At 58.9% G+C, this 112,741-nt stretch carries 104 protein-coding genes and 1 other RNA gene (2 of these 105 only partly in view); 62 read left to right on the plus strand and 43 right to left on the minus strand.

Features of this window, described 5'->3' with window-relative positions; translation table 11 throughout:
- The 8 genes from rodA to ACVWSC_RS03475 form a co-directional block, all read left to right on the plus strand.
- On the plus strand, window positions 1-242 hold the final stretch of the coding sequence (gene rodA / locus ACVWSC_RS03440) for a rod shape-determining protein RodA (protein WP_442114250.1). Its footprint begins 862 nt before the window's first position; only the last 242 of its 1,104 coding nucleotides appear in the window; the start codon falls outside the window, past its left edge; it ends in the stop codon at window positions 240-242.
- 17 nt (window positions 243-259) lie between these two features.
- Complete coding sequence (mltB, locus tag ACVWSC_RS03445) at window positions 260-1,270, plus strand: lytic murein transglycosylase B (RefSeq protein ID WP_442112052.1); 1,011 nt, start codon at window positions 260-262, stop codon at window positions 1,268-1,270.
- Window positions 1,270-2,265: a septal ring lytic transglycosylase RlpA family protein gene (locus ACVWSC_RS03450; RefSeq protein WP_442112053.1), complete on the plus strand. Its 996-nt coding sequence runs from the start codon at window positions 1,270-1,272 to the stop codon at window positions 2,263-2,265. The genes mltB and ACVWSC_RS03450 overlap by 1 nt, the downstream gene beginning before the upstream one ends.
- A gap of 134 nt (window positions 2,266-2,399) precedes the next feature.
- Window positions 2,400-3,560 carry a D-alanyl-D-alanine carboxypeptidase family protein gene (locus ACVWSC_RS03455; RefSeq protein WP_442112054.1) on the plus strand — a complete coding sequence of 387 codons (1,161 nt, stop codon included), beginning with the start codon at window positions 2,400-2,402 and terminating at the stop codon, window positions 3,558-3,560.
- A gap of 76 nt (window positions 3,561-3,636) precedes the next feature.
- Complete coding sequence (locus ACVWSC_RS03460) at window positions 3,637-3,909, plus strand: DUF493 domain-containing protein (protein WP_128323087.1); 273 nt, start codon at window positions 3,637-3,639, stop codon at window positions 3,907-3,909.
- Entirely contained in the window at window positions 3,909-4,556 is a 648-nt protein-coding gene (lipB, locus tag ACVWSC_RS03465) for a lipoyl(octanoyl) transferase LipB (protein ID WP_442112055.1), read from the plus strand. The genes ACVWSC_RS03460 and lipB overlap by 1 nt, the downstream gene beginning before the upstream one ends.
- Window positions 4,557-4,558: 2 nt before the next feature.
- Window positions 4,559-5,557: a lipoyl synthase gene (gene lipA / locus ACVWSC_RS03470; RefSeq protein WP_010222903.1), complete on the plus strand. Its 999-nt coding sequence runs from the start codon at window positions 4,559-4,561 to the stop codon at window positions 5,555-5,557.
- A 134-nt stretch (window positions 5,558-5,691) separates the two neighbouring features.
- Complete coding sequence (locus tag ACVWSC_RS03475; protein WP_442112056.1) at window positions 5,692-6,648, plus strand: S66 peptidase family protein; 957 nt, start codon at window positions 5,692-5,694, stop codon at window positions 6,646-6,648.
- A 64-nt stretch (window positions 6,649-6,712) separates the two neighbouring features.
- Here ACVWSC_RS03475 and ACVWSC_RS03480 read toward each other — a convergent pair whose 3' ends face one another.
- The 5 genes from ACVWSC_RS03480 to leuS form a co-directional block, all read right to left on the minus strand.
- Window positions 6,713-8,029, minus strand: coding sequence for a lytic murein transglycosylase (locus tag ACVWSC_RS03480; protein WP_442112057.1), 1,317 nt, complete (start codon window positions 8,027-8,029; stop codon window positions 6,713-6,715).
- A gap of 61 nt (window positions 8,030-8,090) precedes the next feature.
- The gene (arfA, locus tag ACVWSC_RS03485) at window positions 8,091-8,246 is read right to left on the minus strand and encodes an alternative ribosome rescue factor ArfA (protein WP_442112058.1); all 156 of its coding nucleotides are present in this window, start codon (window positions 8,244-8,246) and stop codon (window positions 8,091-8,093) included.
- Window positions 8,247-8,364: 118 nt separating this feature from the next.
- Window positions 8,365-9,402, minus strand: a complete 1,038-nt coding sequence (holA, locus tag ACVWSC_RS03490; RefSeq protein ID WP_442112059.1) for a DNA polymerase III subunit delta — start codon at window positions 9,400-9,402, stop codon at window positions 8,365-8,367.
- Window positions 9,403-9,438: 36 nt separating this feature from the next.
- The gene (locus tag ACVWSC_RS03495) at window positions 9,439-10,044 is read right to left on the minus strand and encodes an LPS-assembly lipoprotein LptE (RefSeq protein ID WP_442112060.1); all 606 of its coding nucleotides are present in this window, start codon (window positions 10,042-10,044) and stop codon (window positions 9,439-9,441) included.
- A gap of 65 nt (window positions 10,045-10,109) precedes the next feature.
- Complete coding sequence (leuS, locus tag ACVWSC_RS03500) at window positions 10,110-12,716, minus strand: leucine--tRNA ligase (RefSeq protein ID WP_442112061.1); 2,607 nt, start codon at window positions 12,714-12,716, stop codon at window positions 10,110-10,112.
- 237 nt (window positions 12,717-12,953) lie between these two features.
- Between leuS and ACVWSC_RS03505 the strand changes: the two genes are divergently transcribed.
- Together ACVWSC_RS03505 and ACVWSC_RS03510 are read left to right on the plus strand one after the other, a co-directional pair.
- The gene (locus ACVWSC_RS03505) at window positions 12,954-13,271 is read left to right on the plus strand and encodes a hypothetical protein (protein ID WP_442112062.1); all 318 of its coding nucleotides are present in this window, start codon (window positions 12,954-12,956) and stop codon (window positions 13,269-13,271) included.
- A gap of 131 nt (window positions 13,272-13,402) precedes the next feature.
- Window positions 13,403-14,164, plus strand: a complete 762-nt coding sequence (locus ACVWSC_RS03510; protein ID WP_442112063.1) for a YdcF family protein — start codon at window positions 13,403-13,405, stop codon at window positions 14,162-14,164.
- Here ACVWSC_RS03510 and lnt read toward each other — a convergent pair.
- From lnt to miaB, 5 genes are all read right to left on the minus strand, one after another.
- On the minus strand, window positions 14,161-15,678 hold the full coding sequence (lnt, locus tag ACVWSC_RS03515; RefSeq protein ID WP_442112064.1) for an apolipoprotein N-acyltransferase: 1,518 nt from the start codon (window positions 15,676-15,678) through the stop codon (window positions 14,161-14,163). The genes ACVWSC_RS03510 and lnt overlap by 4 nt on opposite strands.
- A gap of 8 nt (window positions 15,679-15,686) precedes the next feature.
- On the minus strand, window positions 15,687-16,526 hold the full coding sequence (locus ACVWSC_RS03520) for an HlyC/CorC family transporter (RefSeq protein WP_442112065.1): 840 nt from the start codon (window positions 16,524-16,526) through the stop codon (window positions 15,687-15,689).
- Between the two features lie 5 nt (window positions 16,527-16,531).
- Window positions 16,532-17,026 carry an rRNA maturation RNase YbeY gene (ybeY, locus tag ACVWSC_RS03525; protein WP_442112066.1) on the minus strand — a complete coding sequence of 165 codons (495 nt, stop codon included), beginning with the start codon at window positions 17,024-17,026 and terminating at the stop codon, window positions 16,532-16,534.
- Entirely contained in the window at window positions 17,019-18,020 is a 1,002-nt protein-coding gene (locus ACVWSC_RS03530; protein ID WP_442112067.1) for a PhoH family protein, read from the minus strand. Before ACVWSC_RS03530 ends, ybeY begins: the two co-directional genes overlap by 8 nt.
- 123 nt (window positions 18,021-18,143) lie before the next feature.
- A complete protein-coding gene (gene miaB, locus ACVWSC_RS03535; RefSeq protein WP_442112068.1) occupies window positions 18,144-19,472 on the minus strand; it encodes a tRNA (N6-isopentenyl adenosine(37)-C2)-methylthiotransferase MiaB in 1,329 nt (442 codons plus the stop codon).
- Window positions 19,473-19,601: 129 nt separating this feature from the next.
- On the opposite strand from miaB, the gene ACVWSC_RS03540 reads away from it, so the two are divergent.
- Complete coding sequence (locus tag ACVWSC_RS03540; RefSeq protein ID WP_133210402.1) at window positions 19,602-19,928, plus strand: DUF1820 family protein; 327 nt, start codon at window positions 19,602-19,604, stop codon at window positions 19,926-19,928.
- A gap of 9 nt (window positions 19,929-19,937) precedes the next feature.
- On the opposite strand, the gene ACVWSC_RS03545 is transcribed toward ACVWSC_RS03540, so the two are convergent.
- The 4 genes from ACVWSC_RS03545 to ACVWSC_RS03560 form a co-directional block, all read right to left on the minus strand.
- Window positions 19,938-20,486: a tetratricopeptide repeat protein gene (locus ACVWSC_RS03545; RefSeq protein WP_442112069.1), complete on the minus strand. Its 549-nt coding sequence runs from the start codon at window positions 20,484-20,486 to the stop codon at window positions 19,938-19,940.
- A gap of 170 nt (window positions 20,487-20,656) precedes the next feature.
- On the minus strand, window positions 20,657-21,937 hold the full coding sequence (hemL, locus tag ACVWSC_RS03550) for a glutamate-1-semialdehyde 2,1-aminomutase (protein ID WP_442112070.1): 1,281 nt from the start codon (window positions 21,935-21,937) through the stop codon (window positions 20,657-20,659).
- A 15-nt stretch (window positions 21,938-21,952) separates the two neighbouring features.
- Window positions 21,953-22,579 (minus strand): thiamine phosphate synthase, encoded by a 627-nt coding sequence (gene thiE / locus ACVWSC_RS03555; RefSeq protein WP_442112071.1) that lies wholly within the window; start codon window positions 22,577-22,579, stop codon window positions 21,953-21,955.
- A gap of 14 nt (window positions 22,580-22,593) precedes the next feature.
- A complete protein-coding gene (locus ACVWSC_RS03560) occupies window positions 22,594-23,391 on the minus strand; it encodes a hydroxymethylpyrimidine/phosphomethylpyrimidine kinase (protein ID WP_442112072.1) in 798 nt (265 codons plus the stop codon).
- A 264-nt stretch (window positions 23,392-23,655) separates the two neighbouring features.
- Here ACVWSC_RS03560 and ACVWSC_RS03565 point away from each other — a divergent pair, with 264 nt between their 5' ends.
- The 4 genes from ACVWSC_RS03565 to ACVWSC_RS03580 all read left to right on the plus strand — a co-directional run bounded on the left by ACVWSC_RS03565 (window position 23,656) and on the right by ACVWSC_RS03580 (window position 29,549).
- Entirely contained in the window at window positions 23,656-25,638 is a 1,983-nt protein-coding gene (locus ACVWSC_RS03565) for a sensor histidine kinase (protein WP_442112073.1), read from the plus strand.
- A gap of 84 nt (window positions 25,639-25,722) precedes the next feature.
- The gene (locus tag ACVWSC_RS03570; RefSeq protein ID WP_442112074.1) at window positions 25,723-27,375 is read left to right on the plus strand and encodes an acyl-CoA dehydrogenase family protein; all 1,653 of its coding nucleotides are present in this window, start codon (window positions 25,723-25,725) and stop codon (window positions 27,373-27,375) included.
- A gap of 32 nt (window positions 27,376-27,407) precedes the next feature.
- On the plus strand, window positions 27,408-28,913 hold the full coding sequence (gene amn, locus ACVWSC_RS03575) for an AMP nucleosidase (protein WP_442112075.1): 1,506 nt from the start codon (window positions 27,408-27,410) through the stop codon (window positions 28,911-28,913).
- Window positions 28,914-28,919: 6 nt separating this feature from the next.
- Window positions 28,920-29,549, plus strand: a complete 630-nt coding sequence (locus ACVWSC_RS03580; protein WP_442112076.1) for a pseudouridine synthase — start codon at window positions 28,920-28,922, stop codon at window positions 29,547-29,549.
- Here ACVWSC_RS03580 and ACVWSC_RS03585 read toward each other — a convergent pair.
- Together ACVWSC_RS03585 and ACVWSC_RS03590 are read right to left on the minus strand one after the other, a co-directional pair.
- Window positions 29,546-29,749, minus strand: coding sequence for a DUF2788 domain-containing protein (locus tag ACVWSC_RS03585; protein ID WP_403048742.1), 204 nt, complete (start codon window positions 29,747-29,749; stop codon window positions 29,546-29,548). The genes ACVWSC_RS03580 and ACVWSC_RS03585 overlap by 4 nt on opposite strands.
- 55 nt (window positions 29,750-29,804) lie before the next feature.
- Entirely contained in the window at window positions 29,805-30,281 is a 477-nt protein-coding gene (locus ACVWSC_RS03590; RefSeq protein WP_045182667.1) for an Lrp/AsnC family transcriptional regulator, read from the minus strand.
- A gap of 379 nt (window positions 30,282-30,660) precedes the next feature.
- On the opposite strand from ACVWSC_RS03590, the gene ACVWSC_RS03595 reads away from it, so the two are divergent.
- The gene (locus ACVWSC_RS03595; protein ID WP_442112077.1) at window positions 30,661-31,272 is read left to right on the plus strand and encodes a DUF6515 family protein; all 612 of its coding nucleotides are present in this window, start codon (window positions 30,661-30,663) and stop codon (window positions 31,270-31,272) included.
- A gap of 84 nt (window positions 31,273-31,356) precedes the next feature.
- On the opposite strand, the gene ACVWSC_RS03600 is transcribed toward ACVWSC_RS03595, so the two are convergent.
- From ACVWSC_RS03600 to ACVWSC_RS03610, 3 genes are all read right to left on the minus strand, one after another.
- Window positions 31,357-31,659, minus strand: a complete 303-nt coding sequence (locus tag ACVWSC_RS03600) for a DUF6124 family protein (protein ID WP_442112078.1) — start codon at window positions 31,657-31,659, stop codon at window positions 31,357-31,359.
- Window positions 31,660-32,065: 406 nt separating this feature from the next.
- Window positions 32,066-32,938: a cation diffusion facilitator family transporter gene (locus ACVWSC_RS03605; RefSeq protein ID WP_442112079.1), complete on the minus strand. Its 873-nt coding sequence runs from the start codon at window positions 32,936-32,938 to the stop codon at window positions 32,066-32,068.
- A 25-nt stretch (window positions 32,939-32,963) separates the two neighbouring features.
- Complete coding sequence (locus ACVWSC_RS03610) at window positions 32,964-33,383, minus strand: polyribonucleotide nucleotidyltransferase (RefSeq protein WP_442112080.1); 420 nt, start codon at window positions 33,381-33,383, stop codon at window positions 32,964-32,966.
- Window positions 33,384-33,501: 118 nt separating this feature from the next.
- Between ACVWSC_RS03610 and hrpB the strand changes: the two genes are divergently transcribed.
- Window positions 33,502-36,036, plus strand: coding sequence for an ATP-dependent helicase HrpB (gene hrpB / locus ACVWSC_RS03615; protein WP_442112081.1), 2,535 nt, complete (start codon window positions 33,502-33,504; stop codon window positions 36,034-36,036).
- Between the two features lie 67 nt (window positions 36,037-36,103).
- On the opposite strand, the gene ACVWSC_RS03620 is transcribed toward hrpB, so the two are convergent.
- Together ACVWSC_RS03620 and ACVWSC_RS03625 are read right to left on the minus strand one after the other, a co-directional pair.
- Complete coding sequence (locus tag ACVWSC_RS03620) at window positions 36,104-36,607, minus strand: hypothetical protein (RefSeq protein ID WP_442112082.1); 504 nt, start codon at window positions 36,605-36,607, stop codon at window positions 36,104-36,106.
- A gap of 116 nt (window positions 36,608-36,723) precedes the next feature.
- The gene (locus tag ACVWSC_RS03625; protein ID WP_442112083.1) at window positions 36,724-37,392 is read right to left on the minus strand and encodes a YciC family protein; all 669 of its coding nucleotides are present in this window, start codon (window positions 37,390-37,392) and stop codon (window positions 36,724-36,726) included.
- A gap of 154 nt (window positions 37,393-37,546) precedes the next feature.
- On the opposite strand from ACVWSC_RS03625, the gene ACVWSC_RS03630 reads away from it, so the two are divergent.
- From ACVWSC_RS03630 to ACVWSC_RS03640, 3 genes are all read left to right on the plus strand, one after another.
- The gene (locus ACVWSC_RS03630; RefSeq protein WP_442112084.1) at window positions 37,547-38,290 is read left to right on the plus strand and encodes a DUF2076 domain-containing protein; all 744 of its coding nucleotides are present in this window, start codon (window positions 37,547-37,549) and stop codon (window positions 38,288-38,290) included.
- Window positions 38,291-38,391: 101 nt separating this feature from the next.
- The gene (locus tag ACVWSC_RS03635; protein WP_442112085.1) at window positions 38,392-38,871 is read left to right on the plus strand and encodes a LabA-like NYN domain-containing protein; all 480 of its coding nucleotides are present in this window, start codon (window positions 38,392-38,394) and stop codon (window positions 38,869-38,871) included.
- Window positions 38,872-38,890: 19 nt separating this feature from the next.
- Complete coding sequence (locus ACVWSC_RS03640) at window positions 38,891-39,493, plus strand: 3'-5' exonuclease (protein WP_442112086.1); 603 nt, start codon at window positions 38,891-38,893, stop codon at window positions 39,491-39,493.
- Here the strand turns inward: ACVWSC_RS03640 and ACVWSC_RS03645 are convergent.
- The gene (locus ACVWSC_RS03645; protein WP_442112087.1) at window positions 39,490-39,948 is read right to left on the minus strand and encodes an Lrp/AsnC family transcriptional regulator; all 459 of its coding nucleotides are present in this window, start codon (window positions 39,946-39,948) and stop codon (window positions 39,490-39,492) included. The two genes, ACVWSC_RS03640 and ACVWSC_RS03645, sit on opposite strands and share 4 nt — an antisense overlap.
- A gap of 152 nt (window positions 39,949-40,100) precedes the next feature.
- On the opposite strand from ACVWSC_RS03645, the gene yedA reads away from it, so the two are divergent.
- Window positions 40,101-41,033 carry a drug/metabolite exporter YedA gene (yedA, locus tag ACVWSC_RS03650; protein WP_442112088.1) on the plus strand — a complete coding sequence of 311 codons (933 nt, stop codon included), beginning with the start codon at window positions 40,101-40,103 and terminating at the stop codon, window positions 41,031-41,033.
- Window positions 41,034-41,108: 75 nt separating this feature from the next.
- Entirely contained in the window at window positions 41,109-42,437 is a 1,329-nt protein-coding gene (locus ACVWSC_RS03655; RefSeq protein ID WP_442112089.1) for an RNA helicase RhlE1, read from the plus strand.
- Window positions 42,438-42,511: 74 nt separating this feature from the next.
- Here the strand turns inward: ACVWSC_RS03655 and ACVWSC_RS03660 are convergent, their stop codons facing one another.
- Both ACVWSC_RS03660 and ACVWSC_RS03665 read right to left on the minus strand, forming a co-directional pair.
- Window positions 42,512-43,750 (minus strand): TIGR03862 family flavoprotein, encoded by a 1,239-nt coding sequence (locus ACVWSC_RS03660; protein ID WP_442112090.1) that lies wholly within the window; start codon window positions 43,748-43,750, stop codon window positions 42,512-42,514.
- A gap of 148 nt (window positions 43,751-43,898) precedes the next feature.
- Complete coding sequence (locus ACVWSC_RS03665; RefSeq protein ID WP_442114251.1) at window positions 43,899-44,813, minus strand: histone deacetylase family protein; 915 nt, start codon at window positions 44,811-44,813, stop codon at window positions 43,899-43,901.
- 97 nt (window positions 44,814-44,910) lie between these two features.
- Between ACVWSC_RS03665 and ACVWSC_RS03670 the strand changes: the two genes are divergently transcribed.
- A complete protein-coding gene (locus ACVWSC_RS03670) occupies window positions 44,911-45,336 on the plus strand; it encodes an EamA family transporter (protein ID WP_442112091.1) in 426 nt (141 codons plus the stop codon).
- On the opposite strand, the gene ACVWSC_RS03675 is transcribed toward ACVWSC_RS03670, so the two are convergent.
- A complete protein-coding gene (locus tag ACVWSC_RS03675) occupies window positions 45,302-46,150 on the minus strand; it encodes a phosphatase PAP2 family protein (protein WP_442112092.1) in 849 nt (282 codons plus the stop codon). The genes ACVWSC_RS03670 and ACVWSC_RS03675 overlap by 35 nt on opposite strands.
- Before the next feature lie 2 nt (window positions 46,151-46,152).
- On the minus strand, window positions 46,153-46,839 hold the full coding sequence (gene pmrG, locus ACVWSC_RS03680; protein WP_442112093.1) for a lipopolysaccharide core heptose(II)-phosphate phosphatase PmrG: 687 nt from the start codon (window positions 46,837-46,839) through the stop codon (window positions 46,153-46,155).
- 386 nt (window positions 46,840-47,225) lie between these two features.
- On the opposite strand from pmrG, the gene ACVWSC_RS03685 reads away from it, so the two are divergent.
- From ACVWSC_RS03685 to ACVWSC_RS03700, 4 genes are all read left to right on the plus strand, one after another.
- Entirely contained in the window at window positions 47,226-49,409 is a 2,184-nt protein-coding gene (locus ACVWSC_RS03685) for a TonB-dependent receptor (protein ID WP_442112094.1), read from the plus strand.
- A 129-nt stretch (window positions 49,410-49,538) separates the two neighbouring features.
- Window positions 49,539-50,108 (plus strand): GNAT family N-acetyltransferase, encoded by a 570-nt coding sequence (locus ACVWSC_RS03690; protein ID WP_442112095.1) that lies wholly within the window; start codon window positions 49,539-49,541, stop codon window positions 50,106-50,108.
- 77 nt (window positions 50,109-50,185) lie between these two features.
- Entirely contained in the window at window positions 50,186-51,055 is an 870-nt protein-coding gene (tesB, locus tag ACVWSC_RS03695; protein ID WP_442112096.1) for an acyl-CoA thioesterase II, read from the plus strand.
- The gene (locus tag ACVWSC_RS03700; protein WP_442112097.1) at window positions 51,052-51,645 is read left to right on the plus strand and encodes an HAD family hydrolase; all 594 of its coding nucleotides are present in this window, start codon (window positions 51,052-51,054) and stop codon (window positions 51,643-51,645) included. Before tesB ends, ACVWSC_RS03700 begins: the two co-directional genes overlap by 4 nt.
- 94 nt (window positions 51,646-51,739) lie before the next feature.
- Here ACVWSC_RS03700 and ACVWSC_RS03705 read toward each other — a convergent pair whose 3' ends face one another.
- The 3 genes from ACVWSC_RS03705 to ACVWSC_RS03715 form a co-directional block, all read right to left on the minus strand.
- Window positions 51,740-54,202 carry a TonB-dependent siderophore receptor gene (locus ACVWSC_RS03705; protein WP_442112098.1) on the minus strand — a complete coding sequence of 821 codons (2,463 nt, stop codon included), beginning with the start codon at window positions 54,200-54,202 and terminating at the stop codon, window positions 51,740-51,742.
- A gap of 104 nt (window positions 54,203-54,306) precedes the next feature.
- Window positions 54,307-55,251, minus strand: a complete 945-nt coding sequence (locus ACVWSC_RS03710) for a FecR domain-containing protein (RefSeq protein ID WP_442112099.1) — start codon at window positions 55,249-55,251, stop codon at window positions 54,307-54,309.
- Window positions 55,252-55,752: a sigma-70 family RNA polymerase sigma factor gene (locus tag ACVWSC_RS03715; RefSeq protein ID WP_442112100.1), complete on the minus strand. Its 501-nt coding sequence runs from the start codon at window positions 55,750-55,752 to the stop codon at window positions 55,252-55,254.
- 141 nt (window positions 55,753-55,893) lie between these two features.
- Here ACVWSC_RS03715 and ACVWSC_RS03720 point away from each other — a divergent pair, with 141 nt between their 5' ends.
- Together ACVWSC_RS03720 and ACVWSC_RS03725 are read left to right on the plus strand one after the other, a co-directional pair.
- Window positions 55,894-56,904, plus strand: coding sequence for a zinc-dependent alcohol dehydrogenase family protein (locus ACVWSC_RS03720; protein WP_442112101.1), 1,011 nt, complete (start codon window positions 55,894-55,896; stop codon window positions 56,902-56,904).
- A 271-nt stretch (window positions 56,905-57,175) separates the two neighbouring features.
- The gene (locus tag ACVWSC_RS03725; protein ID WP_442112102.1) at window positions 57,176-58,429 is read left to right on the plus strand and encodes an aromatic amino acid transport family protein; all 1,254 of its coding nucleotides are present in this window, start codon (window positions 57,176-57,178) and stop codon (window positions 58,427-58,429) included.
- 31 nt (window positions 58,430-58,460) lie between these two features.
- Here the strand turns inward: ACVWSC_RS03725 and ACVWSC_RS03730 are convergent, their stop codons facing one another.
- Entirely contained in the window at window positions 58,461-58,976 is a 516-nt protein-coding gene (locus ACVWSC_RS03730; protein ID WP_442112103.1) for an RNA polymerase factor sigma-70, read from the minus strand.
- 126 nt (window positions 58,977-59,102) lie between these two features.
- Here ACVWSC_RS03730 and ACVWSC_RS03735 point away from each other — a divergent pair, with 126 nt between their 5' ends.
- From ACVWSC_RS03735 to ACVWSC_RS03810, 16 genes are all read left to right on the plus strand, one after another.
- Complete coding sequence (locus tag ACVWSC_RS03735; protein WP_442112104.1) at window positions 59,103-60,083, plus strand: FecR family protein; 981 nt, start codon at window positions 59,103-59,105, stop codon at window positions 60,081-60,083.
- A 176-nt stretch (window positions 60,084-60,259) separates the two neighbouring features.
- Window positions 60,260-62,638, plus strand: a complete 2,379-nt coding sequence (locus ACVWSC_RS03740) for a TonB-dependent siderophore receptor (RefSeq protein ID WP_442112105.1) — start codon at window positions 60,260-60,262, stop codon at window positions 62,636-62,638.
- Window positions 62,639-62,965: 327 nt separating this feature from the next.
- Complete coding sequence (locus tag ACVWSC_RS03745) at window positions 62,966-64,402, plus strand: APC family permease (protein WP_442112106.1); 1,437 nt, start codon at window positions 62,966-62,968, stop codon at window positions 64,400-64,402.
- Between the two features lie 18 nt (window positions 64,403-64,420).
- Window positions 64,421-65,008, plus strand: a complete 588-nt coding sequence (locus ACVWSC_RS03750) for a DUF3156 family protein (RefSeq protein WP_442112107.1) — start codon at window positions 64,421-64,423, stop codon at window positions 65,006-65,008.
- A gap of 93 nt (window positions 65,009-65,101) precedes the next feature.
- Window positions 65,102-66,145: a zinc-dependent alcohol dehydrogenase gene (locus ACVWSC_RS03755; RefSeq protein WP_442112108.1), complete on the plus strand. Its 1,044-nt coding sequence runs from the start codon at window positions 65,102-65,104 to the stop codon at window positions 66,143-66,145.
- 55 nt (window positions 66,146-66,200) lie between these two features.
- The gene (locus tag ACVWSC_RS03760) at window positions 66,201-67,682 is read left to right on the plus strand and encodes an aldehyde dehydrogenase family protein (RefSeq protein WP_442112109.1); all 1,482 of its coding nucleotides are present in this window, start codon (window positions 66,201-66,203) and stop codon (window positions 67,680-67,682) included.
- Between the two features lie 163 nt (window positions 67,683-67,845).
- The gene (locus ACVWSC_RS03765) at window positions 67,846-68,592 is read left to right on the plus strand and encodes a helix-turn-helix transcriptional regulator (RefSeq protein ID WP_442112110.1); all 747 of its coding nucleotides are present in this window, start codon (window positions 67,846-67,848) and stop codon (window positions 68,590-68,592) included.
- A gap of 234 nt (window positions 68,593-68,826) precedes the next feature.
- Window positions 68,827-69,603, plus strand: coding sequence for an ABC transporter ATP-binding protein (locus ACVWSC_RS03770; RefSeq protein WP_442112111.1), 777 nt, complete (start codon window positions 68,827-68,829; stop codon window positions 69,601-69,603).
- Window positions 69,600-70,322: an ABC transporter ATP-binding protein gene (locus ACVWSC_RS03775; RefSeq protein ID WP_442112112.1), complete on the plus strand. Its 723-nt coding sequence runs from the start codon at window positions 69,600-69,602 to the stop codon at window positions 70,320-70,322. The genes ACVWSC_RS03770 and ACVWSC_RS03775 overlap by 4 nt, the downstream gene beginning before the upstream one ends.
- Window positions 70,323-70,432: 110 nt before the next feature.
- Complete coding sequence (locus ACVWSC_RS03780; protein ID WP_442112113.1) at window positions 70,433-71,647, plus strand: ABC transporter substrate-binding protein; 1,215 nt, start codon at window positions 70,433-70,435, stop codon at window positions 71,645-71,647.
- 73 nt (window positions 71,648-71,720) lie between these two features.
- The gene (locus ACVWSC_RS03785; RefSeq protein ID WP_442112114.1) at window positions 71,721-72,608 is read left to right on the plus strand and encodes a branched-chain amino acid ABC transporter permease; all 888 of its coding nucleotides are present in this window, start codon (window positions 71,721-71,723) and stop codon (window positions 72,606-72,608) included.
- A gap of 3 nt (window positions 72,609-72,611) precedes the next feature.
- Window positions 72,612-73,616: a branched-chain amino acid ABC transporter permease gene (locus tag ACVWSC_RS03790; protein ID WP_442112115.1), complete on the plus strand. Its 1,005-nt coding sequence runs from the start codon at window positions 72,612-72,614 to the stop codon at window positions 73,614-73,616.
- An 81-nt stretch (window positions 73,617-73,697) separates the two neighbouring features.
- Window positions 73,698-74,966 carry an OprD family porin gene (locus ACVWSC_RS03795; RefSeq protein WP_442112116.1) on the plus strand — a complete coding sequence of 423 codons (1,269 nt, stop codon included), beginning with the start codon at window positions 73,698-73,700 and terminating at the stop codon, window positions 74,964-74,966.
- A 121-nt stretch (window positions 74,967-75,087) separates the two neighbouring features.
- Window positions 75,088-75,603, plus strand: coding sequence for a sigma-70 family RNA polymerase sigma factor (locus tag ACVWSC_RS03800; RefSeq protein WP_442112117.1), 516 nt, complete (start codon window positions 75,088-75,090; stop codon window positions 75,601-75,603).
- Window positions 75,590-76,579: a FecR domain-containing protein gene (locus tag ACVWSC_RS03805; RefSeq protein WP_442112118.1), complete on the plus strand. Its 990-nt coding sequence runs from the start codon at window positions 75,590-75,592 to the stop codon at window positions 76,577-76,579. Before ACVWSC_RS03800 ends, ACVWSC_RS03805 begins: the two co-directional genes overlap by 14 nt.
- 122 nt (window positions 76,580-76,701) lie before the next feature.
- Window positions 76,702-79,107 (plus strand): TonB-dependent siderophore receptor, encoded by a 2,406-nt coding sequence (locus ACVWSC_RS03810; protein ID WP_442112119.1) that lies wholly within the window; start codon window positions 76,702-76,704, stop codon window positions 79,105-79,107.
- Window positions 79,108-79,456: 349 nt separating this feature from the next.
- On the opposite strand, the gene ACVWSC_RS03815 is transcribed toward ACVWSC_RS03810, so the two are convergent.
- Window positions 79,457-81,325 (minus strand): DNA/RNA helicase domain-containing protein, encoded by a 1,869-nt coding sequence (locus tag ACVWSC_RS03815; RefSeq protein WP_442112120.1) that lies wholly within the window; start codon window positions 81,323-81,325, stop codon window positions 79,457-79,459.
- Between the two features lie 24 nt (window positions 81,326-81,349).
- Window positions 81,350-81,733 carry a nucleotide pyrophosphohydrolase gene (locus ACVWSC_RS03820; RefSeq protein WP_442112121.1) on the minus strand — a complete coding sequence of 128 codons (384 nt, stop codon included), beginning with the start codon at window positions 81,731-81,733 and terminating at the stop codon, window positions 81,350-81,352.
- A 665-nt stretch (window positions 81,734-82,398) separates the two neighbouring features.
- Between ACVWSC_RS03820 and ACVWSC_RS03825 the strand changes: the two genes are divergently transcribed.
- The 5 genes from ACVWSC_RS03825 (at window position 82,399) to ACVWSC_RS03845 (ending at window position 89,059) form a co-directional block, all read left to right on the plus strand.
- Window positions 82,399-82,677, plus strand: coding sequence for a type II toxin-antitoxin system HigB family toxin (locus ACVWSC_RS03825; protein WP_027915442.1), 279 nt, complete (start codon window positions 82,399-82,401; stop codon window positions 82,675-82,677).
- The gene (locus ACVWSC_RS03830) at window positions 82,667-83,881 is read left to right on the plus strand and encodes an ImmA/IrrE family metallo-endopeptidase (protein ID WP_176683250.1); all 1,215 of its coding nucleotides are present in this window, start codon (window positions 82,667-82,669) and stop codon (window positions 83,879-83,881) included. Before ACVWSC_RS03825 ends, ACVWSC_RS03830 begins: the two co-directional genes overlap by 11 nt.
- Complete coding sequence (locus tag ACVWSC_RS03835; protein WP_442112122.1) at window positions 83,878-85,020, plus strand: beta family protein; 1,143 nt, start codon at window positions 83,878-83,880, stop codon at window positions 85,018-85,020. Before ACVWSC_RS03830 ends, ACVWSC_RS03835 begins: the two co-directional genes overlap by 4 nt.
- Window positions 85,021-85,247: 227 nt before the next feature.
- A complete protein-coding gene (locus ACVWSC_RS03840; protein WP_442112123.1) occupies window positions 85,248-85,757 on the plus strand; it encodes a hypothetical protein in 510 nt (169 codons plus the stop codon).
- The gene (locus ACVWSC_RS03845) at window positions 85,757-89,059 is read left to right on the plus strand and encodes an RNA-directed DNA polymerase (RefSeq protein WP_442112124.1); all 3,303 of its coding nucleotides are present in this window, start codon (window positions 85,757-85,759) and stop codon (window positions 89,057-89,059) included. Before ACVWSC_RS03840 ends, ACVWSC_RS03845 begins: the two co-directional genes overlap by 1 nt.
- Window positions 89,060-89,068: 9 nt before the next feature.
- Here ACVWSC_RS03845 and ACVWSC_RS03850 read toward each other — a convergent pair whose 3' ends face one another.
- From ACVWSC_RS03850 to ACVWSC_RS03860, 3 genes are all read right to left on the minus strand, one after another.
- Window positions 89,069-89,350 (minus strand): hypothetical protein, encoded by a 282-nt coding sequence (locus ACVWSC_RS03850; protein WP_442112125.1) that lies wholly within the window; start codon window positions 89,348-89,350, stop codon window positions 89,069-89,071.
- A complete protein-coding gene (locus tag ACVWSC_RS03855; RefSeq protein ID WP_317659929.1) occupies window positions 89,347-90,327 on the minus strand; it encodes an integrase domain-containing protein in 981 nt (326 codons plus the stop codon). The genes ACVWSC_RS03850 and ACVWSC_RS03855 overlap by 4 nt, the downstream gene beginning before the upstream one ends.
- A gap of 942 nt (window positions 90,328-91,269) precedes the next feature.
- Entirely contained in the window at window positions 91,270-92,526 is a 1,257-nt protein-coding gene (locus tag ACVWSC_RS03860) for an integrase domain-containing protein (protein WP_442112126.1), read from the minus strand.
- Window positions 92,527-92,880: 354 nt separating this feature from the next.
- Here ACVWSC_RS03860 and ACVWSC_RS03865 point away from each other — a divergent pair, with 354 nt between their 5' ends.
- From ACVWSC_RS03865 to ACVWSC_RS03875, 3 genes are all read left to right on the plus strand, one after another.
- Window positions 92,881-93,432 (plus strand): hypothetical protein, encoded by a 552-nt coding sequence (locus ACVWSC_RS03865; protein WP_442112127.1) that lies wholly within the window; start codon window positions 92,881-92,883, stop codon window positions 93,430-93,432.
- 375 nt (window positions 93,433-93,807) lie between these two features.
- Complete coding sequence (locus ACVWSC_RS03870; protein WP_442112128.1) at window positions 93,808-94,035, plus strand: hypothetical protein; 228 nt, start codon at window positions 93,808-93,810, stop codon at window positions 94,033-94,035.
- A 183-nt stretch (window positions 94,036-94,218) separates the two neighbouring features.
- Entirely contained in the window at window positions 94,219-94,512 is a 294-nt protein-coding gene (locus ACVWSC_RS03875; RefSeq protein WP_442112129.1) for a DUF3077 domain-containing protein, read from the plus strand.
- A gap of 45 nt (window positions 94,513-94,557) precedes the next feature.
- Here ACVWSC_RS03875 and ssrA read toward each other — a convergent pair.
- From ssrA to ACVWSC_RS03900, 5 genes are all read right to left on the minus strand, one after another.
- Window positions 94,558-94,949, minus strand: a transfer-messenger RNA (tmRNA) gene (gene ssrA / locus ACVWSC_RS03880).
- A gap of 101 nt (window positions 94,950-95,050) precedes the next feature.
- Window positions 95,051-95,323, minus strand: a complete 273-nt coding sequence (locus ACVWSC_RS03885) for a hypothetical protein (RefSeq protein WP_442112130.1) — start codon at window positions 95,321-95,323, stop codon at window positions 95,051-95,053.
- 151 nt (window positions 95,324-95,474) lie between these two features.
- A complete protein-coding gene (locus ACVWSC_RS03890; RefSeq protein WP_442112131.1) occupies window positions 95,475-98,285 on the minus strand; it encodes an FAD-binding and (Fe-S)-binding domain-containing protein in 2,811 nt (936 codons plus the stop codon).
- Window positions 98,286-98,365: 80 nt separating this feature from the next.
- Window positions 98,366-99,511, minus strand: a complete 1,146-nt coding sequence (lldD, locus tag ACVWSC_RS03895) for an FMN-dependent L-lactate dehydrogenase LldD (RefSeq protein ID WP_442112132.1) — start codon at window positions 99,509-99,511, stop codon at window positions 98,366-98,368.
- A gap of 68 nt (window positions 99,512-99,579) precedes the next feature.
- Window positions 99,580-101,247, minus strand: coding sequence for a lactate permease LctP family transporter (locus ACVWSC_RS03900; RefSeq protein WP_442112133.1), 1,668 nt, complete (start codon window positions 101,245-101,247; stop codon window positions 99,580-99,582).
- A gap of 253 nt (window positions 101,248-101,500) precedes the next feature.
- On the opposite strand from ACVWSC_RS03900, the gene ACVWSC_RS03905 reads away from it, so the two are divergent.
- Window positions 101,501-102,268 carry a GntR family transcriptional regulator gene (locus tag ACVWSC_RS03905; RefSeq protein ID WP_442112134.1) on the plus strand — a complete coding sequence of 256 codons (768 nt, stop codon included), beginning with the start codon at window positions 101,501-101,503 and terminating at the stop codon, window positions 102,266-102,268.
- Between the two features lie 71 nt (window positions 102,269-102,339).
- Here ACVWSC_RS03905 and smpB read toward each other — a convergent pair whose 3' ends face one another.
- Window positions 102,340-102,822, minus strand: coding sequence for an SsrA-binding protein SmpB (gene smpB, locus ACVWSC_RS03910; RefSeq protein WP_028944546.1), 483 nt, complete (start codon window positions 102,820-102,822; stop codon window positions 102,340-102,342).
- Between the two features lie 117 nt (window positions 102,823-102,939).
- Here smpB and ACVWSC_RS03915 point away from each other — a divergent pair, with 117 nt between their 5' ends.
- From ACVWSC_RS03915 to ACVWSC_RS03925, 3 genes are read left to right on the plus strand one after another with little or no spacing between them, the layout of a single operon-like run.
- Window positions 102,940-104,343: a sodium-dependent transporter gene (locus ACVWSC_RS03915; protein WP_442112135.1), complete on the plus strand. Its 1,404-nt coding sequence runs from the start codon at window positions 102,940-102,942 to the stop codon at window positions 104,341-104,343.
- A gap of 7 nt (window positions 104,344-104,350) precedes the next feature.
- Window positions 104,351-104,785: a type II toxin-antitoxin system RatA family toxin gene (locus ACVWSC_RS03920; RefSeq protein WP_442112136.1), complete on the plus strand. Its 435-nt coding sequence runs from the start codon at window positions 104,351-104,353 to the stop codon at window positions 104,783-104,785.
- Window positions 104,778-105,095: an RnfH family protein gene (locus ACVWSC_RS03925; RefSeq protein WP_442112137.1), complete on the plus strand. Its 318-nt coding sequence runs from the start codon at window positions 104,778-104,780 to the stop codon at window positions 105,093-105,095. Before ACVWSC_RS03920 ends, ACVWSC_RS03925 begins: the two co-directional genes overlap by 8 nt.
- Window positions 105,096-105,236: 141 nt before the next feature.
- Here ACVWSC_RS03925 and ACVWSC_RS03930 read toward each other — a convergent pair whose 3' ends face one another.
- Window positions 105,237-105,773: an outer membrane protein assembly factor BamE gene (locus ACVWSC_RS03930; RefSeq protein ID WP_442112138.1), complete on the minus strand. Its 537-nt coding sequence runs from the start codon at window positions 105,771-105,773 to the stop codon at window positions 105,237-105,239.
- A 97-nt stretch (window positions 105,774-105,870) separates the two neighbouring features.
- On the opposite strand from ACVWSC_RS03930, the gene fur reads away from it, so the two are divergent.
- Window positions 105,871-106,275 carry a ferric iron uptake transcriptional regulator gene (fur, locus tag ACVWSC_RS03935; RefSeq protein WP_110701757.1) on the plus strand — a complete coding sequence of 135 codons (405 nt, stop codon included), beginning with the start codon at window positions 105,871-105,873 and terminating at the stop codon, window positions 106,273-106,275.
- A gap of 66 nt (window positions 106,276-106,341) precedes the next feature.
- Here fur and recN read toward each other — a convergent pair whose 3' ends face one another.
- Window positions 106,342-108,015: a DNA repair protein RecN gene (recN, locus tag ACVWSC_RS03940; protein ID WP_442112139.1), complete on the minus strand. Its 1,674-nt coding sequence runs from the start codon at window positions 108,013-108,015 to the stop codon at window positions 106,342-106,344.
- Window positions 108,016-108,246: 231 nt separating this feature from the next.
- On the opposite strand from recN, the gene grpE reads away from it, so the two are divergent.
- The 4 genes from grpE to dapB all read left to right on the plus strand — a co-directional run.
- Window positions 108,247-108,801 carry a nucleotide exchange factor GrpE gene (grpE, locus tag ACVWSC_RS03945; RefSeq protein WP_442112140.1) on the plus strand — a complete coding sequence of 185 codons (555 nt, stop codon included), beginning with the start codon at window positions 108,247-108,249 and terminating at the stop codon, window positions 108,799-108,801.
- 101 nt (window positions 108,802-108,902) lie between these two features.
- Complete coding sequence (gene dnaK / locus ACVWSC_RS03950) at window positions 108,903-110,819, plus strand: molecular chaperone DnaK (RefSeq protein ID WP_442112141.1); 1,917 nt, start codon at window positions 108,903-108,905, stop codon at window positions 110,817-110,819.
- Window positions 110,820-111,022: 203 nt separating this feature from the next.
- Window positions 111,023-112,147: a molecular chaperone DnaJ gene (gene dnaJ, locus ACVWSC_RS03955; RefSeq protein ID WP_442112142.1), complete on the plus strand. Its 1,125-nt coding sequence runs from the start codon at window positions 111,023-111,025 to the stop codon at window positions 112,145-112,147.
- 13 nt (window positions 112,148-112,160) lie between these two features.
- On the plus strand, window positions 112,161-112,741 hold the 5' portion of the coding sequence (gene dapB / locus ACVWSC_RS03960) for a 4-hydroxy-tetrahydrodipicolinate reductase (RefSeq protein ID WP_442112143.1). The gene runs 223 nt beyond the window's last position; 581 of the gene's 804 nt are visible here — the first part of the coding sequence; its start codon is at window positions 112,161-112,163; the stop codon falls past the right edge of the window.

Genomic DNA, 112,741 nt, shown 5'->3' on the forward strand with positions numbered 1-112,741 from the left:
GCGGCCTGGTGATTACCGCCCAGGCGCAGACGCTCTACGGCAAGCTGCTGGCGGGTAGCTTGACCATGACCTTCTTTGTGTATGTGTTCGTCAACATCGGTATGGTCAGCGGCTTGCTGCCCGTTGTGGGTGTGCCGCTGCCCTTCATTAGTTATGGCGGAACTTCGTTGGTGACGCTGCTGTCAGCGTTTGGAGTTTTAATGTCGATCCATACGCATCGCAAATGGATTGCGCAGGTTTGAATAAGGTGAAGAATTACATGCAAGCAATGCGTGGCTGGGCTGCTCGTTGTGCGCCTTGGGTTGGCCTGTTGGGCCTGCTCGGTGGCAGCCAGCAAGCAACGGCCGGGGATTACGACGGCTCGCCTCAGGTGGCCGAATTCGTTGGCGAAATGAGCCGTGACTACGGCTTTGCCGACGAACAATTGATCGAAGTGTTTCGCGACGTACAGCGCAAGCAGTCCATTCTCGACGCGATTTCGCGTCCGGCGGAGCGGGTCAAACCCTGGAAAGATTACCGCCCGATGTTCCTGACTGACGCCCGGGTTGCCCGTGGCGTGGACTTTTGGCGCCAGCACGAGGCGGTGCTGGCCCGTGCTGAGCAGGAATACGGCGTTCCGGCCCAAGTGATCGTCTCGATCATCGGCGTGGAAACCTTTTTCGGCCGCAATACCGGTAACTACCGGGTGATCGATGCGCTGTCCACGCTGGGCTTCGACTATCCGCCGCGCGCCGAATTCTTCCGCAAGGAATTGCGTGAGTACCTGCTGCTGGCCCGTGAAGAGCAGGTCGACCCGCTGACCCTCAAAGGCTCGTACGCCGGTGCCATGGGCTTGCCGCAGTTCATGCCGAGCAGCTTTCGTGCGTACGCTGTGGACTTTGACGGCGACGGCCACATCAATATCTGGAACAACCCCGACGATGCGATCGGCAGTGTTGCCAGCTACTTCAAACGCCACGGCTGGGTCGGCGGCGAGCCTGTGGTCAGCCGCGCCACGGTCAGCGGTACGCGTGTCGATGAAGGCATCAGCCCGGGGATCGAGGCCGTCAAGACGGTCGCAGAGTTGCGGGCACTGGGCTGGTCAAGTCATGATGCGTTGCGCGATGATCTGCCGGTCACCGCTTTCCGGCTTGAAGGCGACAACGGCCCCGAATACTGGCTGGGCCTGAAAAACTTCTACGCGATCACTCGCTACAACCGCAGCGTGATGTACGCGATGGCGGTACATCAGCTATCGGACCTGCTGGTTCAAGCACGGGGCGCCAAGTAATGCGCGTATTGTTTTCTGATACATCTCTGAAGCTGATCGGTTGCGCGGCCCTGGGCCTGATGCTGGCCAGTTGCTCGTCGAGCAAGCCCGCGCAGCAAAGCACCAACGTGGTGCGGGCCAAGCCGGGCCTGGACATCAACCGCGCGCACAAAGACGGCGCGCCGTGGTGGGACGTGGATGTCTCGAAGATCCCGGACGCCACGCCAACGGTGCATACCGGCAACTACAAGGCCAACCCTTACACCGTACTGGGCAAAACCTACTTCCCGATCCAGGAGTCGCGCAATTACCGCGCCGAAGGTACGGCATCGTGGTACGGCACCAAGTTTCACGGCCAGAACACTGCCAACGGCGAGGTTTATGACCTGTACGGCATGAGTGCCGCGCACAAGACCCTGCCGCTGCCGGCCTACGTCAAGGTCACCAACCTCGACAACCAGCGCAGCGTCATCTTGCGGGTCAACGACCGCGGGCCGTTCTATTCGGACCGCATCATCGACTTGTCCTACGCCGCCGCGAAAAAGCTCGGTTACGCCGAAACCGGCACCGCGCGCGTGCGCGTCGAGGGCATCGACCCGCAACAGTGGTGGGCCCAGCGTGGCCAACCGGCGCCGATGATGCTGAACCAGCCGCAGGTCGCCCAGACCCAGGCATTTACGCCTAGCACCGGCGCGGTCGAGCAATGGACGCCTCCGGCGCAACAGCATGCAGCCGCCGTTGTGCCAGTGCAGGTCGCCAGCAACCGTGCCCAGGCCGCCAATGGTCTTTACTTGCAGGTCGGCGCTTTTGCCAACCCGGACGCCGCCGAGTTGTTGCGCTCCAAGCTCAGCGGTATGGTCAGTGCGCCGGTCTTCATCAGTTCGGTGGTACGCAACCAGCAGACTCTGCACCGGGTGCGCATGGGGCCGATCAACAGCCAGGGCGAAGCCCAGCAGATGCAGGACAGTGTGCGGCTGGCCAATCTTGGCCAGCCGAAAGTCGTCACGGCAGACTGATCGGGGGGACTGGTCGGTTTGTCATGCAAGCGGGCAGAACAGCCATGTACAATGGCGGTTTTGCTCGCAAGGCCCAGTGCCTGAATACGTTTTGCCCATAAGGGCATGAGCCCATTAGCCATTTCGAGAGACGGATGAACATCACCACCTTTGCCAAACGCCTTTGCCTGCTTGTTCCGCTGATGATCACCCCTGCCGCTTTCGCGGCAGAGCAGATGATGCCGTCGCCGCCACAACTGGCAGCCAAGTCCTACGTGCTCATGGAAGCCTCCAGCGGTAATGTCCTGGTCGAGAACAATGGTGACGAGCGTTTGCCGCCGGCCAGCCTGACCAAGCTGATGACCGCCTATATTGCGACCCTGGATATCCGTCGCGGGCAGATCGGCGAGAACGACCCTGTCACCGTCAGCGAAAACGCCTGGCGCACCGGTGGTTCGCGGATGTTCATCAAGGTCGGCACCCAGGTCAGCGTCAGCGACCTGCTGCACGGCATCATCATTCAGTCGGGTAACGACGCCAGTGTCGCCCTGGCCGAGCACATTGCCGGCAGCGAAGACGCGTTCGCCGACATGATGAACAAGACTGCTACCGATCTGGGCATGACCAACAGTCACTTCATGAACCCGACTGGCTTGCCGCACCCGGAGCATTACTCGTCGGCTCACGACATGGCCGTGCTGGCCCGTGCGATCATCCACGAAGACCCGGCTCACTATGCGATCTACTCGCAGAAAGAGTTCTTCTGGAACAACATCAAGCAGCCTAACCGCAACCTGCTGCTGTGGCGCGACAAGACCGTCGACGGTCTGAAAACCGGCCACACCGACGAAGCCGGCTACTGCATGGTGTCTTCGGCTGTCCGTGATGGCATGCGTCTGATTGCCGTGGTCTTCGGCACCAACAGCGAGCAGGCCCGTGCCGCCGAAACCCAGAAGCTGCTGACCTACGGTTTCCGTTTCTTCGAAACCCAGACCTTCTACCAGAAGGGCACCGAGCTGGCTCAGGCGCAAGTCTGGAAAGGCGCATCCAATCAGGTCAAGGCCGGTCTGGCTCAAGACCTGACCATGACTTTGCCTAAAGGCCAATTGAAGAAACTGGCTGCAAGCATGACCATGAACCCACAACTGACCGCGCCAATCGCCAAAGGTGACGTGATCGGTAAAGTGGAAGTCAAACTGGATGACAACGTTGTTCACAGCGCTGATCTGATCGCGCTGGACGCTGTTGAGGAAGCTGGTTTCTTCGGCCGGGTGTGGGATAGCATTCGTCTATTCTTCTACGGGCTGTTCAACTGATATCGTGACCTGCCACGCCCCCGCTAACGCATGCGGGGGCGTTGTTGTTGCCACGGCTTACGAGGCCGTTACTGCCATGACCGAAGCTGACAAATCGCACAAAATCGAATTCCCCTGCGCTGACTACCCGATCAAGGTAATCGGTGACACCGTGGTCAATTTCAAAGACACGGTGATCGAGATCCTCAAGAAATACGCTGAAGTCGATCTCAAGACCCTGGCCGAGCGCCAGAGCAAGGAAGGCAAGTACACCACCGTACAACTGCACATCGTCGCTACCGGCGAAGAGCAACTGCACAACATCAACAGCGCCCTGCGTGCTACCGGCATCGTGAAAATGGTGCTGTGATGTCCGCAAGCCTCGGCTTTCGCGATCTGGGATTATTGCCTTACGAGCCGGTGCTCCAGGCCATGCAGCGGTTTACCGACCAGCGTGGCCCTGAAACCGGTGACGAAGTCTGGCTGGTGGAGCACCCGGCGGTGTTCACCCAGGGCCAGGCGGGCAAGGCCGAGCACCTGCTGGTGCCCGGTGATATTCCGGTGGTGCAGACCGACCGGGGCGGCCAGGTGACCTATCACGGGCCTGGCCAGTTGGTGGCTTATTTGTTGTTGGATGTTCGCCGCCTCGGCTTTGGCGTGCGTGATCTGGTTTCCCGGATCGAACGCTGCCTGATCGAGTTGCTGGCCAGTTACAACGTTGAGGCGTCGGCCAAGCCCGACGCTCCGGGCGTTTATGTCGATGGGGCGAAGATCGCCTCCCTCGGCCTGCGGATTCGCAATGGCTGTTCTTTCCATGGCCTTGCCTTGAACGTGGACATGGACCTTGCGCCATTCCGCCGGATTAACCCCTGCGGGTATGCGGGGCTGGCCATGACCCAGCTGCGCGACCAGGCAGGCTCGATCGAACTCTCTGAGGTAAGGGCAAGGCTGCGCGGGCAGCTGGTCAAGCACCTCGACTATGCTGAGCAGACGACCCTTACGGGCGGAATATTCTGAATATGACTACTGTTGTGCAAGAACCAGTGCAAAGTGTGACACCGGCGCCGCGGCCCAAGGTCGAGGCGGGTGTCAAACTGCGTGGCGCGGAAAAAGTCGCGCGTATCCCGGTAAAGATCATCCCTACCGACGAGCTGCCGAAGAAACCTGACTGGATTCGCGTGCGTATCCCGGTTTCGCCGGAAGTCGACCGTATCAAGCAACTGCTGCGCAAACACAAGCTGCACAGCGTGTGCGAAGAGGCTTCTTGCCCGAACCTGGGTGAGTGCTTCTCCGGCGGTACTGCTACCTTCATGATCATGGGTGACATCTGCACCCGTCGTTGCCCGTTCTGCGACGTTGGTCACGGCCGTCCGAAGCCTCTGGATGTCGACGAGCCGAAGAACCTGGCGGTGGCCATTGCCGACCTGCGCCTGAAGTACGTGGTGATCACCTCGGTAGACCGTGATGACCTGCGCGACGGCGGTGCCCAGCACTTTGCCGACTGCATCCGTGAAATCCGCGCGCTGTCGCCGGGTGTCCAGCTGGAAACCCTGGTACCTGACTACCGTGGCCGTATGGACGTTGCCCTGGCGATTACCGCCGAGACGCCGCCAGACGTGTTCAACCACAACTTGGAAACCGTGCCACGCCTGTACAAAGCGGCGCGTCCGGGTTCCGACTACCAGTGGTCGCTGACCCTGCTGCAGAAGTTCAAGGAACTGGTGCCGCACGTACCGACCAAGTCCGGTTTGATGCTGGGCCTGGGCGAAACCGACGAAGAAGTCATCGAAGTGATGCACCGCATGCGCGAGCACAATATCGACATGCTGACGCTGGGCCAGTACCTGCAGCCATCGCGCAGCCACTTGCCAGTACAGCGCTTCGTGCACCCGGACACCTTTGCCTGGTTCGCCGAAGAAGGCTACAAGATGGGCTTCAAGAACGTCGCCTCCGGCCCGCTGGTACGTTCCTCGTACCATGCCGACCAACAGGCGCACGAGGCCAAGATCAAGCTCTGATCCCGGCTGTTATCAATGCCGATGCCTGCTTGCCAGCAGCATCGGCATTTTTGTTTCCGGCATTTTTTCCGCACGCAATTTGAGCGTCAGCAGCGCTATGTTTGATGCTCAAGTCCGAACAAGGAGCTGTCTGGATGAATCTTCCTATCGATCATCGGCCTGAGCTGCACTCAGGTTGTTCGATGTTGCCAAAAGCGCTGTCCGCCACGGGGCGTATCGCCATCATCGCACCGGCTGGCCCGGCCCAGCTCGATACGCTCAAGGCGATCGAGTGGTTTGAGGCGCGTGGGTATCAATGCCGGATCTACCCGGGGGTGACCGAGGCGCAAGGCTATCTGGCCGGGAGCGATGAGCATCGTCTGGCTGACTTGCATGCAGCGTTCGCTGCAACCGACGTTGATGCGATCATTTGCCTGCGTGGTGGCTACGGCAGCATGCGCCTGCTTGAGGGCCTGGACTTCGAGCTGTTGCGCAATAACCCAAAGCCGCTGGTCGGCTACAGCGACATCACCGCGTTGCACGGCGCCATTGCCCGGCATGCCGGCTTCGTGACCTTCCATGGTGCGATGCTCAAGTCCGAACTGCTGGCAAATAAACAGGCACCGACCCTTTCGTCACTGTTCGACCTGCTTCACGGGCGTTTAAGGTGTGGTGATGTAATAGAGCACCCACAGGCCTACCCATTGAGCACAATCGTCTCTGGCGCGGCCTCAGGGCGTTTGTTGGGCGGGAATCTGGCCATGCTGTGCGCAACCTTGAGCACGCCGGCCGAACTGCATTGCGAGGATGGCATCCTGTTTTTCGAGGATGTGAACGAGCCGCTGTACCGCATCGACCGCTTGCTGACTCAACTGCGCCTGGCTGGCAAGTTCGAGGGGTTGCGTGGGGTGTTGGTGGGCGATGTCGCCGGGCTTACGCTGGAAGGGCTGACGCCGCTGCTGCGGGAAACGTTCGAGCCGCTGCAGATTCCGGTGCTGGCGGGTTGGCGCAGCGGTCATTGCGATCCCACCATTACCTTGCCGTTGGGGGCTCAGGTGCAGCTGGATGCTGATCGCAAGAGTTTGCGCCTGGGGCAGGATTTGTTTGTTTGAACATCATCGCGGGGCAAGCCCGCTCCCACCGGTTGTGTGGGAGCGGGCTTGCCCCGCGAAGGGCTCAACGCTGACGCAGACTCTCCAGCAGCTTATGGGTCGGATAGCCATCGGCTGGCCAGCCCAGTGACTGCTGCGCGTTGCGAATCGCTTTGCGGGTGTTGGCGCCGATAATGCCGTCGGCGGCACCGGCGTCGAAGTTCCTGGCGCTGAGCAGCGTTTGCAACTCCACGCGCTCGCTGCGGCTCAGCGGCAGGTCGTCTTTCGGCCAACTACCGGCGATGTAACCCGAACCCGAGAAGCGCTCGCTGAGCAGGCCTACCGCCATCGCATAGGACGACGAGTTGTTGTACTTGAGAATGGCACGGAAGTTATCCAGCACCAGGAATGCAGGCCCGCGGTAGCCCGCCGGTAGCAACAGGGCAGCGGACAATTGCTCACTGCCCGCAGGCAGGCGCACCCCAGCTGGCAGTTTCAGGCCCAGCTGCATCCACTCGGACACGGTTTTGCGTTGGCTGCCATCGGCCAGCCAGTAATCGAAGCCCGGTGCCAGTTGCACTTCAAAGCCCCAAGGTTCACCACGCTTCCAGCCGGAGCTTTGCAGGTAGTGGGCGGTGGACGCCAGGGCATCGGCAGAACTGTTCCAGATGTCGCGACGTCCGTCACCATCGAAGTCCACCGCGTGGGTGTTGTAGGTGGTGGGGATGAACTGGGTCTGGCCCATGGCTCCGGCCCAGGAACCTTTCATGGCGTCGGGCTGGATGTCGCCGTTTTGCAGGATCTGCAGGGCTGCGATCAGTTGCGCCTGGGCGAACGCCGGGCGCCGGCCTTCGTAGGCGAGGGTGGCCAGGGAACGGATCACCGACTTGCTGCCCTGAAACTGGCCGAAGTTGCTTTCCATGCCCCAGACCGAAACCAGGACATCGCGGTCAACGCCATAACGTTGTTCGATCTGGCTCAACAGGGCTGCGTGTTTTTCCAGCAGCGCTTTACCGTTGCGCACGCGTACTGGCGACAGGGCACCGTCAAGGTACTCCCAGACCGGACGGGTGAATTCCGGCTGGCTACGGTCGGCTTTGATCACGTCCATGTCGGGCGTGACGCCGAGGAATGCGCGGTCAAAGGTGCCGGCATTGATGCCCGCTTGCAGGGCTTGCTGACGGAAGCCCGCTTGCCACTGGGCAAAAGTTTGTAACGGTTGAATTTCAGTGCTGGTGTCGACAGCCGGGTTTGGCACGGTCACAACCGGAGCTGGCTGGGCAGGGGCCAGCGGCAGCGCATCGGCGGCAGTGGGTTTTTCCGCGCAGGCGACAAGCAGGATGAGGCTGGAGGCAGCAATCAGCTGGCGAGGTTGCCAGCGATGGGAAAGACAAAAGGGCATGCACAGGTCCAGGTATTACAGGTCAGGTGCCGACCATACCATGCCTGTCGATTTCTTGCTTTTATGCGATCAAAAAGTAAAAAGCCTCCCAATCTCTCGATTGGAAGGCTTCGCGGCGGTAGCTGCCTTTGCCTTTGCCGGCGCGTTCCTGGCGGCTGCGGAACATGGGCTGGGCGACGATGGATTTGGCCTTGTTGGGCCGGGACTTTTTGCTCATGGCAGGGGCTCCTTTGGTGGCGTTGGGCGCAATATAGGGGCGAAGAGTTCGCGGGGCAAGCCCGCTCCCACAGAGATTGGTCAACACCTGTGGGAGCGGGCTTGCCCCGCGATTGATATCACTCTGCCGGCAATGGCAACCGCTGCCCGGCCATCAACAGCGACAAGCGCGCCAGGCTGGTCCAGGGTGAGCCCTGTGCCTGGCCTTTGATCTGCGCGTCAATGCGTTGCGCATCTTGCAGCAGTTGGCTCCAGCGCTGCGCCGACAGGCGTTGCAGGGCCTTGCTCATCAGCGGTTTGCGTTTGTCCCAGACCGGTGGCCTGGCTTGGCTGAAGGCCTTGTCCAGCGGTACACCCTGGCTGAATTGCTGGGCCAGGCCCGCCAGTACCCGCAACTCACGGGCCAGGGCCCAGAGAATCACCGGTGGCTCGACCCCTTCGCCGCGCAGGCCTTCAAGCATGCGCAGGGCGTGAGCGGCTTCGCCGTTGAGGATGGCATCGACCAGGCCGAACACATCGAAGCGTGCACTGTCGGCAACCGCCGCTTGCACGGTTTCGACCGTGATTTGATTGCCTTCGGCCAGCAGCTTGAGCTTTTCGATTTCCTGCGCCGCAGCCAGCAGGTTGCCTTCAACCCGTGCCGCGATCAGGTCGACGGCGTCGCGTTGGGCAGACAGCCCGGCCTGGGTCAGGCGCTGATTGATCCACTGTGGCAGTTGCTGGGCATCGACGGGCCAGATCTGTATGAACTGGACCTGTTGCCCTTCGACCAGGGCTTTGCCCCACTTGGTTTTCTGCGCACTGCCGTCGAGTTTGGGCAAGCTGATCAGCAGCAAGGTGTCTTCAGCAGGGCGTGAGCAGTACTCGATCAGCGCAGCAGCGCCTTTGTCTCCCGGTTTGCCGGACGGCAGGCGCAGTTCCAGCAGGCGCCGCTGGGCGAACAACGAAAGGCTGGCGCCGGCCTGGAGCAGGGTGCCCCAGTCGAAGTTGGCATCGGCACTGAACACCTGGCGCTCGTCAAAGCCTTGCTGGCGTGCGGCGGCACGTACCGCGTCGGCGGCTTCCTGACAGAGCAGTGGGTCGTCGCCACTGATCACGTAGACCGGCGCCAGGCTACCTTGCAGGTGCTTGTTAAGTTGGGCGGGGGCGAGTTTCATGATCGCAGGCGGGGCACCGAAGTGCCCCGTTCAGGCTCAGTTGATCGGCAGTTGCAGCGGCGACTGCTGAGGTGTTTCGTCTTGAGCGCGGCGGGCCGCTTCCACGGCTTCGGCTTCAGCCTTGGCGCGTGCGTCGGCTTCCACTTGCAACTGGTCGAGCTGGCTTGGGGTCAGCAGTTGCAGGCGTACCATCATGCTCTGCACCAGGTCGCGGCGCATTTCTTCGCGGGTTTGTGCCGCGTCCTGGTCGCCACCGGTGATGTTGTTGCCGTCGTACACATAGACCTTGCGCACTTCAAGCTTGTCGTTGAGCAGGTTGGTGTTGTTCAGGCCGTTGATGCTGTAGCTCAGTACGGTAGTCAGCTCATACTCGGCAGTGCTGCCGGAGCCGGAGTAGGTGGCTGCGCGCTGGGACTCGGCTTCGTTGGTCAGTACCAGTTTGTACGGTGCGCCGGCGTAAACATTGACGCCGCTGCTTTTCAGGGCCTGACGCAGTTGGGTCACGGTTTCGCCATAGGCGTTGCGTGCGCTGACGTCCAGTTCCTTGATGCTCAGCTCACTGTTGCCGGTACCACGCAGCTGGAAACCGCAGGCACTGAGCATCACAGCCAGGCCCATTACCAGCAGATTGCGTTTGATCATCTTGTTGCTCCCTTGTGGGCCGATTCTGTGCACCGGCCCGCTGTTCAGGCGGGCCGGTATTCCTGTCAGTTGGCGACGATGTTGACCAGCTTGCCCGGTACCACGATGACCTTGCGGATGCTCAGGCCTTCGGTGAAACGCAGCACGTTCTCGTTGCTGCGAGCAGCGGCTTCGACCTCTTCACGGCTGGCGCCGGCCGGCATTTCGATCTGCCCGCGCAGTTTGCCGTTGACCTGAATGACCAGCACGATGCTGTCCTGAACCAGGGCACTTTCGTCGACTGCCGGCCAGCCAGCGTCGATCACTGCACCCTGGTGACCCAGGCGATGCCACAGCTCATGGCTGATGTGCGGGGTGATCGGGGCCAGCAGCAAGGCAACGGCTTCCAGGCCTTCCTGCATCAGGGCGCGGTCTTGTTCGCTGGCTTGCGGCGCTTTTTCCAGCACGTTCATCAGGGTCATCACCTGGGCGATGGCGGTGTTGAACTTGTGGAACTGGCCGACATCGATGCTGGCCTGCTTGATTGCCGCGTGAATGGCGCGACGGATCACTTTTTGCGCATCGTCCAGGGCGGCAACGTCCAGCTTGCCTGGCAGGCCTTGGCTGACGTGGGCCTGGGCCAAACGCCAGACACGGCGCAGGAAGCGGCTGGCACCTTCGACACCGGAATCGGACCATTCCAGGCTCATATCGGGCGGCGAGGCGAACATCATGAACAGACGGCAGGTGTCGGCACCGTAGGCTTCGATCATCGCCTGCGGGTCAACGCCGTTGTTCTTCGACTTGGACATCTTCTCGGTGCCGCCGATCTCGACAGGCAAGCCGTCGGTTTTCAGGCGTGCGCCGATGATCTTGGCCTTGGCGTCACGCTCGACTTCGACGTCCGCCGGGTTGAACCAGTCTTTACCGCCGTTGCTGGCAACGCGGTAGTAGGTTTCGGCCACGACCATGCCTTGGGTCAGCAGGTTCTTAAACGGCTCGTTGGAGGTCACCAGACCTTCGTCACGCATCAGCTTGTGGAAGAAGCGTGCGTACAGCAGGTGCAGGATCGCGTGTTCGATACCACCGATGTACTGATCGACCGGCAGCCAGTGGTTGGCTGCTTTTGGATCGACCAGGCCACCCTCGTAGTTCGGCGAGGCGTAACGGGCGAAGTACCAGGACGACTCAACGAAGGTGTCCATGGTGTCGGTTTCGCGCTTGGCTGCGGTGCCGCATTTCGGGCAGGTGCATTCGTAGAATTCTGGCATGCGTGCCAGTGGCGAACCGGCACCATCCGGTACGACATCTTCAGGCAAGGTGACGGGCAACTGATCCTCAGGTACCGGCACATCGCCACAGGATGGGCAGTGGATGATCGGGATCGGGCAGCCCCAGTAACGCTGACGGCTGATACCCCAGTCACGCAGACGGAACTGGGTGCGCGATTTGCCGAGCTCTTTTTTGATCAGGGCTACTTCGATGGCGTCGAAGGCACCCGGGAAGTCCAGGCCGTCGAACTCGCCGGAGTTGATCAGTACACCGTGCTCGCCGCAGGCGGCATCCCACTCGGCAGCGACGTCGTCGCCGAGGCTGGTGCGCACCACTGCTTTGAACGGCAGGTTGTACTTTTTGGCGAACTCGAAGTCACGCTCGTCGTGCGCCGGCACTGCCATCACTGCGCCATCGCCGTAGTGCATCAGCACGTAGTTGGCGACCCATACCGGCAGTTTTTCGCCGGTCAGCGGGTGCTCGACGAACAGCGAGGTCGGCAGGCCTTTTTTCTCTTGGGTGGCGACGTCGGCTTCGGCGACGCTACCGCTTTTGCATTCATCGATGAACGCTTGCAGTTCCGGGTTGCCTTGAGCGGCCTGGGTGGCCAGCGGGTGCTCGGCGGCGACGGCGACATAGGTGGCGCCCATCAGGGTGTCCGGACGGGTGGTGAAGACTTTCAGCGCCCCGGCGTGGCCGATGCTGGCCTGGTCGAAGGGGAACTGGACTTCCATGCCACGGGACTTGCCGATCCAGTTGCGCTGCATGGTTTTGACCTGTTCAGGCCAGCCCGGCAGCTCGTCGAGGCTTTCCAGCAGCTCGTCGGCGTAGTCGGTGATCTTGAAGTAGTACATCGGGATTTCGCGCTTCTCGATCAGCGCGCCCGAACGCCAGCCACGGCCGTCGATGACTTGCTCGTTGGCCAGTACGGTCTGGTCGGCCGGGTCCCAGTTCACGGTACCGTTTTTGCGGTAGATCACGCCTTTTTCGAACAGGCGGGTGAACAGCCACTGTTCCCAGCGGTAGTAGTCCGGCTTGCAGGTGGTGACTTCGCGGGACCAGTCGAATGCCAGGCCCAGGCTCTTGAGCTGGGTCTTCATGTATTCGATGTTTTCGTAGGTCCATTTGGCCGGCGCGACGTTGTTTTTCATCGCTGCGTTTTCGGCCGGCATGCCAAAGGCGTCCCAACCCATTGGCTGCAGAACGTTTTTGCCCTGCATGCGCTGGTAACGGGCGATCACGTCACCGATGGTGTAGTTGCGCACGTGGCCCATATGTAGCTTGCCGCTTGGGTACGGGAACATCGATAGGCAGTAGAAAGACTCCTTGCCTGGCTGTTCGCTGACTTCAAATGACTTTTGCTCGTCCCAATAGGTTTGGGCGGCTGCTTCAATTTCGCGGGGCTGATAGGTTTCGTGCATGGCTACTTTGCGCTTAGAAATGGGAGACCTTATCCAGGCAGCTGAAAAACGCTGCATCGGCAATCCGGTGTCAAAATGGTGAACGGCCTAGCATACATGACCCCTGTCCATCGAGGGAAACCCTGATTGCACCGCCTGAGCGCCTGCGGGCCGTTGGTCGCAGCGTCCGGCTGCTTTTGCGAGTGGCGCTAAGCTCATTTGTGGGGGGAGATATTTTATCTTCAATGAGGTGAACGGATGGGAGAGTCACAGCTTCACGTAACAAAACCGGAGCTTTACGAACGCCTGATCGATCGCTTGGGGTTGGCCCTGGAAGTGGCCAAAACCTCGGTTCGTTTGCGCGACGAAGTGCCTGCTGAATTGGAATTGCGTGGCCTTAGCCGCGCAGAATTCGATGTGATCAAGGCCTATCTGGACTCCCTTCCAGAGGGCAGGCATGGATGCTCTGGCGCACAGCTATCAGCGGAGCCGACTCCTTCAGCCAGTGTAGTTTGGCTCAAGGACAAGAAACGCTCTATCACCACGGCAAAATCCAGGACGCTGCAGTTCAAATAGCCGTCCGGATTCCCAGGCGCAATGCGGAGTGCGCTCTCTTTGGAAATGCTCTTAAAACCAGGTGATCGGCATCTGACTATTGTTGCCAGGTGTCGATCCTCTTAGGCTGCGCATCTCCAAGGAGGTGACGTGTGCCGATTCGTTATTTGATCAAACAAATGATCCTGCCGCCCGGGCTGTTGTTCCTGCTGTTGATTGCCGCCTGGTGGCTGCGCCGTTCCTGGCCGCGCCTGTCTGCCCTGTGCTTTGCCCTGGGGTTGGGTGGACTGTGGGCGATGAGCCTGCCGATTGTCGTCGAACGCAGCGCGCGTCTGCTGGAAACCGAGTCAGCCTTGAGCCCAGAGCAATGGGCGCACCTGGCAGAACACGCCGATGCCATCGTTATTCTCGGGGCCGGGCGCGAGCGCGGCGACCCGGCCTGGGACTTGCGTGATCAACCTACAGGCGTGGCCATGGAGCGCATGCGCTATGCCGCGCAGTTGGCAAAAGCATCTGGCTTGCCGTTACTGACCAGCGGCGGTTTGCATTACGGCACCCCGCCGAGTGAGGCGCAGCTGATGGCCGAAGCCTTGCAGCGTGATTTGGGTGTCAGCGTGCGCTGGAAGGAAGAACGCAGCCGCACTACTTGGGAGAACGCCCAGATGAGTGCGCAGATATTGTTGCCGGAAGGCGTCAAGCGGGTGGTGGTGGTCACTCAGGCCTGGCACATGCAACGCTCACGCTGGAGCTTCGAGCAGGCAGGTTTCACCGTGGTCCCGGCGCCAGTGGGCTTCCTCGGCCGTGACCATGCCCGCCCATTCGGTGGCTGGCTGCCGGAGAGCAAAGCCATCTGGCAGAGCGGCCAACTGCTCAATGAGGCAGTCGGCCTGCTCGGATACCGCCTGTTCTATTAGACGGTTTTGGCCACCCGGCTGGCCAGCAAAGCCCAGCCCAGCAACAGCGCGCAGAGAATCACCAGCGGCCAGGAGCGCCACTGCAGGTACGGCGTGAGCTGCTGCATCGGTACCACTTCACCGTAGAGAATACCGCGCTCGAACTGCGGGATCTGTGCGGTGATGCGGCCGAACGGGTCGATCAGGCCGGTGACACCGTTGTTGGTGGCGCGGATCATCCAGCGACCGGCCTCCAGTGCGCGCATCTGGGCCATCTGCAGGTGCTGCAGCGGGCCGATCGAGGTGCCGAACCAGGTGTCATTGCTGATGGTCAGGAGGATGTCGCTGCGCGCGGCCAGGCTGGCAGCGAATTCCGGGTAGACCACTTCGTAGCAGATGTACGGCGCGATCTGATAGCCCTTGGCTTGCAGCAGCGGCTGGTCTTCAGGGCCGCGGGCAAAGTCCGACATCGGTAGGTCGAAGAAGGCGATCAGGCCGCGCAGCATGTCCTGCAAGGGCACGTACTCGCCAAACGGCACCAGTTTTTGCTTGAGGTAGGTGCCATCGCCTTCACCGGCCACAGTGATGCCGTTGTAGTAGCGACGTTGCTGATGCACCACTTCACGCACCGGCACGCCGGTGATCAGCGCCGAATGCCGCTCGGCGGCGAAGTTGCCCATCATGTCCAGGTAGCCCTGGGCTTGTTCCTTGAGAATCGGCACAGCGGTTTCTGGCCAGACCAGCAAGTCGACCGGTTTGGAGCTGAAGCTCATGTCACGGTACAGCGCCAGCTGGGCATTGACGTGCTCGGGGTTCCACTTCAGTTCCTGCTCGACATTGCCTTGCAGCGCAGCAACCGTCAGCGGCTTGCCGGCAGGCTCGGTCCAGGCATGGTTCTTCAGGCCCAGGCCCAGCAGCCAGGGCGCTACCAGCAGTACGACTGCAACGGCCAGGAACGACTTGCGCTCACGCAGACGCGGCAGGTTGCACAGCAGCGCAGCGCTCAGGGCAATGCAGAAGGAGATCAGCCACATGCCACCGACAGGGGCCAGGCCGGACAACGGGCCGTCGAGTTGGCTGTAACCGGAATAAAGCCAGGGGAAACCGGTGAGGAACCAGCCGCGAAAGGCTTCCTGGCCGACCCACAAGGCCGCGAAACACAGGGCGTCGGCCAGCGGCGCCTCGTTACGCCGCAGCCAGCGCGCCCAGACCCAGGCGGGGAGGGCAAAGAACCAGGCAATGGCGGCAAAAAATGCCACCAACAAACCGGTGGCAAGCAATGGCGTTGCGCCGCCATAGGTGTTGATGCTGACGTAGATCCAGCTGGTGCCAGCGGCATACAGGCCGAAGCCGAAGCACCAGCCGCGTCCCAGTGCCTGGCGCGGGCTGAGGTCGCGCAGGCCAAGGTAGAACAGACCCACCGCCAGCAGCGCCAGCGGCCAGATGTCGAACGGCGCCAGCGCCAGGGTGGTGATTGCACCGGCCGCCACGGCCAGCAGGTTACCGGGCCAGCCGGGGCGGGTGATCCAGCGCATGGTTGTCCTTAACGGGTGATAGGGGTCAGTCGCAGTAAGTGAATGCGGCGGCTGTCGGCATTGAGAATGCGGAAGCGATAAGGGCCGATTTCGGTGGTTTCGTTACGCTTTGGCAGGTGGCCGAAGGCACTCATGACCAGGCCGCCCACGGTGTCGAACTCATCGTCAGAGAACTGACTGTCGAAGAACTCGTTGAAGTTCTCGATCGGGGTCAGTGCTTTGATCAGGAAGTCACCGCTGGGCAACGGTTTGATGTAGCTGTCTTCCTCGACGTCGTGTTCGTCTTCGATGTCGCCAACGATCTGCTCAAGCACGTCTTCGATGGTCACCAGGCCCGCCACACCGCCGTATTCGTCGATGACGATGGCCATGTGGTTGTGGTTGGCGCGAAACTCGCGCAGCAGCACGTTCAGGCGTTTGGACTCTGGCACGAAGGTGGCCGGGCGCAGCAGGTCCTTGATATTGAAGCTGCCGCCGTTGTCCTTGAGGATCAGTGGCAGCAGATCCTTGGCCAGCAACACGCCCAGCACATCGTCATGGCTTTCGCCGACCACCGGGTAGCGCGAGTGCGCAGCGTCGATCACCGCTGGCAGGAACTCGCGAGGCGATTGCGTCGCCTTGATGCTGATCATTTGCGAGCGCGGCACCATGATGTCGCGCACTTGCAGGTCGGCGACCTGGATAGCGCCTTCAACGATGGTCAGCGCTTCGCTGTCGAGCAGCTTGTTCTGATGGGCTTCGCGCAGCAGCTCAAGGAGCTCCTGGCGGTTTTTCGGCTCATGGGCAAAAGCCTGGGTCAGTTTGCCCAGCCAGGACTTTTGCCCGTTGCTCGATCGATCTTCGCTCATGGCGGTTACTCGTGATCCTTGCAGATATCAGTGTGGGGTGTGTCGTGTTCGTCGTCGGCGTAAGGGTCCGGGTGACCCAGTTCAGCCAGCAATTCTCGTTCCAGGGCTTCCATTTCCTCGGCCTCATCGTCGTCGATGTGGTCGTAGCCCAGCAGGTGCAGGCAGCCGTGGATCACCAGGTGCGCCCAGTGAGCTTCCAGCGACTTGCCTTGCTCGGCCGCCTCGCGTTCGACCACGGCGATGCAGATCACCAGGTCGCCCAGCAAGGGAATGTCGAGCATGTCGTCAGGGACGTCAGCGGGAAAGGACAGCACGTTGGTGGCGTAGTCTTTGTGCCGGTAGGTGTGATTGAGCTCACGGCCTTCGGCTTCATCGACCAGGCGGATGGTCATTTCCGAATCGGCCGTGCGCTGGCGCAGGGCCAGCTCACACCATTGGCGGAACTGTTCTTCACGTGGGTGCGGGGCATCGCTTGCCAGCTGCAGATCAAGCTCAAGCATCGCGTTTAGTGCCTTCGCTGGAGTCCTGAGAACGGCTGTCAAAGCGCTCGTAAGCCTCGACGATACGCTGCACCAGTGGGTGGCGAACCACATCTTTGGGCTGGAAGTGGGTGAAGCTGATTCCCGGCACGTCTTTGAGCACTTCAATCACATGGGCCAGGCCCGATTTGGTGCCACGCGGCAGGTCGACCTGGGTGATGTCGCCCGTAATGACCGCCGTGGAGCCGAAACCGATACGGGTCAGGAACATTTTCATCTGCTCGACCGTGGTGTTCTGGCTTTCATCGAGGATGATGAAGCTGTTGTTCAGGGTGCGTCCGCGCATGTAGGCCAGCGGCGCAATCTCGATGACCTGGCGCTCGATCAGTTTGGCCACATGTTCGAAGCCGAGCATTTCATACAGGGCGTCGTACAGCGGGCGCAGGTACGGGTCGATCTTCTGGGCCAGGTCGCCGGGCAGGAAGCCGAGCTTTTCACCCGCTTCGACCGCCGGGCGCACCAGCAGGATGCGGCGCACCTGCTCACGCTCCAGCGCGTCGACCGCGCAGGCTACAGCGAGATAGGTCTTGCCGGTACCTGCCGGGCCGATGCCGAAGTTGATGTCGTTGGCCAGCACTTCCTTCACATAGCGCTGCTGGTTCACCCCGCGTGGGCGAATCATGCCCTTGCGCGTGCGCAGGGAAACACTGACTTCGTTGACGGCTGGATGCTCCAGCTGTTCTACCGCAGACTCCTGTAGGAACAGGTGAACCATTTCCGGCGACAGCTCAGTGGCCTTGGTCTCGCGATAGAGACGGCGCAGCAGTTGCTCGGCAGAAGAGGTGTGTTTGGGTTCGCCGATCAATTCGAACTGGTTGCCGCGATTGCGGATTTCGATAGCCAGGCGTTGCTCGATCAAGCGCAAATGCTCGTCGAACTGCCCGCACAGATTGGCGAAGCGGTGGGCCTCGAAAGGTTCGAGGATGAAACGATGAGGTTCTATGGGTGCGTTCAAGGTCGTTTTTCAGCCGCCCAACGGCAATGGAGATGGTCTCAAGGATAACCCTAGCCGCTGCAGGGCGAAAGCGCTGAAACGATCAAGGGTCGCCGGGCCTGTATAAAGGCCCGGCAGGACAGGTCAATGCGCCAGCGAGCCGAACAGCGAATGCGGGCGGGCGTCGTCGATGTGAATGTCGACGAACTGGCCGATCAGCTTCGGATTGTCGCAGCGGAAGTTGACGATACGGTTATTCTCGGTGCGCCCTTGCAACTGGCCGGGGTCGCGGCGCGAATAGTCGGTGACCAGAATGCGCTGGACCGTTCCGACCATTTGTCGGCTGATTTCAAAGCCCTGGGTGTCGAGGCGATGCTGCAGGGCCTTGAGTCGTTCTTTTTTCACCTCTTCCGAAGTGTCGTCGGGCAGGTCCGAGGCTGGTGTGCCCGGGCGCTGGCTGTAGACGAACGAGTAGGAGAAGTCGAAGCCGACATCGGCGACCAGCTTCATGGTTTGCTCGAAGTCTTTCTCGGTTTCGCCGGGGAAGCCGACGATGAAGTCCGAGCTGATGCAGATCCCCGGCACGGCAGCCTTGAGTTTGCGCAGCTTGGACTTGTACTCGAGGATGGTGTGGTTGCGCTTCATCGCTGCCAGCACGCGGTCAGAGCCCGACTGCACCGGCAGGTGCAGGTGCTTGACCAGTTCCGGAACCTCGGCGTGGGCCTGGATCAGGCTGTCGGAGAACTCCAGCGGGTGCGAGGTGGTGTAGCGGATGCGATCGATGCCATCGACGGCGGCCACCACGCGGATCAGCTCGGCCAGGTCGGCCAGGCGGCCATCGTGGGTCTGGCCGCGATAGCCGTTGACGTTCTGCCCCAGCAGGGTGATTTCACGCACGCCGTTTTCAGCCAGGTGAATGACTTCGGACAGCACGTCGTCGAACGGCCGGCTGACTTCTTCGCCACGGGTGTAAGGCACCACACAGAAGGTGCAGTACTTGCTGCAGCCTTCCATGACCGAAACGTAGGCGGTAGGCCCGTCGATGCGTGGCTCGGGCAGGTGGTCGAACTTTTCGATTTCCGGGAACGAGACGTCTACCTGCGGCAGGCGGGTGGTGCGCGCAGCGTCGATCATTTCTGGCAGACGGTGCAGGGTCTGCGGGCCGAACACCACGTCAACGTACGGCGCACGCTTGCGAATGGATTCGCCTTCCTGGCTGGCCACGCAACCGCCGACAGCGATCACCATGTCCGGATTCTGGTCTTTGAGTTCACGCCAGCGGCCCAGCTGGGAATACACCCGGTCCTGGGCGCGCTCGCGGATCGAGCAGGTGTTGAGCAGGATCACGTCGGCGTCTTCGGCCCGTGCAGTGACCTCCAGGGCTTGATGTTCACCCAGCAAGTCGACCATGCGCGAGCTGTCGTACTCGTTCATCTGGCAACCGTGGGTTTCGATGTAAAGCTTCTTGGCCATGGGAGATCATCAGGTAATTCGAAGAACCGCACATTATAGGGAGGCGGTGCGATGGTTCCTAGCGTTCTCGGATTGGGGGCTATGTTATAGTTTGCGCTTTCTTTACAACCTGTGACTGTCCCCGCCGAAATGAGCAAACGCGAAGCGCCTATCTACAAAGTAATCTTTCTCAATCAGGGTCAGGTGTTTGAGATGTATGCCAAGCAGATCTACCAGAGTGATCTGTGGGGCTTCCTTGAAATTGAAGAATTTGTCTTCGGTGAGCGCACCCAGGTGGTGGTCGATCCGAGCGAGGAAAAGCTCAAGGCCCAGTTCGAGGGTGTGACGCGCAGCTTTGTGCCGATGCACTCGATTGTGCGCATTGATGAAGTCGAGCGTCTGGGGACGCCGAAAATCAGTGAGGCCCGTGGCGTCAGCAACGTGATGCCATTTCCGATGCCAATGCCGGAAAAATAACCCCGGCTATCAGGGGAGTGGCGAGAAGGGTGTGCGCCCTTCGGCGGTCTGCAGTTCCAGCAGGTACTTGCGGAAAATCTGCCCCAGCACTTGGGTAGCCACTTCCAGATCTTCCCGCGGCATTTGCTCGGAGACCTCGTCGGCCAGGTCCAGCGCATCTTCGGCACCGTTCACGGCGGCCATTTTCAGCACGATGTAGGCTTGCACGTTGTTGGCGGCAACCCCTTCACCTTTGAAGAACATGGTCCCCAGGCGGTACTGGGCCTGGGCGTGGCCTTGCAGCGAGGCCTGTTCAAAGTAGTTCAGCGCTTGTTTGAGGTCGCGAGGGGTGTTGGTGCCCTCGTAATAGAACTCGCCCAGTTCGTATTGGGCTTGCGCGTCGCCTTGCTGTGCAGCCTGCTGGCAGGTAGCCAGGGCTTGCGGCAAGTCTTCGGGCTGGGAATTGAGGGTGCAGCGGCCCGTTGCTGGAATCAGCAACGAGTTACCGCCTGCCGAGGCCAGCAGGGGCTGAAGGAGCAACAGGCAGCCCAGGGCGAGGGCGCGGCCGGTGCGGTTCATGGGGATCGACTTACCTCTGCAAAGCTGCGGCCAAAGTGTCTGGTGGCACATTATGGGATAAGCAGCGCCTACCTTACAAAGTCTTTACTCGATTTTCTCTTCATCGCGGGGCAAGCCCGCTCCTACATTATCCTCTGTAGGAGAGGGCTTGCCCCGCGATCAGTCCAGAATCAGAGTTTAGCGAAAGCCCGCTCAGCAGCATCCAAGGTGATCTTCAGCTCGGTTTCGCCGTGGGCGATCGAGGTGAAACCTGCTTCAAATGCGCTTGGCGCCAGGTACACGCCGCCTTCGAGCATCAGGTGGAAGAAGCGCTTGAAGCGCTCGGCATCGCTGGCCATCACATCATCGAAGGTGACGATATCGTCAGCGCCACTGAAGTACAGGCCGAACATGCCGCCGGCCTGCGTGGTGACGAACGGAATGCCTGCGGCATCGGCGCGTTGTTGCAGGCCGTCGAGCAGACGGCTGGTGTAGGCGCTGAGCTCGTCGTGGAAGCCTGGGCGGCTGATCAGTTTCAGCGTGGTCAGGCCAGCGGCCATAGCCAGCGGGTTACCCGACAGGGTGCCGGCCTGGTAGACCGGGCCCAGCGGTGCAATGCATTCCATGATCGAGCGCTTGCCGCCGAAGCAGCCCACTGGCATGCCGCCGCCAACGATTTTGCCGAAGGTCGACAGGTCTGGGGTTACGCCGTAATGCGCTTGAGCACCGCCCAGGGCGACACGGAAACCGGTCATCACTTCGTCGAAGATCAACACCACGCCGTGCTTGTCGCACAGCGAGCGCAGGCCTTCAAGGAAGCCAGGTGCTGGCGGTACGCAGTTCATGTTGCCAGCCACCGGCTCGACGATGATGCACGCAACGTCCTGGCCGACTTCAGCGAGCATTTTCTCGACGGCGGCGATGTCGTTGAAGGGCAGGGTCAGGGTGTGTTTGGCAAACGCGGCGGGCACACCGGCGGAGCTTGGTACGCCCTGGGTCAGCAGGCCGGAGCCGGCTTTTACCAGCAGGCTGTCGGAGTGACCGTGGTAGCAGCCTTCGAATTTGATGATGCTGTCACGGCCGGTGAAACCACGGGCCAGACGAATGGCGCTCATGGTCGCTTCGGTGCCGGAGCTGACCATGCGCACCATTTCCATCGACGGCACGATCGAGCACACCAGGTCAGCCATCTCGGTTTCCATGGCGGTTGGGGCGCCATACGACAGCCCGTGTTCCAGCTGTTTGCGCACCGAGTCGAGCACGTCCGGGTGGCTGTGGCCAAGGATCATCGGGCCCCAGGAGCCCACGTAGTCGACGTAGCGTTTGTCGTCTTCGTCAGTGACGTAGGCGCCTTCGGCATGTTTGAAGAACAGCGGCGTGCCGCCAACGCTCTTGAACGCCCGCACCGGCGAGTTGACGCCCCCGGGGATGTGTTTCTGGGCGTTGGCGAACAGGGTTTCGGAACGAGACATGATGGGCTCTCTCAATCAGGCAGAAGCGAACAGGGCATTGAAGGCGCGGGCACGACGGGTGACGTCCTGCGTGCTGTCGGCGCCGAACAGGCCGTGAATCACCGCCAGCAGGTCGGCGCCATGGGCGACCAGCGGGGCGGCGTTGTCCAGGGTGATGCCGCCGATCGCGCAGATCGGCAATTTGAGCCGGGAACGCGCCTGCGCCAACAAGGCCGTATCGGCTGCTGGCGCGCCCGGTTTGGTCACGGAGTTGAAGAAGCGGCCGAAGGCAACATAGCTGGCGCCTTCACGGGCCGCCTGCTCGGCCAGCTCCAGCTGGGCATGGCAGGTTGAACCGATGATTGCGTCGTGCCCGAGCAGGGTACGCGCTGGTGTCAGTGGGCCGTCGGTCTGGCCCAGGTGCACGCCGACACCCAGGCGCGCGGCCAACTCGGCATCATCGTTGATGATCAACGGCGTTTTGTAGCGCGCACAGAGTTCGGCCAGTGCTTCGGCCTCGCGCAGGCGGCGTGCCTGGTCCTGGCTTTTGTCACGGTATTGCAACAGGCTCAGGCCACCTTCAAGGGCCGCTTCAACATAGGGCAGAAACTTGCCCGCCAACAGTTGGCTATCAGTGATGGCATACAGACCGCGCAGCTTCATCTATGGCCTCGGGCTCAGGAACAGAAATCCAGGGGTAGGCGACGTGGCACATATTGGCCTTTGCCCAGTTGTTCGGCATCGCGCAAGGTGCGCCAGGTGTAGTCCAGGGCTGAGCGCACCGCGCTTTGCAGCTGCTCGCCGAGGGCCAGACGGCCGGCCAGTGCGCTGGCCAGGGTGCAACCCGAACCATGGTAGCTGCCGGGCAGGCGCTGGCAGGTCCAGGTGTGACGCTGGCCGTCGCGGCTGTACAGGCGGTTGTGAATTTCGTGTTCGTCACCGTGACCGCCGGTGATCAACAGGTGTCTGACGAAGGGCAGCAGTTTTTCTGCGCACTCATCGGCGCTGCCGTCCGGCAGTTCGGCCAGAATGCGCGCTTCAGGGAGGTTCGGGGTGGCGATGGTAGCCAGTGGCAATAGTCGTTCGCGCATGGCGTAGCCGACTTCGTCCTTACCCAGACGGCCGCCGCCGCCGGCACGCAGTACCGGGTCGCAGACCAGCGGCAGGTGGGGGTGGGCGCTGAGCAGTTCGACGACGGTGTCGACCATTTCCAGCGAGCCGAGCATGCCCAGCTTGACTGCTGCTACCGTTGAATCGGTAAGCACAGCGTTGGCTTGGGCCAGTACCCACTCGCGGTCGAGGACGCGGAAGTCACTGACATTGACGGTATCCTGAACAGTCAGGGCGGTCACGGTAGGCGCAGCGTGACAGCCTTGGGCGATCAGGGCTTCGATATCTGCCTGCAAGCCGGCGCCGCCACTGGGGTCGTGGCCGGAGAGACAGAGGACAACGGGGCGGGAGCTGTAGGTATTCATGGTGCGCGAGCTTACCACCAATCGCTTTTGCCGGGTCTGCCCCTGCAGCAAGCTTTTTTGATCAAGTGGTCAGAAAATTGCTTTTATTATCGCTGTAAGTGCCGTGCTAGAGCCTTTTCTTCAAAATTTTATGTGGCGCCTGGAAGCGATGAAAAGCTATGCTAGAGTGCTCGAACAATTGATAACGGTTACTGCCGGATCGCGTCGCCTCAAACGGACAGGAGGCCAGCGCGACACGACCGGGACAGACCATGCTGGGGCTGTATGCGCTATTTGCTGATTGTTGTGCTGGGCTGGTTGCCACTACTGGCCACGGCGGTCGATTTCGACGACTCGACCCGCAGCCTGCCCTTGGGGCGGGTGATGCAGGTATTCGAAGACCGCGATGGCAGCGCCAGTATTGCCCAGGTCAGTGCCCCGTCTTTCAGTGAGCACTTCCGCACCCATCAGGCTGATGTGTTGAACGCCGGTTATTCCACCTCGGTGTTCTGGATCAAGCTCGACTTACGTTACACCGCACTGCCTTCGGCCGCGCCGCGCAGTTGGTTGCTGGAGCTGGCCTACCCGCCGCTGGATCACCTTGAACTCTATTTGCCCGACAGCAGTGGCGTGTTCCGATTGGCACAGCGCACCGGTGATGCGCTGCCCTATACCAGCCGCCAGATCGAGCAGAACAACTACCTGTTCGAGTTACCGTTCAGCCCCGGCCAAACCACCACCGCTTACTTGCGCTTGCACAGCCAGGGCTCGGTGCAGGCACCATTGACCTTGTGGTCTACCGAAGCGTTTGTGCAAGCGCAGCCAACCCACTTTTATGTGCTCGGCCTGATTTATGGCGTGCTGCTGGGGATGCTGGTCTACAACCTGTTCATCTACCTCAGTGTGCGTGACACCAGCTACCTCTATTACATCCTCTATATCGCTTCGTTTGGCCTCTATCAGGTATCGGTCAACGGCGCCGGTGTCGCTTACTTCTGGCCCGACAACCCCTGGTGGGCAAATGCTGCCACACCGCTGTTCATTGGCGCGTCGGGATTGTTTGGCTGCCAGTTCGCTCGCAGCTTCCTGCAGATGGCCCAGCACAATCGAACCTTCGATGGTGTGCTCAAGCTATTGATGGCCTGTGGCGGCCTGGTCATGTTGTTGTCGCTGGTCAGCAGCTATGGCATCGCCCTGCGCCTGGCCACGGTGCTGGCCCTGCTGTTCACCGTGTGCATTTTTACCGCTGGCGTGTACGCCTGGTGGCGTGGCCTGCGGGTGGCGCGGTACTTCATCATCGCCTGGTCGGCATTCTTGCTCGGGGGCTTGATCAATACCCTGATGGTATTGGGTTACCTGCCCAATATGTTCCTGACCATGTATGCCAGCCAGATCGGATCGGCGCTGGAAGTCTGCCTGCTGTCGCTGGCGCTGGCGGACCGCATCAACAGCATGCGTGACCAGCAGGCCCAGGCGCTGCGTGACACCGGGCGGGCGCTGGAAGTGCTCAACCAGCAGTTGGCCAACAGCAATCGGCTCAAGGATGAATTCCTGGCAACCGTCACCCACGAACTGCGCACGCCGATGAATGGTGTTATCGGTTCGCTGGAGCTGATGCAGACCGTTCCCATGGACTATGAGCTAGCCCAATACCAGCACACGGCAAGCGCCGCCGCCCAGGACATGATGGGCATGGTCGACAACATCCTGATTCTCACCGAGCTGCAGGCAGGGCGTTTGAGCGCGCATTTTGAGCCGTTTGCCTTGCGTGGCCTGTTGCAGGAACTGCGCGGCAAATACGCCGCTGCGGCGCTGAGCAAGGGGTTGTACCTGAGCCTGGACACGCCCGCCGATTTGCCCGAGATGTTGATTGGCGACCGGCATAAGTTGGCCCTGTGTATCAGCTACCTGCTCGACAACGGCATCAAGTTCACCCACGAGGGTGGCGTTGTACTGGAGGTTCGCGGACGCCTGCAAGGGCCGGACTTACTTGGCTTGGTCATCAGTGTCAGCGACAGCGGTATCGGTTTTGACCGTCTCGCCGAGCCGGGCCTGTACCAGCGCTTCTTCCAGGTGGATGGTTCGATGAGCCGCCAATATGGCGGATTGGGTATTGGCCTTGCGATTTGTCGGCAATTGGCCGACTTAATTGGCGCGCGCCTGCAGCACGAGTCGAACCCGGGGTTGGGCAGCCGCTTCGAACTGGTCCTGAACCTTGCCTTGAGCCAGCCCCGCGCCTTGACCCGGCAGGGGTTAAATCGCGGCTAGTTAGGCGTATTTGTCACTTTGACCGGGGGGTGGGGCGTGATTCACTGAAATATCAGTCACGTCCAGATCCAGGAGGCCCCCCTGATGAACCTGCACCAGTACGCTGAAACCCACGAAGTCACCAATCAACCGCCATCGCTGGACGGGGCCAACCTGTATCGCCTCGACCTGCCGTTGCAGCAATGGTCGCGGCACTTTGGTGCAGGCTGGGCCGAGGCGCGGATCGATGCCTACGGGGCGCTGGCTGGCGGGCCTCTGATGGCGGCAGGGTTTCTGGCCAACCAGAACAAACCGCAGTTCAGCAGCCATGACCGCTATGGCCACCGTATTGATCTGGTGGAGTTTCATCCGGCTTACCATGAGCTGATGCGCACTGCTATCGAGCATGGTCTTCCGTCATTGCCGTGGACTGATCCACGCCCAGGCGCGCATGTCGCCCGTGCTTCGATGACCTATCTGCACAGCCAGGCGGAAGCCGGTAGCGGATGTCCGCTGACCATGACCTTTGCGGCGGTGCCCGCGCTCAAGTTGCAGCCTGAACTGGCTGAGTACTGGCTGCCCAAGGTGCTGGCCACGCAATACGACCCCCGTAACATCGGTGACCGGCACAAGGTCGGGGTCACCCTGGGCATGGCCATGACCGAAAAACAAGGCGGCACCGATGTCCGCGCCAACACCACGCGCGCTTACCCGGTGGCGGCTGCGGGGCCGGGGCAGGCCTATGAACTGGTGGGGCATAAATGGTTCTGTTCGGCGCCGATGTGCGATGCGTTCCTCACCCTGGCGCAAACTGAGAAGGGCCTGAGCTGTTTCCTGCTGCCGCGCCATCGTCCGGATGACAGCCGCAATGAGTTCTATATCCAGCGTCTGAAGAACAAACTCGGCAACTGCTCCAATGCCTCCAGCGAGGTGGAATTTCGTGGGGCTCTGGCATGGATGATTGGCGAGGAAGGGCGCGGTGTGCCAACCATCATCGAAATGGTTGCCATGACCCGCTTCGACTGCATGGTCGGCTCCAGCGCCTTGATGCGCCAGGCCCTGACCCAGGCCGCTCACCATTGCGCTCATCGTCAGGTGGGCGGGCGGCTGTTGGCCGAGCAGCCGTTGATGCAGAACGTCCTGGCGGACCTGGCCCTGGAAAGCGAAGCCGCCCTGGCGCTGAGCCTGCGCATGGGGCATGCCCTCGATCAGCCGGAGGATTCGCAACAAGCGCGGTTTGCGCGGCTGGTCACGGCGGTGGGCAAGTATTGGATCTGCAAGCGCGCGCCAGCCATGATCAACGAAGCCGCCGAGTGCATGGGCGGCGCCGGTTACGTTGAGGACAGCATCTTGCCGCGCTTGTACCGCGAGGCGCCGGTCAACTCGACCTGGGAAGGCTCGGGTAACGTGCAATGCCTGGACGTGCTGCGTGCCTTGTCCAAGGAGCCCGGTGTGCTGGACGTGTTGTTCGATGAGTTGGGCGATGGTCATGGCGATCCGCGTCTGGCGGTGCACATCGGCAACCTCAAGGCGGCCTTTGCCGACACCGGGGATATCCAGTACCGCGCGCGGCAACTGACCGAAGACATTGCGTTGGGCCTGCAGGCCAAGCTGTTGCTTGAGGCCGGCAACAGCACCGTCAGTGATGCGTTCATCGGCAGTCGCCTGGGCGGCAGTGGTCGCGTTTACGGTGTGTTGCCACGGGGGATAAATGTTGGCGAATTAGTGGCACGGTCGACACCAAACTGGCCGCTCTAACATGCGTGCCTTTGCCTGAATAAGTAGGCAAGATGGAGGCATGCATGTCAGACAGGAAGTACATTGTGAGCCGTACTGATGAAGCCTTCGTTGTCGTAGAAACCGCCGAGCAGGCCGTCGAGCGTTTGGCGGCCCTGCACGAGAAAGCCACCGCAGCCCTGAGTCAGGCGCTCAAGCGCTACCTCAAGGACCGCACCGAGCCCGATGCCGATGAGCGGGCACTGTTTCGCTACCCGGAATTACGCCTGACTTACGAGTACCACGGGGAAGTGCCCGCCACCACGCGTGCCTACGCCAAGGTCCAGACACCGGGCACTTACAGTGTCACGGTGACTCAGCCCGCGGCCTTCCGTGGTTATTTGCTGGAGCAACTCAAACCGCTGATGCGTGATTTCACCGTTACCGTTGAGGTCGGCGTCAGTCAGCAGAACATTCCGTACCCTTATGTGGTCGAGCAGGGCGACGAACTGGCGGGCAGCGGTATTACCGCTGCGGCGCTGGCGCGTGTGTTCCCCAGCACCGACCTGTCTGCCGCCACCGATGGCATCGCCGATGGCCTGCATGACTGGGCCAATGCCGATCCGCTGCCGCTGGCGTTGTTCGATGCGGCGCGTGTGGACTTCTCCCTGCGTCGCCTGGTGCATTACACCGGCAGCGACTGGCGCCATGTGCAGCCGTGGATCCTGCTGACCAACTACCATCGCTATGTCGACCAGTTTGTCATGCATGGTCTTGAGCAACTGCGCGAGGACCCGCGCTTTGTGCGCATGGTGCTGCCGGGCAATGTGCTCATCGAAAAAAGCATGGACAACGGTGAGGCCCAGGCGCTGGTGGCGAGTGTGGTGTGGCACCGTTACCAGATGCCGGCCTATCACCTGATTGCCGCCGATGGCGACGGCATTACCCTGGTCAACATTGGTGTTGGCCCGTCCAACGCCAAGAACATCACCGACCACTTGGCGGTGCTGCGTCCGCATTGCTGGCTGATGATCGGTCACTGCGGCGGGCTGCGTCAGTCGCAGACCATTGGCGACTATGTGCTGGCCCACGCTTACATGCGCCGTGACGGCATTCTGGACCGGGTGGTGCCGCCGCATATCCCTATCCCGGCTTTGGCCGAGGTGCAAATGGCCCTGCAGGAAGCGGCGGCGCAAGTCACCGGCGAGCGCGGCGACGAGCTGAAAAAGCGCCTGCGCACCGGTACCGTACTGACTTACGACGATCGCAACTGGGAGCTGCGTTGGGCCCAGGAGCGTCCATTGATCAACCTGTCGCGGGCGGTAGCGGTCGACATGGAAAGCGGCACCATCGCCGCCCAGGGGTATCGTTTGCGTGTACCTTACGGCACCTTGCTGTGCGTTTCCGACAAACCACTGCACAGTGAAATCAAACTGCCCGGCGCGGCCAACGCCTTCTACAACAGGGCGGTCAGCCAGCACCTGAAAATCGGTATCGCCGCACTGGACCTGCTGCGCACCGAGCTGCATTCGCTGCACTCGCGTAAACTGCGCAGTTTTGACGAGCCGCCGTTCCGCTGAGGCCCCATGTCGTTACCCCCTCGCTCCAAGCCGCGCCATGGCGCGGCCAAACCCGCCGGTCCGCGTCGCCAAGCCAAGGCGCCGCCGACCGAGCCGCGGTTGATCCTGTTTAACAAGCCTTTTGATGTACTGACCCAGTTCAGCGACGGAGAAGGGCGCGCGACCCTGAAGGACTTCATCGATGTGCCGGGCGTTTACCCCGCCGGGCGTCTGGACCGTGACAGTGAAGGTTTGCTGTTGCTGACCAACGATGGCCAGTTGCAGGCGCGCATTGCCGACCCGAAGCACAAGCTGGCGAAAACCTATTGGGTTCAGGTGGAAGGTGAGCCGAGCGAAGAACAGCTGCAGCGTTTGCGCGATGGCGTCGAGCTCAATGACGGGCCGACCTTGCCCGCTCAGGCCCGGCAGCTTGAAGAACCGCAGCTATGGCCGCGCAATCCGCCGGTGCGTTTTCGCAAAAGCGTGCCAACCAGCTGGCTGGAACTGGTCATCAAGGAAGGGCGCAACCGTCAGGTGCGGCGCATGACCGCTGCCGTCGGCCTGCCGACCCTGCGCCTGGTACGGGTGCGGATCGGCGACTGGACGCTGGACGGTCTTGATCAGGGGCAGTGGCGGGAAGTACCGGCCAGGCGTTAAACGCCTTCGATATAGCCGATGACCACGCTTTTGATGATGAAGGCGAGGACACCCAGGCCAAGGACGAAGAACAGAATGAATGTGCCGAACTTGCCGGCTTTGGATTTCTTCGCCAGGTCCCAGACAATAAAGCCCATGAAACCAATCAGGATGGTGACCAGGATGGTCATCATCCACTCTTCGAACAACGCAGGATCCATCGATTCTCTCCGGCAGGTTGAGGCGCGCGATTATACGCCCCACTTTCCGGTCTGACTAACGCAGGTGCGTCAACGGTAGTTCGGTGCTGGCCAGTACCTGGTTGAGGACAAAGCTGGATCGCACGCTGGTGACCCCTTCGATGCGGGTCAGATGCCCTAGCAACAGCTTCTGGTAGTGGTCCATGTCGGGGACCACCACCTTGAGCTGATAGTCGGCATCCATCCCGGTCACCAGGCTGCACTCCAGCACTTGCGGCAAATTGCGGATCGCCGTTTCGAACGCCTCGAAACGCTCAGGGGTGTGGCGGTCCATACCGATCAGCACGTAAGCGGTGAGGCTCAAACCGAGCTTTTTGCGGTCGAGCAGGGCGACCTGACGCGCAATATAGCCGTCGTCTTCCAACTGCTTGACCCGTCGCGAGCAGGGCGACGGTGACAGGCCGATGCGTTCGGCCAGTTCCTGGTTGGAGATACGCGCATCGCGCTGCAATTCAGCAAGAATGCTCAGGTCGTAGCGGTCCAGTTTGCTCATGGAACATGCCTTTTCTATTTCGATTGCGTTGAATTATCAATCCGTGGGTAAAAATTGCGCAAGTGATATTTGATTGAGCAATCTTCGCAATCCTCTGCTGCCGCTCTAGCCCTATGCTTACACACAGAATCACTGCCCGGACATCAGTCCACTGCAGCAGGCCATATCTGGGCTGTTGCGGCCAGCAACCCAACAGGGTTGTGCTCGGCCCCCGGGCTACACACTGTCCACAAGACAGCGTGAGGTGAGCCGACGTCACAAGCGTCGAGCACGGACAAAATTCTCGAAGGGAGACCCCAGGGTCTCCCTTTTTTATTGCCTGCGATTTTTTCGGGCGCGGCCGATAAGCTGGTGTCGATCATGGCCCAAGAGAACCGCTATGAAGTTGCGAGTGAGATGTTTGGCAGTGCTGTGTGCGAGCCTGGCGCTGCCTGTAGTGGCCCAGGAGCAGGGCGGTTCGCCTTTGCAGTCGCGCCCGGACGAAGTGCGCCAGACCCAAACGCCACGCCCCGGCTATTACCAGGACATCCCGCGGCGTAATGAAGGGCACCACCACTATCGGCCAGGGCAGGTTGTTGATCGATTTCCCGATCAGTACTGGCGTGTGCCTTATCGGGGCAAGGACTACTTCTACTCCGGGGGGTATTGGTACCGTCCACAGGGGCCGCAGTTTGTTGTGGTAACGCCGCCTTATGGCGTTCGGATCAACCAGCTGCCGGGCTATGCGCGACAAGTGAGGATTAATGGCGTGCTGTACTTCGTTGCGGCAGACACCTATTACCAGTACCTGGAAGACAGCCGCGAATACAGCGTGGTGAGCCCGCCGGGTAGCGCCGCCGACGCCATAGCCTATCCTGCTGCAGGGCAGAGCCCTGAACAACAGGATCGGGACCGTTATGAATGTGATCGCTGGGCGCAGCAGCAAGGATCGGGCAACTATCCGCGGGCGCTGGGGGCTTGCCTGAAAGGCCGCGGCTACAGCATCAACTGACAACCCGGTAGGAGCGGGCTTGCCCCGCGATGCGATTCAACTGACAGACCGCTATCGCGGGGCAAGCCCGCTCCTACTGTGCCCCTAATCGGGAACAAAGATCCGTTGCACACCGACGCCATCAAGCACTGCATCAATCAGCGCACGCGCTGTCTCGATATGTTGGCCGGCGCCAGAGACAATCGAGCGGTCGTTGAGCGTGAGGTGATCAACTGCATCGCTGACCGTGGCTTCGGCAAATCGCAGTAGCTGGCAGGCGTGAAGCAGCGCCTCTTCGGCGGGAATGCCAGCGCGTATGTTGAACATGTGATTGGTGCCGAAAGGAGTGTTGGCTGTGGAGGCGTTGGCAAGGTTGAGAGTGGGGGGATCGGGGACGATTTTTTTCATAAATAACCTCTGTCAGTGGCGCTGCCAACATTCGCTGCTAAACGAATAAGGTGGCAGCTGTACGCGGGTTAGCAGACCGGGACAGAGAAACCGGCGCACTCGAAAGTGCCCCACGCACAGCCGCCATAACAGTGGTGTCCGTAGTTCTTTGTCAAATTCGGACTGCTAAATCCGATCGCTGGATTTTCCAGTGACGGCAGCAGCCTAGGCCCCAGCAGGGCCGGGCACAACAGAGCAACGGCGTCGGAAGTATGATTCAGATCGGTCTGACAGAAAACGCCTACGGTGTCGCGAATTGTCGCTGCTGCATGTATGAACGCCTTCGGTAGGAGCGGGCTTGCCCCGCGATGCGATTCAACTGACAGACCGCTATCGCGGGGCAAGCCCGCTCCTACCGAAGAGGTATTCAGGGCACGGGATCGGCGTGTACCAGCACTTCGGCCTTGGGGTATTTGCCATGTATCGCCGCCGCCGCCCGGTCGCACAGCTCATGGGCCTGGGTCAGCGGCAGGTCGCCGGGTAGCTCCAGGTGTAGTTGCACGAACCAATGACTTCCAGAAACCCGTGTACGCAGGTCATGTGCGCCGCGCACGCCAGGCACAGCGCAGGCCAGCGTCAGCATCTGTTCGCTGATGTCGCCCGGCAGTTCCTGGTCCATCAGGATCGAGGTACTTTCCCGGGCAATCTGCAGCGCGCTCCAGAGGATGTACAGGGCAATGCCCAGACCAAAGAAAGCGTCCAGTTGTGGCCAGCCGAGGCGGGCCAGTACCAGGGCGAGCAGGATGCTGCCGTTGAGCAACAGATCGGAGCGGTAGTGCAGCGAGTCGGCACGCACCGCTGTGGAGCCAGTAATGCGGATGACCCGCGCCTGCAGCATCAACAAGGCGATTGTCAGTGCCAGCGACAGCAGCATCACCGCGATACCGATGGCGGTGTCGCCCAGTGGCTGGGGATTCTGTAACCGTTCAACCGCTTGCACGCCGATCAACACCGCGCTCACCGCAATGAACAGCGCCTGTGCCATGCCCGCCATGGCTTCGGCCTTGCCATGGCCATAACGATGATCGTCGTCGGCCGGGCGCAGGGCGTAGTGCACGGCGAGCAAATTGAGGAACGAGGCGACACCATCGAGTGCCGAATCGGTCAGGCCCGCCAGCAGACTCACCGAGCCGCTGAGCCACCAGGCCACCGCCTTGGTCAGAATCAGAATACTGGCCACGGCCAGTGAGGCACGGGTGGCCAGGCGCAGCAGGCGTTGGTGTTCAGCCGAAGAATTCATGCTGCCAGCGACATCCTGTGGCTACTCATGCGGCGGGCTTCAGACCATACATCGCCAGTTGCTCGACACTGCCTTTGTGCTGGATCAGGCGCGGGTCGTTCAACGGCAGGCTCTGGCCCAGTTCGCTTTCGAGGATAGCCTGCAGTTTACTGTTGTCGACCTTGCCGTCTGCGGTAATGGCTTGGTTGAGCTTTTCCGGGGCGACCTGGGCCGAGCGGCCACCGGGCAGGTAAATAGCACCGGTGGCGAAGTCGACACCGAAGGCGATCAGGCCGGGAAGTACGTAGAACAGGATGCCGATGGCGTCCATCGCGGCAACCACAGGGTCGATCTTGCCTTCGATCTGACCGCGTCGGTCAGGGTAGAAAATCGTGCCGCAGGCCGATAGCTGGGTCAGCAGAGTGGTGATCAGAACGCCGCCAATGACGCGAGAAGGAATACGCATGGATATCTCCGGAATGAAGGCCACAACGATACAGGCAAAGAGCCGGTAGCTACAGCTAAGACCATGATAGGGCAGGCTCGGTTCGCCGTTATACTCGGCGCATTGTTTGAGGGCCACCATGATTTCGTTACCGATCGATGCCGTACTGCCAGCCTTGCGTGAAGCGCTGAACCAGCGCCATGAGGCGGTGCTGGAAGCGCCACCCGGCGCCGGCAAAACAACCCGCGTCCCCCTGGCCTTGCTCGATGAGCCGTGGCTGCAGGGGCAGAGCATTCTTATGCTGGAACCACGCCGCCTGGCCGCGCGTGCAGCAGCCGAGCGGCTGGCCAGTGAGTTGGGCGAGGCGGTCGGGCAAACGGTCGGTTACCGGATACGTCTGGACAGCAAAGTTGGTCCCAATACCCGGATCGAAGTGGTCACCGAAGGCATCCTCACCCGCCGTCTGCAGGCCGATCCGGCGCTGGAGGGCGTTGGCCTGCTGATTTTCGACGAGTTCCACGAGCGCAGCCTCGATGCCGACCTTGCCCTTGCCCTGAGTCTCAATGGCCGCGAACTGCTGCGTGATGAGCCGCCGCTCAAAATCCTGTTGATGTCGGCAACGCTTGAGGGTGAACGCCTGTCGAGTTTGCTCGGTGAGGCGCCGGTGATCAGCAGTGAAGGGCGCATGTACCCGGTCGATGTGCGCTGGGGGCGGCCGTTTCAACCGGGCGAATTCATCGAGCCGCGGGTGGTCGACACGGTCTTGCAGGCGATTGCCGATGAGTCGGGTAGTGTGCTGGTGTTTCTCCCAGGCCAAGCCGAAATTCGTCGGGTGCATCAGTCACTGCAAGACGCGCTGGGCGAGCGTCAGGACTTTCTGCTGTGCCCGTTGCACGGTGTGCTTGAGCTCAACGCCCAGCGCGCCGCTATCGATGCCGCGCCACCGGGCAAGCGCAAGGTGGTGCTGGCAACCAACATTGCCGAGACCAGCCTGACCATTGATGGCGTGCGGGTGGTGATTGATGCCGGGCTGGCGCGTGTACCGCGTTTCGATCCAGGCAGCGGCATGACCCGCCTCGATACCCAACGCATTTCGCGCGCCAGTGCCACTCAGCGTGCCGGTCGCGCCGGGCGGCTTGAACCGGGGGTGTGTTACCGACTGTGGTCCGAGACCCAGCACGAACAGATGGCCGCCTACGGCAGTGCCGAAATTCTTCAGGCCGACCTCGCCGGCCTGGCCTTGCAACTGGCGCGCTGGGGCGTTACCCCGGAGCAGTTGTGTTGGCTGGATCAACCGCCCGCCGCCGCGTATGCACAGGCGCTGGATCTGTTGCGCCGTTTGGGCGCATTCAAGGCTGGCGCTCAGGACGCGCTGACCGAGCACGGTCAGGCCATGGCCGAGCTGCCGGCGCATCCGCGTATCGCCCATCTGTTGTTGCGCGGGCAGGATCTGGGCCTGGCGGAGATGGCCTGCGATGTGGCTGCGCTGTTGGGTGAACGCGACATTCTGCGTGGCGGCGGTGCTGATCTGCACAGCCGCCTTGCCTTGCTCAGCGGTGAAACCCGCGCGAGCAAAGGCGGACAGGGTGGGGTGCAACGCGCCCGGCAACTGGCCCGACAGTACCGAGGTTACTTGCGGGGCAAAGCGCGTTCAGCCGTTGCCGACCCGCAGCACGCCCGCTGGTTGGGCGCGTTGTTGGCGCTGGCCTATCCCGACCGGGTGGCCCAGCAACGCCGTGCCGGGGGCGCCGAATACCGTCTGGCCAATGGCCGGGCGGCAATGTTTGCTGAGGCGGATGCGCTGATGAAGTGCCCGTGGCTGGTGGTTGCTGACCTGGGCAGCCGTCAGGGACAGCGCGAGGAGCGTATCTACCTGGCCGCCGAATTCGACCCTGTTTTGTTCGACGGTGTATTGGCCGAACAGGTCAATGATGTCGATCTCCTCGACTGGGATGAACGCGAAAACGTCCTGCGCGCCGAACGTCAACGCAAGGTTGGCGAGCTGGTGCTCAGCCGTGAACCCTTGACCGGGCTGGATGAGGATGCGCGCGCCAAGGCGCTGCTGGAACTGGTCAGACGCAAGGGCCTGGAGCTGTTGTCCTGGACGCCTGAGCTACGCCAATGGCAGGCACGGGTGGCGCTGTTGCGCCAATTGGACCTTCAGTCCGGTACGAGCAGCGAATGGCCGGACCTGAGTGACACGGCACTGCTGGCAAGCTTGCCAGACTGGCTTCAGTCTTACCTGGGCAAGGTCACCCGCCTGAGTCATTTCGCTCAGCTCGACTTGTCGTCGATCTTGCGCAATCTGTTGCCCTGGCCGTTGCCGCAACGCCTGGACGAATGGGCACCGGTGCACTTGAGCGTACCTTCGGGATCGAACATCCGCCTGGACTACAGTGAGCAGCCACCGGTGCTGGCAGTGCGCCTGCAGGAACTGTTCGGCCTGGCCGACACGCCACGCATCGCCCAGGGCCGTCAGGTGGTGTTACTGCACCTGTTGTCCCCGGCGCGCCGTCCGGTGCAGGTGACGCAGGACTTGGCCAACTTCTGGCGCACCACCTACGCCGAAGTGAAGAAGGATTTGAAGGGGCGTTATCCAAAGCACTATTGGCCGGACGATCCGTTGGTGGCAGAAGCGACGGCGCGGGCTAAACCGCGTGGTGCGGGTCGCTAGTGAGCGTTGCTGAGTGCTAGTGCGCTGACGTTAACCTCAGCCAACGTCAGCGCCTTTAACGGTTTTATCAGTCGACACGCTTGACCAGAAACTCATGAACGTCACCCTCGGTGACGTTCAATAGGTAGAAGGTGCCCTGATCGAAATGAGGGGTGTCTGGGATCGCCCTGACAAGATTGCCCAGGTGATCGCGCCAACGGCAAACCAGACCTTTTTCAGTCCAGTTCAGTGGCTCAAGCTTCCAGTAGTCTGTGACCTCTGACACTTCATATAGCCCCAGATAGCCGTTGCGGCTGGCCCCGAGTTTCTTCGTGGCTTTACGACCCGTGCCGGAAATATTGAAGTGCAGGCGGTTTTCAGTTTGTGAATGGAAGACGAACTCGAACAGGGGCGGTTTTTGCGTTCCGCCTGCCTGCAGCCAGTCATCTTCAGGCGTAAAGCCCCAATTGAATTTGTCACTGGATTGGCTGAGCCGCAGCGGGATTTCACGGCCCGCTTTCAGCATGTAGATTCTGCCCAGAAACGTCGAGAGTTCTTCGGCGTGCAGGGGGGCGTCCTGAGTGTCGGTCATGTGATGTCCTTCTCTGTGTATTTTCCGGATGTGCGCACAGCAGCAGTCAGCTGCAGTGCGCGCATTGTGTGTCCGGTAAATGCGCAGATGGGAGACCGAAAGGTTTCCGGATCAGCTCAGGCTTCAGGCCGCTTTTCAGCCGTCTCGCTGATCAGCATGAACAGCCGGAACATCACCACGGTGCTGAACAACTGCAGGAAGCCATTGCCACTGTCGAGGGCCAGTTCCATCAGCGGTGTTGGCTCCGGTACCAGCATCTGGCTCAAGCCGTCGATCAGCCACAGCGGGGCGAGGACGCCAAGTACGCAGGTCAGGATTCGCCAGAAATTGCCGGTGGTCATCTGGAAGCTTGCCTGCATGGCCGCCAGTGGCTTCAGGCCGCGTAGCACCAGCAGGTACTCGGCAAATGTCAGGTTGATCATTACCCAGATCCCCGGGAGGATGAACAGCGCGGCGCCAGCAATGATCAACAGCGAACTGAGCATGATCATCAGGGCGAACGATGGCCACAGACGCAGGGCCATGGCCAGCAGGTTGCGCTTGAGCGGTGTATAGCCGTTGCTGCGGGTGTCGAGATAGAGAATCAGGGCCGCGCTGTAGAGTGGGTAGAACACCAGGCTGGCCAACATGCCATAGGCCTGTGAGGCCTCTTTACCCACTTGCTGATACAGCCATTGGTTGCAGAGTGCTTCGAGCACCACCAGTGGCAAGCACAGCTGGATAATGCTCAGCAGGTGGCGGCGGAAAAAATACAGGGAGTCACGCAGAATACTGAGCGGATTCATCGGTCGATATCATTTTGAAAAAAAGCAGGGCGTAACTTTAGCCCAGCCAGCCCTTAATCTGAAGAAAGTTTCATTGCGCCTTGTGTTGAATCTGCGCCGCTGAAACCCCATTTTCGGTAGGCCTGAATTCCCCGGCTCTAGTGTGAGGTTGCCCATGAACAGTGAAGAACAAACCCTGATCGATGGCCTGTTTGGCCGGCTCAGGCAAGCCGAGGATCCGGCTGCTCCGCGTGATGCACAGGCCCAGGCACGGATTACCGAGCACCTGCAGCAACAACCGGCGGCGCCTTACTACATGGCGCAGGCGATTCTGGTTCAGGAGGCTGCGCTCAAGCGGCTGGATGAGCAGAACAAGCAACTGCAGGCCGAACTCAAACAGGCCAAGGCGCAGGTGGCAGCTACCACCTCGAATAGCAGCGGGGGGTTTCTTTCCAATATCTTCGGCAGTGGTACCCGTGACCCTCAACCGGCTCAGGCGCAAGCACCGGCCAGTACACCTGGCGCTGGCGGCTGGCGTGAGCCGGCACGCGGCTTCAACCCGAGCGCGGCCGCCGCGCAGCAAGGTTTCAATGCCGCACCTGCGCAGGCCCCGGCGCGCAGTGGTGCCAGCAGCTTCCTTGGCGGCGCCTTGCAAACGGCAGCTGGCGTCGCGGGCGGGGTGATGCTGGCGCAGGGCATCAGCAGCCTGTTCAACCATCACTCACAACCTGAAGAAGTGGTCGAGGTGATCAAGGAAGAGCCCGCACCTGCCAGCGACAGCGGCGGCTGGGGCAGCAATGATGAGCAACGCCTGACTGCCGACAACAGCGACTACGGCAACGATCAGGGCGGTTTTATGGACACTGACTACGGCAGCGACGGCGGCGGATTCTTCGACGGCGACGACAGCTTCGTCTGAGTACGCATACCCGCACCGCCTCCAGGCTGGCATACTGGGCGCCAAAATGGCCCCGGTGTGCGGTGGCCGGCAACCGCGCCACGGCGCCATGAGGAAGAACGGTGAAGAAGATCGCGGTGTTCGCCGATGTGCAGAACCTCTACTACACCGTGCGCCAGGCCTATGGTTGTCATTTCAACTATGCCGCGTTGTGGGCCGAGATCAGCCAGCGTGGGCAGATTGTCGAAGCGGTCGCCTACGCCATCGATCGCGGCGACAGCAAACAGCAGCAGTTTCAGCAGATCCTGCGTAACCTCGGATTTACCGTCAAACTCAAGCCTTACATCCAGCGCAGCGATGGCTCGGCCAAAGGTGACTGGGATGTCGGCATCACCCTGGATGTAATCGATGCAGCGGCCAGGGTCGATGAGGTGGTACTGGCTTCTGGCGACGGCGATTTCGATCTGTTGCTGGAGCGGGTCATCAGCCGTCACGGCATCGAAGCGGTGGCCTACGGTGTACCGGGCTTGACCGCCAACTCGCTGATTCGCGCCGCCAGTCGTTATGTGCCCATTGAGGGCGCGTTGTTGCTGCGCCACTAAGTTTTTCTGAGGTTCAGGTTTGGAACGTATTGCTGTTATCGACTTTGAAACCACCGGTATCTCGCCGGGTGCCAACTGCCGTGCCACCGAAGTGGCGGTGGTGATGCTTGAGCGGGGGCGTATTGTCGAGCGCTACCAGAGTTTGATGAATGCCGGTTTGCCCGTACCTTCTTTCGTGGCCAGCTTGACCGGTATCACCACCGCCATGCTGCGCAGTGCACCACCCGTTGAGCAGGTAATGAATGAAGTCGCCGAGTTCGTTGGCGATACCCCGATGCTGGCGCACAACGCCTCGTTCGACCAGAAGTTCTGGGACTACGAACTGGCGCAGATCGGCCGCAGCCGCAGCCAGCGCTTTGCCTGTTCGATGCTGTTGGCCCGGCGCCTGATGCCGGCGGCGCCCAATCACAAACTCGGCACCTTGACGCGCTGGGCTGGCCTGCCTGATACCGGTACCGCTCACCGGGCGATGGCCGATGCCGAAATGGCTGCCAACCTGGCCCAGCACCTGGCCGGGCAGTTGCGTGAACAGGGCGTCAGTGCCGTGTCTCACAACGTGTTCTGCAGCCTGCAAAAGGTGCCTGCAGCGAAGATTGCCGAGGCGCTGAAGAGCTACCGCTAGGCCTTCTTGCCGTTGTGCTCCAGGTGGCTCAACGGCACGCGGCGCTCCACCGCGCTGGAGAGAATGATCGAGGTTTTACTGAAGCCGAACTGCGCAACGCGGTTGATCAGCGCCTCCAGTTCCGGCATCGAGCCCACCGCCGCTTGCATGATCACGCAGGGATCACCGGTCACCCGATGGCACTCGGTCAGTTGTGGGATTTGCGTAAGGGCTTCGTATGCCTGCTGATTACCATGGCTAGCCAGACGCAGTTCAATCACACACCGGATGGGCAGGCCGATCTTTTCCAGGTCAACGTTGGCCTTGTAGCCGGTAATGACACCGCTGGCCTCAAGTTTGGCAACCCGCTCAGCAACGGCCGGAGCCGACAGATTGACCTTGCGCGCGAGCTCTGCAAAGGAGGCGCGGCCGTTTTCCAGCAAGGCGCTGAGGAGCATTCGATCGTACTTGTCCATGGGTTTCCTGAGGCGACTTGTTATTCGAAGGTGTATAGCCTTAAGAACCGTTCTTTCAAAAGTGTACGGCTCTTTTAAACAGGTTTTGTAACTTATGTTTGCGCGTATGGCTTTCTAAACTAACCCCCCGACCAACAAAATTCGAGCCCCCCATGCCTGCCCCTCGTCGTTTCCCCTTGGTTTTGATCGGCGCCTTCCTTGCGTTGTATTTGGTGTGGGGCTCGACTTACCTGGTCATTCGTATTGGTGTCGAGTCCTGGCCGCCGCTGCTGATGGCGGGTGTGCGCTTTGTGATTGCCGGTACGCTGCTGTATGGCTTTCTGCGCTGGCGCGGCGTGCCCGCACCGACCTGGCCGCAGTGGCGTGCCGCTGGCATTATCGGTGTGCTGTTGCTCAGCTGTGGCAATGGTGGCGTGACGCTTGCCGAGCATGCTGGCGTGGCCTCCGGAGTGGCTGCGTTGGCCGTCGCGACCGTGCCCTTGTTCACCCTGTTGTTCGGCCTGTTCTGGGGGCATCGCAACACCCGCCTGGAGTGGGCTGGGATCCTCCTTGGGCTGATCGGTATTGCCATGCTTAACCTGGGCTCGAACCTGCAGGCCAGCCCTATGGGCGCGGCACTCATCCTGTTTGCGGCAGCGTCCTGGGCGTTCGGCTCGGTGTGGAGCAAAAGCCTGCCGCTGCCTCAGGGCCCGATGGCCAGTGCCGCCGAGATGCTGGTCGGTGGCGCTGCCTTGTTGATAGGCAGCGCACTCAGCGGTGAACGCATGACCCAAATGCCCACGGCGGCGGGCTGGGGCGCGTTGGCCTACCTGGTGTTCTTTGGCTCGATCCTGGCGTTCAGCGCCTACATGTACCTGCTCAAGCATGTGCGCCCGGCGGCGGCTACCAGCTACGCCTACGTCAACCCGGCCGTGGCGGTGTTGCTGGGCATTCTGTTTGCCGGCGAGCAGATTGGCTTTGAGGAATGCGTGGCGATGGCGGTGATCATCGGTGCGGTGGTGTTGATCGGTTTGCCGCAGTGGCGCAAGCCAGCCACTGTCGCCAGCAAGCCGCAAGCGCCAGTAGAGGGCGAGCTGTGCAAGTAGCAGCGGTTTGTCAGGAAGCAGCAGGCTGAACAAGGTAAACTGCCGGCATTGCTGAACTCCCCTGACGGTACTGCTATGACATTCGCCAAACTCGGCCTGATTGAACCCTTGCTGCGCGCGCTTGAGCGCCTGGACTACAACACCCCGACGCCGGTCCAGGCCCAGGCCATTCCTGCCGTGCTGGCAGGGCGTGACCTGATGGCCGCAGCCCAGACCGGTACCGGCAAAACCGCAGGCTTCGCCCTGCCACTGTTGCAACGCCTGACCCTGGAAGGCGCCAAGGTTGCCAGCAACTCGGTGCGTGCCCTGGTGCTGGTACCGACCCGCGAACTGGCGGAACAAGTACACAGCAACATCCGCGAGTACGCCGAACACCTGCCGTTGAGCACCTATGCGGTGTACGGCGGCGTCAGCATCAACCCGCAGATGATGAAACTGCGTAAAGGCATCGACCTGCTGGTGGCCACGCCGGGGCGTCTGCTGGACCTGTTCCGCCAGAACGCGGTGAAGTTCAATCAGTTGCAGGCCTTGGTACTCGATGAAGCTGACCGCATGCTCGACCTGGGCTTTGCCGAAGAGCTGCGCGCGGTGTATGCCGCGTTGCCAGCGCGACGCCAGACCTTACTGTTCTCGGCAACCTTTTCCGACGAGATTCGCCTGCTGGCCGGGCAAACCCTGAACGATCCGCTGAGCATCGAAGTCAGCCCGCGCAACGTGACTGCCAGCACGGTCAAACAGTGGATTGTGCCGGTGGACAAGAAGCGCAAGCCGGAGTTGTTCAGCCACCTGCTGCGCAAACAACGCTGGAAGCAGGTGCTGGTGTTTGCCAAGACGCGTAACGGTGTTGATCAACTGGTCGAGCGCCTGCGTGGCCAGGGCGTGAACGCCGACGGCATTCATGGTGACAAGCCCCAGGCAACCCGCCAGCGTGCGCTGGACAGTTTCAAAGCGCGTGAGATCCAGATCCTGGTCGCCACCGACGTTGCTGCGCGGGGGTTGGATATCGACGACCTGCCATTGGTGGTCAACTTCGATTTGCCGATTGTGGCTGAAGATTACATCCACCGTATCGGCCGTACTGGGCGTGCGGGGAATACCGGTGAGGCGATCTCGCTGGTGTGCGCTGATGAAGTGCAGCTGCTTTCAGCCATTGAGATGCTGACGCGCAAAACCTTGCCGCGCCATGAAGAGCCGGACTTTATTCCGGATCACAAAGTGCCGATGACTGATGCCAGTGGGCAGGTGCTGAAGAAGCCGAAGAAACCGAAGAAGCCCAAGGAAAGCAGCAGCAAGCGCAGCCTGGGGCGCTGGATGGACAGCGCAGAGACGGCGACGGCGCCAGTGGCCAAGCCGGTGCGCAAAGTGCCGACCTTCAATACCGGGCCGCGCAAGCGTAAGCCTTGAAGTAGCTGTAGGAGCGGGCTTGCCCCGCGATCGCGGTTTGCCTGACACACCGCGATCGCGGGGCAAGCCCGCTCCTACAGGCCCGCAATCCAGTTCAGCACACCAAACCCCGCCTGGCGCCCACTGGCAAAACACGCTGTGAGCAGGTAGCCACCGGTAGGCGCTTCCCAGTCCAGCATCTCCCCGGCGCAGAACACTCCCGGCAGCGCCTTGAGCATCAAGTGTTCATCCATCGCTTCAAACGTAACGCCACCTGCGCTGCTGATCGCTTCATCCAGCGGGCGCGGGCGCACCAGCACAATCGGCAGGGCCTTGATCGCCTGGGCCAGCAAGGCCGGGTCGGCGAAGGTCTGGGCATCGGTTTGTTCGCGCAGTAACGCAGCTTTGACCCCATCCAGGCCCAGCTGGCTGTGCAGGTGTTTGGCCATCGAGCGTGAGCCGCGAGGCTTGCTCAGGGCCTTGTGAATGTTATCCACAGAACGGTTAGGCAGCAGATCGAGCAGCACCGTGGCGCTGCCCGCGCGGTTGATCGCTTCGCGGATCTGCGCCGACCAGGCATACACCAGGCTGCCTTCAAGCCCCTGTGCGGTGACGATGCATTCACCCAGGCGCGGGGTTTGCCCAGCAAGGCTCAGGGCGATGTTTTTCAGTGGGGCACCGGCGAATTTGCTCTTGAGCAGGTCACTCCAGGCGTGAACTTCGAAGCCGCTGTTGGCCGCTTGCAAGGGCGCGACCTGTACGCCTTTATCCACAAGCCAGGGCAACCACGCCGCATCAGAGCCCAGTCGTGCCCAACTGCCGCCACCCAGGGCCAACAGCGTGGCGTCAGGCGTGAGGGTCAGTTCACCCTGTGGATAAGCCAGCCGCAAGCTGCCGTCATTGTTCCAGCCAAGCCAACGGTGCCGGGTGTGGATAACTACGCCGATTTCGCGCAGGCGCTTGAGCCAGGCGCGCAGCAGCGGGGCGGCTTTCATGTCGCGGGGAAACACGCGGCCAGAGCTGCCGACAAAGGTTTCAATGCCCAGCCCGTGAATCCACTGCCGCAAGGCATCGGCGTCGAAGTGTTCCAGCAACCTGGCGATTTCACCGCTGCGCTCGGCATACCGCGAGATGAACGCAGGGTAGGCTTCGGAGTGGGTGATGTTCATGCCGCCGACCCCGGCCAGGAGGAACTTGCGTCCCACCGAAGGCATGGCGTCATACAGGTCTACCGCAACCCCGGCCTGGCCGAGCACTTCGGCGGCCATCAGCCCGGCCGGGCCGCCTCCGATAATTGCAACGTGTGGGCGGCGGGTGGAGCGGGTGTCGGTCATGGTCGGCTGCAGGCTGGAAAAAGAGCCGGCATTCTACCTCAGCAAGGCCAGCGGAAACACTGAACAAAAAATGAGCAGTTGCTTCAAGCCCAGGCCAATAAAGGGCTGCAGTGGCTTTCACGCAGGTTATCCACAGGCGGCTCCACAGTCATTGTGAGTAACCCAGTACCCGGCTGGCGCTGTGATGAAGAATACCGTGGCGGCGTGCCAGGGCCTGGCGGTCTTTGCTGTAACCACCGCCGATGACGCCAACCACCGGAATATCCCTGCCCAGGCACTGACGCAGTACCAATTCATCACGTGCCGCGACGCCCTCGTCAGTCAATTGCAGGTAGCCGAGGGCGTCGTCTTTGTGCACATCCACGCCGGCGTCGTACAGCACCAGATCCGGGCGGTACAGCGGTAACAGGTAGTTGAGGGCGTCTTCCACCACCTTCAGGTAGGCCTGATCGCCCATGCCCCGGGGCAAGGGAATGTCCCAGTCGCTGTGGGCCTTGCGCGCCGGGAAATTCTGCTCGCAATGCAACGACACGGTAATCGCATCCGGGGTGTTCTGGAGAATCCGCGCGGTACCATCGCCCTGGTGCACGTCGCAGTCGAAGATCAATACCTTGTGAACCCGCCCGGCTTCGAGCAGGTAGTGGCTGATGATTGCCAGGTCATTGAAGATGCAGAAACCGGCCGGGTGGTCGTAGTGGGCGTGGTGGGTGCCGCCCGCCAGGTGACAGGCGATGCCGTGCTGCAAGGCTTGCTCGGCCGCTAGCAAGGAGCCGCCCACCGCCCTGACGGTGCGCCGCGCCAATGCTTCGCTCCAGGGCAGACCGAGGCGGCGCTGGTCTTCGCGGGACAACTCGCCATTCATGTAGCGTTCGATGTACCCGCGATCATGCGCCAGGGCGAGAATATCGTTCGGGCAGATCTGTGGGCGCAGCAGCGCCTGGTCGGTGGTCAGGCCGCTGTCGACCAGGTGGTCGCGCAACAGGCGGAACTTGTCCATCGGAAAGCGGTGCTCGGCAGGAAATTCCGGGCTGTAGTCGTCGTGGTAAATCAGCGGCAGCGGCATGGCAGGTACTTGAACAAGATAGATCTCGATCTTGCCAGTTGCGCTCACCGTTACGCTACTTTGTAAGAGGCACGACTTTTTTACCTAAGGCACAACCATGCTCGCTTCCTGGACGTTCTGGGCGCTTCTTTCGGCGGTATTTGCCGCACTCACCGCGATTTTCGCCAAGGTCGGCATCAGCGGTATCAACTCCGATTTCGCCACTTTGTTACGCACGGTGGTGGTGTTGATCAGCCTGGCGCTGATTCTTTACGCCACCGGCCAATACCAGTCGTTGAGTTCGATTTCGCCACGCAGCTACCTGTTTCTGGTGCTCTCCGGGTTGGCCACCGGTGCGTCCTGGATTTGCTACTTCCGTGCGTTGCAATTAGGCCAGGCGTCACAGGTGGCCCCTGTGGATAAACTCAGTGTGGTGCTGGTTGCCGTGTTGGGAGTGACCTTGCTGGGTGAAAAACTCGACCTGCGTCAGTGGGCGGGCATCAGCCTGGTTACTCTGGGCGTAGTGATGCTGGCATGGCGCTGAGCGCTGTTGTTCGTGTTGCCTGTGACCGGCGCAGCGCTGGTGCTTGCAGCGCTTTGCGACCATAGAACAGCAGTGCGCTGAGCCAACTGGACAGCCACACGAAGATGCCGGCCCAGAAGGTATGAGACATATAGTGCCAGCCCTGCAGTACCCGCGTGGTGCCGTAGATCAAGCCAATCAACAGGATGGCAACCAGCAGCTTGCGGGCGTGCTGCCAGCGATGGCGTCTGGCCACAAAGTACAAGGCCAACAGGGTAAAGCCGTTGGAAGCATGGCCGCCCGGCCAGCAACGACCGTCCCCTGCCTTGTTGAACCAACTGAAGTTCTCGAACCACTCGACACGCAAGTGCTCACCGCCGTAGAGCGTGGTTTCGACCGGGCAGTACACACTGGTGTGGCTTTTCAGGTAGTGAATTACCGTGGTACTCAGGGCAAAGGCCACTACTACGAAAAAAAAGTCGCGCCGATACCGAGTGGTGAAGCGCAGCAGTGGGGCGATGCGCGACTTTTCCAGGAACAGGTTGTTGGCCAGCGTCGGGCGCTTGGCCAGCAGTGGCCAAAGGCAAGACAGCAATGCGCCGATGATGGCGGCTTCACCGGTCCAGTTCGGCAGGATCCGCGGCCACTTGTGGGTAACTTTTTCAAACCATTGGTTATGCAACAGAGGAAACTGGCCGGTGGCAGGATCGAGCAGCAGGTTGCTGATCATCCTGTCCAGATGGGTGAGGTCAAAGAGCATGAACACAACCATGGCCAGTACCAGTGGAACGCCAAGATTGAGCAGGTAGTAGGCTTTGCGTGTGCCGGCTTGCATGCTTATGTCCTTGTGCTGACCAGCAGTTTTTGCCATTCGTTGGCGTTCATCTGGCCGAGAATTCTCGGTTTGCCGTTAGCGGCGACAGAGATAAACAGCGCACTGGCATAGTCGCTTGAGCGCAAGCCACCGGGCACCTTCAGTTGGCGCTCCATATGGTCGATACAACCGCTGTGGGTCACCAGCACCAGATTGTGCTGCGGCGATTTGTGCGCCAGGGCGGTGTCGGCGAAGTCCTTGTCGCACGCTTTCACCCAGTCTTCGCTGCTGATGGCTTTGCCGAAGATAAAGTGTGCGGTCTGGCGGGTCCTCACCTCGGGGCTGCTCAGCACCTCGGTGCCTTGCATGCCCAGTTGCTGCAAGCCGTTGCCAACGCCTTTCGCCGCTTCGCTTCCGGCCACCGTGATCCCGCTCGGGTCGTTGAGACAGGCGTCGTTCGACCGATCACAGCGCTCGGCGTGACGGATCAGCACGATTACTGCGCCTTTGGACCACTCACGGTACACACCACTGTTGTGCATTTGATTGTCACTGCCCAAGTCCACAATTTGAGTTCTCGTTGAAGCCCAAGTGGTGAGGATGGCTAATGCGAACACGACGCACAGGCCAAGCAACATCGTTTTGAACGAGAGCAAACGTCGTCGCTTGGCTGGGGACAGGACAGGGTTCTTGGTTGCGCTCGGCAACATGCTGCTACTCCATAACGCGGAATCGAATCGAGCACCCATGACAGAGGCGGGGGCTACGAGCGTGGCAGCACTTTAGGCGGCTGCACGTGGAGAGCAGGTGAAGTGGATGTGAAAAAAGTCTGCCCGGCATAACCGCGAGCGGGCCCTACCGTGGGCTGTCTGCGAAGAACAATTGAACGCAGCTTGGTATGCGCTGTCAGAGCGATGGCTTGTATTGATGAATAGTGCACAAGTTAACTTGTAACTAGATATATGTAACTGAATATATGTAACTTAATGTGCGCTGCGAAATAATATGTTACTCCGCGTAAATTATGTAAATACACTTCATCTGATAATTGCTCGTAAATAGTATTGCGCATCATTTTCTGATGGTGACATTACTAATGGCATATAAGGCTGAAACAACACGTCGTTCAGAATCAGGTCATCTCTACACTGCGCTGGGTCTGGCGGTGGCTTCCTGGTCTTCGGCAAGTATTGCGGACACTTCCAATACGTCCGCTAGCAAGCCGGGAACAGCATTGGAACTGGATGCAACTGCGATCACCGGTAAACATCACGAAACATTTAAAGTCGATGAAATGTCATCGCCGAAGTTCACCGCGCCGCTGCTTGAAACCCCTAAGTCGATCACCATCATTAATGAAGCGTTGATCAAAGAGCGTAGTTTCAAGTCGCTGACTGATGTGTTGCGTACCACCCCAGGTATCACCCTGGGCGCTGGCGAGGGTGGCACACCGCTGGGCGATCGCCCGTTCATTCGTGGCTTCGAATCCAGTACCGACCTGCAGATCGACGGCGTGCGTGACCTCGGCCGGATGTCCCATGAAGCGTTCAACGTCGAATCGGTCGAGATCGTCAAAGGCCCGGGCTCTGCCTACAGCGGCCGGGGGTCGACTGGTGGCACCATCAACCTGGTGAGCAAGTCGGCGAAGATGGAAGACTCCATCGGCGGCAGTATCACCATGGGTACTGACCAGCTGTGGCGCGAGACCATTGATATCAACCAGTACCTGCCCGACCAGGACATTGCCTTCCGCCTGAACGCGATGAAGCACGAGGCCGATACACCAGGCCGTGATGATGTCGAGGTCAAGCGCTGGGGTATCGCCCCAACCATCACCTGGGGGCTGCAAGGGCCGACCCGCGTGACGGCCAGCTACTATCACTATGAAACCGATGACATTCCGGATCAGGGCCACCCGATTTCCCTGATTACCAATAAGCCAGCCGATGTTGACCGTGACAACTTCTACGGTTTGGTCGATCGTGATTTCCAGAAAACCTCTGCTGATCTGGCTACGTTGATGGTCGAGCATGACTTTAGTGATGAACTGAAGTTGCGCAACACCTTGCGCGGTGGTCGTAGTATGCAGAACTACGTGATGAGCCGGCCGGTGTTTGCCAACGTCGCGCAGGAACAGAACGGGCAGGTTGGCCGCGGTTTCCGCCAGCGCAATGTGGTTAACACTTCGGTGATCAACCAGACCGACCTGTTTGGCAGTTTCCACACCGGTAACATCAAGCACACCTATGCCACAGGTGTGGAAGTTAGCCGCGAGACCATTACCGACAAAAACAAGCATGCCGGTAATAACGGTCGCCCCGCAGACTTGGAGAATCCCAACCCTCACGATGGCGGTTGGACGCTGCGACCGGGTACAGGCGAAGTCAGCAGCAAGAACCAGACTGAAGTCAAATCGCTGTATGCCTTTGACACCCTGGGCTTGCATGAACAGTGGGACCTGAACCTGGGCATCCGTTACGACGACTATGAAGTGAAGGACCGAGTTCCTGGCGGCGCCGAGTCGTCCAGCGAGCTGTGGAACTATCAGCTCGGCGTGGTCTTCAAGCCACTGCCTAACGGCAGCATTTACCTGGCTTACGGCACCTCTTCCAACCCGTCGGGTGAGAACACCCAGTCGGGCGGTGCCGATGGTGCCGGTGCCGGTAACCTCAATGGCAACAAAGCCAACCTTGATCCGGAAAAAGCGCGCAGCGTAGAACTGGGTACCAAGTGGGATGTGTTCAACGAGCAGTTGTCGTTGACCGCCGCGATCTTCCGCACCGAGAAGACCAACGCGCGGGTGACCGACCCAACCACCGGCCTGGTGGCGCTCGATGGCGACCAGAAAGTCACCGGTGTCGAACTGGGCGCCACTGGCCGTATTACCGACGTCTGGGCGGTCTGGGCCGGTTACACCTACCTCGATGCCGAGGTGGTCAAATCGGGTGGTGACGGCAGCAACGACGGCAACCAGTCCAAGTTCATCGCGCCCAACAGCTTCAGCCTGTGGAGCTCCTACGACCTCACCGATCGCTGGACGGTCGGCGCTGGCGCCAACTACATGGATGAGCGCTACATGAACGACGCCAACACCGTCACCATCGATGACTACTGGCGCTACGATGCGATGGTTGGCTACAAGGTCAACAAGAACCTCGACCTGCAACTCAACGTGCTCAACCTGACCGACGAAACCATCTACGATGCGTCCCATGTCGGGCTGTTTGCCACCGTTGCACCAGGTCGCTCTGCCGAGCTGACGGCAAACTTCAAGTTCTGATCGACCCCGCCCCTCCAGAGCCTCGACAGCCAACGCTGCCGAGGCTTTGTCTATGAATAGTGTCTGATAGCCAGCTTTCTTGTGCTTGCCTACGCTGTAAACTGCAGGTGATGTGCTCAGGAGCTGGCAATGACCCCGATACTTGAATTGGAAAGTGCACGTCTGGTGCTGCGCCAATGGCAGGACGACGACCTCAGCGAGTTCGCAGCCATGTGTGCCGACCCCCAGGTCATGCGCTATTTTCCCGCCCCGTTGACGCGCCTTGAAAGCGCGGCCCTGATCGGCCGCATCCGTGGCCATTTCAACGAATACGGTTTTGGTTTGTGGGCGTTGGAACGCAAAGACTCTGGCGCGTTCATCGGCATGACCGGGCTTCTCAACGTCAACTTCGATGCCGACTTCACGCCCGCAGTGGAAATTGGCTGGCGCCTGGCACGGCGTCATTGGGGGCTGGGTTTTGCCAGCGAAGCGGCGTGGACCAGCCTGCGCTGCGCTTTTGCCCAGTTGGGCCTGGAGCAGGTGGTGTCGTTTACCACTGAAAGTAACTTGCCTTCGCAGAAAGTCATGCAGGCTATTGGTATGCAGCAGGATGTGGACGCAAGCTTCCTGCATCCGAAACTGCCCGCCGATCACCCGTTGCGCGCTCATGTGTTGTACCGCATCAACCGCGAACAGTGGCAGCAGACCCTGCGTGGCTGAATTGCACGGCATACAGGTGAGCTATGACAAACCCTGTATCATTCGTTGCAGTTGCGCATTGCTTTGGAGAATCTTGAATGAGCCACGTGTTGGACGATCTGGTCGATTTGTTGAGTCTGGAAGCCATTGAGGAAAACCTGTTCCGCGGACGCAGCCAGGACCTCGGCTTTCGTCAGCTGTACGGTGGCCAGGTGCTGGGCCAGTCGCTGTCGGCCGCCAGCCAGACAGTCGAAGAAGCACGTCATGTGCATTCCTTGCACGGCTACTTCCTGCGCCCGGGCGACGCCTCGATGCCGGTGGTCTATTCGGTTGACCGCGTTCGTGATGGCGGCAGCTTCAGTACCCGGCGGGTGACGGCGATCCAGAAGGGCCAGCCGATCTTTACCTGCAGCGCCTCGTTCCAGTACGACGAGGAGGGTTTTCAACACCAGACCCAGATGCCCGCCGTGGTGGGCCCGGAAAACCTGCCTTCGGAAGTCGAGTTGTTCCAACGCATGGCTGACCGTCTGCCAGAAAGCATCCGCGACAAGATGCTCTGCGCCAAGCCGATCGAGATGCGCCCGGTGACCGCTGAAGATCCGTTCAATCCGCAACCGGATGAGCCGGTGAAGTACATCTGGTTCCGTGCCGATGGCACCCTGCCGGACGTACCTGCGCTGCACAAATACATGCTCGCCTACGCCTCGGACTTTGGCCTGCTGACCACCTCGCTGCTGCCGCACAGCAAGTCGGTGTGGCAGAAGGACATGCAGATTGCCAGCCTCGACCATGCGCTGTGGTTCCACGGCAACCTGCGGGCTGACGAGTGGCTGCTGTACGCCATGGACAGCCCGTGGGCCGGCAATGCCCGTGGTTTCTCCCGGGGCAACATCTTCAATCAGGCCGGGCAACTGGTGGCATCGTCCTGTCAGGAAGGGCTGATTCGTCATCGCAAGGATTGGGCATGAGCCTTAGCGCGATCCGTCACTGGGTGTTCGACATGGACGGCACCCTGACCGTGGCGGTGCATGACTTTGCCGCCATTCGCGAGGCGCTGGAGATTCCGCCGGCAGATGACATCCTCACCCATTTGGCGGCGTTGCCTGCGGCTGAAGCTGCGGCCAAGCATGCCTGGTTGCTGGAGCACGAACGTGACCTGGCGATCGGCTCGCAGGCTGCGGTGGGTGCGGTGGAGCTGGTGCGAACGCTGGTCGGGCGCGGTTGCCAGTTGGGCATCCTGACCCGCAATGCCCGCGAACTGGCGCACGTGACGCTGGAGGCCATTGGCCTGGCGGACTGCTTTGCCGAGCAGTATGTACTGGGGCGTGACGAAGCGCCGCCCAAGCCGCATCCCGGTGGCTTGTTGAAACTGGCTGATGAATGGGGGGTGGCGCCTGCCGAGATGGTCATGGTGGGCGACTATCGCTTTGACCTGGATTGCGGTCGCGCGGCGGGGGCCCGCACCATCCTCGTCAACCTGCCAGACAACCCCTGGCCGGAGCTGACCGACTGGCATGCGGCCGATTGCCGGGCATTGCAGGCGTTACTGCAGGGCTAAAAGCAATCGCGGGGTAGGAGCGGGCTTGCCCCGCGATTGCGGTAAACCTGACACACCGCTATCGCGGGGCAAGCCCGCTCCTACAGGTCAGACTTTAGAAATCCCAACGTGTGGTCAGCATCAGGTTGCGCGGCTCGCCGTAGTAAGTGGTGTCGAAGTTGCCCAAGCCGCTCAGGTAGCGCTTGTCGAATACGTTGTTGGCGTTAACGGTGAAGCTCAGGTGCTCGTCGTACTGATAACGGCTCATCAGGTCGACCAAGGTGTAGCCGCCTTGTTTGATGTAGGTGTAGTCGTTCACCGCACCGCTGTAGATCTTGCCGTAGAACGCACTCTGCCAGTTAACACCACCACCGACGGTAACCTTGTCCAGCATCCCAGGTAGGCGGTAGGTGGTGAACACACGCACCAGGTGCTCCGGTTTGCTGGTACTCATCGGGAAACCGTACATGCGTTGCTCGTCGGCATCCCGCGTGCGGGCATAGGTGTAGCCGGCCGACAGGTTCCAGCCTTCTTGCAGTTCACCGGCGATTTCCAGCTCCACGCCCTTGGTGGTGGCGCCGCTGGTGGCTTTGTAGATGCCTTCGTTGGTGATCGGGTTGGTGCCGATCGATTCGGCGACGTTATCTTGCTCAATGCGGAACACCGCCAGGCTGGCATTGAGCTTGCCGTCGAAGTAAGCCGCTTTCAGACCGGCTTCGTAGCTGTCGCCTTCAACCGGGTCGAGGGTGACGCCGTTGCTGTCCTTGTTGCTTTGTGGCTGGTAGATCGAGGTGTAGCTGGTGTACACCGAATAGGTGTCGTTTAGGTCATAGACCACACCGGCGTAAGGCGTCACGACACCATGCTCTTTGTAGCTGGCCGAGTTGTCCTGGAAGTTCGGGTTCAGGCCGTCGTAGTCGTAGTTATCGTGGTACTTGAAGGTGCTGACCCGGGTGCCGAGAATCACCGAGAGCTCGTCGGTGGGGCGCAGGCGGGTGGCGATGTAGGCACCGTTCTGGCTTTTCTTCTGCTCGTATTTGCCGTTCTTCGGGAAGTCCGGCACGCCGATGTGGCCGTCCCAGTCGAAGATGCTGCCGGGCACCAGACCAAACTCGCTGGTGTCCCAGGTGCTGCCTGTCTGGCGGGAGTGCGCGGTGCTGTAGCCGACGACCAGGTCATGCTGACGGCCAAACAGGCTGAACGGGCCAGAGAGGTTCAGGTCGGCAGTGTTCTGCACCCGATGACCTTCCCAACGCCCCCAGTAGAAAAACATACCGTTGCCGTCGCGGTCCGGGCTGCCGCCACTGGCGGAGGCCAAACGGGTGTCGTGGTCGCTTTGCAATTGGTTGACGCTGAACTTCAGTGACCAGTCGTTGGCCAGGGCTTGTTCAAGCGAGGCGAAGTAGGTGCGGTTCTGGAAATCGCGACGGCTCCAGTCGGCCCCCGGGTTGAATGAACGGGAAAAATCCGTGCGACCGCCGTCGGTGAAATACACCGGGTTGCCGGTCCAGGAGGTACCACGCGGGGTGGTGTTCTGCTGGTCGATGCCAACCGTGAGCAAGGTGTCGGGGGTGATATCGGCTTCGAGAATGCCGTAGTACACCTCTTTCTTCTGCTGGTAATGATCCTGGTAGCCCTTTTTGTCCTGCTGCGCGCTGACAAAGCGCCCGCGCAGGGTACCGCTGCTGTTGAGCGGGCCGGAGACGTCGGCTTCACCACGGTAGTTGTCCCAGCTGCCAGCACTGCCGCTCAACGAGGCCTGGAACTGGGCGGTGGGCTTCTTGCGGATCAGGTTGACCGTTGCAGAAGGGTCACCGGAGCCGGTCATCAGGCCGGTCGCGCCCTTGAGCACTTCAACGCGATCATAGATCGCCATGTCGACGTGGGCAGTACCTTCGCCATAGACCCCGTCATAAATGGTGTTGACCCCGTCGTACTGGTAGTTGGTGATCACCAGGCCACGGCTGGAGAATTCGGTGCGGTCGCTGTCGTAGGTCTGTGCTGATACGCCGGGGGTGTCGCGCAGCACGTCGGAGATGCTCTGCGCGCCCTGGTCGTCCATCAATTGCCGGGTGACCACGGTGATTGATTGCGGCGTTTCCCGAATCGACAGTGGCAACTTGGTTGCAGTGCGTGACGCTGCAGTGGTGTAGGAACCGGTGTTTTCTGTGGTTTCGCCGAGCAGTTGGCCGTTGATGCTGGTTGCGCCAAGCTCCAGGGCGCCGCTGTTGTCAGCCTCGACCAACACATAACCGCCGTTGCTCTGACGTTGCGCCTGCAGCCCGCTGCCCTGAAGCAGACGCGCCAGGCCTTCTTCCACTGAGTAGTTGCCCTGCAAACCGACCGATTGCTTGCCCTGAGTCTGACGGGCATCGAACGACAAGGTGATGTTGGCGCGCGTTGCAAACAGACTCAGATTAGTGCCCAGTGCACCCGGTGCAATCTGGAAACTCTTGCTGGCGCTTTGTGCCATGGCGTGAGTCGGCAGCATCGCCAACATTGGCAGTGGCGCCAGGGTCAGGCCGAACAATGCCAGGTGAACGGCGCGAACCAGGGGGCGGGGGCAAGAGCGGGTCATGCAGGTTTTCCTTCGATTGGCTGGGCAGAAGTGCAGCTAGATGTGCTGCTTTACCTGCGTAGCCGAATGAGAATGAAAATCGGCAACCCATTTATTGAAAATTTTCAGGCCGGTTCGATGCTGACCCAGTAGCGGGTCAGGTAGTTGACCTTGACCGGAAGAGAGGCGCTGAGGTTCTCCAGCAGGGTGTCGCTGTCATCGATGCGAAAGGCGCCAGACAAACGCAAGTCGGCAATGCTCTCGGCGCAACGCAGCACCCCGGGACGATAACGGCGCAGCTCACTGACAAAATCGGCCAGGCGCCACTCGATCACGGTGAGCATGCCTTGCGTCCAGGCACCGGTGCCGGGGGCGGCACGATGAGGGGCCGCGATCCGCTGCGGGTCAAAACTGACGGACTGCCCGGCGTCCAAGCGCAGCACCAGCGCGTTTTGCGCAGGGCGGATTTCTACCGCATGTTGCAGAACGCTGACCCGGCTCAGGCCCTCATCACTGCGCACGCTGAATTGCGTACCCAGTGCGCGAACCCGGCCTTCGGCAGTCTGTACTTCAAACGGGCGGGCGGCGGGATCGCTGGCGGTTTGCACCATGATTTCGCCCCGGTGCAGCTGCAACTGGCGCTGATGGCCGTCAAAGTGAATGTCCACTGCGCTGTCAGTGTTGAGTACCAGTTGGCTGCCATCGCTGAGTGTGACTTCGCGCCGTTGGCCTTTGCCGGTGCGCAGTTCGGCCATCAAGGCTTGAGCCGGGCTGCTTTCACGTACCGCCCAGCCGCTGGCGCCGACGGCCATCAACAAGGCAAGGGTCTTGAGCACCGCACGACGGCGCGCACGCACACCCGCCAGGGTCGGCAGGGCGACGTCGGCGGGCAGGTTGCCGAACTGGCGCTGCAGTTTCTCCACCCGGGCCCAGGCTTGGGCATGGGCCGGGCTTTTGCCCAGCCACGCCTGCCAGGCCTGAAGCTGGGCGTCAGTGGGCTGTGCGCCATTGAGTTGCACATACCAGGTGGCGGCCGCTTCCAGGGTGCGGTAATCCAGCGAGTGCGCCATTCAGTCGTCCGTCAGCAGCAGGCAGTGGGTCATGGCACGAATCAGGTGTTTCTTCACCGTGGTCACCGAAACGCCCAAGCGCTCGGCAGTGGCGACGTAGTTCAAGCCTTCCAGCTGCACCGCCAGGAAGATCTGCCGGGTACGCTCGCCCAGGCCATCGAGCAAGGTGTCGACCGCCACCAGGGTTTCGAGGATCAGCAAGCGCTTTTCCGGTGAGTCGGCCAGGCGTTCCGGGCGGTTGGCCAGTTCGGTCAGATAGGCTTGCTCCAGCGCTTTACGGCGGAATTTATCGATCATCAATGCATTGGCGATGGCGCCCAGATAGCTGCGTGGCTCGCGAATCGTCTGGGCATTGCGTGCATTCAGCACCCGGATGAAGGTGTCCTGCGCCAGGTCTGCGGCATCGCTGGCGTTGCCCAGGCGGGCGCGTAACCAGCTTTTGAGCCAACCATTGTGTTCGCTGTAGAGCGTATGCAGAGCAGCGTGATCGGGAGCGGGCATAAACGGCAACTAGCGTGGTAATTGATAATTAGTCGCATTATTGAGGTTTAACAGGATATTTCGCAAGTGCTGGCGCTTGACCAGCCTTCAGTGCGAGCCAAAACTGCTCAGCTACTTACCGAATCCACACAGGAGGTTCGCATGACCAGCAAGGCTATTTACGTTCTGGCGGGCGGCGGTTATGACAAGGTGCAGGTCGGCACGTCCGAGGCACCGGCACCCAAGGCAGGTGAAATCACCGTGCGTCTGCACGCCAACTCGCTCAACTATCACGACTTCGCCGTGGTCAGTGGCATGTGGGGGCCGAGTGAGTCGCGCATCCCGATGGCTGACGGTGCGGGTGTGGTGACGGCGGTCGGCGAGGGCGTCAGCGAGTTCGCGGTGGGCGATGCGGTGGTCAGCACCTTCTTCCCTGACTGGCTCGATGGTCAGGCCCAGGTGGAAGGTTTTGCCACGGTGCCAGGTGACGGCATCGATGGTTATGCCCGTGAGCAGGTGACTGCACGCGCCACCTCGTTCACCCATGCCCCCAAGGGCTTCAGCCATGCCGAGGCCGCAACGCTGACCACCGCCGGGCTCACCGCCTGGCGGGCCTTGATGGCCGACGACTCACTCAAACCCGGTGACACCGTGCTGGTGCAAGGCACCGGTGGCGTTTCGATTTTCGCCCTGCAGTTTGCCAAGCTGGCCGGCGCTACGGTGATCGCCACGTCCTCCAGTGATGAGAAACTCGAACGCCTCAAGGCCATGGGCGCCGATCACCTGATCAACTACCGCAAGACGCCGGCCTGGGGTGAGACTGTGCGTCAGCTAACCGGCAATCGTGGGGTTGACCACGTCATTGAAGTGGGTGGCCCGGCGACCCTGGAGCAATCGATGATCGCTGCCCGCATCGGTGGGCACATTTCGTTGATCGGTATTCTCACCGGTGTTGCCGGCCAGTTGCCGCTGGTTCAGGCACTGGTGCGCCAGATCCGCCTGCAAGGTGTGTTGGTTGGTAGCCGTGCGCAGCAGCAGGCGATGGTGCGGGCAATCGATGCCAACGGCTTGCGCCCGGTGATCGATAAAACCTTCGCCCTGGAGCAGATCGCCGACGCGTTCCGCTACCAGGAAAGCAACCAGCATTTCGGCAAGATCTGTCTGGAATTCTGACCGCAGCCCCTCTGAGGCAGCCCGACCTTGGTCGGGCTTGACCTCTGCACGATAGCACTCACCTTCGCTAACTCTCTGCTTTTAAAGCACTTTCCAGAAATCTGGGTTCACACTCTTTCGTCTCGCATGGATGTTATTTCGAACACCTTGTGTGATATTTTGCCCGCCGCTCGAAATATCCATGGCACAGCGCCTTCACGTTGCTGAAGGCCTGTGACGCATCGTTTCAGGTGCTTCCGGTAATAAATATAAATACGCAGTGAGTGTGATCATGAGTGCAAACCCCAACACCGCCGTGGGCGGTGCTGACGCGTCCGTATCCGAGTCATCGGGCCTGGAGGTCAAACGCCTGACCTTCGTTGAGGCGGTGGCAATGATCGTTGGCACCAACATCGGTGCAGGCGTGCTGTCGATGGCCTATGCCAGCCGTCTGGCCGGCTACATGCCGCTGCTGCTATGGCTGGCCGTGGCGGGCGTCTTTACCACCATTTCCATGCTCTATGTGTCGGAAACCACCCTGCGTACCCGCAGCCACCACCAGTTGAGTGGCCTGGCGCAACGCTACGTCGGCTCCTTCGGCGCCTGGGCGATTTTCCTCTCGGTAGCGGTCAACAGCATTGGCGCGCTGACGGCTTACATGAGCGGCAGCGGCAAGATTCTCAGCGAGTTCTTCGGCATCAGCCCGGCGCTGGGCAGCCTGCTGTTCTTCCTGCCGGCGGCGTTCGTGCTGTACCTGGGCCTGAAGGCCATCGGCAAGGGTGAGAAGTTCATCAGTATCGGCATGGTCTCGATGACCCTGGTGCTGGTTGCCGCCACGCTGATCAACGAGCACACGGATTTTGCCAACCTGTTCGATGGCAGCTGGATCTACATGATCCCAGTGTTCAACATCGCGGTGTTCTGCTTCTCGGCGCAGTACGTGGTGCCAGAAATGGCCCGTGGTTTCAGCCATGATCCTAAGCGTCTGCCGATTGCCGTGATTACCGGGATGGTGATTACCTTCATCTTGCTGGCGATCGTGCCGATGTCGGTGATTGCCCTGAACGGCCTGGAAAACCAGACTGAAGTGGCCACCCTGGCGTGGGGCCAGGCCCTGGGGCAGTGGGCGTTCTACACCGCCAACACCTTCGCCCTGTGCGCGATGATGACCTCGTACTGGGGCCTGGGCGGTAGCTTCCTGACCAACATCTTCGACAAGTTCAAAAGCCTGGGTTCGGAAAGCAACCCGAAGAACCGCCTGCTGGTGCTCGGCATTGTGTGTGTGCCGCCGTTCATCCTGGCCTACAGCGGTATGGTCGGCTTCGTTAACGCGCTGTACTTCGCCGGTGTGTTCAGTGGCGTGATCCTGTCGATCATGCCGATCCTGATGCTGCGCTCGGCGCGCAAGAACGGTGACATCGTCCCGGCCTGGCAGTGTGGCTGGATTGCCCATCCGGCGATTCAGGTGATGGTAGTGATTCTGTACCTGTGCAGCATGGCCTATGCCATTGCCAGCGCGCTGGGCTGGTTGCCGGGCGGCTGGTAAGTCATCAAGCCAAGCGCTGTCGTGTGGGTTGTTACAGCAACGCGCGGCAGCGCAACACGGCATCGCGGATCATGCTGTTGACCAGCGCGGGTGAGACGCCCAACGCGGTGGCGATCTGCTTTTGCGTCATGCCGTGAATCCGGCACATCTCGAAGGCATCGCGGGTACGTTGCGGCAGGTCGGCGAGCGCCACGGCAATGCGTTCCAGCAGCTGCTGGTCCGAGACCAGGGTTTCGGGCGATTCGGCAGGATGGGCAGGGGCTTCGCCTTGCTCATCCTCGCAGGCCATCAAGCGCTCTTCCAGCCGACGGCGTCGGTAATGGTCGATCGACAGGTTGCGTACCACACGGGTCAGGTACGAGGCCTGCGAGCGGATTGGCTCGCCAGTGCCGGCTCCGGACACCTTCATGAAGGCATCGTGCACGATGTCTTCAGCCTGGCTGCGGCACCCGATGATACGCGTGGCAATGGCGATCAGGCGGTGGCGATGGCTGAAGCATTCTTCTAGCAACTGGGCGTCGGTCCCGGCCACTCCTCGATTCTGCATGAGGCACCTGATCTGTTTGGGGGTTGGCTACGAGCCTGCAGAATCTAATCTTATTAAGAATAATTTTCAATCGCGGGCGTGTTGATACGGTAGGGTGTAACTGCAACCGCAGGAGTTGGAGTAAGCTTGGCCAAATTTTCTGCGCTTGCGGCCAAGATGCCTGACCAACAGCCTCCTGCTTCCTTGAGTGAAATCGCCACCGACTGGTGCATGCGCCTGCATTTTGATGAGTGCAGCGATGCTGATCGCGAGGCGTTTCAGCGCTGGCATGACGCCGATCCGTCGCATGCGGCGGAGTACGCCACCATTTGCCGGATCTGGAATGTCAGTGCGCAGCTGCCTGCGCGTCCGGCGACGCTGACCCAGGCGAAACCCCGTCGGCGATATCAGTCGGCGTGGGCAAGGGCGGCGGTGGTGGTACTGGCCTGTGGTGCCATCTGGGCGACGGGGTGGTCCGCTGGTGTATTGCCGGGTAGCGTTCGCTATTACACGGCGCAAGACACTCGACACCACATAATTTTGCCGGACCTCAGCCAGGTCGAGCTGAACCGCAACTCCGACTTACTGTACCTGGGCTACATCGATCAGCGCCGCGTGGTGTTGACCGACGGCGAAGCCTATTTCGATGTGCAGCACAATGTTGAAAAGCCCTTTGTCATTGCTGCAGACAATGCCAACGTCCGGGTTACCGGCACTCACTTCAACGTCTGGACCGCGCCCCAGCAAACCACGGTGACGCTTACCCAAGGGGCGGTGCAAGTCACGCGTGACGATCAACGGGCAGAGCTTACCCCGGGCATGCAGGCCACTGTGATGCCGGGGCGCGAACTTCAACTCGGTCGCGTGGACCCTACCCGAGTGTCGGCATGGCGCAAGGGCAAATTGATGCTCGATGACATCAGCCTTCGCGATGCGTTGCCATTGATCAATCGCTACTTGAACGTCCCGCTGCAGTTGCACGACCGGGAAGCGGGCGAATTGCGTTTTGGTGGGATCTACGACACGGCCGCGTTGGAACAGTTGGTCGCAGCGCTGCCGCAAATCCTTCCCGTAACGATGCACCAGGCTGACGATGTGCGTCTGATCTCAAGCCGACCCTCTCGCTGATTTTCAGCATTTTCCCGGGTAGTACAGGCCGCTCTCGATTCATCCTTTGTGTGTACCTGTTGTGATTCGCTGAACGAATTTGATGTTCGTTCGTCATTCAGACGAGCCCTTGAAACGACCTGCTTTTGTCGTTGTCCGGGCCCGCCAACACAATGACAACACTTACAGGGAACAGCATGGGCACCTATTCGTTGAACTGGCCGAAACAGCGCTTGCGCCACGGCATTACTGTTGCGCTCTTGAGCCTTGGGCTGTTGACGTCGGTGCCTGGTTTGGCCGAACCGGTCCAGTTGAATATTCCGGCTCAACCCTTGGCGTCGGCGCTGTCTGACTTGGGTAACCAGGCCAATCTGCAGATCATCTACAGCCAGGACACCGTCTCCGGGCTTCGCAGCCCGCAGGTCTCCGGGCGTATGGAGCCGCAAGAGGCGTTGCGCCGGTTGCTTCAGGGCACCTCGATCACCCCGCGCATCGAAGGCGATCATGTCACCTTGCTGGGCACCAGCGACGACTCGGCGTTGGCCTTGCCAACCATCAGTGTTGTTGGTCAGGCGTACAGTTCGGTAGCGCCAGACGACGGCTATGTGGCCAAGCGCGCGTCTGCTGGCAGCAAAACCGATACGCCGCTGATTGAAACGCCGTATTCGGTGTCGGTGGTGACACGTGAGCAAATCGAGGCCCAACAACCCAAGTCGGTCTCGCAGGCCCTGCTTTACACCCCGGGTGTACACGCCGAACTGGCCGGGCCGCAGTTTGTTACCGACCAGCTAATGATCCGTGGTTTTCAACAGGGCACCGGGCGCATGCTGCGTGATGGCACCCGTACCTTCCTGCCAAATTTCCTCGGTTGGGATGCACCAGAAACCTACGGCCTGGAGCGCATTGAAGTGCTGCGTGGCGCCAGTTCGGTGCTCTACGGTGCGTCTGATCCCGGCGGCCAGATCAACCTGGTGAGTAAGCGCCCGACCACCGAGCCGCTGCGTGAAGTGCAGTTGCAGGCGGGTAACCTGAACTACAAGCAGGGTGCCTTCGACCTGGGTGACGCGCTGGATGACGAAGGCGTGTGGAGTTACCGTCTGACGGGTTTGTTCCGTGAAGGCGATGCGCAGGTCGATCACATTACCAATCGTCGCCAGTACATTGCCCCGGCCATCAGCTTTCGCCCCAGCGATGCTACCGAGCTGACGTTCCTGGGTGAGTACCAAAAGCAGACCGGCAACTTCGCCAACCCGTTGCCAGCGGTTGGCACAGTGTTTCGTGATGCCCGCGGGCGCCTGGACCGCGACACCTATGTCGGTGACAGCGCTTATGACTTCATGACCAATGAAAAAACTTCCTTGGGCTATGTGTTCGAACACCGCTTCGACGAGACCTGGACGGTGCGTCAGAACGTGCGCTACAGCGACTATCGTCAGTCGAGTTCGGAGATTGCGATTTTCGGCGCGGCGGGCGATCAGTTCTCCCGCTACAACGATCAACGCAAAGGCGATGGCCGGTTGTTCACCATGGACAACCAGGTGCAGTCCAACTTCGCCACAGGCAGCGTCGAACACACGTTGCTGACCGGTGTTGATTACAACAACGGAAAGTTCGACCAGAAGCAATCGCTGAACTTCATCCTCGAGCCTTTCGACCTGTTCAATCCGGTATACGGCGAGCCACTGACGTTCCTGCCCTTCAGTGCATCGAGCTATGAACAGAAGATGTCGCAGACCGGCGTCTACCTGCAGGACCAGCTGAAAATCGACAACTGGGTGTTGCTGCTCGGTGGCCGTTACGACTGGGCTTCCGATCAGAACGACGGGCGTTCGCCACAAACCCAGAAGGACGAAAAATTCAGCGGCCGCGCTGGCATCGTCTACCTGTTCGACAACGGCCTGGCGCCTTACGCCAGCTACAGCGAGTCGTTCCTGCCGGTGGTGGGGACCACGATCAACAACGCGCGGCTTGAGCCGGAAACCGGCAAACAGTACGAAGTGGGCCTGAAGTACGAGCCGCCGGGCGCCAACAGCCTGTATACCTTGGCGCTGTTCGACCTGACCAAACAGAACGTCACCGAGCAGGTCAATGGCTTCAGCCGTCAGGAAGGTGAAGTGCGTTCCAAAGGCGTGGAGCTGGAAGGCAAGAGCGAGATCTTCACCGGCTTCAACCTGATCGGCAGCTACACCTGGAATGATGTCGAGGTCACAAAGTCTGATACCGGCAACAAGGGCAACACGCCATTCCGCGTGCCAGAGCACATGGCTTCGTTGTGGGGTGATTACAGTATCCAGGGCGGCACGCTGGAAGGCCTGCGTTTCGGCGCCGGTGCGCGTTACGTAGGCAGCACCTACGGCAATTCGGCGAACAGCTTCAAGGTCGACAGCTACACCGTGGTGGATGCCCTGGTCAGCTACCCGCTGGGTAAAGTTGATGCTTCGTTGGCGGGTGTCGAATTGGCATTGAATGCCAGCAACCTGTTTGACAAGGAATACGTGGCCGGTTGCTTCAGCGACTTCGGTTGTCAGTACGGGCAGCAGCGCACGGTGTACGGCACCGTTACCTACAACTGGTAACAGGCACTGTAGGAGCGGCGGTGCGGCGACCCGACTTGCCCCGCGATCGCGTTGTGTCAGTCACATCGCATCGCGGGGCAAGCCCGCTCCTACCGGATGGTATTTTGTGGCGCCAGTTTGTTTTTGCTGCATTCGGCTGTAGGAGCGGGCTTGCCCCGCGATAGCGTTTTGTCAGCCACATCGGATCGCGGGGCAAGCCCGCTCCTACCTCTTCATCTACCCCCCGCGGTGTATGTACAAGCCAAAGGCGCGATTGATAGCGTTGCCTCCATCTTCTGTTTACGACACACAGCTTTCATTACAAAAACAATAGTGGAGAGGTGCGTTATGAGTGGTTTGAAGTTGAGCCGAAGCCTGGGGTTCTGGGCTGCCTACTCCACCTCCGTGGGGTTGGTCGTTTCAGGCACGGCGATGGTGGCGCTGGGCAACGGCTACGGTGTTTCCGGGCCGGCATTCAGCCTCGTCGCGCTGCTGGCGCTGGTGATTATTCTTTGCGTCGCGATGTCTTATTCCGAACTGGCGGCCATGCTGCCAGGCGCCGGTATGGTGGGCGAGTACACCTTACCGGCACTGGGCAAACTGCCCGCCTTGTTTGCGGTGCTCGCGGGCTACATCGTGCTGGTGGGCACGGATGGCGGTACCAACATGATCATTGGCGGCCAGTCGCTTGAGCGCCTGACCGGGGTGCCGTGGTACCTGTTCTCCCTGGGTATTCTGGCCGTATTGGTGGCCATCAACCTCAAAGGCGTCGAGTTGTTCGGGCGCGTACAAACCACGTTGGCCATCGCCATGATGCTGATGCTCGGGTTGGTTGGATTGTGGGGATTGTCCGGCTTTCAGACGGCAGAACCGTTGGCCGAGCAGCCTGTGTTCTCGCAGGTGTCCTGGACCGATCAGCTCGGCCATCTGAGCCTGGCGATCTGGCTGTTCATCGGCATGGAGTTCGTGGCGCCCTTGGCCGAAGAGGTAAAAGAGCCGGGCAAAACCATTCCGCTGGCGATGATCTTTGGCTGCGCCAGTATCTGGTTGGTCGACCTGCTGTTTGGGGTGAGCATTACCCGCTACCTGCCCCTGGAAGAGTTGGCGGCTTCGACCATCCCTCATGTCGATGGCGCCGCAGCAATGCTGGGGCAACCCGGCTTGATCCTGATGGGCAGTATCTCGATTCTGGCCGCAGTCACCACGTGTGACACCTACCTGATCGCTGTGCCGCGCATGTTGTATGGCTTGTCACGCGAAGGGATGCTGCCGAAGATTTTTTCCTGGCTGCACCCGGTGGCCCGAACGCCTTGGTTCAGCATCTTCTTTGTGGTGGCGCTGATACTGATTGTGTTGGTCTACGCCATGGCCAATAACGCCGATATTGCCCTGATCACCATGATGATCAGCGTGGCCTGCACCACCTGGTTGATGTCGTACCTGATCGCGCAGTTGAACGTGGTGATCCTGCGGGTTCGCTACCCCAACGCCAACCGTCCTTTCCGCACGCCGCTGTACCCGCTGCCGCAACTGATTGGCATCGCGGCCTGCCTGTACATGATTGCAACCTTGATTTCCGACGCTCAAGTGTTCGGCATCGCAGTGGTGTGTTCAGCGTTGATCCTGGCCTTTGGTGTTGTGTATTTGAAGTCGACCGGACAGGCCTTGTTTCAGCCGGTGCCCCTTGATGATGTGCTGCGCCGTATTGTCCACCGTTCCGAAGCTGTCGACGGTCATCCTGAGGGTGACGAAGGCGTCTTGCTTGCGCAGTTGAAACGACAATAACCGGCGTTCGGAGTGAGCATGGACCTTTATTCAGTCATTGATCGTCGCGCGCAGCACATGCTGCAGGACACCGTATCGCGCTTTGGCGAGTATATGGCGCCTGAGGCTGCTGGCAGTGCCCGCGCCGTTCTGGGTGTCGATCACCGCCTCGCTGCAGATGGCCTGGTGCTTGAGCATCGTTTGTCGAGCAAGCTGATTGGCAGAATCTACACCTGCCGCTGGCGCTGGAAGGTCGCGGTAGACCTGGGCGGTACGCCGCTGACCCTGCGCTTGAACTACCGCGGTTGGAAGCCTTCGACGCGTACGGCGAAATTTGTCGGGCCTTCTGACTGCAGCGCCTTGCTGCAACAACTGAACAGCCATGCCGTGTTACTGCCATTGTGCGTGGCCATGGAACTCGGCGGTTTGAGTATTCAGTACCACCCGGCAGAAAAGTGCTGTGAGGTGGTGCTGACGCCGAACTATGGCGACTTCGTCTGGATGCTCCTGCCCCCGGTGAAGTACGCACGCCAGCCAACACCTGCCGAGGTAGACAGCACGGTGATGTTGATCCAGCACCTGTCATTGCTGCTTCACGCCAGCACCCCACTCGCACTCGCCAGCTGAGTGCCGTACCCGATGCGTTGCCCGTGCTCAGGCTGACACCTGAGCGCGCAGGGAAAGTGTTCTCGAAAAACGTTACTGCATGAGGATGTCGTTATGTTGGACTCGAACAAGAAAACCATGACTGCCGCGATTCTTCGTGAGCTGGGCGGGTCGCTGCAACTGGAGCAGGTGCCGATTCCCAAGCCAGGCATTGGCGAGATTCTGATCAAGGTCGTGGCCTGCGGCGTGTGCCACAGTGATGTGCATGCCTGCGATGGTGACTGGCCTAGCCCGCCTAATCTGCCGTTGATCCCTGGCCATGAAGTGACCGGCCATATTGCCGAGTTGGGTGAAGGCGTGACCGGTTACTCGATTGGCGACACGGTCGGTGTGCCGTGGATGTACAGCGCCTGTGGCGCCTGCGAATACTGCCGCGCCGGCATGGAAACCATCTGCAAGCAAGGCGAGGCCACCGGCTACAGCAAGCCGGGGGGCTATGCCGAGTACATGATCGCGCCGGCGGCATTCGTGGCGAAAGTTCCAGACGGTGTCGACCTCTACAGCCTGGCGCCGATTCTCTGCGCCGGGGTAACGACCTATCGCGGGCTCAAGCGCTCGGGGGCACGCCCTGGGCAATGGATGGCGGTGATTGGCATTGGTGGCCTTGGCCATGTGGCGGTGCAGTACGCCAAGGCCATGGGGCTCAAGGTAGTGGCGGTCGATGTCAGCGATGAAAAGCTGGAACTGGCCCACCGCCTGGGCGCCGAGCGTGTGTACAACGTCTTGAACGACCCGGAAAGCGCGATCCACGCAGACCTGGGGGGCGTGCATGGTGTGCTGGTAACCGCGACCTCCAACAAAGCCTTCGAGCTGGCCGTGAAGCTGTTGCGCCCCGGCGGCACCGCGATTTACATCGGTCAGCCGGGTGGGGCGGCGGATGAAGTGCGTAGCTCCATCGACCGCATCGTTAACTGGGAGCTGTCGATTCGTGGCTCCAACGTCGGCACCCGGCAAGACCTGCATGAGGCGGTTGAATTCGCCGCCAATGGCTTGGTTAAAGTGGAAAGCAGCCTGACTACCCTGGATGAGATCGATGCCATATTCGATCAGATTCGTCAGGGTGCGGTCGTGGGCCGCAAAGTGTTGAAAATTTCCTGATGTGGGGCGGGTTGGCGCGTCAGCGCCAACCGCGCCGCTTTGTTGGAGCGCAAGCATGAATGCCTATACCCAGCTTTACATCAACGGCCAGTGGCTGGCCCCGTTGGCAGGCGGCACATTTGAAACGTTCGATCCCAGCAGTGAAGCACTGATCACCCGGGTTGCCGCCGCGACTGCCGCCGATGTCGACCTCGCCGTGCAAGCCGCTCGGCATGCCTTTGATGAGGGGCCTTGGCCGCACATGAGCGGCGCGCAACGTGCTGTGGTGTTACGGCGGATTGCCCAAGGTATCCGCGATCGTCAGCAAGCACTGGCCGAGCTTGAGGTGCGCGATAACGGTAAACCGCTACCCGAAGCACTTTGGGATATTGCCGATACCGCTGGCTGTTTCGATTTTTATGCCGATCTGGCCGAAGACCTCGACAGCCATCTGGAGCAACCTATTGCGCTGGCCGATGAGCGCTTCAGTTCGGTAGCCCGCAAAGAGCCGGTGGGCGTGGCTGCGGCGATCATCCCGTGGAACTTCCCGATGCTGATGGCGGCCTGGAAAGTCGCTCCGGCGTTGGCGGCCGGTTGCTGCATGGTGCTCAAACCCTCCGAGCTGACCCCGCTGACGGCCATCGAGCTTGCGCGTATCGCCGACGCGGCTGGGCTTCCTGCCGGTGTGTTGAACATGCTGCCGGGCTTGGGCCACGAGGCGGGCGCTGCGCTGGCCGAGCACCCGGGGATCGACAAGGTGGCGTTCACCGGCAGCGTGCCGACCGGCAGCCGCATCATGCAAGCAGCGGCACGTGACATTAAAAACATCAGCCTGGAGCTGGGGGGCAAATCGCCGTTCATCATCTTTGCCGACAGCGATATCGAGGCGGCTGTCGAGTGGATCATGTTCGGTATTTTCTGGAACCAGGGTCAGGTCTGCTCCGCCACCTCCCGTGTGCTGGTTCAGCGTGAGTTGTATGTGCCGCTGCTTGAGCGTTTGAAGCAGGAGGTCGAGAAGGTAAAGATCGGCAATGGCTTTGAACAAGGCGTGCTGCTTGGCCCGCTGGTGAGCCAGGGCCAATACGACAAGGTGCTGGCCGCCATCGCCCGTGGTCAGGAAGACGGCGCCCGCTTGGTTTACGGCGGCGCGCGCCCGGACGGATTCGACTGCGGCTTCTATGTGCAGCCCACGATCTTCGCCGATGTGCCGCAAGACAGCTGGATCTGGAAAGAAGAAATCTTTGGCCCGGTGGTGTGTATCAACGCGTTTGATGAGGAAACCGAGGCCGTTCGCTCAGCCAACGACTCGCGTTTCGGCCTGGCTGCTGCGGTGATGTCACACGACCTTGAGCGCGCGGAGCGAGTGGCCCGTAAGCTGCGCGCCGGTATCGTCTGGATCAACTGTTCGCAGCCAACCTTTACCGAGGCCCCGTGGGGAGGCTATAAGCACAGCGGTATTGGTCGCGAGTTGGGCGAGTGGGGCTTGGGCAACTACCTGGAAACCAAGCAGATCACCCGTTACGACAGCGATCAGGCTTGGGGTTGGTACCTCAAGTAAGGCTTGCGCCCAGTAAGCAGGTGGCGTTCTGAGGCAACCTCAGTGCGCCACTTTTCTGCCTTGCGGGTTTGACCGCATTCTTTGAGGCCTTGCGCTGATGCACCTGACGGATTGGACCAACAGCGTCGTCGAAGTATTGAGCAAGCCTGCTGGAGCCCCGCAGTTGCAGGCGCTTGCCGCCTGGCTGAGGCGCTTGAGTGTTGTCGATCACTTCGTGCTGTTTGTCTATGAAGGCAGTTATCGCCCGCTGTCGTTATTCAATACCTTCAGTGCAGAGCAGCGCTGCATCTTCATCGATGAGTATCAAACCGGCCCTTACTTGCTCGATCCCTTCTATCTGGCCAGCCAGCCGTCTCAAGCAGAAGGGGTGTACAGCATGCGTCAGCTGGCACCTGACCAGTTTTATAAGAGCGAGTACTTTCAGACCTACTACCACCACCTGGGCTTGAGTGAGGAGGTGGGCTTCTTCATGAACCTGAGCCCCGATACCCACGCGGTGCTTTCACTGATGCGGCGAAGGGGCCGAATGAAGTTTCATGACGATGAAGTCCGGCAGCTGGAAAGTGCTGTACCGGTCGTCAACGCAGCGGTGCGCGCAGCCTGGGAGGCGAGCCAGAAGGTGGCTGCCAGATCCGTCGATGATCATGACCACAGGGTGCAAGAGGCGTTTGCCAACTTTGGCCGTGGCCTGCTGACTGACCGCGAGCGTGAAGTGGTCAGGTTACTTTTACAGGGGCACTCCAGCCTGTCCATTGCACAAAAGCTGCGAATCAGCCCTGCCACGGTGAAGGTTCATCGTAAAAACCTGTATGAAAAACTCGGCATCGGCAGCCAGTCCGGACTGTTGGCGCTTTTTGTTCAGGCGATCAAAGGAAACGCCTCCGGCGAGCTGATAAGTGCTGGGAAATGACCAGTTCGACACAGTTTGTTGAAGGTTTTTTAACGCCCTGAAAAGCCGCAAACAGTGGTGCTTGAGCGTCTCGTCTGCATTTGTTTCAATCTTGAAATACTTTGTTACAAGTTGGCTCTGTAGTCCGAATCGGACTTTTGTATATTTCGTCACGTTTACGTAAACGTCACCAGCAAAGTAAGTGTGTCAGCAGCGCCATAACCAATAAAAACAATCAAGGTTAGAGGGCTCCACATGTCACCAGAGTTTGTGTTGGAAACACGCGGCCTGACTAAGGAGTTTCGCGGTTTTACCGCTGTTGACTCGGTCGATCTGCGTGTGCAGAAGGGACACATCCACGCACTGATTGGCCCCAATGGGGCGGGTAAAACTACGGTCTTCAACCTCCTCACCAAGTTTCTGCCACCCACGCGTGGCGAAATCCTCTACCTGGGCAAACCGATCACTCACCTCAAACCCAATGCAGTTGCGCGTTTGGGCCTGGTGCGCTCGTTTCAGATTTCGGCAGTGTTCGGCCACATGAGCGTGGTTGAAAACGTGCGCGTGGCACTGCAACGCAAGCAGGGCAACTCGTACCATTTCTGGAAACCCGAAAGCAGCCTCGATTCACTCAACGAGCGCGCCCTGCAGATGCTCGATGAAGTCGGCCTGCTCGACTACGCCCACACCCAGACCATCGAACTGCCCTATGGGCGCAAACGCGCGCTGGAACTGGCTACCACTTTGGCACTGGACCCTAAGGTTCTGCTGCTCGATGAACCGACCCAGGGCATGGGCCACGAGGATGTGAACATGGTCATTGAACTGGTGCGCCGCGCCGCAGTGGGGCGCACGGTGTTGATGGTCGAGCACAACCTGAGTGTGGTCAGCGAACTCTCTGACCGCATTACCGTGCTGGCCCGTGGGGCGATTCTGGCTGAAGGTGATTACGCCAGCGTGTCTGCCAACCCACAGGTGCGCGAAGCCTATCTGGGCAGTGAAGCGGTAGTGGCTGAAGGGGCATGCGCATGAGTGGTCTGCACACCCCTGAGTTTGAACAACTGCGCGTCTCTGATCTGCATGCCTTCTACGGCGAATCGCATATCCTGCACGGTATCGACCTGCAAGTGCGGCGTGGCGAACTGGTGACCTTGCTGGGGCGCAACGGTTCCGGGCGCTCCACCACCTTGCGCGCGATCATGAACATGGTGGGCCGCCGCACCGGCTCCATCGTCGTCAATGGCACCGAAACCATCGGCCTGCCGGCGCATTTGATCCCGCGTCTGGGAGTCGGTTTCTGCCCCGAGGAGCGGGGTATTTTCGCCAGCCTCAACGTTGAGGAAAACCTGTTGCTGCCGCCCACGGTGCGTAGCGACGGCATGAACCTCGATGAAATCTACGAGATGTTCCCCAACCTCTACGAGCGTCGTTTCAGCCAGGGCACACGCCTGTCGGGCGGTGAACAACAGATGCTGGCCATGGCGCGGATTCTGCGCAGCGGCGCCAACCTGTTGTTGCTCGACGAGATCACCGAAGGCCTGGCCCCGGTGATTGTGCAGAAGCTGGCGCAGGTGCTGATCAAGCTCAAGAACAAGGGCCTGACCATCGTTCTGGTGGAGCAGAACTTCCGTTTCGCCGCGCCTTTGGCTGACCGCCATTACTTGATGGAACACGGCCAGATCGTGGAGCAATTCAGCGCTGCTGAGCTGGACGCCAAGCAGGATCTGTTACACCGCTGCCTGGGCGTCTGACCCCCGCTTTACCCCTCGCATCATGCAGGTCGTCGTGCCCCTGAAGCCCGACGATCCGGGGCCGCTTTGCCTTGAACAATAAAAATAACTTTGGACAGTGGGTGAATGACATGACGTTTTTCAAGCAAACAGCAAGCGCCATCCTTGTTTCGAGCCTGATCGCCGGTGCCGCCCAGGCACAGATCAGTGACGACGAAATCCGCATCGGTTACCTGGCCGACATGTCGGGTACTTACCGTGATCTTTCCGGTCCGGGGGGACTGGAAGCGTTGAACATGGCCATCGAAGATTTCGGCGGCCAGGTCAACGGCAAAAAAATCGTCGTGTTCAGCGCCGATGACCTGAACAAACCAGACGTCGGCGCCAACACCGTGCGCCAGTGGGTCGATGAACGTAACGTCGATATGGTCACCGGAATGGTGGCCTCTTCGGTGGTGCTGGCGGCGAGTAAAGTCGTTGAGCAATCCGGCAAACTGGCGCTGATTTCGGGTGCCGCAGCCTCCAGTCTGACCAACGAATACTGCTCGCCCAACCACATCCACTGGACCTACGACTCTTACGCGCTGGCCAACGGCACCGCCAAGTCGGTACTGGCCGGGGGCGGCAAGAAGTGGTTCATCCTCACCGCCGACTACGCCTTCGGCCACGCCATGGAAGCGGACATCACCAAGGTGGTCGAAGCCGATGGCGGCCAGGTGGTCGGCAAGGCGCGCCACCCGTTCCCGAGCAGCGACTTCTCTTCCTACATTCTGCAAGCCCAGGGCTCTGGCGCAGACGTGATCGCCTTCGCCAACGCCGGCTCCGACACCGTCAACTCGCTGATGACTGCCAGCCAGTTCGGCGTGGCCCAGTCCGGGCAGAAGCTCGCCGGCATGGTGGTGTTTCTCAACGACATCCACGCCATGGGCCTAGACGTCACCCAGAACCTGATGCTGACCACCGGCTGGTACTGGGACATGAACGACGAAAGCCGCGCCTGGGCTCAGCGTTATCACAAACGCTTCGGCAAGATGCCGGGCATGGTGCCTGCCGGTATCTACTCGGCAACCATGAGCTACCTCAATGCGATCAAGGCCACCGGCAGCGACGAAGCGCAGGCCGTTCGCACGCAAATGATGGCAACCCCCGTCAATGACATGTTCGCCAAAAACGGCAAGATCCGCGCCGACGGCCGCATGGTGCATGACATGTACCTGGCCCAGGTTAAAACTCCGGCCGAGTCCAAAGGTGAGTGGGACCTGTATAAGATCGTGCGCACCATCCCCGGCGATGAAGCCTATCGCCCGGTATCCGAAAGCAAGTGCACGCTGCTCAGCAAAAACTGAGCGAGGCGTGACTGATGCTGCTTGCCCGGCTGACTGCAGCCGGGCGACACGGACTTTCTGCGGGTGGTGAATCATGACTGTGTTATTTGGAATTCCCCTGAGCGTCTTGTCGGGACAGTTACTCCTGGGGCTGATCAACGGCGCCTTCTACGCCTTGCTCAGCCTGGGCCTGGCGATCATTTTCGGCCTGCTGCGGATCATCAACTTTGCCCACGGCGCGCAGTACATGCTCGGCGCCTTTACCGCGGTGCTGGCGCTCAACTACCTGGGCGTCAACTACTGGGTCGCGCTGGTGCTGGCGCCACTGGTGGTCGGTGTGGTCGGGGTGTTGATCGAGCGCTTGCTGCTGCGCCGCATCGCCGGTGAAGACCACCTCTACGGGCTGCTGCTGACCTTCGGCCTGGCGCTGATCCTCGAGGGTTCGTTCGTAAAACTGTTCGGCGTGTCCGGTTCGTCTTACCCGATGCCGGAACAACTCAAGGGCGGCTACAACCTTGGCTTCATGTTCCTGCCAACCTACCGCGCCTGGGTCATCGTCGCGGCGCTGGCGGTGTGCCTGGTGACCTGGTTCATGATCGAACGCACGCGCCTGGGCTCCTACCTGCGCGCCGGTACCGAGAACCCGAAACTGATGCAGGCCTTCGGCATCAACGTGCCGCTGCTGATCACCCTGACCTATGGCTACGGCGCCGCGCTGGCTGCCTTCGCTGGTGTGCTGGCGGCACCAATCTACTCGGTGACACCGACCATGGGCGCCAACCTGCTGATCGTGGTGTTCGCCGTGGTGGTGATTGGCGGCATGGGCTCGATCATGGGCGCCATCGTCACCGGCCTGGCCATGGGCCTGATCGAAGGGCTGACCAAGGTGTTTTATCCAGAGGCATCCAACACGGTGGTGTTCCTGGTCATGGTGCTGGTGCTGCTGGTGCGCCCGGCCGGGCTGTTCGGAAAGGAGGCATAGACGATGACCAGTCTGCAAATCAAACCGGCTGCAGCGCACCTGCAACCGCAAGTGGTGCTGGAGCGGCAACAGGCCGCCACACGGCGCAAACGCTGGTTCTACCTGGCGCTGTTCGCCGTCGCCCTGGTCGCGCCAGTCGCGATCTACCCCGTGTTCCTGATGAAGTTGCTGTGCTTTGCCCTGTTCGCCTGTGCCTTCAACTTGCTGCTGGGCTATGCCGGGTTGCTGTCATTCGGGCATGCGGCGTTTCTGGCCACCGGCGGCTACGTCACCGGCTTTTTGCTCAGCCACTACAGTGGCCTGGGCACCGAGTGGGGGATTCTCGCCGGCACCCTGACATCGGCGCTGCTTGGCCTGGTCTTCGGGCTGTTGGCGATCCGTCGTCAGGGCATCTACTTCGCCATGATCACCCTGGCATTGGCCCAGCTGGTGTTTTTCATCTACGTCCAGGCCCCGTTCACCGGCGGCGAGAACGGCCTGCACGGGGTACCGCGCGGTGAGCTGTTCGGGGTATTCGACCTGAGCAACAACCTGACGATGTACTACTTCGTGCTGGCCGTGTTCGTGTTCGGTTACGCGGTGATCCAGCGCACCATCCACTCGCCCTATGGTCAGGTACTCAAGGCCATCCGTGAGAACGAGCCACGGGCGGTTTCCCTGGGCTACAACGTCGATGCCCACAAGCTGCTGGCTTTCGTCATTTCGGCTGCACTCACCGGCCTTGCCGGCTCGACCAAAACCGTGGTGTTCCAGCTGGCGTCCTTGACCGACGCGCACTGGCACATGTCGGGCGAAGTGATCCTGATGACCTTGCTGGGCGGCGTTGGCACGGTGCTCGGGCCTCTGGTGGGCGCCACCGTGGTGGTCACCCTGCAGAGCTATTTGTCCAACGGCCCGCTGGGGGAATGGGTGCACGTGATCCTCGGGGTGATCTTCGTCGCCTGCGTGCTGCTGTTCCGGGTCGGCATTGTCGGCTGGGTGCTCAAATTCAGCCGCCGCAACTTCTAGATCAACGTTGCCATCGCCATTGGGAGCGCCCGCGCGGAGTGCGCGGGTGTGCTGCACAACAACAATAAAAAAGAGAGCCTTATGCACGTCAAACGATCTACTCGCATTGTTCAACTGACTGGCATCGCCAGCGCTATCGGGGTGTGCATGCCGGCCTCGGCCGCGTTCGTCGACGACAGCAAAGCCAGCGTCGAAATGCGTAACTTCTACATGAACCGCGACTTCCGTCAGGCTGGCGCCGCGCAGAATAAAGGCGAGGAGTGGGCGCAGGGTTTCATCCTGCGCGTTGAGTCGGGTTTCACCGAAGGCCCGGTGGGCGTGGGCGTCGATGCCCTGGGGCTGTTGGGCGTCAAGCTCGACTCCAGCCCGGACCGTGCCGGGGTCACCGGCTTGCTGCCTCAGGGGCCACAGTCCAAACGTGCCCCGGACGACTACAGCGAAGTGGGCCTGACCGGCAAACTGCGGGTTTCCAAAAGCACCTTGAAGGTCGGCACCCTGATGCCGAAATTGCCGGTGTTGGTGCCAAACGATTCACGCCTGTTGCCGCAGACCTTCCAGGGCGGGCATTTGAACTCGATGGAGCTCGACAACCTGAGCTTCAACGCAGGCCGCCTTACTCAGGTCAGCCAGCGTAACTCGTCGAACCGCGAAGACATGACCGTGATGAAGGGCCCGCGCCGCAACATCATCACCGGCGCCAACCCCACCACTGACCAGTTCGACTTCATTGGCGCTGACTACAAATGGACCAACGCGCTGACCACCGGCTACCACTACGCCCACCTCGATAGCCTGTACAAACAGCACTTCCTGACCCTGACCCACACCTTGCCGGTGACCGAGGGGCAGTCGTTGAAGACGGACTTGCGTTGGTCCAGCGCCGACGATGACGGTAACAGCAACGTCGACAACCGCATGCTCGGCGCGATGTTCACCTACGCGATCGGTGCCCATGCGTTTGGCGTCACCTATCAGAAAATGAGCGGTGATACCGGCTTTGCCAACGTCAACGGCGCCGACCCGTACCTGGTCAATCTCGTGCAGATCAACGACTTCGCCAACCAGGATGAACGCTCCTGGCAGGCGCGGTATGACTTCAACTTTGCTGGTATCGGCATTCCTGGCCTGACCTTCATGACCCGTTACGTCAAAGGCGACAACGTCAATCTGGGGGCTGCACCGGGGGATGGGAAGGAGTGGGAGCGCAACACCGACATCGGTTATGTGATCCAGAGTGGCCCGCTGCAGAACGTCGGCATCAAATGGCGGAATGCGACCGCGCGCAGCAGCTTCGCTAGCGACCTGGATGAAAACCGTTTGATCCTCAGCTACAGCCTGCCGCTCTGGTAACAGGGTTTCGGTAAAAGCCGCCAGCCCAAGGCTGGCGGCCCGATTGCCACAAGCATTTACCTGAGCCTCGGCACGTGAATATAATGCGAGTCATTATCAATCACGTCTTGCCGGGATGCCGATGCGCAGCGATGAAACACTAGGTACTGCAGATCTAGCGCTGCTCTATCGCACCCACCATTCCTGGTTGCATGGCTGGCTGAGCCGCCGCCTCGGCTGTCGTGAAAACGCAGCGGATCTGGCGCAAGACACCTTCGTGCGTCTGCTCAAGTCCCGGCAAATAAGCCCCTTGCGCGAACCGCGTGCCTATCTGAGCAGCATCGCCCGCGGCCTGATGATCGACCAGTACCGTCGCCGCGAACTCGAACGCGCTTACCTTGAAAGCATCGCGCTGCTACCTGAGCAAGAGGTTCCCTCGGAAGAAAGTCGGCTGCTGATTCTTGATGCTCTTGAGCGCATCGACCGCATGCTCAGCACGCTTAAACCCCGAGTTCGCCAGGCGTTTCTACTGGCCCAGCTCGACGGCTTGAGCTGCCCGCAAATCGCTAAAGCATTGGGCGTTTCCCGCGCGACCGTGGAGCGCGACCTGGCCAAGGCCCTGCAGCATTGCTATCGCTTGCGCTATGTCGAAGCGTGAGTCGCAGGCGCTGGATCAGGCCGTGGTCGACCAGGCGATCCACTGGCTGGTGTGCCTGCGCTTCAATCAAGCCGATGAGCAAACACAGCGCAGCTTTGAGCAGTGGCTGCAACAGCGCCCGGAGCATCTGTTGGCGTGGCAGCGGGTGGACGCGCTGGGCGATGATTTCGCCGGCATCCCAGCGCAATTAGCCCGGCAAACCCTGAACGCCAGCAACGCCGGAATGCACCGTCGGCAAAGCCTGAAGCTACTGGGGGTGTTGGCCACCGTGGGTGGCGCGGCCTGGCTTGGTCGCGATTACACGCCGCTGCCGGCCCTGCTCGCTCAGCAACAGAGCAACACCGGCGAGCAACGACACTTCCAGCTCGATGACGGCAGCCTGATCCAGCTCAACAGCGACAGTGCGGTCGACAGCCAGTTCGACGCACAGCGGCGCCTGATCATCCTGCGCCGTGGCGAAATCATCGTGAATGCCGGTGCCGATGAACACTCAGCGCGAGTGCGACCCCTCTGGGTACAGACACGCGATGGCGTCATACGTGTCCTCAGTGGCCGCTTGCTGGCGCGCCAACGTGACGACGGCACTTTGCTCGCCGTGCAGGGCGGGGCAGTCAACGCATTTCCTGGCTCGACGCAAACCCTTGCCGGTAGCGGCAGCCACATCGTTCTGGGCGCAAATCAGCTGCTGTTCACAACCGATGGCGCCCATGAGTACGGGGGTAACGGCCTGGATGTATGGGGCTGGAGCGACGGGGTGATCAGCGCACGCAATATGCGCCTCAGGGACTTTGTTATGGAGTTGTCGCGCTATCGCCCCGGCGTGTTGCGCTGCGCTGAAGAGGTTGCGGACCTTCGAGTCTCCGGCACGTTCCAACTCGCCGACAACGATCAGGTACTGGCATTGGTCGCGCAGTCACTGCGCTTGCGCGTTGATTACCGCACCCGTTACTGGGTGACGCTGACCGCCGCCAGTTGAGTCGATTTTCACCTCGCGGCCACCGCAAAAAAATAAATGAGGTGGTTTCTCATTCTCGTTCGACCTGTAAGGAAAGCCGAAGTACTGGCCAATCTGCCGACCCCTTTCCACGGAGCGAGTACATGAGTTCGTCCCCAGTGCCACAGCGTCATCCCTTGAATCGAGCCTTACACGCTGCGGCCTTTGGTTTGATCATCAGCAGCTACGCGCTGCCCTCGCTGGCGCACGCTGCGAGCGCTGAGCACAGCAACCAGATTCAGCAGTGGAACATCCCGGCCGGCCCATTGGCGCCAGCGCTCGACCGCTTTGCTCGTGAAGCGGGCATCAGCCTGTCTTTCGATGCGGCGAGCGTAGCGGACCGCAACACCCGTGGCGTTAACGGTTCGTACGAGACCTCGGCAGCACTGTCATCGCTGCTGCAGGGCAGCGAGTTGCAGGCTGAGCTGCTAGGCCCGAATGCGTACCTGATCACACCTGCGGACAAGCCCGCTGGCCCGCTCGAACTCGGCGCCACCGAGGACTACCGCCTTGCGCCAGTCATCATCAATGCCAAGGTCAAAGCCAGTGCCGACGATGACGCCAACTCGGTGGTAGCCAAAGAGCTCTGGGTTGGCGGCAAAGTCGCGACCAGCATCCTCAACACACCGGCTTCGGTGTCGGTGGTCACCCGCAAGGAAATGGAACAGCGCAGCGTCAGCACCACCGAAGAGGCGCTGCAATACACCCCCGGCGTCGTCAGCGACTTTTATGGCTCGGACGACCGCAACGACTACTTCCAGATCCGCGGCTTTCAGGCCACCACCTACCGTGACGGCCTGACCCTGAGCTCGATGCGCGGTGTGCGCGAAGACCCCTTCGCCTACGAGCGCATCGAAATTCTGCGTGGCGCCAACTCCACCCTGTTCGGCCCGGCCGACCCGGGTGGCTCGGTGAACTTCGTGACCAAACAGCCGCGCTTCGAACAGTTCGGCCAGGGCTATGTCACCTACGGCTCCTTTGACCATGCCGAAACCGGCATCGACGTCGGCGATGCATTGAACGACGACAACACCGTGGCCGGGCGCTTCACCGCCAAAATGCAAAACAGCGACCGCGAATACGACCACTCGCAGGACGACGAACGTTTCGTGATGGGCGGCCTCACCTGGGCGCCCACCGACTACACCTCGGCCACCATGATTCTCGACTACCTGAAAACCAACAGCTCGCCGAACAGCGGCGGCTACCCGTTGGACAAGGAATACGACCGCAGCGATTTCTACGGTGAGCCCAGCTACAACTTTCACGACGTCGAACGCACCAGCCTCAGCGGCAACATCACCCACGACTTCGACAACGGCTTCGTGCTGCGCAGCAACCTGCGTTACAGCGAGCTGACCGACAACTACGGCTACGTTTACCTGAGCGATTCCGCCACGCGTGTTGGCACCAGCATCCCGCGCTACCTCCTGGGTAGCGACAGCGATGCCGACCAGTTCAACGGCAACCTCATGCTGCAATACGATGCCCGCTTCGAACACATCGACAGCAGCACCCTGGTCGGCGTGGAATATCTCGACTCGTCGAGCAAAGAAAGCTCCGTGTACGACCTGGCATCGCCGATCGACATCGCCAACCCGGTGTTCACCGGTGTTTCCAGCGCACTCACGCCTTACACCCGCAAGAAGAACGACGCCACAACCAAAGCTGTTTTCCTCCAGCAGAACCTGTCGTTCTACGAGCGCTTCATCGTCACCGGCGGCGTGCGCAACGACTCCATGGAACTGTCCAGCAAGGGCTACAACCAATTCTCCAGCCCGGTGCAATTCGACGATAACGACAGCTTCTCCGAAACCTCTTACCGCGGCGCACTGACCTACATCGTCAACGATGAAGTCTCCACCTACGTCAGCATGGTGGAATCCGTCTCGCCCCCTCAAGTCGGTGTTACACCGCAGACCGGCAAACAGTACGAAGTCGGCGTGAAGTACTCGCCGATCGGCATGGACGCACTGTTCTCCGCAGCCGTTTACGACCTGACCCAGGAAAACGTCACCATCGCCGTCGTGCTGCCGAGCGGCATCATCGAACAGCAGACCGTTGGCGAATCGCGAGTACGCGGCCTCGACCTGGAAGCCAAAGCGCAAGTAACGCAAGACCTCAGCCTGATCGGCGCTTACTCCTACATGGAGTCCGAGGTGGTACGCGGAACCTTGTACGACGGCTCCTCGCTCAAGGGCAACGAGTTCACCACCGCGCCGAAGCACTCTGCTTCGCTATGGAGTTACTACAACGTGCCCGGCACCGACGTGAGTGTTGGCTTGGGCGCGCGCTATGTGGGGGCTTATTACATGGATGCCGCCAACACCAAAAAAAGCGACGGCACCACCTTGTTTGATGCCGCCTTCAACTACCAGATTGCCAAAGGCACCGACCTTGCGGTGAACGTCAGCAACTTGCTGGATGAGCAGCATGTGGTGGGGTCTGGGACGGCGAACTACTACAACCCAGGGCGGGAAGTGACTGCCAAGGTGAGTTACAGCTGGTAAAGCGGTGAAACTGTAGGAGCGGGCTTGCCCCGCGAGGCGATGTGGCAGATGAACCGCCATCGCGGGGCAAGCCCGCTCCTAATTACAGGTGATAGCCAATGGGCCGGGGTAATCTGAAACAAGGCGGTATCTATATGTTTTTTCTGGTTAATGATTTATTGGTCAACATGTTTGGAATACCAGTTGGAACGCTGCGTGGTCTGGATTCCGATGGACGGTGCTTTTTGAGCTCCACCCCAAAAACGAATCGGGTCCAAATCTATCAAGCAAATGGTCGTGCTGTTGATTGTCGCCCCTGCGCGTACGATGTCCCCACTCGCACGTACAGGAGCTCCTGACAACGATACCGTCAATGATTACCGTGCTGGCTAAGCCGACTCTCGAAGTACTGCGCAGTCTCTTTGTCGGTGCAGTACAGGTAGCAACCCTTCATCCCGCGTGTCATCAGGGTTCGGTACGTATTTTTGATGATCAGGTCTGTTTCACTTTTCGCGAGGGTAGGTTGCTCTTTCATCATTTTTTTCCAGCCGCGAATCGATTTATCGTGCTTGTCGCGCTCATCTGGGGATGTCACGACCTTACCGTCACGTACGACTAGGTCTGGCCCGATGATCACCCCGACGTAGTCGACTTCCAAACCTTGGCAGGTATGAATGCAGCCAACCTGCTCAATGGAGTTCTCAGCGATGATCCATAGGCTGCCATCCTGATCCAGGTTCCATTGGCGTTTGTAGTCACCAATCACGATATCAGCAGCGGTGGGGTCTTTCTTGCTCAACCAAGGCCAGCAATAGCCCGCGACCACACGAGCTTTGTTCCCGTGGTTTTTCTCGTTGATTGCGTCATGCATCGCCTGAGGTGAGTCGAACACCTTAAACTCGTACTCTTGTGTCTCAAGCGTCGGATTTGCCGTCGAGCGAATGCCTAGCGTGTCATCCAGCCATGCCAGGTAACCGTCAGAACCACTGCAGCGAAACTGCGAAGACAGCACGTGTTCTTCAACCACAGCACCCTTGGCTTTCGCAAAGGCGCGAATCGCCTGCTTGCTGCCGATATCGCTCAAGGTTACACGCTGGTCCTCATCAATGAAGAAAATGGAGCATTTCGCTGAGTCAATCAGCTCCTTGATTTGGTTCTCCCCAAGGTTTCCATAAAGCCCGCTTTTCTCATTCAGTCGGTGAGCTTCGTCCACGATGAGCGCATCGAATGTGTTGGGCTCAGTGTCGATGAATGCCCCAGAGCCTGAAAAGAAATTTGAGAAATGGCTGCGCTTGATGGTGCCAACTAGTTTGCTTTCGTAGACCTTGCGAGGGGCGGCATTCTTGGAGACGTATTTGCTCATCAGCTTCAATTCGGTGAGCTTCACCAGCAGATTGATAGCCAGAACAGTTTTTCCGGTGCCCGGTCCACCTTCGATGATCATCACCTTGGGTGCTTGGTCCGAAGCCTCGCTTGCCGCCGCCAGCGCCGACTCAAAAATTGCTTTCTGATCGTCAATCAACACGAACTCGGGTTTGCCTTTCATCAACCCGCTGAGGGCTTCGGCTAGCGCCTTGGACGGGCGAATTTTTCCTTCGGACAGCTCATACAGCACCTCTTTGTTGTCGCCATGGGTTATATGCTTTTTCAGAAAACTTCTGAGTTTACTGAGCTCTTCCGGGCCTTTCAGAAACAGCGGAGCATTGCTGATGTGGGGCTCATAGTGGGCTGAATCTATGACCCCGTCGCTGATGTAGTTATGGAGGTAGGCACACGGACGGATTTCGATGCTTTTGTCATACACCGCCTCGTTGAAGCCTTCCAACAGCGCTGCATATGACCACACCTGATAGGACGGGTGAATGGTCTCAATGAGACCGCCACCCAAGGCCGTTTTGACGATGGCATCCTTGGTTGTTGCGGTGGCCTTACTCCATTGCTTCAGCTCGATCAGTACGGCCTTTTTTGCCTGGTTCTCGTCGCGACCGGTGAGTAGAAAGTCGATTCGCTTTGACGACTGCGGAATGTGTAATTCAATGGCCAGGCCTGCATCGCTGGGGAGGCCCTCATCTCTAAGGACCTTGGCCATGTACGTCAGGGACCCTTGCCACGACCTGATTTCCGAGGAGCCAACATTCTTGCCGGTAGCTTCCTTGTAGTGCCTGAGGATCACCTCCTCAATGTCATCGTTATCGTTGTCTTTAAGAAATTGCTGTTTGGTCGCAGCGTAAACGATCACGGTTTGTCCTTAGGTGCGTGTTGGTCAGAGTCGGTCGTACTTTTTGCTGGTGCTTCTGGCTTTATCCACCGGGTACTTCTGGTCATTCGAGGCGATTTTTTGTGTCACCGCCTCGTTGAGGTCAATGCCAAGTACGCTGCTCAGGCGAACCAGGTACATCAGAACATCCGCCAGCTCATCCTTGATGGCTTGGCCGATTTCGGGATCTGTTGCGGAGGAGATCGAATCCGCATCGCTCATCCATTGGAAAATCTCGCAGAGCTCACCTACCTCGCCAGTGAGAGCTAGGATGAGATTTTTGGGGGAGTGGAACTGCTGCCAGTCGCGATCATCTGCGAACCGCTGGAGCGATGCGGCAAGCTTCACTACGTCAACCAGTGGCGCTGATGAACTGTCTGAGTGACTCACGGGCTTATCTCTTGGGTATCGGTGAGGGGCTGAATCAGGTGTAGGAAATCCGGTCTTGGATTGTAAGGGTTTTCGCTGTATGAGCAGATTTTTTGTGTTTTCTCTCTCACGTGCGGTCTGCCGGCGGAACTCCTTGTAGGCGTTCTTGCTTTGGGCGTGGGGAATTGTTCCGTCAAAAAACAAGTCTTCCACTGCTTGTCGGTGGGCGTAGCTCAGTTAACCGCAATAACGATTATGCCCAGCGAACAGCGGCCTTTTCTTCGCCCTCATAGCGTGTGCAGATAGAGCGGCAGTGCGTTCCTGTGGTTGGCACTTTCCAATTGCTGCCTGTTTGCTAAGCAGTCGCTCACCTAGCTTTGCGAGGTCGGCAGACTCCAATAGTGAGGCGGCAGGTGACAATCTGCGCAGTTTCTGGCCTTACACGTGGGGACACAGCAGCCAGTGTCGTTGCTACCCAGAGTAATGATGCGGCGCATGGTGGCCGAGCTAGATTTCTTGCGGGCTTCCCTAGCTATCCACCGCCATTCCCCCACAATTCAGCTGCTTGTTGCGGGCGATGGTAAAACGCTACCATTGGATTCATGCGGTGTTCCCGTTTTGGGAATTTATGCGATTGACGCGCGTTCGAAAGGGATTTACATTGATCCCAAATTGGGAACATTACTATGCATCTGGTTGGCAAGGACATACTCGATAGGCTGAGAGGGCGTGGACCAGAAATTGACACGTGGGTCAGCGCGTGGGTTGCTGAAATTATCCATGCGGTGTGGACGCAGGAATCTGATCTATTTGACCAGTTTCCCTCGGCAAAAGAGCGGAAGTCCGGTGTTTTTATTTTTGAAGTGAATTTAGCAAAGTGCTGGTTAGAGGTGAAAATTGTGTTTCCTCAAAAAATAGCCCTCATAACCGCGCTATTAGGTGCAGAAGAAATTGATGGACACTAAGGTCATAAAAACAGAAGAACAGCATCGAGCTTATCTGAGTGAAGTGGATAGGTTGATGTCAATGATGCCTAAGCCTGGTTCTTCAGAAAGTAATCGCCTTGAGGTTCTGATTCTTCTTATTGAAGATTATGAGAGTAAAAAACATCCGATAGATGCCCCTGACCCAATCGATGCAATTCTGTTTAGGATGCACGAGAGAAATTTAAAGCAAGCAGATTTGATTCCTTACTTTGGCACTAGAAGTAGGGTTTCGGAAGTTCTGGGTCGCAAACGACCCCTGACTGTTCCTATGATAAAGGCTCTCTCGGTCGGATTGGGGATTTCGGCAGAGACCTTACTTGGGTTATCCCATACAGAAGAAAAGAAATCGACCGACGAAGTTGACTGGTCTAGATTCCCAGTGAAAGAGATGGTTGCTAGGGGATGGATTGATAAAGCTATAGGGAAGGCCTCCAAAACTACTGAGGAAACGCTTCGGGAGTTCGTGTCCCTTATAGGATGGCAGTTCGGTGAGGCTGCATTCAGGCGTACACCATTGGGTGATGCATACTCACCGACTACGAAATATTCTCTGTATGTATGGCTTCTTAGGGTTATTCAACGTGCTAGAGAGAGTAGTCATCTTTTAGGTACATTTGACCAGAGTAAGCTGTCGAATTCATTTTTGAAGGATTTGGCCCAGTTGAGTTGGTTTGAGAATGGACCTCTCCTAGCTATCGAGTTTCTTAAGAAACATGGTATAGCAGTGATAATTGAACCTCATCTGAAGGGTACCATGTTAGATGGTGCTGCGTTGAAAGATGTAGATGGAACTCCTGTTATAGGTTTGACGCTTAGGCACGATCGATTAGATAACTTCTGGTTCACGTTGCTTCACGAAGTTGCACATATATGGAAGCATATTGGTAATGAAGAAGCTTTCCTAGATGACTTAGATGCTTCTTCAGAAGATAGAAGAGAGTCGGAAGCAAATCGAATAGCCAGAGAAGCTTGTATACCTAGGGTTACTTGGAAGCGCTCTGGCGCCTACTTAGATCCCAGCAGGGAAAATATAGATAAGTTATCCAGAGAGCTAAAGATACATCCTGCTATTATTGCAGGCAGAATCCAGCGAGAGAGAGAAAACTACCAGTTGTTTTCTGATTTGTTGGGGCGTGGCGAAGTTAGAAAAATGCTTTCTAATAATCTTAATGGTGAGTTATGAAACTTATTTACGTCCCAATTTTGAAAGCTAAACCTGGTGAGCTCACTGCTCTTGCCGAGCTAAAAAAGTTTGCGGCAGAAAAAATTGTACCTTGGTTCGATATTTCACCAGTTAACGATGATAAGTTAGAAAAGCTTAGCGGTCAGCTGTTTCCTCCGATCGAGTCCTATTTGAGCGGTATTGCTGCAGAGATCTCCACTGTTTGGAAAGGTCGTCAAATTTTCTTAGATATGCCAAAGTGGTCTACTAATGCTCAAACAGAGGGTGGGGAGCATGTTATTCCATTTCTTCGAAACCAGCTGGAATCGCTTCGCGTTAAAACAAATCTAGTTGTCGATTATGTCCGATGGGATGATCCTGTATACGTTAATGCGCTTCGTGGAGCTCGCCTATCCTCAGCGTGTGATTTTGTTCTGCGTCTTGTTATGGATTCAGATACCGTGGAGGAACTCTCTGAAGAGGATTTTGTATTAGAACGTCTGAATGAGATAACTGATACTTTGGACCTTGATCCAGTCCTTGTCATGGTTATGATCGACTTTGGAGACGTATCCTCCCAAAAGCACACTGTTCCTGATATTGTGTCTAAGTCGGAAAAAGCGATAGCTTTGTTGAAAAGAGCTGGATTTAATAATTTTAGAGTGGCGGGCTGTTCGCTTCCTGCTTTTATATCTTCGGCGATTAAGGATCAAAATAGCACTGGCTTGGTTCTTCGCAAAGAGATGTCTGCATGGAGAACTTTGGTTGTACAGCCGGGATTCGAGTCGCTTGGTTTTAGCGATTATGGCATCCGCGGTCCCAATTCTAAAGAGACAGGTGGGCCGTCGAATGCGAACGGAAAAATTCGTTATACCATTCAGGAAGAGATGTTCATCGCTAGAGGTTACCCTCTGACAGAGGGGCTCAAAGGTGTTCAGCATCAGGAGCTTGCAAGGTTAGTTATTGCATCAGGTCACTGGGCTACAGAAAAGTTCAGTTGGGGTGACAATGAGATTTATCGTTGTAGCCAGGGTGAATTTTCGGGGACGTCTTCAGATTGGATCTCTATTGACACCAACCACCATATACACTCGGTTGTGCATGAGGTAATAGAGTATAAAGAACTTGTTGCTGCAAAGCATGCGAGGCAGTTTGTATGAAGCTGTTGTTTTAATTTGCTTTTAATTGGCCGTTCAGGCGAATAGCTGAAACAGCATGTTACAGCTTTTCGTGCATGAAGTATCTTCAGTGATTTAGGTTTTGTATTTTAGCCAATCGCGGATATGGTTTGTGCGGGGTAGGTATGCATACGATATGTAGTGATTTCAATTAGTTTGTAATTAGTAACAACAAATTAGAATGATTGTAAATTTCTGAGCTATGAAAAATGGGATTACTTGCAAGTAAATATCGTGCGCTACAACCTACCTTTGAGTATCTGACAGATAAAGTTGTGCTTGCTCAAGCCTGGAAAAAGGCGCATCAGTATATTCGGTCGACGAATTGGTACGCTGACAATTTTGAGCTCGATAGGTCTGCACTAGATCTAGATGAACGTCTCAATCATTGGATTGCAGAATTAAAGAGCCCTGAATTTTCTTTCGACGCATTACGGCTAGTGCCTGCGCCTAAAGCTGAGCGTTGGGCTTTTGTTAAGGCTCAAGATCTAAATGTATTAGATATGGGGTTGCACGATTGGACTTTTGATGCATCAGAAACTTATACTCATAGATGGTCTCCCGAGGCAAAAAAACCGAAACCACTTAGACCTTTAGCCCATGTTTCCATTCGTGATCAATGCTTACTGATGGCGCTCATGATGTGCTTGGTAAATAAGGTCGAATCTAGTCAAGGTAATGCGGCTACACCTCTAAATGAAGTCCACCAGAAAAAATAGTGAATTATGGTAATCGCCTCTATTGTCAGTTCAAGGGCTCTGATGCGACATTCGCATGGGGTAACAGTACGAGCTATAGTAAGTACTTTTCGGATTACCAAAAATTCCTTGCCAGGCCTTTATATTTTGGGGCGGAGGCGCTGCAGCAGAAGCACAAGGGGCAACAAGTCTTTGAAGTTCATTTAGATATAGCTAAGTTTTACGATAATATAGATCGTAACAAGTTAGTGTCTGGTATTAGAGACCTGTGTGATAACAATCAAGATCCGATCGTTGAGCGGTTGCTAGAAAGCCTTGTTAGTTGGAAGTGGGACGAAGCTAGTCCAGCTATTTATGAAGAAGTATGCAAAAGTGATCAAGAAAATATTCCAAGTGGGATCCCGCAGGGCTTGGTTGTGGGTGGTTTTCTAGCGAATATTTATCTTTTGAATTTTGATGAGGTGGCTCAGGCTCTAATAGGTCAAGATCTTTCGGATAAAATCCGTCTTGTAGATTACTGTCGCTATGTCGACGATATGAGATTGATTCTGTTAGTGGACGACGGTATTCGTTCGGAAGAAATTAGGTCTGTGATTGATGAAAAGATAGGTTGCTATCTTCTAGCGCTTGGCCTGAAATTCAATCATGATAAGACTAAAGTAGAGAAGTTTATATATAAGCGTTCTGGAATTTCTACGAAACTTAAGGATATTCAAAGCAAGGTCAGCGGCCCGTTATCTGCCTCGGAAGTAGATGAGCAGCTTGGTCATCTGGAGGGACTGATTGGTCTGGCGGACAGTCTGCGAGACTCCCAAACTGATCAGGATAACACCAACCCGCTTGCAATTATCGAAGCGCCTAGTAATGACGTTCGTGATGACACGCTGTTACGATTTTCGGCTAATAAGATTCATTCCTTGTTGAAGCAAAAGCGAAGTTTTTTTTCGCAAGAACTAGATGAAAATGGTAACCCTAAACCAGGAACCTGGGATTACCTACAGGAAAGGATGGCCCGAAAATTTATTTCATGTTGGAGTAAAGATCCATCTTTAACTCTTTTGTTGAAAAAAGGATTAGAGCTATTTCCAGATAAGCGAATCCTGAAGCCTGTGTTGGGTCAGCTAATGTCGGTCGCTCAGCGTGAGGCTGAAGTCCACCAACAGCAAGTTGCTCAATATTGTTTGGGGGAGATTTTTCGTCATGCGGCAACAGTAATACACACAAAAGATAAATGGACATTTCCAGCGCATGCTGACACAAATGGTTTTTTTGAGCACCTGCAAAATCTAGCGGTAGATATCATTTCTTCTTCGTCTGCTCATAAAAATCTTATTGATCAGGCAATGTTTTATTGCTTGGTTAGGAATGACTCTCCCTTAGATCAAGATACAAATAGTGATGATTTTAATGTCATTACAAAGATGATGAAGGGATATCGTAATACTTCAGCAAAAATGAGTGCCGCCGATTTTGTGGCAAATGCACTTCTATCCTATCAGTTGTCGTGTGATAAGGGATTGGTCGTTCGTGCTGTCAGTTGTTTGCTAGAAAAGGCTTTTGCAAAGATTTTTCCTTTTCCTGCCGGTAGTCTATGTAGATTAGATGTAAAAATATTTTGCAAAAAAATAGCTGTTGAGTCACCAGCTTTTTTGTCTGCCTTAGCTGATTATGCAAAAAATAACGATTGCCGTTGGATATCTGAATGCAAAGACGTTATGGAAAAGGCCGGCCTATTTCAGTTGGCCATTACCGGCGACCTTAACCGTTTTAATGGAAAGCCTATTTCATTACTTGGGGTTGTCAAAAGGTCAGATAATCCGTTTGCACATGAGAATTCCGCTCTTGCTTTGTTGCAGGCATTGCTGAGTGGTGGTGACTTCGATTGTGAATTGGGTTCTTTAACTGAATATTCGTTAGATCTCATTTCTAATATTGATCTAGGGAAGTGTACGATAACATGCTCAAACTGGGGCAAGATTCAGTCGTTGGATGTTCGATTCAGTATCGTGATTGACTTCGATGAAGATCCGATATTTCCTTTGCCGGAATGGATCGAGGAAAATCACAAGCCTCTATACAGGTTAGGCATCTTCCTCCGTAGTTGCTTAATGGGAAATGTTGACTGGTCTTCAATGAGCTCTGCTGACTCAAGTCAGGCTCGATATATAGGTTTGAGATCGAGTTTTGTGAAGCGTCAGTTAGGCATGATGCACTCTCCTGAAGCTTTGAATGGTGAGACGGCACCTATGTCTAACTGGGTTTCCAGTCTTTTGTTTGCTTTACTGCAATGGCCGGGAACCAATTTGCACGAGGGGAATTATGAATGGCCAAAAATTTGGGATATTAAATCCCTTCAGAAATTAACAATTGAGCGCTTGAGGTATCAGAAGAAACTATTCTGTACGATGACAGGTATTCCTGCATATGTAGAAAGATTTAGCTTTGATTGGCAGAAAGACAAGAAGTCACTAAAGGTTGTTATGGTCCAATCTTTGTTGCCATTGAAGGGCGACTTCCAAGAGCATGGGCTTATGTTGGATACACCAAAATATAGGTCTAGACACCGTAGGCACATAGCTTCTGTTGCTGAGTTGATTTTACACAAAGCTCATAGTCAGCGTAGTATTGATGATCTTAACTACAAAGATAGTAGTATAGATCTTATAATTTGGCCGGAATTATCAGTTAGTGAACAAGATACTGATATTTTGCATCAGCTCGCGAATAAAACTGGGGCAATGATCTTTACAGGTTTAACTTTTATGAAGCTTCATGGGGTGGAGGGTCCTAATAATGTAGCAAAATGGCTCATACCTCAAAAGCTTTCAGCGGGTAAGAAATTTATAAGTAGGCTTCAGGGTAAGTTTAATATGATGAAGGACGAAGTAGGCAAGGTGAAACCTTGGCGCCCTTATCAGCTGTTAATTGAGTTAGTTCACCCGGCTTTTCCGAAGGATAAAGGATTTACGCTCTCGGGGTCAGTATGCTACGATGCTACTGATATAAAAATTAGTGCTGATTTGAAAGATAAGTCGGATGCATACTTGGTCGTTGCATTGAATCAAGATGTGACCACATTTGATTCAATGGTGGATGCTTTGTATTATCACATGTACCAGCATGTTGCGCTGGTTAATACTGGTGAGTTTGGCGGTTCGGTTGCAAAGGCGCCATATAAAGAGCGCTATGATAAACTTATAACTCATGTTCATGGTTCTAATCAAGTGTCGATATCTTCTTTTGAAATGAACATGTTTGATTTTCGCAGCGTTGGGTCTAGTTATAGGTCTGGTAAAAAGGTAAAAACTAAACCTGCAGGGTGAGCTGGCTTGTTATAGGAAGTTTTTAAAGGCGTTTTGTTTTTCAAGGCGCTTTATTATTAGTCTGATGGTGATTTTATAGTAATTCCAAGTGGCTTCGCTTCGGCCATTTCTTTTGTTTGCAAGAAACCAAGCAATATGTTTGCGTTTCCAGGCCCATGGATTATCTCTACTCCACCGATCAGCGATTGCTGCTTGAATTGTCTTCGCCTGGCAAATGTGGCGTTGGCGGGTGGAGTAAGAACCGGTCAAAACGCTTGCCAGGAATAGGTCCATGTCGAATGACTTACTCATGCGCGCCCTCCAATGTAGGCAGCTACCACATCGACTCGACCGTGCCCCAGTTCATAGCTGATTTGCCTTCGTGCCTCACGATCAAGGTTCTTATCTACGAGGTAATACTGGCCTCCGTTGATAGGGGCACAGTGTTGGGTGATTTGTTCATAGCGCTCACATGCGTATGCCGCTCGCAGCTCATGGAAGCCTTTTAGGTTGTGTGCATGCAGGATGCACCGCACAGGGCGGATGATTTTTTGCAGAAAATTCAGATAGCTTTCGTCTGGCGCAATTAGGTTGTGGCTACCAGCAGGCGACACCTGCCGTGCAAACCCAAGCGCACCTCGAATATGGTCGTCCACCGCAATCCAACGCGGTGCCGAAGCGCCGGAACGACCGCCTTTGGTGCCATCCTGAATATTAATTCTGCCTAGGTCGTTAGCCTCACGGGTTAGCCGTGGCAGGTCAGCCAAGATGGTCTCACGCAGGCGCATGCCTGTGGCTCGCGCCAACAATACGATCGCGGCGGCCAGTCTCTGGTCACGACTGCAAAGCGCATCGACGATTTGCTCAACCTGTTTGCGATTCTGGCCCTGAGGGACTGCGTGACGAACCCCGCTGCGCTGCATACCCAACGCCTTGCTCGGACTGGGCAACTTCACGTACTGATCACCGCGAAGCGCTGCCATGGTTCTGTTAACGCTGGATAGCCGGTTTTGTGCGGTGCTGACGGCGAGATCACCACGCCTAACAATGTCGCGCAGATACGCCGCATAGTCGGCCAATACCTTTCGATCAATCTGCCGCGCATCATTGATACCGGGGCCCTGATCGGAGCGGCACCACTTCACGAATGCCTGCCACCGATCACAGTGCGCTTTGACCGTGCCGTAGTGGCCTCCGCCAAACATGTCTTTCAGCGCCTGCGGCCCTGCATAGCTCAGTTGCCTGCCGTAACCGAAATTACGACCATCGCGTCTACCCACCAATGCCATGTCAGTCACCTCATCAGCCGATCTCCGATCCTCGCCCCACGTCATCCCGCCAAGAATGCTGAGTGTTATCAGGGATCAAGGCCCCTGCGACCTGTGGGGAATGTCCTCTACGCGGGACTGGCGGCTCCTTACGACCGGGAGCAAGGGCATCTCATGACCTGGCCTCCTGAACACCGTTACCGGTGGGCGGGTGGAGGCAGCGCTGGCTGACGAGACCAGCGCCTGAAGATCCTGAGCCAGGTGCAAGCAGCAATGCGATGACCGGGGCATGCCTGACTGTCAGTCAGGTGCAGTCCATTCCTTGGTCTGCGGCACCATCATCTACAGCGCTGTTGCTGGTGACATCGGCGTTTGTCACGCCGATTGTCACGAGGGGGAATGCCGCAAAGCCTTGTGCAATGAGGGCTGCAGCAGTGGTAGAAGTGCCCGTCTCTTTCCAGAAGAAAGAGACGGGCGCAGGTTGGCGCAATATTCGGCCAAGCGGATAGGTTGCTGCAGGGCAGCGAGGTACGGTGTGTCTGGCGCACGAGCGCTATAGGTATAAGAGCATCCATCACATGGGTAGTGACCGGGCGAGCTGCCGGATGCGAATCGCCCTTGGGCTGAACCACCGCCAGAGCGGCGTGACCTTTAAGGCTCGGGTCACCTGGGGTGCTGTCATCGACAGCCTTTGCACGGCCAGTTCTACGCCTGTGGATAAACCCGGTCAAGGGCCGAAATTAAGCGCCCTTGAGGACGTGAAAAGCGGTTATCCATCGGTGGAATTACTTGGTAAATCCCGGACAACGTCGTGGCTTTTAGCTCTTCAAAATGAGGTCCATCCAAACAGGGCGGCTTTGCAGCCCTGTTTGGATGGACCCGCGCTGAGAAGCAGATAAGCGAGGCTGCTTGCCCCGAATCTTGGACGTTCAGTTGTTTCCGCAATTCTTGCGCCGTACAGAGCTAGCGGATCGGTACCACGTTCTTGTCTCTGACTTGACCGTATGCTGAGGCAAGCAGGCTGCCGGTGGCGGCTTTCTGGATGTACTCACTCCACCAGGCCATCATCGGTCGTCTGCGTTCAATGTAGTCGGCTCGGTTGTAGGCGCTGCGCACCTCATCCTTGTCGACATGCGCCAGTGCGACCTCAATGAGTTCGGGGTCCCACCCATGTTCATTCAAGATGGTGCTGGCCATCGAGCGCATACCGTGGCTGACCAATCGATCCTGAAAGCCCATGCGTTTCAATGCCATGTTGGCGGTCTGGCTATTGGCGTGGGTGCGTGGATTTCTATCGGCCGGGAAGACGTATTCGCGATGGCCGCTGTGAGTCTTCAGTGACTCCAATAGTGCGACAGCATGATCACTCAACGGGATGCTGTGTGGACGGCGCTTCTTCATACGCTCCGGTGGGATAGTCCAGACACGCCTTTCGAAGTCAATGTCTGCCCAGCGAGTAGTCGCCGCCTCGGCGGGGCGGGTCATCGTGTGCAACTGCCATTCGATCAGGCAGCGGGTGGTGCGTTTGATGCTGGCGTTCGCGATCTCCAGCATGAGCTCCGGGAGCTCTTCGGGTGGAAGCGCAGCCATGTTCTCTTTTTTGGGCTTCTTGAAGACTGCCCTGATGCCGTTGAGCGGGTTGGCGAAGATCAGGCCGGAGTTTACGCCGTAGGTCATGATCTCATTTAGTCGCTGGCTGAGACGCTTGACCGTCTCCAGGCTGCCTTTCGCTTCGATTGGGCGAAGCAATGCGATCACCATCGGAGCGGTGATCTTCGTCAGTGGCGTCGTCTTCAAATCGGGGAACACGTGCAGCGTGAGCGATCGCCAAATGTCCTCGGCGTAGGCCGGGGTGACCGAGTCTTTCTTGAGTTCAAACCAGGCGGTGGCCACGTTCTCGAAGGTGTGTTCGGTTTCCGCGCGTTTGGCTTCATTCAACGTATTGCGCTGCACCTTCGGATCGATGCCTTGAGCGAGCAGCTCGCGGGCTTCGACTGCCTTCTTTCGTGCGTTCGCCAGTGACAGTTCGGGGTAGGTCCCGAAGCCAATGTTGATGCGCTTCTTGGTCACCGGTTCGCGGTAGTTGAAATTCCACAGCAACGAGCCGTTGCTGCGTACGCGGAGCTGCAAACCGTCACCGTCAGTGAGGACATAATCCTTGGACGCGGGTTTGACTCCTTTGAGCTGTCGATCGGAGAGGCGGAGGTTTTGAGCAGGCATGAGATTGTCCTCAAGCACTGATTCGGTATTCCAAAGATTAGCAGCGGATGAGCTGGAATACCGTCTGGAATACCCGAATGGCTGGAACTCAAAAACTCTTGAAAGACCGCAAAAGCGCTGGAGGCCGCGGATTTACTGGGTCGCAGGCACAAAAAAAGACGTCCGTGGACGTCTTTTTTTGATCATTTGGTGGAGCCGGGGGGATTTGAACCGCCGTTTGCGCGTAGGTAAAAATGTTTAAAGCCAAGAAGTGAAAGGTTTACGCATGATTGCTGACGTTTAATATGCCACCAACAAGGCGATTCGGTTGGTACGCGAGCGCTAGAGAAACACAACAGACGCAAGGATGCAGCAATGGCAGTAAAAGCGCTGGTATACGGTTGGGCCAGCTATCTAGTTATAGCGTGGGTCACCAGCCTAGGCATTTTCTACAGCGATATCGCACTCAGCAGTGATCTGCACCAATGGCTGCCAGTTATTGCACGCGCTCAAGACTATTTCGTTGCGCACGGGCAGTTGGACTTTTTGAAGAAAACCGCCTGGATTTACGAAAAAGACCTCGTGCTTCTGGCAATCATGCTGGTTTGGCTTACCCTGGTCTGCCGGTTTTCGCTGCGTGTGAGTGCAATTGGTTTCCTCAGGATGGCCAACTACAGAAAAAACTACCTTGGGCTGCTTCTCTTGTTCGGGGCGGGCATTGTGATCACGGCAGCCATTCTTGGGCCGGACATGGAACGGTCCACTTTGGGTATTTTCAGCAACAAGCTGTACCGCTTCAGTGTTTTGTTTGGCGCGTTCCATAACACGCTGCTTCTACCTACGCTGGTACCCCTCATAGCATTTGGCTTGAGCGGTTTTCTGGAGCCGATCAAAGAGCGCACCTCAGAGTGCTCTAAGCCAACCTGATGCAACCGAAGTACATTATGCGAGCCTTCTTGAAATAGTCTGCGCGTGTGAATTCAGCGAGCGTTTAGGCCGGCTTCTTTCAGAATTAACCGATACCCTGTAGTCCATTTCCGATTCATACTCCCGCAGCCTTCAAGCCATTGCGATGGTTCCTTTGGCGCTCTAGTCTCCCCGAGTCGTTGCCAATTCAGCGACCGGTTTTGACAGACCGCATCAAATGGAACCATCTGTGCAATCGCGTAATGGCGGCTGTGCGTGGGGCACCTTCGTGTGCGCCGGGTTTCTTCGTTTACCGGTCTGTCAACCCGCGTACAGCTGCCACCCCTTTGTTTGACAGCATGTGTGTGGCAGCTCCACTAAACGGAGTTAGACCTAATGCTGAAAATAGTTCCAGACCCGCCGATTCATCCGAACCATTCCCTCGAAGACATCCTCGTCCAGGTTACCGAGCACCTGATCTGCGCCCTGACAGTGGCTCAGCAAACCGTCCTGTTGCATGCCAGCCCACCCGGCCAGGTGCTGACCATGGCGGCCATGCATGAAATCGATAATGCCCGTGCTTTGGTGGATGTGGCGTTGAGTAGGGTTCAGTTGCTGCATTGATGTTGCGGTGAACTGGCTCGGTTGGGGGCGGGTTTGTCCCGTGATTGCGGTCTGTCTGGGGCATCGTATCGCGGGGCAAGCCCGCTCCCACAGGTGGTGCAAGACAGTTGCTCCCACCGGGGCTGTGCAGATTCTTAGCATGTGGGAGGCGATGGCTAATGCTGGGCAGCCAAGGAGGTTGGGATGGAGGATGAAGCAGGCAGGGGCTGTGTTTGTGGGCTGAAGACGGTAGGTGTTGGTTCATTCGGTGACGGCGAGGGCGGGGCGGGGGCCGGGCGGTTGTTTCGGGTTGAGCCGGGGCATTCAGCCGCGTTTGTGCTGGAACAGGCGACGCTGCTGATGGGCTGTGCGCAACAGCTGACGCTGGATGCCAGTATCGAACAGGAGGGCGCATCGAGCTGGGCTGCGCATTTTTTGATCGGAATGGCCAAGGCGCTGGTCGAGGACTTGGCGCATAGCTTGCCAAGCTCAACTTAGATTTCAGGCATAAAAAAAGACGCCCGTGGGCGTCTTTTCAGTGTTTGGTGGAACCGGGGGGATTTGAACCCCCGTCCGCCAGTGCTCCGCTGTCGGTACTACATGCTTAGCCGTGTCTATTGAGTTAATCCGCAGCCGCCCGACGGGCAGGGTGCTTTGGACGAGTTGTGTAAGTTTTAGCCGCTTCGTCCACAACGTACTGCACGGCGATCCTGTTCTGTATGACAATCACTTCGGGTTTACAGGCATCCCCTAGTGATTGCTGGAGCCGAAGCTACCAGGAGAGCGGGCTCAGCTGCTTACGCAGCGAGAGCGTAACCCTCGTAGTTTTCGTCATTGGCAACTATAGAAAGTTGCAACAGTGGATTTACGAGTTCTGTTACCAACTCGGCATGCACCTAGAGTTTCACGACCGGCGTCGAATCCTAATCGGCCCCATGTGTTGCGCTCTAGCTGAAGCGTTTTTCAACGCTTGTGAGGGAGTATACGCCATCGGTCGGGCGACGTCGACTGCGGTTCCAGTCGCCCTGCCAATTGACTACTGACCGCCTTTATCAACTTTCTCCAGGCGCTCAATTATTTTGCTGGTGATGGCGATGCAGTCTTTGTCGTTGCCAGCAGCCTGGGCCTTCTTGGCATCGTCGACATCAGTATTGATGGTCTTGTCCAACCCTTCCGAGGTGGCGCCAGCCATGGCCATCATGTTGTCGATTTTCTGCAGGTTGGTTGCACACAGGTCGTCAGCGGCAAATACCGGTGAAGCCAGCAGTGCGGCGCTCAAGAACAGTCCGGAAATCGCAGTACGCTTCATGTGAATCTCCTTGGCGGGATGGCCTTGGGAGGTAGGCCTTACTGGGTGGACTGCGGTGCTTTTCGGGGGTTCAGATTAATTTGATTGTGGGGTTCGCGGGGCAAGCCCGCTCCTACAGATGGCTGTGGGAGTGGGGTTGCCTGCTATGCATTCAAATTGTTCGTGCCCGGGTCACGCGGTCCACCAGATAAACTAGTCCGTGGTAATCAATCCCGCCATGATTCGACAGGCCGATTTCACAGGTGCGGCTGGTGGAGATCCCTTCGTTGCAGTACTGCACGGCGTCTTTGAGGTTGCGTAGCGAGTGGGCGTTGAGCTCGGGGGTGGTGAAGCCTTTGTCGCCGGCAAAGCCACAGCAGTGGATGCCTTCTGGAATCACCACCTGTTTGCTGCAGCGCCGCGCCAGGTCGATCAGGGCCTGGCTTTCGCCCAGGTGCTGGGTGCTGCAGGTCACGTGCACGGCAATCGGTTCGTCCTGGGGGGTGAATTCCAGTTTGTCGAGCAAGTGGGTGCGGATGAAGCGCACCGGGTCGTAGAGGTCCAGGCGGGTTTCGGCCAGGTCTTGCACCAGGCGCAAGGTGCACGGGCTGGTGTCGCAGTAGATCGGATCAAGCCCGCCGCGGCTGGCGTGGAGCAGGGCGTTGATCAGTTCCTGGCGTTTGTGTTCGGCCTGCTCGGCGTAGCCTTTGGAGGCGAACGGTTGGCCGCAGCACAAGTTGTCCTGGTTGTCCGGGAATACCACTTGGTAACCGGCTTTTTCCAGTAGGGCGCGGGTTTTGTCGAGCAGCGAGGTTTGCTCGCGGTCGGCTGCCGCCGGGCCCATCACTCGCGACACGCAGGCGGCCAGGTACACCACCCGCGGCCGGGCATCGTTGCTGGCGGGGCTAAGCGAAACGGTTTTGAGCGGTTGCGGCATGGCTGCTGTCCATTGCGGCAGGCGGCCATGGCTGATTTTGCTCAGGTGGCTGCTCAGGCGACTCAGGCGTGGCGCGCCGAGTAGTTTGCGTGCGCCGTTGGCAGCTCGCAGGGTAAAGCGTGCGCCGCTAAGTGCAGTGTGGAAGTTTTCCGCCAGCCAATCGGCGGCTTTCACATGTTCCGCAGCCTGGCCGCGCAGCTTTTTCACCAGCTCGCCGGTGTTGATCCCGACCGGGCAGCGCTGGGCGCACAAGCCGGTGGCCGCGCAGGTGTCGATGCCTTGGTACTGGTAGTCACGTTCGAGCTGACGGGTGTCGCTGCCCGCGCGTTTTTTTGCCTGGATGTCACGCCACATGACGATACGCTGGCGGGGGCTGAGGGTTAGTCCTTTCGACGGGCACACCGGTTCGCAGAAGCCGCATTCGATGCACTTATCGACGATCTCGTCGGCGGCGGGCAGCGGTTTGAGGTTCTTCAGGTGCAGTTGCGGATCGTCGGTCAGCACCACGTCGGGGTTGAGGATGCCGGCAGGGTCGAGCAAGCGCTTGAGCTGCCACATCAGTTGATAGGCATCGCTGCCCCATTCCAGCTCGACGAAGGGCGCCATGTTGCGGCCGGTGCCATGTTCGGCCTTGAGCGAGCCGCCGTATTCCACAGCAACCAACTGGGCGACTTCGTCCATAAAGGCCGAGTAGCGCGCGACCTGCTCAGGTGAGTCAAAGCCCTGGGTGAAGACGAAGTGCAGGTTGCCTTCCAGCGCGTGGCCGAACAGGATCGCTTCGTCGTAGCCGTGCTTGTCGAACAGGGCGATCAGGCGGTTCACGCCTTCGGCCAGTTTCTCGACCGGGAAGGTTACGTCTTCGATGATCACGGTGGTGCCGGTTTCGCGCACGGCGCCAACGGCGGGGAAGGTGTCTTTGCGGATGCGCCAGAGCTGGTTGTACACCACCGGGTCTTCGCTGAAGTCCACCTGCTTTTCCACCGGGAACTGGGCGATGGAGGCGCTGATCTGCGCCAGTTGCTCGTGCAGCAACGATTGCGTCGCGGCGCGGGATTCGATGAGCAGGGCGCAGGCGTTGGCCGACAGGCTCTTCACCCACGTCGGCATGCCTTGCATGTTCTCCACCGAGCGCAGGCTGCGGCGGTCGAGCAGTTCGACGGCGGACACCGGCTGCTGCTTGAGTACCGGCACGGCATTGCAGCAGGTTTCGACATCGGGGAAGACGATCAGCGCACTGGCTTTGTGCGGGTGGTCCGGCACGGTGTTGTAGGTCACCGCGCTGATAAAGCCCAGGGTGCCTTCCGAGCCCACCATCAGGTGAGTGAGGATATCCAGCGGTTCGTCGTAATCGACCAGCGCGTTCAGCGACAGGCCGGTGGTGTTCTTCAGTCGGTATTTGTGGCGAATCTTGGCGGCCAGCTCGGTATTGGCGCGAGTCTGGCGGCCCAGTTCGCTCAGTTGATCGAGCAGTGCCCCGTGGCTTTGCCGAAAGCTTGTAACGCTGTCGGCCAGCTCGCTGTCGAGCAGGGTGCCATCGGCGAGCAGCAGGCGCATGCCGGCCAGGGTGTGGTAGCTGTTTTGCGCGGTGCCGCAGCACATGCCGCTGGCGTTGTTGGCGACAATGCCGCCAATTTTGCAGGCGTTGATCGAGGCCGGGTCGGGGCCGATCTTGCGTCCGAACGGGGCCAGCCAGGCGTTGGCCTGGGCGCCGATCACACCCGGTTGCAGGCGAATCTGTGTACCGCCGTGGCGAATGTCGCTGCCATTCCAGTTGTCACCGAGCACCAGCAACACCGAATCACTGACCGCCTGGCCAGACAGGCTGGTGCCTGCGGCGCGGAAGGTGACCGCCACCTGATGGGCGTGTGCGGCTTTGAGCAGGGTGGCGACTTCTTCTTCGCGCTCGACGCGGATCACCAGTTTAGGGATCAGGCGGTAGAAGCTGGCGTCGGTGCCGAAGGCCAGGGTCGAGAGCGGGTCGTCGAAACGTCGCTCGCGGGGAATCAGGTGTTCAACCGTGTCGAGGAACGCGGCGGGCAGACTCATGCAATCTCCTCGCGGGGCCGCGGCATCTGACGCGCCGTGTGCCCCGGTCAATCAGGCGGTGATTGGTGCGGGCGCGGCAATCACGCGCCCAGTTCGCGTACCAGCGAGTCGCGGGTGATCTCGCTGATGGTCTTGGCACCAGTGAGTACCATGGCCACGCGCATTTCTTTCTCGAACAGATCCAGCAGGTTCTTCACCCCGGCTTCACCGGCAGTGGCCAGTGCATAGAGGAAGGCCCGGCCAATCAGCACGGTGTCGGCACCGAGGGCGATCATGCGCACCACATCCAGGCCGCTGCGAATGCCGGAGTCGGCAAGAATCTTCAGGTCGCCTTTCACAGCATCGGCAATCGCTGGCAGGGCGCGGGCGCTGGACAGCACGCCATCAAGCTGACGGCCACCGTGGTTGGACACGACGATGCCATCGGCACCGAATTTCACCGCGTCTTTGGCGTCCTGCGGGTCAAGGATGCCCTTGATCACCATGGGGCCGTCCCAGAATTCGCGAATCCATTCCAGGTCTTTCCAGGAAATCGATGGGTCGAAGTTATTGCCCAGCCAGCCGATGTAGTCGGCCAAGCCGGTTGGGCTACCGCGATAGGTAGAGATGTTGCCGAGGTCGTGCGGCTTGCCGAGCAAACCGACGTCCCAGGCCCATTGTGGGTGGGTCATGGCTTGCCAGACGCGACGCAGCGGCGCATTCGGGCCGCTCATGCCCGAGTGGGCATCACGGTAGCGGGCGCCAGGCACCGGCATGTCGACAGTGAATACCAGGGTGGTCACACCGGCCGCTTTCGCGCGCTCCAGCGCATTGCGCATGAAGCCACGGTCTTTGAGCACGTACAGCTGGAACCACATCGGCCGGTCGATCGCCGGGGCGACTTCTTCGATCGGGCACACCGACACCGTCGACATGGTGAAGGGGATGCCTTTGGCAGCGGCGGCACGGGCGGCCTGCACTTCGCCGCGGCGGGCGTACATACCGGTCAAGCCGACAGGGGCCAGGGCGACCGGCATGCTCAATGTCTCGTTGAACAGCTGGGTTTCCAGGCTCAGCTCGGACATGTTTTTCAGCACGCGCTGGCGCAGGGCGATGCCGGCCAGGTCTTCGACGTTGTGGCGCAGCGTGTACTCGGCGTAAGCACCACCGTCGGCGTAGTGGAACAGAAACGGCGGCAGCTTGCGTTGCGCTGCAGCGCGGTAGTCGGTAGAGGCAGAAATGATCATGTGGTCTCGCTGCGTCGGTTGAAAGGGCGGATGCCGGGCGCGCTCATTCGCGCCCGGCCTCAGTCACTTTAGTGAACCAGCATGCCAGTCAGCCAATAAGCCTGAACCAGAGTGATCAGGCCGACGATGGTGGCGAAGAACAGGCTGTGTTTGAGGGTGAAGCGGAACAGGTCCGATTCTTTGCCGACCAGGCCGGTGGCCGCGCAGGCTACCGCGATCGATTGTGGCGAAATCATTTTGCCGGTCACGCCGCCGCTGGTGTTGGCGGCAACCAGCAAGGTGTCGTTGACGCCGATCTGATGCGCGGTGGTGGCTTGCAGTGAGCTGAACAGGGCGTTCGACGAGGTGTCGGAGCCGGTCAGGAACACGCCCAGCCAGCCGAGGAACGGCGAGAAGAACGGGAACGCCGCGCCAGTGCCAGCCAGTACCAGGGCCATGGTCGAAGACATGCCCGAGTAGTTGGTGACGAAGGCGAAAGCCAGGACCATGCCGATCGACAGAATCGGCCAGCGCAGTTCAACGAAGGTCTCTTTCAAAGTGGTCAGACCAGTTTTGAAATTAATCTTCAGGACCAACATCGAGATCAGCGCCGAGAAAAAGATTGCGGTACCGGTGGCGGAAATCGGGTCGAGTTTGAATACCGCAGGCATTGCCGTCGCATTGGTAACGATTGGCGCCGTTTTGATCACCAGTTGATCAAGGTGCGGGATGGCAAAGTTGAACACCCAGCTGTACATCGAGCCGCCAGCCGCGAAGGCTGCTTTGAACGGCTTCAAGGTCCAGATGGTGACTAGTACGGTGAGGATCAGGAACGGCGACCATGCCTTGAAGATTTCACCGAAGCTGTACGGCGAAGGCTGGCTGCCACCGGCATTGACCACTGCGGCGCCGACGCTGCCGGTTGCGGTGGTGAACGAACGCTTGGGCTGCCAGACCTTGAGGAACAGGGTCAGCGAAATCAGGCTGGCCAGTGCCGAGGTGATGTCTGGCAGTTCAGGGCCGATGAAGTTCGAGGTGAAGTACTGGGTCACCGCGAAGCTCAGGCCGGCAACCAGGGCGGCAGGCCAGGTTTCTTTGACGCCACGCAGGCCGTCCATCATGAACACCAGCCAGAACGGTACGAACAGCGACAGCAGTGGCAGCTGGCGGCCGGTCATGGCACCGATGTGGAAAGCGTCGATACCGGTAACCTGACCGGCAACAATGATCGGGATGCCCAGGGCGCCGAAGGCCACCGGGGCGGTGTTGGCGATCAGGCACAGACCGGCTGCGTACAGCGGGTTGAAGCCCAGGCCTACCAGCAGGGCGGCAGTAATCGCCACTGGTGCGCCGAAACCTGCTGCACCTTCCAGGAAGGCACCGAAGCAGAAACCGATCAGCAGCACCTGCAGGCGTTGGTCATCGGTGATCGACAGTACAGAGCTGCGGATCACTTCGAACTGGCCACTCTTGACCGTCAGTTTGTAGAGGAACACCGCGGCAACGATGATCCAGGCGATCGGCCACAGGCCGTAGGCAAAACCGTAACCGGCGGCGGCAAACGCCATGTCGGCAGGCATCTGGAAGGCGAAGATCGCGACCAGAATCGACAAGCCAAGGGTGATGCTACCGGCGACGTGTCCTTTCAAACGGAACACGGCCAAGGCAAGGAAGAAAAATACGATCGGGATGACTGCCGCGAGTGCGGACAGACCAAGACTACCAAGCGGGCTGTAGAGCTGTTGCCAGGTTTGCATATGGGGTGGCCCCTAATTGTTGTTGGTCAGCACTGGCATTGGATAATTGGTAAGACCAATTTACAATGACGAGGCGCTAGGTTAAAAGCCTCGTTGTGGGTGTGTCAATTTGTCCCAAGAAAACTTTTGTCGGATGGGCGTAGGAACAAGGGCCTGAGCGGCACGGAAAGTTGCGATCTGATGGGTGTCGTCAGCGTGCGGATAGGCCAGAATAGACAGCCCCGAACGCACTCGGGATTGTGGAGAGCATGTGATGGTTTTTGATCAGGTCCGCCAACGCCGTTTGTCCGACGATATTGTCGAGCGGCTTGAGGGGATGATTCTTGAAGGCACCCTGAGTGCCGGTCAGCGCCTGCCTGCCGAACGGACGCTGGCCGAACAGTTCGGGGTGTCGCGGCCATCGCTGCGCGAAGCGATCCAGAAGCTGGTTGCCAAGGGCTTGCTCGTCAGCCGCCAAGGCGGGGGTAACTATGTGGCGGATTCACTGGGGTCGACCTTCAGTGACCCCCTGTTGAAATTGCTCGAAGGCAGCCCCGAAGCGCAGCGCGATTTGCTGGAATTCCGGCATACCCTGGAAGCATCGTGTGCCTATTACGCGGCGATCCGCGCAACCGAACCTGACCGCCTGCGGCTCAAGGCGGCGTTCGATACCTTGCAGGATTGCTACACCCGCCACGACGAAGTCAGCCGGGCGGAAGAGGGCGTTGCCGATGCCAGTTTTCATCTGGCGATTGCTGAGGCCAGCCACAATGCGGTGTTGCTGCATACCATCCGCGGCTTGTTCGACCTGCTCAAGCGCAACGTGGTGACCAACATCGGTGGCATGTACAAGCAGCGCGCAGAAACCCGCGACATGCTGATCAGTCAGCACCGTGACCTGTACTTGGCGATTGTCGAAGGGCGTGCCGAAGATGCACGCGAAGTGTCCAGCCGACACATTCTGTATGTGCAGGAAGTGCTTGATGAAGTGCGTGAGGAAGTGCAGCGCACCGCGCGTGCCGAGCGGCGTAGTGGGCGTTGAGTAAGTGCGCAATCGCGGGGCAAGCCCGCTCCTACAGCCGGTAGGAGCGGGCTTGCACCGCGATCAAGGAATCAATCTTCCTTGCCTTTGTTCCGCACAGCCCGCTGCAATTCGCGATCAGAATCCCGCTCACGCTGAGTATCGCGCTTGTCGTATTCCTTCTTGCCCTTGCCGAGTGCGATCTCGCACTTGATCAGGTGCTTGCTCCAGTAAATCGACAAGGCTACGCAGGTGTAGCCCTTTTGCTGGACGGCCGCATGCAGGCGCTCCAGCTCACGACGATTGAGCAGCAGTTTGCGGGTGCGTGTCGGGTCGGCGATAACATGCGTACTGGCGGCTGTCAGTGGCGTGATATGGCTGCCCATCAGCCAGGCCTCGCCATCTTTGAGCACCACGTAGCTGTCCGTCAGATGCGCCTTGCCGGCACGCAGACTTTTTACTTCCCAACCGGACAGGACCAATCCGGCCTCGAACTTATGCTCGATGAAGTAATCGTGTCGCGCCTTTTTATTCTGCGCGATGGTCCCTGTCGGATGTTTCTTTTGTTTAGCCATAGGGGCGGCATTATAGGCAGTCGTTGCGCTGTCGGCTATGGGGTAGCAGTGCGCTTGAGCCTGTGAGTTGAATCCCGGACAATGCGCGCTCTTTTTTTTGCACAGTTGAGCGTGTTGATGTCGACGGACAAGGTTTCTGTCCATGGTGGCTGGGCCAGTCGCTGGGTATTCGTGCTGGCGGCAACCGGCGCTGCGGTGGGGTTGGGAAGTATCTGGAAGTTTCCCTACATGGTCGGCGTCTACGGTGGCGGTGCCTTTGTTCTGGTGTTTCTCGCCTGCATCGCCCTGATCGGTATTCCGGTGATGCTCGCCGAAACCTTGATCGGCCGCCGCACCCGGCAAAGCCCGGCCAACGCCCTGCGTGACCTGGCGGTAGAGGCTGGGCATTCACCGCGTTGGTCCTGGTGGGCATTCGCCGGGATGATCACCGCGCTGTTGATCCTGTCGTTCTATAGTGTGGTGGGCGGCTGGTCGTTCGACTACATCATCAATATGGGGCGCGGCGACTTCCAGGGTGTCACCGCGGATCAGGTCGGCGGCTATTTCAACGGTGTTATCAGTGACCCTTGGCGTCTGGTGCTGTGGCATAGCCTGTTCATGCTGCTGTCGGCGCTGGTGATCGCCCGGGGCGTGGTGGCCGGGCTGGAAAAGAGCCTGCGGATCATGATGCCGCTGCTGTTTTTGCTGCTGGTTATCCTGCTGGGGTATAGCCTGACTACCGGGCGCTTCATGCAGGGCCTGCATTTCATGTTCGATTTCGACACCTCGCGCCTGATGGATGGCCTGCTGCCCGCTATGGGGCATGCCTTCTTTTCCCTGAGTGTCGGGGTGGGCTCGCTGTTGATCTACGGCGCCTACATGCCCAAAGGCTCCTCCATCGGTGGCACCATTGTTGCCGTTGCCTTGCTTGATACCTTTGTATCGCTGCTGGCCGGCCTGGCGCTGTTTCCGATCGTATTTGCCGCTGGCTTGAACCCCAGCGAAGGGCCGGGGCTGATGTTTGTCGCCTTGCCATTTGCATTCGGTAATGTGGCCTTTGGCCAATTGATGGGCGTCGTATTCTTTGTTTTAGTGGCGGTAGCGGCCTGGAGTTCGGCGATTTCGCTGCTCGAACCCATGGTGGCTTACCTGGTGGAGCGCACCGGCGTTCGGCGTGGCTGGATTACCACCTGGCTGGCGTTCAGTTGCTGGCTGGTGGGGCTGGGAACGGTGTTTTCGTTCAACATCTGGCAGCAGGCGCGCTTCTTTGTGAGTGACGACAGTGGATTCCAGCTCTATCAATGGGGCGCAAGCGGTGGCTTGGATTTCTTTGGCGTCATCGACTTTTTCACTTCGCGGATCATGTTGCCGCTGGGTGGTTTGTGTTTTGTGATATTCGCTGGTTGGATCATGGGGCGTGAGGCCGTGCGCGATGAATTGGCGATGCGCAGCCCGCTGCTGTTTGCTCTTACCTTCTTCTTGATGCGCTACGTGGCGCCCCTCGGCATTCTGATTGTGTTTGCCGCTCAGCTTTGGAAGTGACACCTGGATGACTACCCATATTCAACGTTCGGCCCTGCTGCCCTATCCGGCGCAGGCGTTGTACGACCTGGTCAACGATGTTGCGAGCTATCCGGAGTTTCTGCCCTGGTGCTCCGCCAGCACCGTGCATGAGGCGAGCGACACGCTGATGCGCGCCACCTTGGAGGTGGCGAAAGGGGGCATGAGCCAGAAGTTTGTTACGCGCAATGTCTTGGTGCCGGGGCAGTCCATTGAGATGAACCTGGAAGAAGGGCCGTTCAACCAGCTGCACGGCTTGTGGATCTTCAAACCGTTGGGCGACAAAGCCTGCAAGATCAGCCTGGACCTGTCTTTCGACTATGCCGGGCCTCTGGTGCGGGCAACGCTCGGGCCGCTGTTCAACCAGGCTGCCAACACGCTGGTCGATGCCTTCTGCCAGCGAGCCAAGCAGATCAATGGCTGAGGCGTTGGTGCAGGTTGAGGTGGTTTATGCAACCGCTGAGCAGCAATGGTTGCTGACGCTTGAAGTGGCTCCTGGCACCACGTTGCGCGAGGCGGTGCGGATGTCAGGAATCGCCGAGCAGGTGGCGGGGTTGGATATAGAAGCCTGCCCGCTTGGTATCTTCGGTAAGGTCGTTGCTGAGAGTGCGCAACAGGTGGTTGCTGAAGGTGACCGTATCGAGCTGTACCGGCCTTTGCTGGTAGACCCCAAAGAAATACGCAAGCAGCGTGCGGCCAAGGTGGCCAGGGTGTTCAAGAAAGCCAAGCGTTAATGGTTGTGTGTAGGGGCGGGCTTGCCCCGCGAGGCGGTGTGACTGACAAACCGCAATCGCGGGGCAAGCCCGCTCCCACACACACAAAGACAAAGACAAAAAAGCCCGGAATATCCGGGCTTTTTTGTGCCTGCAGTGAGCTTACTGCGGCGAGGTTTCGATTGGCGCTGGAGTAGGTACCGGAATCGTTTCGATGGTATCGACTTCGCGCTGGATCTTCTCTTCCAGGGAGCCTGGCTTGGCCGGCTTCTCTTGGACCTGTTCGACCTGTTCGGTGGTTGCTGGTTGTGCCGGGCTGACGCTGGTGTCGCCACTGCCACCGAGGATTTCCTGGTCGCGGCTGACACCTGGCATGAAGTCGCCAGACAGGCTGACCAACTGATCATTTTCGTTGAAGAAAATGCTCATGCGTTCCTGCTGGCGCTCACCGCCACCAGGCTGCAGGCTATACAGGTAATCCCAGCGATTGGTGTGGAAGGTATCCTGGATCAGCGGGTTGCCCATGATAAACCGTACTTGCCGACGGGTCATTCCAGGGCGTAATTGGTCTATCATATCTTGCGTGACGACATTGCCCTGCTGGATGTCGATTTTGTAAACCCCGGGGAACGAGCAACCGGCGAGTGCGAGCAGTCCCACAAAGGTGAGGCTGGTTAGCAAGAGCTTGGTGTTTTGCATCGGTGGGCGACTTCCACTATCTTGGCTGGACAACGTAAACCCCGATCATACCCGTATTCAGAGAAGCTGCGAAGCAGCATCGGCGAGAAAGCTGACCATGGTTGAAAATAGCGAACTGCGCAAAGCCGGTCTCAAGGTGACACTGCCTCGAGTTAAAATTCTACAGATGCTCGACTCTACCGAGCAGCGTCACATGAGTGCTGAGGATGTCTACAAGGCGCTGATGGAGGCTGGCGAAGATGTTGGCCTGGCCACGGTTTACCGTGTTCTGACCCAGTTTGAAGCCGCTGGCCTGGTTGTGCGCCATAACTTCGACGGCGGTCACGCCGTGTTTGAACTGGCTGACGGTGGCCACCACGACCATATGGTCAACGTGGACTCTGGCGAGGTTATCGAGTTCTTCGACGTGGAAATTGAAAAACGTCAGAAAGAAATCGTTGCCGAGCACGGCTTCGAGCTGGTTGACCATAATCTGGTTTTGTACGTGCGCAAGAAAAAGTAAGCAAAAGTTTCTTGCTGCACAGCATCAAAGGCGACCCGAGGGTCGCCTTTGTGCTTTTTGCGGTCATCAGGCCTTGCTGGTGACCACCATCTTGCGGGCGTGAGCCAGCGATTCTTTGGTCAGGTCGATGCCGCCCAGCATTCGCGCCACTTCTTCAACGCGCTCACGCTTGCCCAGGCTGGCCACTGCGGTGTGCGTGGCGTCACTGTTACGCACCTTGTGGACAAACAGGTGGTGATGGCCTTGGGCCGCGACCTGCGGCAGGTGGGTGACGGTCAGTACCTGGCCGCGCTCACCCAGGCGGCGCAGCAACTGGCCGACGATCTCGGCGGTAGGGCCGCCGATACCGACGTCAACCTCATCGAATACCAGCGTTGGAATGCGTGAGGTCTGCGCGGTGATGACCTGAATGGCCAGGCTGATACGCGACAGCTCACCACCCGAGGCGACCTTGGCCAGGCCCTTGAGCGGTTGCCCGGGGTTGGCGCTGACCAGCAGTTCTACTTGTTCCAGGCCGTTAGGTGACAGCTCGTCGCTAGCGTTGGCATGCAATTCGATGTTGAAGCGGCCGCCCGGCATGCCCAGGCGCTGAATTTCCTGTTCAACGGCGGCAGACAGCTGGCTCGCCGCCTGGCCGCGCAGGGCGCTCAACTCACTGGCTTTGTCCTGATAATGGCGGGCGTAGGCAGCCAGCTCTTCGCCCAGGCGCTCGATGGACTCGTCATTGGCATTCAGGCCTTCAAGCTCGTCCATCAGGCGCTGCTGCAGGTTGGCAAGCTCGGTTGGGTGTACGCGATGCTTGCGGGCGAGGGTGTAGATAGTGTCGAGGCGCTCTTCCAGTTGCTGCAGGCGCGCCGGGTCGGCGTCGAAATGATCAAGGAAGCGGTTCAGTTCGCCCACTGCTTCTTCTACCTGAATCTGCGCGCTGGCAATCATGTTGGCCGCTTCGCCCAGGGCTTTGGGCGCATTCTGCACGGCGGTGAGGCGGTTGAGGCTGGCGGTCAGGGCATTGAGGACGTTGCCGGAGTCGCTTTCGCTGCAGTGGTCGATCACCTGACGGCAAATGCCGAACAGGGCCTCGGCGTTGGTCAGGTTCTTGTGTTCCTGCTCCAGTTGCTCCAGCTCGTTTTCGCCCAGGCCCAGGTTGTCGAGCTCTTCGAGCTGATAGCTGAGCAACTGATGCTGTGCGCGCTGCTCGTCGCCGGAATTGGACAGCCGTTCAAGCTCCAGGCGGGTTTGGCGCCAGCGCTGGGCGGCCAGCTGTACCTGGCGGGCCAGGTCGGTGGCACCGGCGTATTCGTCGAGCAGGCGCCGGTGGGTGTCGGATTTCAGTAACGATTGGTGTTCATGCTGGCTGTGGATATCGATCAGCAGTTCGCCGAGCGCCTTGAGGTCGCCAAGGGGGCAGGGGCTGCCGTTGATGTAGCCACGGCTGCGGCCTTCGGCGGTGATGACCCGGCGCAGGATGCACGGGCCGTCGTTGTCGAGGTCGCGCTCGGCCAGCCAGGTGCGGGCCTCGGGAATGTCGACAAGGTCGAAGGTGGCAAGAATATCGGCCTTGTCGGCGCCTGGGCGCACCACGCCGCTGTCTGCGCGATCCCCCAGGGTAAGCCCCAGGGCGTCGAGCATGATCGATTTACCGGCCCCGGTTTCACCGGTGATGACGCTCATCCCGCGGGCGAGTTCGAGGTCCAGGTGTTCGACGATGGCATAGTTGTGTACGGACAGGTGCACCAGCATTGGGGCGGCTCCCAGGCGTTAAGTCTGGTTATTTATACAGTGTTTTTTGATCGACTGACAATGCTCCGATTTAGTTCAATTTGGTTATCAGGGCGGCGTTCTGATTGCGATGAGTTATGAGCGGATGCGGACAAGCTGCGTTGCAGCCCTTGAACCTGGGTTTTGCGACCCCATATACCCGACCAGAAGCGCGAGTACGGCTCGCTGACACTATTCGAGAGGAGAGATTTTATGGCTGACGAACAGCTGGATGAACAGAATCTGAACGCCGAAGCCACTGGCGACCAAGACCTGAGCGCCCGCGTGCAGGTGCTCGAAGAGCAGCTGGCGGCGGCCCAGGATCAATCCCTGCGCACTGCAGCTGACCTGCAGAACGTGCGCCGTCGCGCCGAGCAGGATGTAGAAAAGGCACACAAGTTCGCCCTGGAAAAATTCGCTGGTGACCTGCTGCCGGTCATCGACAGCCTCGAGCGTGGTCTGGAACTGTCCAGCCCGGACGACGAGAGCATTCGCCCGATGCGTGAAGGCATCGAGCTGACCCTGAAAATGTTCCACGACACCCTCAAGCGCTACAACCTCGAGGCGATTGACCCGCACGGCGAACCGTTCAACGCCGAACACCATCAGGCCATGGCCATGCAGGAAAGCGCCGAGGTCGAGCCGAACAGCGTGCTCAAGGTGTTCCAGAAGGGCTATCAGCTCAACGGTCGCCTGCTGCGTCCGGCGATGGTCGTGGTCAGCAAGGCACCTGCAGCGGTTTCGCCGTCGATTGACGAGCAGGCTTGAAATCGTTTCGAGCGCCCCCATTTAGGTGTCAAGCATTCAAGTATTACCGCAGGTAGCCACCACTGCTGCGGCAACCAAATTCAAGTTTCGGGAGAGTTAACATGGGCAAAATCATCGGTATCGACCTGGGGACCACTAACTCCTGTGTCTCCATTCTGGAAAACGGCAACGTCAAAGTTATCGAAAACGCTGAAGGCGCGCGTACTACGCCGTCGATCATCGCTTACGCCAATGATGGCGAGATCCTGGTCGGTCAATCGGCCAAGCGTCAGGCTGTCACCAACCCGCACAACACCCTGTACGCGGTAAAACGTCTGATCGGTCGTCGCTTCGAAGAAGAAGTTGTGCAGAAAGACATCCAGATGGTTCCGTACAAAATCGTCAAGGCTGACAACAGCGACGCCTGGGTCGAAGTCAACGGCCAGAAAATGGCGCCGCCACAGATCTCTGCCGAGATCCTGAAAAAAATGAAGAAGACCGCCGAAGACTACCTCGGCGAGCCTGTCACCGAAGCGGTCATCACCGTTCCGGCCTACTTCAACGACAGCCAGCGTCAGGCCACCAAAGATGCCGGTCGCATCGCCGGTCTGGACGTAAAACGTATCATCAACGAACCAACCGCAGCCGCGCTGGCTTACGGTATGGACAAGGCTAAAGGCGATCACACCGTGATCGTTTATGACCTCGGTGGTGGTACCTTCGACGTTTCGGTTATCGAAATCGCTGAAGTGGATGGCGAGCACCAGTTCGAAGTACTGGCAACCAACGGTGACACCTTCCTCGGTGGTGAAGACTTTGACATTCGTCTGATCGACTACCTCGTCGACGAATTCAAGAAAGAAAGCGGCATGAACCTCAAAGGTGACCCGCTGGCCATGCAGCGTCTGAAAGAAGCTGCTGAAAAAGCCAAGATCGAGCTGTCCTCGAGCCAGCAGACCGACGTCAACCTGCCGTACATCACTGCAGATGCCACCGGTCCTAAGCACCTGAACGTGAAGATCTCCCGCGCCAAGCTGGAGTCGCTGGTAGAAGACCTGGTTCAACGTACCATCGAGCCATGCCGTATCGCCATGAAAGACGCTGGTATCGACGTCAGCAAGATCGACGACGTGATCCTGGTGGGCGGTCAGACCCGTATGCCGCTGGTGCAGAAAGCGGTTACCGACTTCTTCGGTAAAGAAGCTCGCAAGGACGTCAACCCTGACGAAGCTGTTGCCATGGGTGCTGCGATCCAGGGTGCGGTACTGGCCGGTGACGTGAAAGACGTACTGCTGCTGGACGTCAGCCCGCTGACCCTGGGTATCGAAACCATGGGCGGCGTGATGACTGCGTTGATCGAGAAGAACACCACTATCCCGACCAAAAAGTCGCAAGTGTTCTCGACTGCCGATGACAACCAGAGCGCTGTGACCATTCACGTGCTGCAAGGTGAGCGTAAGCAGGCTGCACAGAACAAGTCCCTGGGCAAGTTCGACCTGGCCGAGATTCCACCAGCACCACGTGGCGTGCCACAGATCGAAGTAACCTTCGACATCGACGCCAACGGCATCCTGCACGTAGGCGCCAAAGACAAGGCTACTGGCAAGACTCAGTCGATCGTGATCAAGGCCAACTCCGGCCTGTCTGATGAAGAAATTCAACAGATGATCCGTGACGCTGAAGCGAACTCGGAAGAAGACCGCAAGTTCGAAGAGCTGGCCGCTGCTCGTAACCAGGGTGATGCACTGGTTCACTCGACTCGCAAAATGGTCGCTGACGCTGGTGACAAGGTCACTGCTGAAGAGAAAGCTGCAATCGAGGCTGCTGTTGTTGCTCTGGAAGCCGCCATCAAAGGCGACGACAAGGCTGCAATCGATGCCAAGGTTGAAGAGCTGTCGAAAGTGTCGGCTCCAGTTGCTCAGAAGATGTACGCCGAGCAGCAGGCCGAACAGCCACAAGCTGGCGCGCAGCAGGCTGAAGAAGCCAAGCACGACGACGTCGTTGATGCTGAGTTCGAAGAAGTCAAAGACAACAAGTAATTGCTACAGGTTGTCGGCCAGCCAGCTGCTAGTTAGCAGTTGGCTGGTAGGATGTCGCCGCGCGGGGGCTTGCTCCCGCGTTGGCGTGTCTGGAATACCCGAAATTTTACAGCATCTGTCAGGGCCTTCTGGGCGGCAGGTGCTGGCGGCACGGCGCGGAATGCGCAGAGGTTTGCCGAACGTCCTCAAGAGTGCAAAGACTTATGGCAAAGCGTGACTATTACGAAGTTCTGGGAGTTGAACGCGGCTCCAGTGATGCGGATCTGAAGAAGGCCTATCGCCGTCTGGCGATGAAGCATCACCCGGACCGTAACCCTGATGACAAAGAGTCGGAAGAGAAATTCAAAGAAGCCAACGAGGCTTACGAAGTGCTCTCCGATGCCAGCAAGCGTGCAGCCTATGACCAGTATGGTCATGCGGGTGTCGACCCGAGCATGGGTGGCGGCGGTGCCGGCTTCGGTGGCGCGAACTTCTCCGACATTTTCGGCGATGTGTTCAGCGACTTCTTCGGCGGCGGCCGTGGTGGGTCGCGTGGTGGCGCCCAGCGTGGCAGCGACCTGCGTTACACCCTGGAGCTGAACCTGGAAGAAGCTGTGCGCGGTACCACGGTCAATATCCGTGTGCCGACGCTGGTCAACTGCGAGCCGTGCGATGGCTCCGGTGCCAAGAAAGGCTCGTCCCCTTCGACTTGCCCGACCTGCGGTGGTATCGGTCAGGTACGCATGCAGCAAGGCTTCTTCTCGGTTCAGCAGACCTGCCCGCGCTGCCACGGCCAAGGCAAGATCATCACTGATCCGTGCAACTCCTGCCACGGCGAAGGTCGTGTCGAAGAGTACAAGACCCTGTCGGTCAAAGTGCCGGCCGGTGTCGATACGGGCGACCGTATTCGCCTCTCTGGTGAGGGCGAGGCCGGCTCTCATGGTGGTCCGACCGGCGACTTGTACGTTGTGATCAATGTGCGTGAGCACGCGATCTTCCAGCGTGATGGCAAGCACCTGTACTGTGAAGTGCCTATCAGCTACACCGATGCAGCGCTGGGTGGCGAGCTGGAAGTGCCGACCCTCGATGGCCGGGTCAAGCTGAAGATTCCGGAAGGCACCCAGACCGGCAAGCAGTTCCGCTTGCGTGGTAAAGGTGTTGCTCCGGTTCGCGGTGGCGGTGCAGGCGATCTTATGTGTCGCGTTGCGGTCGAAACCCCGGTCAACCTCAGCCGGCGTCAGCGTGAGTTGCTCGAAGAGCTGCGTGACTCGCTGGGCGGTGACAGTTCCCACTCGCCCAAGGCCAATGGCTGGTTTGAAGGCGTAAAGCGCTTCTTCGGCGACTTGTAAGAAGGAATAGGGCATGCGACGTATAGCAGTAATGGGTGCGGCAGGGCGCATGGGTAAAACCCTGATCGAAGCTGTGCAGCAGACGCCAGGCGCTGGGCTGACGGCGGCGATCGATCGTCCGGACAGTTCGCTGGTCGGTGCTGATGCCGGTGAGCTGGCGGCGCTGGGGCGGATTGGTGTGCTGTTGTCCGATGATCTGGCCAAAGTGGCCGATGAATTCGATGTACTGATCGACTTCACTCACCCGTCGGTAACCCTGAAGAACCTGGCGTTCTGCCGCAAGGCGGGCAAGGCCATGATCATCGGCACCACCGGTTTCACGGTTGAGGAAAAGCAACTGCTGGCCGAGGCGGGCAAAGACATTCCGATCGTCTTTGCCGCCAACTTCAGCGTTGGTGTCAACCTGAGCCTGAAGCTGCTGGACATGGCTGCGCGTGTGCTCGGTGATGATGTTGATATTGAAATCATCGAGGCGCACCACCGACACAAGGTCGATGCACCATCGGGTACCGCGCTGCGCATGGGTGAAGTGGTTGCCAATGCGTTGGGGCGTGATCTGGAAGAAGTGGCGGTGTATGGCCGTGAAGGCCAGAC

Source organism: Pseudomonas sp. NUPR-002, assembly GCF_056322725.1.

What these genes read in the sequence shown, in the direction of transcription:
- ACVWSC_RS03785 (WP_442112114.1), top strand. Translation starts at nt 71,721, where the DNA reads ATGACTGTGTTATTTGGAATTCCCCTGAGCGTCTTGTCGGGACAGTTA.
- ACVWSC_RS03720 (WP_442112101.1), top strand. Translation starts at nt 55,894, where the DNA reads ATGACCAGCAAGGCTATTTACGTTCTGGCGGGCGGCGGTTATGACAAG.
- ACVWSC_RS03795 (WP_442112116.1), top strand. Translation starts at nt 73,698, where the DNA reads ATGCACGTCAAACGATCTACTCGCATTGTTCAACTGACTGGCATCGCC.
- ACVWSC_RS03780 (WP_442112113.1), top strand. Translation starts at nt 70,433, where the DNA reads ATGACGTTTTTCAAGCAAACAGCAAGCGCCATCCTTGTTTCGAGCCTG.
- ACVWSC_RS03565 (WP_442112073.1), top strand. Translation starts at nt 23,656, where the DNA reads ATGCGCTATTTGCTGATTGTTGTGCTGGGCTGGTTGCCACTACTGGCC.
- ACVWSC_RS03585 (WP_403048742.1), bottom strand. Translation starts at nt 29,749, where the DNA reads ATGGATCCTGCGTTGTTCGAAGAGTGGATGATGACCATCCTGGTCACC.
- ACVWSC_RS03620 (WP_442112082.1), bottom strand. Translation starts at nt 36,607, where the DNA reads ATGACCGACACTCAGGACGCCCCCCTGCACGCCGAAGAACTCTCGACG.
- ACVWSC_RS03495 (WP_442112060.1), bottom strand. Translation starts at nt 10,044, where the DNA reads ATGATCAAACGCAATCTGCTGGTAATGGGCCTGGCTGTGATGCTCAGT.
- holA (WP_442112059.1), bottom strand. Translation starts at nt 9,402, where the DNA reads ATGAAACTCGCCCCCGCCCAACTTAACAAGCACCTGCAAGGTAGCCTG.
- lnt (WP_442112064.1), bottom strand. Translation starts at nt 15,678, where the DNA reads ATGCGCTGGATCACCCGCCCCGGCTGGCCCGGTAACCTGCTGGCCGTG.
- ACVWSC_RS03590 (WP_045182667.1), bottom strand. Translation starts at nt 30,281, where the DNA reads ATGAGCAAACTGGACCGCTACGACCTGAGCATTCTTGCTGAATTGCAG.
- ACVWSC_RS03930 (WP_442112138.1), bottom strand. Translation starts at nt 105,773, where the DNA reads ATGCAAAACACCAAGCTCTTGCTAACCAGCCTCACCTTTGTGGGACTG.
- ACVWSC_RS03605 (WP_442112079.1), bottom strand. Translation starts at nt 32,938, where the DNA reads ATGAATTCTTCGGCTGAACACCAACGCCTGCTGCGCCTGGCCACCCGT.
- ACVWSC_RS03630 (WP_442112084.1), top strand. Translation starts at nt 37,547, where the DNA reads ATGAACAGTGAAGAACAAACCCTGATCGATGGCCTGTTTGGCCGGCTC.
- ACVWSC_RS03855 (WP_317659929.1), bottom strand. Translation starts at nt 90,327, where the DNA reads ATGGCATTGGTGGGTAGACGCGATGGTCGTAATTTCGGTTACGGCAGG.
- ACVWSC_RS03840 (WP_442112123.1), top strand. Translation starts at nt 85,248, where the DNA reads ATGGGATTACTTGCAAGTAAATATCGTGCGCTACAACCTACCTTTGAG.
- ACVWSC_RS03775 (WP_442112112.1), top strand. Translation starts at nt 69,600, where the DNA reads ATGAGTGGTCTGCACACCCCTGAGTTTGAACAACTGCGCGTCTCTGAT.
- ACVWSC_RS03710 (WP_442112099.1), bottom strand. Translation starts at nt 55,251, where the DNA reads ATGGCGCACTCGCTGGATTACCGCACCCTGGAAGCGGCCGCCACCTGG.
- ACVWSC_RS03540 (WP_133210402.1), top strand. Translation starts at nt 19,602, where the DNA reads ATGAGCAAACGCGAAGCGCCTATCTACAAAGTAATCTTTCTCAATCAG.
- miaB (WP_442112068.1), bottom strand. Translation starts at nt 19,472, where the DNA reads ATGGCCAAGAAGCTTTACATCGAAACCCACGGTTGCCAGATGAACGAG.
- ACVWSC_RS03890 (WP_442112131.1), bottom strand. Translation starts at nt 98,285, where the DNA reads ATGAGTCTGCCCGCCGCGTTCCTCGACACGGTTGAACACCTGATTCCC.
- dnaJ (WP_442112142.1), top strand. Translation starts at nt 111,023, where the DNA reads ATGGCAAAGCGTGACTATTACGAAGTTCTGGGAGTTGAACGCGGCTCC.
- ACVWSC_RS03770 (WP_442112111.1), top strand. Translation starts at nt 68,827, where the DNA reads ATGTCACCAGAGTTTGTGTTGGAAACACGCGGCCTGACTAAGGAGTTT.
- pmrG (WP_442112093.1), bottom strand. Translation starts at nt 46,839, where the DNA reads ATGTTGCCGAGCGCAACCAAGAACCCTGTCCTGTCCCCAGCCAAGCGA.
- ACVWSC_RS03870 (WP_442112128.1), top strand. Translation starts at nt 93,808, where the DNA reads ATGCTGAAAATAGTTCCAGACCCGCCGATTCATCCGAACCATTCCCTC.
- lipA (WP_010222903.1), top strand. Translation starts at nt 4,559, where the DNA reads ATGACTACTGTTGTGCAAGAACCAGTGCAAAGTGTGACACCGGCGCCG.
- smpB (WP_028944546.1), bottom strand. Translation starts at nt 102,822, where the DNA reads ATGGCTAAACAAAAGAAACATCCGACAGGGACCATCGCGCAGAATAAA.
- ACVWSC_RS03915 (WP_442112135.1), top strand. Translation starts at nt 102,940, where the DNA reads ATGTCGACGGACAAGGTTTCTGTCCATGGTGGCTGGGCCAGTCGCTGG.
- ACVWSC_RS03750 (WP_442112107.1), top strand. Translation starts at nt 64,421, where the DNA reads ATGGACCTTTATTCAGTCATTGATCGTCGCGCGCAGCACATGCTGCAG.
- ACVWSC_RS03805 (WP_442112118.1), top strand. Translation starts at nt 75,590, where the DNA reads ATGTCGAAGCGTGAGTCGCAGGCGCTGGATCAGGCCGTGGTCGACCAG.
- ACVWSC_RS03800 (WP_442112117.1), top strand. Translation starts at nt 75,088, where the DNA reads ATGCGCAGCGATGAAACACTAGGTACTGCAGATCTAGCGCTGCTCTAT.
- ACVWSC_RS03905 (WP_442112134.1), top strand. Translation starts at nt 101,501, where the DNA reads ATGGTTTTTGATCAGGTCCGCCAACGCCGTTTGTCCGACGATATTGTC.
- ACVWSC_RS03645 (WP_442112087.1), bottom strand. Translation starts at nt 39,948, where the DNA reads ATGGACAAGTACGATCGAATGCTCCTCAGCGCCTTGCTGGAAAACGGC.
- recN (WP_442112139.1), bottom strand. Translation starts at nt 108,015, where the DNA reads ATGCTGGTGCACCTGTCCGTACACAACTATGCCATCGTCGAACACCTG.
- ACVWSC_RS03600 (WP_442112078.1), bottom strand. Translation starts at nt 31,659, where the DNA reads ATGAAAAAAATCGTCCCCGATCCCCCCACTCTCAACCTTGCCAACGCC.
- ACVWSC_RS03700 (WP_442112097.1), top strand. Translation starts at nt 51,052, where the DNA reads ATGAGCCTTAGCGCGATCCGTCACTGGGTGTTCGACATGGACGGCACC.
- ACVWSC_RS03655 (WP_442112089.1), top strand. Translation starts at nt 41,109, where the DNA reads ATGACATTCGCCAAACTCGGCCTGATTGAACCCTTGCTGCGCGCGCTT.
- tesB (WP_442112096.1), top strand. Translation starts at nt 50,186, where the DNA reads ATGAGCCACGTGTTGGACGATCTGGTCGATTTGTTGAGTCTGGAAGCC.
- ACVWSC_RS03790 (WP_442112115.1), top strand. Translation starts at nt 72,612, where the DNA reads ATGACCAGTCTGCAAATCAAACCGGCTGCAGCGCACCTGCAACCGCAA.
- lldD (WP_442112132.1), bottom strand. Translation starts at nt 99,511, where the DNA reads ATGATCATTTCTGCCTCTACCGACTACCGCGCTGCAGCGCAACGCAAG.
- ACVWSC_RS03920 (WP_442112136.1), top strand. Translation starts at nt 104,351, where the DNA reads ATGACTACCCATATTCAACGTTCGGCCCTGCTGCCCTATCCGGCGCAG.
- ACVWSC_RS03545 (WP_442112069.1), bottom strand. Translation starts at nt 20,486, where the DNA reads ATGAACCGCACCGGCCGCGCCCTCGCCCTGGGCTGCCTGTTGCTCCTT.
- ACVWSC_RS03865 (WP_442112127.1), top strand. Translation starts at nt 92,881, where the DNA reads ATGGCAGTAAAAGCGCTGGTATACGGTTGGGCCAGCTATCTAGTTATA.
- ACVWSC_RS03755 (WP_442112108.1), top strand. Translation starts at nt 65,102, where the DNA reads ATGTTGGACTCGAACAAGAAAACCATGACTGCCGCGATTCTTCGTGAG.
- ACVWSC_RS03705 (WP_442112098.1), bottom strand. Translation starts at nt 54,202, where the DNA reads ATGACCCGCTCTTGCCCCCGCCCCCTGGTTCGCGCCGTTCACCTGGCA.
- grpE (WP_442112140.1), top strand. Translation starts at nt 108,247, where the DNA reads ATGGCTGACGAACAGCTGGATGAACAGAATCTGAACGCCGAAGCCACT.
- dnaK (WP_442112141.1), top strand. Translation starts at nt 108,903, where the DNA reads ATGGGCAAAATCATCGGTATCGACCTGGGGACCACTAACTCCTGTGTC.
- arfA (WP_442112058.1), bottom strand. Translation starts at nt 8,246, where the DNA reads ATGAGCAAAAAGTCCCGGCCCAACAAGGCCAAATCCATCGTCGCCCAG.
- ACVWSC_RS03475 (WP_442112056.1), top strand. Translation starts at nt 5,692, where the DNA reads ATGAATCTTCCTATCGATCATCGGCCTGAGCTGCACTCAGGTTGTTCG.
- amn (WP_442112075.1), top strand. Translation starts at nt 27,408, where the DNA reads ATGGAGGCATGCATGTCAGACAGGAAGTACATTGTGAGCCGTACTGAT.
- ACVWSC_RS03690 (WP_442112095.1), top strand. Translation starts at nt 49,539, where the DNA reads ATGACCCCGATACTTGAATTGGAAAGTGCACGTCTGGTGCTGCGCCAA.
- mltB (WP_442112052.1), top strand. Translation starts at nt 260, where the DNA reads ATGCAAGCAATGCGTGGCTGGGCTGCTCGTTGTGCGCCTTGGGTTGGC.
- ACVWSC_RS03595 (WP_442112077.1), top strand. Translation starts at nt 30,661, where the DNA reads ATGAAGTTGCGAGTGAGATGTTTGGCAGTGCTGTGTGCGAGCCTGGCG.
- ACVWSC_RS03660 (WP_442112090.1), bottom strand. Translation starts at nt 43,750, where the DNA reads ATGACCGACACCCGCTCCACCCGCCGCCCACACGTTGCAATTATCGGA.
- ACVWSC_RS03610 (WP_442112080.1), bottom strand. Translation starts at nt 33,383, where the DNA reads ATGCGTATTCCTTCTCGCGTCATTGGCGGCGTTCTGATCACCACTCTG.
- ACVWSC_RS03450 (WP_442112053.1), top strand. Translation starts at nt 1,270, where the DNA reads ATGCGCGTATTGTTTTCTGATACATCTCTGAAGCTGATCGGTTGCGCG.
- ACVWSC_RS03760 (WP_442112109.1), top strand. Translation starts at nt 66,201, where the DNA reads ATGAATGCCTATACCCAGCTTTACATCAACGGCCAGTGGCTGGCCCCG.
- ACVWSC_RS03830 (WP_176683250.1), top strand. Translation starts at nt 82,667, where the DNA reads ATGGACACTAAGGTCATAAAAACAGAAGAACAGCATCGAGCTTATCTG.
- ACVWSC_RS03480 (WP_442112057.1), bottom strand. Translation starts at nt 8,029, where the DNA reads ATGCCCTTTTGTCTTTCCCATCGCTGGCAACCTCGCCAGCTGATTGCT.
- ACVWSC_RS03850 (WP_442112125.1), bottom strand. Translation starts at nt 89,350, where the DNA reads ATGAGTAAGTCATTCGACATGGACCTATTCCTGGCAAGCGTTTTGACC.
- lipB (WP_442112055.1), top strand. Translation starts at nt 3,909, where the DNA reads ATGTCCGCAAGCCTCGGCTTTCGCGATCTGGGATTATTGCCTTACGAG.
- ACVWSC_RS03675 (WP_442112092.1), bottom strand. Translation starts at nt 46,150, where the DNA reads ATGCAAGCCGGCACACGCAAAGCCTACTACCTGCTCAATCTTGGCGTT.
- ACVWSC_RS03685 (WP_442112094.1), top strand. Translation starts at nt 47,226, where the DNA reads ATGGCATATAAGGCTGAAACAACACGTCGTTCAGAATCAGGTCATCTC.
- ACVWSC_RS03900 (WP_442112133.1), bottom strand. Translation starts at nt 101,247, where the DNA reads ATGCAAACCTGGCAACAGCTCTACAGCCCGCTTGGTAGTCTTGGTCTG.
- ACVWSC_RS03925 (WP_442112137.1), top strand. Translation starts at nt 104,778, where the DNA reads ATGGCTGAGGCGTTGGTGCAGGTTGAGGTGGTTTATGCAACCGCTGAG.
- ACVWSC_RS03715 (WP_442112100.1), bottom strand. Translation starts at nt 55,752, where the DNA reads ATGCCCGCTCCCGATCACGCTGCTCTGCATACGCTCTACAGCGAACAC.
- ACVWSC_RS03745 (WP_442112106.1), top strand. Translation starts at nt 62,966, where the DNA reads ATGAGTGGTTTGAAGTTGAGCCGAAGCCTGGGGTTCTGGGCTGCCTAC.
- fur (WP_110701757.1), top strand. Translation starts at nt 105,871, where the DNA reads ATGGTTGAAAATAGCGAACTGCGCAAAGCCGGTCTCAAGGTGACACTG.
- ACVWSC_RS03455 (WP_442112054.1), top strand. Translation starts at nt 2,400, where the DNA reads ATGAACATCACCACCTTTGCCAAACGCCTTTGCCTGCTTGTTCCGCTG.
- hrpB (WP_442112081.1), top strand. Translation starts at nt 33,502, where the DNA reads ATGATTTCGTTACCGATCGATGCCGTACTGCCAGCCTTGCGTGAAGCG.
- ACVWSC_RS03520 (WP_442112065.1), bottom strand. Translation starts at nt 16,526, where the DNA reads ATGAGCGAAGATCGATCGAGCAACGGGCAAAAGTCCTGGCTGGGCAAA.
- ACVWSC_RS03665 (WP_442114251.1), bottom strand. Translation starts at nt 44,813, where the DNA reads ATGCCGCTGCCGCTGATTTACCACGACGACTACAGCCCGGAATTTCCT.
- ACVWSC_RS03625 (WP_442112083.1), bottom strand. Translation starts at nt 37,392, where the DNA reads ATGAATCCGCTCAGTATTCTGCGTGACTCCCTGTATTTTTTCCGCCGC.
- ACVWSC_RS03725 (WP_442112102.1), top strand. Translation starts at nt 57,176, where the DNA reads ATGAGTGCAAACCCCAACACCGCCGTGGGCGGTGCTGACGCGTCCGTA.
- ACVWSC_RS03505 (WP_442112062.1), top strand. Translation starts at nt 12,954, where the DNA reads ATGGGAGAGTCACAGCTTCACGTAACAAAACCGGAGCTTTACGAACGC.
- ACVWSC_RS03860 (WP_442112126.1), bottom strand. Translation starts at nt 92,526, where the DNA reads ATGCCTGCTCAAAACCTCCGCCTCTCCGATCGACAGCTCAAAGGAGTC.
- ACVWSC_RS03560 (WP_442112072.1), bottom strand. Translation starts at nt 23,391, where the DNA reads ATGAATACCTACAGCTCCCGCCCCGTTGTCCTCTGTCTCTCCGGCCAC.
- ACVWSC_RS03570 (WP_442112074.1), top strand. Translation starts at nt 25,723, where the DNA reads ATGAACCTGCACCAGTACGCTGAAACCCACGAAGTCACCAATCAACCG.
- yedA (WP_442112088.1), top strand. Translation starts at nt 40,101, where the DNA reads ATGCCTGCCCCTCGTCGTTTCCCCTTGGTTTTGATCGGCGCCTTCCTT.
- ACVWSC_RS03825 (WP_027915442.1), top strand. Translation starts at nt 82,399, where the DNA reads ATGCATCTGGTTGGCAAGGACATACTCGATAGGCTGAGAGGGCGTGGA.
- ACVWSC_RS03730 (WP_442112103.1), bottom strand. Translation starts at nt 58,976, where the DNA reads ATGCAGAATCGAGGAGTGGCCGGGACCGACGCCCAGTTGCTAGAAGAA.
- ACVWSC_RS03810 (WP_442112119.1), top strand. Translation starts at nt 76,702, where the DNA reads ATGAGTTCGTCCCCAGTGCCACAGCGTCATCCCTTGAATCGAGCCTTA.
- ACVWSC_RS03885 (WP_442112130.1), bottom strand. Translation starts at nt 95,323, where the DNA reads ATGAAGCGTACTGCGATTTCCGGACTGTTCTTGAGCGCCGCACTGCTG.
- ybeY (WP_442112066.1), bottom strand. Translation starts at nt 17,026, where the DNA reads ATGCTTGAGCTTGATCTGCAGCTGGCAAGCGATGCCCCGCACCCACGT.
- thiE (WP_442112071.1), bottom strand. Translation starts at nt 22,579, where the DNA reads ATGAAGCTGCGCGGTCTGTATGCCATCACTGATAGCCAACTGTTGGCG.
- leuS (WP_442112061.1), bottom strand. Translation starts at nt 12,716, where the DNA reads ATGCACGAAACCTATCAGCCCCGCGAAATTGAAGCAGCCGCCCAAACC.
- hemL (WP_442112070.1), bottom strand. Translation starts at nt 21,937, where the DNA reads ATGTCTCGTTCCGAAACCCTGTTCGCCAACGCCCAGAAACACATCCCC.
- ACVWSC_RS03580 (WP_442112076.1), top strand. Translation starts at nt 28,920, where the DNA reads ATGTCGTTACCCCCTCGCTCCAAGCCGCGCCATGGCGCGGCCAAACCC.
- ACVWSC_RS03670 (WP_442112091.1), top strand. Translation starts at nt 44,911, where the DNA reads ATGCTCGCTTCCTGGACGTTCTGGGCGCTTCTTTCGGCGGTATTTGCC.
- ACVWSC_RS03460 (WP_128323087.1), top strand. Translation starts at nt 3,637, where the DNA reads ATGACCGAAGCTGACAAATCGCACAAAATCGAATTCCCCTGCGCTGAC.
- ACVWSC_RS03875 (WP_442112129.1), top strand. Translation starts at nt 94,219, where the DNA reads ATGGAGGATGAAGCAGGCAGGGGCTGTGTTTGTGGGCTGAAGACGGTA.
- ACVWSC_RS03740 (WP_442112105.1), top strand. Translation starts at nt 60,260, where the DNA reads ATGGGCACCTATTCGTTGAACTGGCCGAAACAGCGCTTGCGCCACGGC.
- ACVWSC_RS03835 (WP_442112122.1), top strand. Translation starts at nt 83,878, where the DNA reads ATGAAACTTATTTACGTCCCAATTTTGAAAGCTAAACCTGGTGAGCTC.